We start from the raw sequence: 111,081 nt of genomic DNA, 5'->3' as shown, positions 1-111,081 counted from the left end.
GCACCTCGCTGGGCTTCTGGATGTACCTGATGAGCGATTGCCTCATCTTCGCTATCCTGTTCGCCACCTATGCCGTGCTCGGCGGCAATTTTGCCGGCGGCCCCGGCCCCAAGGATCTGTTCGACCTGCCGCTCGTCGCGATCAACACCGCGATGCTGCTCTTCTCGTCGATCACCTACGGCTTTGCCATGCTGGCGATGGAAAAGAACAAGGTCAGCGCCACCCAGGGCTGGCTGTTCGTCACTTTGCTGTTCGGCGGGGCGTTCCTGTTCATCGAACTCTACGAATTTGCCCACCTCATCCATGAGGGCGCGGGTCCGCAGCGTTCGGCGTTCCTGTCGGCCTTCTTCACGCTGGTCGGCACCCACGGTCTGCACGTCACCTTCGGTTCGATCTGGCTGATCACGCTGATGGTGCAGGTCGCGAAGAAGGGCCTGATCCCGGCCAACAAGCGCCGCCTGATGTGCCTCAGCATGTTCTGGCACTTCCTCGACGTCATCTGGATCGGCGTCTTCACCTTTGTCTATCTGATGGGAGTCCTGCGGTGAGCGACGCTGTCCATCCCCACGACGCCCATGGCCATGGGCACCAGGACGATCATCATGAAGAAGGGTCGCATGGCAGCTTCGGCAGCTACATGATCGGTTTCGGCCTGTCGGTGATCCTGACGGCCATTCCCTTCTGGCTCGTGATGTCCAATGTTCTGGGCGATCCGAAGCTGACCGGCATCATCATCGTCGCCTTCGCGGCTGTGCAGGTGATCGTCCACATGATCTACTTCCTGCACATGAACACCCGCGTCGAAGGCGGCTGGTCGTTCATGGCGATGGCGCTGACGCTGGTCCTGGTCGTCATTGTCCTCGCAGGGTCCACCTGGGTCATGTATCATATGAACAATAATATGATGCCGCACGCAGCCATGGACATGACCGGCGAAATGAGCGCCGGGCATGACATGAACGCCATGGCGAACATGAGCGAAATGCCGTGACAACGGCGGAAACCGGGGGGCGTGGCAAACGCTCCCCGGCCTTCACGATCGGCCTGACGCTGATCGCCCTGATCCTGTTTTCCGGCTTCAGCGCCCTTGGCGCCTGGCAGATCCAGCGACTTGGATGGAAACGCGACCTGATCGCCCGTGTCGATGCCCGCATCCACGCCGCGCCGGTCGCCCCGCCCGCCACCGCCACCAAAGCCGACGAATATCGCCGCGTCGCCCTGACCGGCACTTTCCTCCATGACAAGGCCGCCCTGACACAGGCGGTTACCGTGCGCGGCCCCGGCTTCTGGCTGATGACCCCGCTGCGCGCCGACGATGGTGCGATCACCCTGATCAACCGTGGCTTCGTGCCCAGCCGTACCGCATCCTATCAGCGACCGCAGGGCAAGGTGCAGGTCATCGGCCTGCTGCGCCTGACCGAACCCAATGGCGGCTTCCTGCGCGACAATGACCCAGCCGCCGATCGCTGGCATTCACGCGATGTCGCCGCGATCGCGAACGCCCGCCATCTGACCCGTGCGCGCGACTATTTCATCGACGCACAGCGTGGCCCCTCCCCCACTGCCCTGCCGGTCGGTGGCCTGACCGTCGTCAGCTTCCCCAACAATCATCTGCAATATGCGATCACCTGGTTCGCGCTGGCGGCGATGACCGTGGGCGCCTATATGCTGGTCATGCGCCAGACTGGAAAAGATCGCCGGGCATGACCGCGCCGTCCGCCCGACGCAGGCGCTGGCTGCCCGGCCGGTGGCCCGCCGACGCAGCCGGGCGGCGCAACATGGTGTTGCTGGTGCAATTGCGCTGGATCGCCATTGCCGGCCAGATCGCGACCATCGGCTTCGTGCATTTCGGCATGGATATCCATCTTCCGATCGCTTCCATGCTGGTCGTGCCCTGTATCGCCACGGCGATGAACGGCGGCAGCCTGATGGTGCTGCGGCGACGCACTGACATCACCCATGCAGAGCTGTTCCTGGCGCTGCTGTTCGACGTGTTCGCGCTCACCACCCAACTTTATCTCAGCGGCGGCGCGACCAATCCCTTCGTCTCGCTCTATCTGGTGCAGGTCGCGCTGGGCGCCATGCTGCTGCATCGCTGGAGCGCCTGGGGCATCGTCGCGGTGTCAACGCTGTGCGCGGCGATGCTGGCCTTCATTTACCGACCGCTTGACCTCAGCGAGACGCTGGAAGGCCATTTGTTCGACCTGCATATCGTCGGCACCTGGGTCTGCATCACGATGATCGCCGTGCTGCTGGTGCTGTTCATGACGCGGGTGAATCAAAATCTGCAACAGCGCGAAGCCTATCTGGCACGTCTGCGGCAGCAGGCGGTGGAAGAAGAGCATATCGTCCGCATGGGCCTGCTGGCATCGGGCGCCGCGCATGAACTGGGCACTCCGCTCGCCCAGCTCGCCGTGGTGCTGGGCGACTGGCGGCACATGAAGGAAATCAAAGCGCACCCCGCGCTGGTCGAGGAAGTGGGCGAAATGGAAGCGGCAGTCAAACGCTGCAAGACCATATTGACCGGCATCCTGATGTCGGCCGGCGAAGCACGCGGCGAAGCGCCCGAAGTCACCAATGTCCGCGACTTCATCGACATCATCGCGCGCGACTGGCGCAGTGCCAATCCCGGCATGCCGCTGCGCTGCGATTTCGGCCCGCATGATTATCCGCGCATCATCGCCGATCCGGTGATCCGACAGGCCGTGACCAACCTGCTCGACAATGCGCGGGAAGCCGGTGCCAGCTACATCAACATGATGGTCAGCCGCGACAGCCAGTGGCTGCACATCGCCGTGCGCGACAATGGCCGGGGCTTCGATCCCGCGATGCTGGCCGATGTCGGCAAGCCCTATCGGTCGAGCAAGGGCAAGCAGGGCGGCGGCCTCGGCCTCTTCCTCGTGGTCAATGTCGTGCGCAAGCTGGGCGGCCGGGTGGATGCCAGCAATGGCGCGGAGGGCGGCGCCATGGTCCAGTTGCGCCTGCCGCTCGCCACGCTGGCCATGGAGGAAGAACAGGAGACGCCGGATGACGCATGAGCGGCAATTGCTGATCGTCGAGGATGACGAAAGTTTCGCCCGGACGCTCAAGCGCTCCTTTGAGCGGCGCGATTATGATGTCCTGCTCGCTGACAGCCTGGAGGCGGTGACGGCGCTGCTGGCCGAGCATCGGCCCGGCTTTGCCGTGGTCGACCTGAAGCTGGGTCCGCAATCCGGCCTCGCCTGCGTCCAGGCGCTCCATGCCCATGATCCCGCAATGCTGATCGTGGTGCTGACCGGCTTTGCCAGCATCGCCACGGCGGTCGAGGCGATCAAGCTGGGCGCGACCAACTATCTGGCCAAGCCGTCCAACACCGATGATATCGAAGCCGCCTTCGCCCGTGCCGGCGGCGATCCCGAAACCCCGCTCGCACCCCGGCCGACGTCGATCAAGACGCTGGAATGGGAACATATCCATGAAGTGCTGAAGGACAGCGACTTCAACATTTCCGAAGCCGCACGGCGCCTGGGCATGCACCGCCGCACCCTCGCCCGCAAGCTGGCCAAGCGGCAGGTGGGGTAAGTCAACCTTGCCAATCGATTGCCTTGCACGATGACAGTCAAAGTATAAATCCATGATTATCATGGATATTTGCTTATTCTGAAGCTATTCATTCTAGAAATAGAGTGACGATTTCTTGCCGCATTGGCAGGCATCGTCTATTGTCGACGCCATAATAATCCCGGCAGGAGGGGATGATGGCAGGCTCTATCAGCTACTGGATCACGGTCGATCGTGATTCAGGCACTTTCGACATGGCTATCGACTATTATGTCCCCGGCTATAATGATCCGGAAACCGGGGAATCCTTCTACGAAACCAGCTGGAACTATTATTTCGCCGACCAGAATGGCGGCGGTGGTACTGGCGGCTATGGCTGGGATTCCGGCTTCGCCGTCGCCTATATCGGTTTCCCCGGCGGCGAGGATGTGTCCGACGGGACGCTCAGCTTCACTGCGATGAACAGCTTCAGCGGCGAGTCGGTCAGCATGAGCTGGCACATCCTCAACGCCGGCATCGCCCAGGGAAACAAGAGCATCGTCGGGACCGCCGACATGGACATCATCCTGTCCGGCTATGGCGCCGACTATCTTTGGGGCGGCGATGGCGACGATTTTCTCGACGCGGGCAGCGGCAGCGATCATCTCTATGGCGGCGCCGGCAATGACTGGCTGGATGGCGGCCTTGGCGCGGACCGGATGAGCGGCGGCGCCGGCAACGACATCTATTTCGTCAACAGCGTGAACGACCGGGTGGTCGAAGTGGACGATGCCGGCATCGACTTCGTCGTTTCATCGGTCAGCTACACGCTCAGCCCCTTCGTGGAGGCCCTGGCACTGGACGGGTTCAACGCCCGCAACGGCACCGGCAACGCACAGGACAACCGGATCGATGCCAATGACATGGCCAATATCCTGTCCGGGCTAGGCGGCAATGATGCGCTGTTCGGCTATGGCGGGGACGACCATCTGATCGGCGGCAACGGCATGGACTTGCTCGACGGTGGTGCAGGCGAAGATCGGCTGGAAGGCGGCAATGGCGATGACAGCTATGTCGTGGATACTATAGGCGATCAGGTGATCGAACTGGCCGATGGCGGCATCGACGAGGTCCGCGTGTTCGGCCCTGACAGCTACACGCTTGCCGATCATGTCGAAAATCTCACCAATGTCGGCGACGCAGAGGAATTTCGCGGCACCGGCAACAGCCTTGCCAATAGCCTGATCGGCGGCGTCCGCACCGATATTTTGCGCGGCATGGCAGGCGACGACATACTCTGGGGCTATGATGGCGACGACCTGTTGCTGGGCGGCACCGGCGCGGACGCACTGATCGGCGGAAACGGCGCCGATATGGCCAGTTATGCCGGCGCCGCATCGGCCGTTTCAGCCAGCCTGACCACCGGCCTTGGCACCCGTGGCGAGGCAGCGGGCGACAGCTATGATTCGATCGAAGGGCTGATCGGCAGCAACCATAATGATGTGCTGACCGGCGATGCGCAGGCCAACAGGCTGATCGGTGGTGGCGGCAACGACATTTTGCGGGGCAGTGCCGGGCGCGACTGGCTGATCGGTGGCGCCGGCGCGGACATGTTGGATGGCGGCCGGGACGGTGACGGCGTCAGCTATGCCGGATCGACCGGTGCCGTGCATGTCGATCTGCAAGCCCATAGCGCCTGGGGCGGCGATGCCGATGGCGACACGCTGATAAGCTTCGTACATGCCGAGGGAAGCGACGGCGACGATGTGCTGGTGGGCAGTGGCGGCGGAAACCTGCTGATCGGCGGGTTGGGCAATGATCAACTGGACGGTGCGGACGGCAACGATATTCTGCGCGGCGGCAGCGGCGCGGACCTGTTGCTGGGCGGCGACGGGATCGACACGCTCGACTATGGCGGATCGGCGGCGCGCGTTGTCGTCAACCTCACCACTGGCGTCGCAACCGGCGGCGATGCCGCGGGTGACAGTTTCAGCGGCATGGAACGGATCATCGGCAGCAGCTTCGGCGACAGCCTGACCGGCGATGGGCAGGCCAACAAGCTGACCGGCGGCGATGGCGACGATTTGCTGCGCGGCGGCGGCGGCAACGACATCATCATCGGCGGTCGCGGTGCTGACGAGATGCACGGTGGCAACGGCGCCGACCTGCTCAGCTATGAAGGGTCGCAGGACTGGGTGTCGATCCACCTCGACCTTGGCTGGTCCTATGGGGTGGACGGTAGCGGCGACAGTTTCACCGGCTTCGAACATGCCCGCGGCAGTGAAGTGAGCGACGCCATCTACGGCAATGCCGGAAACAACCGCCTTTATGGCGGGGGCGGCGGCGACTATCTGGACAGCGGCGCCGGCGACGACCGCCTCTATGGCGAGGATGGTGACGACGCCTTCCTCTTCTGGACCGGGTCCGGTCAGGTCCGCGTCATGGACTTCACCGCCGGCGACGCTGTGGCGGAGGATCGCATCCTGCTGACCATGGGAGAGGCATATGACAGCTTCGCCGAAGTGATGGCCGTGGCGACCATGGACGGCGCCGACACCCGCTTCGATTTCGGCGATGGCCATATCCTGATCCTGACCGGCGTCGACAAGACGGCCCTGGTCAGTTCGGACTTCGTGTTTAGTTGAGAGAAAATGGAGCGGGTGAGGGGAATCGAACCCCCGTCGTCAGCTTGGGAAGCTGCTGCTCTACCATTGAGCTACACCCGCGTCTGACCTGCCCATGGCGCATGCCATGGGCGGCTGTCAACTCGGATCAGCCATAGGGCGCATCCGCGTCGCGCGCCGGGATGGCGCCACGCCGGCCGATATTCCACCCGGCCAGCCGATGCCCCGCCAGCGCCGCATCGCGCGGACTGGCGCCGGCAAGGCGTGCATGGACATAGCCACCGTTGAAAGCGTCCCCTGCCCCGCTCGAATCGATCACCTCAACTTGCTGCGGGATCGGAACGATCTCGCCGACCACCAGACAGCCGTCCCCGCCCAGCTTGACCACGACATCCTTTCCCGCGCCTGCGCCCCAGCGCGCGGCGGCATCCTGCGCATCGTCCGCCTCGCCCATCTCGACTTCGTCGGCCAACGTAGGCAGGCCCATGTCGCTGACCGCAATCGCCCGGTCGCGCCAGTGGCGCGCGGTCGCCGCATCGTCCCACAGCCGGGCGCGATAATTGCCGTCGAAGGCAATCCTGCCGCCATTGGCCCTGACCTGCGCGCACAGGTCCAGCAACGCCTCCCGTCCCGCATCAGGCAGGATCGCCAGCGTGATGAGCGAGAAATAGAGCAGGTCGGATTGCGCCGCCTGCCCCACCATGCCCGGGCTTTCGGGGAAATCGAACATGCGCCGGGCCGCTGCCTCGCTGCGCCAATAATGGAAGCTGCGTTCGCCGGTCGTATCCGTCTCGATCGCATAAAGGCCGGGCAGACGCCCCTGCGCCGCGATCACCAGCGACGTATCGACGCCTTCGGCCTCCCACTGGCCCAGCAGTTGCGCGCTCATTGGATCTGCGCCCAGCGCGCTGGCGAGACGGACCTTGTCCCCCGCGCGGGCCAGATGAATCGCCGTGTTGATGACGTCGCCGCCATAGCGCAGATTCCAGCCGTCACCCTCGCCGCGGCTCAGTTCCAGCATCGCTTCCCCAATGACCGTGATCGTCGCCTTCGTCGCCATGCCTGCTCCGCTCCCAATGCAGCCGGCGTCGTGGGCAGAGCGCGCCACCAAGTCAAGGGGACAGCCCCAAAAGGCACGACATGACGCCATGGAACGTTTGCGCGGCGCCGCCGTTTTGCCGATGGCAAGGGGGAGCAGCCGTCAACGGCGCTCGATTCGGGGACGCTATGATTACCGCCAACAGCCAAGAACCTGGCAATCGCTTCGAACTGCTGGTCCAGAGCGTCACCGACTATGCCATCTTCATGCTCGACACCAACGGCATCGTTGCCAGCTGGAACGCGGGCGCGCGCCGTTTCAAGGGCTATGAAGCCGACGAGATTATCGGCGAGCATTTTTCCCGCTTCTACACGGCCGAGGATCAGGCGGCCGGCATCCCCGCCCAGGCGCTGCTGACCGCGGAACGGGTGGGCAGGTTCGAGGCGGAAGGCTGGCGCGTGCGCAAGGATGGCGGGCGCTTCTGGGCCAATGTGGTGATCGACCCGATCCGCGCGCCCGATGGACAATTGCTGGGCTTTGCCAAGGTGACGCGCGACCTGACCGAGCGCCGCGCCGCGCAGGAAGCGCTGCGCGAAAGCGAGGAACGGTTCCGGCTGCTGGTACAAAGCGTCACAGACTATGCCATCTATATGCTGGACCCGGTCGGCACGATCACCAGCTGGAATATGGGGGCGCAGCGGTTCAAGGGCTATCGCGCCGAAGAGATAGTCGGCCAGAATTTCGCCCGCTTCTACAGCGAGGAGGATCGGCTGGCCGGCCTCCCCTCGCGCGCGCTCCATACGGCCGAAACGACGGGTCGGTTCGAAGCGGAAGGGTGGCGCATCCGCAAGGATGGGTCGCGATTCTGGGCGGGCGTGGTGATCGACCCGATCCGCACGCCCGACGGGCAATTGCTCGGCTTTGCCAAGATCACGCGCGACCTGACCGAACGGCGCGAGACGCAGCGCGCGCTGGACGAAGCCCGCGACGCCATCGTCCAGACGCAAAAGATGGACGCGATCGGCAAATTGACTGGCGGCGTCGCGCATGACTTCAACAATCTGCTGGCGGTGATCGTCGGCAGCCTGGACCTGGCGCGGCAGAAGCTGGCGAGCGGCGGCGACATCAGCCGCTATCTCGACAATGCGATGACGGCGGCGGATCGCGGCGCGACGCTGACCCAGCGCATGCTGGCCTTTGCCCGCAAGCAGGAATTGAAGCTGCAAAGCGTCGATTGCATCGCGCTGGTACAGGGCATGGCCGAACTGTTCCGCACGACACTGGGCACGGCGGCGGCGATCGATACGCGTTTTCCGCTGGTGATGCGCGCGGCCCATGCCGACGCGGCGCAACTGGAACTGGCCCTGCTCAATCTGGCGGTCAATGCGCGCGATGCCATGCCCGATGGCGGGCGGATCGTCGTCGAAGCGACCGAAGTGCCCGTGGCACGGGGGGAACGGCCAGACCTTGGCGCCGGTGCCTATATCCGCCTGTCCGTGATCGATGAAGGCGAAGGCATGGACGCCGCCACGCTGGAACGGGCACGCGAACCCTTCTTCACCACCAAGGGCGTGGGCAAGGGCACCGGCCTTGGTCTGTCGATGGTGCATGGCTTTGCGCAGCAATGCGGGGGATCGCTGACCCTGACGAGCGCCCCCGGACAGGGAACGACGGTGTCGCTCTGGTTGCCGGTGGCACAGGCGGATGACGATGGACTGCCGATTGCCAGCATCAGCGAAGAGCCCGTCGACAGCGACACGCCGCTGGTCATTTTGGCGGTGGATGACGATGATCTGGTGCTGATGAACACAGCCGGGATGCTGGAAGAACTGGGCCATACCGTGTTCCAGGCATCGTCCGGCGCGGATGCGCTGCGCCTGCTGGAACAGGGCCGCGTCGACCTGATCGTCACCGACCATGCGATGCCCGGCATGACCGGTGCGCAACTGGCCGATGCGATCGAGGAAAGGCTGCCCGGCCTGCCCGTCATCGTCATCACCGGCTTTGCCGAATTGCCGCCCCATGCGTCCCGGCGCCCCCGTCTGGACAAGCCGTTCAGGCAGGCCGATCTCGCCCATATCGTCAACAGCACCATGCAGGCAATGCCCGCCAGCCCGGGGATAATACTTCGCGACTGCTGAGGCTATTTTTCAGCAATCGATGCGAAATATTGGAAAAGCTGCATTTTTTCGTCGCTCTTTGCTTGCAACATCGCGGCAGTTCGCCAATGGGGTCTTTATGCAGGACCGCCTGGACAAATCGCCCGCCCCGACGCCGACTTCGCATTTCTTCACATCGTTGCGGACTCGGTTGCATTATCTCGACTGGGGCAATCCGTCCGCGCCCACGCTGATCCTGGTGCATGGCGGGTTCGACCATGCGCGCAGCTGGGACTGGACGGCGCGCGCGCTGTCGCGGGACTATCATGTCATCACCCCCGACCTGCGCGGGCATGGTGACAGCGGCTGGTCGGCCGACGGCGCCTATATGATGGCCAATTATGTCTATGACCTGGCACAGCTGGTAGACCTGCTCGACCGGCCGCCGGTCACCATCGTGGGGCATTCGCTGGGCGGCGCGATCAGCCTGCGTTATGCCGGGCTGTTTCCCGACCGGATACGCAAGCTCGTCGCGATCGAAGGGCTGGGCCTGTCCCCGCAACGCTTGCAGGAGAAGGCGGAACAGCCCGCACCCGACCTGTGGCGCGAATGGATCGACGGGCGCCGTGCCAGCGCCCGGCGGACGCCGCGCCGCTATCCCACGATCGAGGCGGCGATCGGGCGCATGCGCGAACGCAACGAGCATCTGACCGTGGAGCAGGCGCTCCATCTGACCAGCCATGGCGTCAACCGCAACGAGGATGGCAGCTATAGCTGGAAATTCGACCCCTATCTGAAGGGCATGGCGCCGCAGGCGGGCAGCGACGACGAACTGCCGGCCTTCTGGCAGCGGATCACCTGCCCTACCCTGCTGTGCCTGGGCCTCGACAGCTGGGCGTCCAACCCGGAAAAGGACGGGCGCATCGGCCATTTCCGCGACGCCCGGCTGGTCGAGTTCGCCGACGCCGGCCACTGGCTGCACCACGACCAGTTCGACCGCTTCATCGGCGAACTGCGCCTGTTCCTAAAGGGTGAAGCCGGCGACAGCCGCACGGTAGTCCGCCTTTAACCCGGCGATGAAATCGGCGGTCGGCTGCACCTTGTCGACCGCGCCGATGCCCTGACCGCAGCCCCACACGTCACGCCACGCCTTTTTCTCGCCCCCGGTCATGGCGGCGAAATCCATGTCCTTCGCCTTGGGCAGCGCATCGGGGTCCAGCCCCGACGCGACGATGCTGGGGCGCAGATAATTGCCGTGTACGCCGGTGAAGACGTCCGAATAGACGATGTCGGCGGCATGGCTGTCCACGATCATTTGCTTATAGGCGGGATCGGCATTGGCCTCCGCCGTGGCGATGAAGGGCGATCCCATATAGCCAAGGTCCGCCCCCATCATCCGTGCCGCCGCGATCGCGCGCCCGGTGGCGATGGAGCCCGACAGGGCCAGCGGCCCGTCGAACCACTGGCGGATTTCCTGGATCAGGGCGAAGGGCGACAGGGTGCCGGCATGGCCGCCCGCGCCGGCCGCAACCGCGATCAGCCCGTCTGCCCCCTTTTCGATCGCCTTGCGCGCGAACATGTCATTGATGATATCGTGCAGGACGATGCCGCCATAGCTGTGGATCGCCGCATTCACATCCTCCCGCGCGCCGAGCGAGGTGATGACGATCGGCACCCGATATTTGACGCACAGCGCCAGATCCTCCTCCAGACGGGCGTTGGTGCGGTGGACGATCAGGTTGACGGCGAAGGGCGCGTCGGCATCGGTCAGTTCCGCCTGCAACTGCTGCAACCATGTTTCGAACATGCCGGACGGCCGCGCGTTGAGCGAGGGGAAGGCGCCGACGATCCCGGCCCGGCATTGCGCCATGACCAGCGCCGGTTGCGAGATGATGAACATCGGCGATCCGATCAGCGGCAGCGACAGGCGCCCCTCCAGCAAGGTCGGCAGGGTCATGAACGCACGTCTCCTCTCTTCTATCTGTCCCGGCGCTAACATCGGAAGAGCTGCGGAAAAAGGCCAAAATCTACTGTATTGATGTATTAATACAGCAATGCTATAAGCAAGGTTCCACACAGTGCCGGGAGCCGGGACGATGTATAGCGAGAGCGATCTACAGGATGCCGTAGCGGCGGGCGCAATCCGCCCCGAAGCGGCACAGGCGTTGCGCGATCATGTGGCGGGGCTGCGCGCCACGCCGCTGGTCGATGAAGAACATTTCCGGCTGCTGACCGGCTTCAACGACATCTTCGTGGCGATCGCCAGCGTCATCCTGCTGGTCGCGGTCGGATGGCTGGGCAACAGCGTGCGATTCGGCGCGCTGGACCATCAGCCGGTCTTCATGTCGGGCCTGCTGGTCGCCGCCGTCAGTTGGGGCCTGGCCGAATATTTCACGAAGGCGCGGCGCATGGCGCTGCCCTCCATCCTGCTGCTTGCCGCTTTCGTCGGCGGCAGCGCCTTTGCCGTGGGTGCGATCGGCATCCAGATCTTTCCCGGCGCGGGCGACAGTCTGGCGTCGATGATCCTGTGCGTCGCCGCCGCCGCCGGGGTGCTCGCCGCCTGGCTGCACTGGCGCCGTTTCATGGTGCCGATCACCGTCGCGGTCGGCGCGGCGGCTGCGGCCGGCATGGCCGTGACGCTGGTGCTGGCCGCCGTGCCCGACAATGACACGCTGCCCTTCCTGCTGCTGCTGGCCGCCGGCCTCGCCATCTTCGCGCTCGCGATGACATGGGACATGAGCGACCGGGCGCGGACCACGCGGCGATCCGACGTCGCCTTCTGGCTGCACCTCGCCGCCGCGCCGATGATCGCCCATTCGCTGTTTCACCTGCTCGGCGTGCTGGATGCCGAACAGATCAGCGCCGGCCGCGCGGTGCTGGTGGTCGCCCTCTATGTCGCCTTCGGGTTGGTGGCGCTGGCGATCGACCGGCGCGCATTGCTGGTGTCCAGCCTCGCTTATGTCCTTTTTGCGCTGTACGCCCTGTTCCGGCAGGCGGGCGCAGTGGAACTGTCGTGGGCGCTGACTGCGCTGGTAATCGGATCGGCGCTGCTGCTGCTCTCCGCCCTGTGGCACCATGCCCGCGCCTGGATCGTCCATGGCCTGCCCGATACCGTGACGCAGCGGCTGCCTTATCTGGACCGGGCGGCGGCGTAAGCACCAGCGAGGCAGGCTACGGGTCATCATCGGATCAGGCCGGCGAAGTTCATACCGTCGCTGGCCTGTTTCTTGCGGGGGATTTTGGCCATAACGCGCCGCCAAAGCGCGCATGACGCACCCCCGAAGCACTCGCGACGCGCCCCTTCCAACAGGACCATAGGCCTGCCGCGCGATGCCGACGCGCGGGTTGGGGCATTTGCGCAAGGCGATGAAGGGTGGCTGCGGATCGATCTCATCCGACAGGATAGATCAAAGATTATCCTACATTGGAAGGATGATGGCGGGGTGGTGGAAAGCGACCAGTTTCGGACACCCAACATCCGTTCGGGCTGAGACTGTCGAAGCCCTGCTCTTTTTTTTGGGCTTATGTTGGAAGAAAAGTGCGGCCCTTCGACAGGCTCAGGGCGAACGGATGTTTGCGTCTGGAAGCGACCAAAAGTGGACATCCAACATCCGTTCGGGCTGAGACTGTCGAAGCCCTGCTCTTTCTTTTGGGCTTATGTTGGAAGAAAAGTGCGGCCCTTCGACAGGCTCAGGGCGAACGGATGTTTGGGTCTGGAAGCGACCAGACGCAGACACTCGATCATTGCCATCCGTATCCCAAAACCCGCCGCTCATCAAAAATGGCCGGTCGAACGCCGAATAGCCAAATCTGGTGGAAAGCGGACGTCAGCGGTCGCTGTCGTCTGGCGCAGCGATGTGCCCGTCAGCATCTGCGTGAGCCATCCGCCCATCACGCCTACCTCGTAGGGTTTCGCGCTTGATCGCGCCTTTTTTCACCCACTCGATAGCGTCGTGGTCACGTTCAGCGAACATCGCCGTGATCTGCCCTTTGGACTGGCCGTCCATCACGCTTTTCAGAGTTTGGTGCTTGCTGCGGCTCATGTGCTTTTAATCGCACATTGGAGTATGTCCGCAATAGGGCGAATGTTGCCAGACGATTTTTCTTCGCGCAGCGTCAGCTACGGTCGATTATCTCCTTCAAACCTGACAGTCCGCAAAGCACCCAAAGCTGCCTTCAATCCTCCACAATCCGCAGCAGCTTACGTTCGACCGGTGCCAGCACGCCCTGCAATTCCTGGCCGCGCTTCAGGATCTGGCCGCCTTCGCCGACCAGCGCCCACATGCCCTGCCGATGGCGCAGCGCCGGGCGTTTTTCGATGCGATATTCGGGGCGTTCGGCGGCACGGCGGAAGGCGCTGAAGATCGCGGCTTCCCGCCCCATGTCCATCGCATAGTCGCGCCAGTGGCCGGCCGACACCATGCGGCCGTACAGGTCCATGATCCGCTGCAATTCCAGCCGGTCGAAACCGACCTGGCCGCCGCCCGGCCCCGCCCCCTGGTTCGGAAACGGCGTCACATTGGTCATCAGGCCCGGTCACGCTCCCTGAACAAGGGGGCGTCATCAGGCAGCACGGGCGCCTGCCGCTCGGCCATCAGTTCGGCGAGTCGCTTCTGCAACTGCTCCACCTCGCACTGGAGCATTTCCAGTTTCTGCTTTTCCGGATCGAAACAGTCCGAACAGGGCGTGCCATAGGGGACGAAGTCGCGCTGGTAGGCGGTCACGTCCACCAGCATCGCCCGCGCCGGGATGCCGACCATGGTGGCGCCGTCGGCCACATCCTTGGTCACCACGGCATTGGCGCCGACGCGGGCGCGCGCGCCGACCTGAATCGGGCCAAGCACCTGCGCACCCGACCCCACGATCACGCCATCGTGCAGCGTCGGATGGCGCTTGCCGGCGATGCCGTTGGCCGGGTCGGTGCCGCCCAGCGTGACATTCTGGTACAGGGTGACGTCGTCGCCAATCTCCGCCGTCTCCCCGATGACGGTGAAGCCATGGTCGATGAAGAAGCGCTTGCCGATCTTTGCGCCGGGATGAATGTCGTTACCGGTCAGGAAGCGCGAGAGGTGATTGACCGCGCGCGCGAGGAAGAAGAGTTTCGCCTGAAACAGCCGGTGGGCGACACGGTGGAAAGCGAGCGACCAGACGCCGGGATACAGCAGGATTTCGGCACGGGATCGGGGCGCGGGATCGCGGCTCTTCACCGAATCCAGATAGGCAATGAGGTTGCGCACCATGCGGACGTCCCTGATCGTTTCAACCGTTGTTATGAGCAACGCATATAAGGGAATGGTCCGCACTTTTCCAGATGGTGTCCGATATCACGCTTTTCCGACAGAAATAGAAACTTGCTTGGCAAGACCGGATATTCCTATCATGACAGTAGACAATATGAACCAGGGGGTTACCGGATGCTCGACACACTGATCGCCAATAGCGGCGATATCTGGCCGTTCATCCTGGTGGGATTCGGCGCCCAGATGATCGACGGGGCGCTGGGCATGGCCTATGGCGTAATTTCCAGCACCCTGTTGCTGGCGCTGGGGGTACCGCCCAGCCGCGCATCGGCCAGCGTCCACGTCGCGGAAACCTTCACCACCGGCGTGTCGGCTATCAGCCATATCCTGCACCGCAATGTCGACTGGAAGCTGTTTTCCAAGCTTATCATCCCCGGCGTGATCGGCGGCGTGGCCGGCGCCTATCTGCTGTCCAACATCGACGGCGCGGTGGTGAAGCCCTTCGTGCAAATCTATCTCGCCTCGATCGGCGTCTACCTGATCTGGCGCGGCTTCCACCTGCCGCCCAAGCCGCGCGATCCCAAATGGGTGACTCCGCTGGGTCTGGTCGGCGGCTTCATGGATGCGTCGGGCGGTGGCGGCTGGGGGCCGGTCGTGACATCCAACCTGCTGTTGCAAGGGTCCAGCCCGCGCCACACGATCGGCACGGTCAACACGGTCGAATTCATTCTGACCACCTCGATCAGCCTGACCTTCCTGCTCCACCTCGGCTGGGAAACCTTCACCACCTACACGCTGGGCCTGCTGATCGGCGGCGTGGTGGCGGCGCCGTTCGGCGCGATGCTGGCCCGCCATGTCGCACCGCGCGTCCTGTTTTCGGCGGTGGGCGTCATCCTTACGCTGACATCGCTGTTCGGTGTCGCGAAGTGGCTTGGATATATCGGCTGAGACGCTTATATTCGACTTTCTGATCGAGGAAGCCGATAAATGTCCAGTTACCTGCCCACGCTGAAACAGCTGCAATATCTGGTTGCGCTGAAGGAACAGGGCCATTTCGGCAAGGCGGCGGACAGTTGCTTCGTCACCCAGTCCACCCTGTCGGCGGGCATCCGCGAACTGGAGTCGCTTATCGGCGTGACGCTGGTCGAGCGGACGCGGCGGGTAGTACGCTTCACGGCGCTGGGCGACCGGATCGTGGAAAAGGCGCATCGCGTGCTGCGCGAGGCGGAGGAACTGGCGGCGATCGCGCAGGCTTCGGGCAAGCCGCTGAGCGGTGAATTGCGGATGAGCGTGATCCCGACCATCGCCCCCTTCCTGCTGCCGCGCCTGCTGCCCCGGTTGCGGGCGGAGCGGCCAGAACTCAAGCTGTTCCTGCGCGAGGAGACGAGCCAGGCAGCGATCGAATCGCTGCGCCACGGCAATGTCGATTGCGTGCTGCTCGCCCTGCCCTTCCCCATGGGCGACATGGACAGCGAGATATTGTTTGCGGACCGGCTCTATGTCGCCTTCCCGCAGGACGAGCCGAGCAATCCGCCCGACTGGATCGAACCGGACATGATCGACGAAAGCAAATTACTGCTGCTGGAGGACGGCCACTGTCTGAAGGATCATGCGCTGGCGGCCTGCAACCGGCCCGACCTGCGCGCCAGCACGACGATGATGGGGACGTCGCTGCATACGCTGATCCAGATGGTCGACAATGGGCTGGGCGTGACGATGATCCCGGAAATGGCGATCGCCGGCGGCATATTGGAGCATACGAAGATCACCGCGCGACCGCTGGATTCGGAACGCTCCTCGCGCGACATTGCCTTGGTATGGCGGCGCAACAGCCCGCGGGAAAAGGAATTCCGTCTGCTCGTGGGCATATTGCGTGACGCGGCGGCCACCAGTTGCCGCCTGTCGGAAGCGGCCTGACACCAACGCCGTTCGTTTCGAGCATCTCGTGAAGCGCTGCGCCAGCCGCTTCTCGCCTTCGCTCGAAGCGACCGGGTTCTTATTCGCCCTTCCAGCCTTCCGCCTTGGCCGCATCCTCTGCCCGCGCCGCCACCCATGCGGTCGCACCGTCGGCGAAATGCTCCTTCTTCCAGAAGGGCGCATGCGATTTCAGCCAGTCGATGAGGAAGGCGCAGCTTTCCAGTGCAGCGGTGCGGTGGCGCGAGGCGGTGCCGACAAAGACGATGCGGGCGCCCGGTTCCAGCCGACCGAAGCGATGGATCACACTGACGCCCAGCAGCGGCCAGCGAGCCAGCGCCTCGTCCACGATGCGGTCGACCTGCGCCTGCGTCATCGCCGGATAATGTTCCAGTTCCAGGGCGGTCAGGCCGCCTTCCCCGCGCACCACGCCGGTGAAGCTGGCCACGCCGCCCCCGCCCAGCGATTCGAGCGTGGCGAGTTGCGCGGCGACATCGAAATCCTCGGGCTGGATGGCGACCTGCTTCATCCGCCGGTGACCGGGGGGAAGAGCGCCACTTCACGCGCATCGCCGATGACGGTGTCGAGCGGCGCGAAATGCTGATCGATGGCGGCGCGCAATTTCGTGGGATCGCCGAGCGCCTGTGCATAGCCGCCACCACGCGCGGCCAGTCCAGCGATCAGATCGGCGACCGTCGTGCCCGGCGCGGGGCGTTCGATCCGCTCATCATCGCGACCGATGCTTTCGCGCACCCAGGCGAAATAAACGACCGTCAGCATGGGATCAGTCCATATGCTTGATGCCGACGCGCAGATAATCCCAGCCGGTAATCAACGTCAGGATGGCGGCGGCCCAGAGCGTCACGATACCCACCGCCTGCACGAAAGGATATTGCGGGACGGCCCCGGCCAGGATCAGCGCGCCCAGCGCGATGATCTGACAGGTGGTCTTCCACTTGGCGAGCCGCGATACCGGTACCGATACCTGCAAGCCGGCCAGAAATTCGCGCAGGCCCGACACGGCGATTTCGCGCAAAAGGATAATCATCGCGGCGGCGATATGGATACCGGTGATGTCACGGGTCGCCGCCAGCATCAGGATGACCGCGCCGACCATGATCTTGTCCGCGATCGGGTCCAGGAACACGCCCAGTTTCGACACGGTACCCTGCGCCCGAGCCAGATAACCGTCGAAATAATCGGTGATGCCCATCAGGCAGTAAAGGCCGAAGGCCAGCGCATAGCCGGTAGTCCAGCGGGCGCCGAGTTCGGCCGGCCACAGGAGCGCCACCAGCAGCGGCACGGTGAAGATGCGCGAAAGCGTCAGCAAATTGGGCAGCGTCAGCATGGCCGCGAAGTGCCACAGTCCAAGGCAGTGCACAAGCATGACCGTATCCTCGTGCAACGCTATTGGACATGGACGCCGCCAGCGGCTAGACCCCGCCCCGGTCGATAACGGGAAAGAAGACCCCCTGATCCATGCAAGCCTCTCTCAGGCTCTTGAACAAGCGCCGTTTTCTGCCGCTGTTCATCACCCAGCTGCTGGGTGCGTTCAACGATAATCTGTTCAAGAACGCGATGGTGCTGTTCGTCGTGTACCAGGTCTATAACGATGAAAAGTCGGAAACCTGGTTCAGCGCGCTGGCGACCGGCGTCTTCATCCTGCCCTTCTTCCTGATGTCCGCGCTGTCCGGCCAGTTGGCGGACCAGCGTGACAAGGCCGTCATCATCCGATGGGTGAAGGCGGCGGAAATCGGGATCATGGTGGTCGGCGCGACTGGACTCGCCCTGATCTGGAGCGGGATCGCCATTCATACGCTGGCGATTCCCCTGTTGCTGGCGGCCCTGTTCGCCATGGGCATTCACTCCACCTTCTTCGGGCCGATCAAATATGCGATCCTGCCCCAGCATCTGCATGATGATGAAGTGCTGGGCGGCACGGGACTGGTCGAGGCCGGCACCTATATCGCGATCCTGGCAGGTACGATTCTTGCCGGCATCATCCCGGTGCAGGTTGCGGCGGTCGGCATCATCGTCACCGCGCTGATCGGCTATGTCGCCGGGCGAAAGGTGCCGTCGGCGCCGTCGCTGCTGGAAAAGCAGCCGATCGATTTTCACATCATCCGATCGTCCATCACGCTGGTGCGCGGCACGATGCACATCCGCCGGCTGTTCCTGGCGATTATGTCGATCAGCCTGTTCTGGGCGGTCGGTTCGATCCTGTTCATCCAGTTCCCGCCGCTGGTGAAGAATGTGCTGACCGCGGACAAGCCGGTCGCCAGCCTGTTCCTGGCCATCTTCTCGATCGGGATCGCCATCGGTTCGATCGCGATCAACCGGCTGTTGCAGGGCCATGTGTCGGCCAAATATGCGCCCGCGTCGGTCATCGGCATGGGCCTGTGCATCGTCGCCTTCCACATCGTGTGCGATCTGTGGACGCCGGCCGCCAATGGCCAGATGCTCTCGCTGACGGGCTTCCTCGCTCACCCGCTCGCCATCCCGCTATCGCTTTGCCTGCTGGGCGTCGCGACCTTCGGTGGCATGTTCGTGGTGCCGCTCTACGCCTTCCTGACCACCACGGTCGAAAAGTGCGAGGCAGCACGCACCGTGGCGGCCAACAATATCGTCAATTCCGGCGCAATGGTGGTCGGGTCGCTGTGCGCCATCGGCCTCAGCATCGCGGGCGTATCGGTGGTGATGCAGTTGCTGCTGGTCGCCGTACTGACCCTGCCCTGCGCGGCGATGGCCTGGACCCTGCACAAGGCGTGCGACGGGCCGCTATGCCATTGACCGGTTCGCCCCCGGTCGGCCTGTCAGAAGATGAAGCTGTAGAAGGCCGTGAAGAACGCCGCGAAGCTCAGCCCGAACAATTTCCAGTCACTGTCGTCATCCCGCACCCGCTTCAGGCGGGCGGGACCATCCTCCACCACGCGCAGCACATGGGCGGGCAGCCGCTGGCGGAAGGGATGGCGGGCGGACTCGGTGGTCAGGACGAGGGGACGGTTTCGCATGGCATGTGGTTAACGCAAAATTTACCATATCGACCAGCGCATTTTATGCTTAATTCCGGCCTGTCCCGCCACGGGACAGGCTTGACTGTATGATGTTAATAATACAGCATGATCGAAGAGATGACCGAGCCCACGCCTGCCGATCCCGCCACGCTGCCGCCGCGCGCCTTTGGTGAAGGGCCGCCCAGCGCTTTCGCCCGTCCAACGCCCTGGCGCCGCCGGTTGCAGATCGGCGGATGGGTGGTCGCCGTCGGCCTTGCCGTACTGATGATCCTGATCGCCTGGCTGGCGATCACGGCGCCCCTGTCCCGATCGCTGAAGCCCATCGCCCCGCCCGCGATCAGCCTGATGTCGGCGGACGGCCATCTGATCGCCCGGCGCGGCGCGGTGATCGACAAGCCCGTTACCGTCGCCGAACTGCCCGCCCATGTGCCACAGGCCTTCATGGCGATCGAGGATCGCCGGTTCCAGAGCCATTGGGGCGTCGACCCGCGCGGCATCGCGCGCGCCATGTGGCATAATCTCTGGTCGGACGGGTCGTCACAGGGCGGCAGCACCATCACCCAGCAGCTCGCCAAGGGCGTATTCCTCTCCAGTGACCGCACCTTCGGCCGCAAGGCGCGCGAGGCGCTGATCGCAGTCTGGCTGGAAGCCTGGCTGACCAAGGATCAGATCATGGAGAGATATCTCTCCAACGTCTATTTCGGCGACAATGTATACGGATTGCGCGCTGCCGCGCTGCATTATTTCAACCGCTCGCCCGACCGACTGACCATCCCGCAGGCGGCGATGCTGGCGGGCCTGCTGAAGGCACCGTCGCGGCTGGCCCCCACGTCCAACCTGAAGGGCGCCCGCGCACGCGCCGCGCTGGTGACGCAGGCGATGGTCGATGCCGGCTATATCAGTCAGGCAGAGCGCAACGCCCTGCCGCCGGTGCGGCTCAACGTGCATGACGATCCCGATCCGACCAGCGGCACCTATTTCGCCGACTGGGTACTGCCGCAGGCGCGCGATCGGGCCGGCGCCGTCTATGGCGAGCAGGAGGTGGCGACGACGCTCGACTGGCGCATTCAGCGGCTCGCCGAAGCCGCGATCCGCCGCGCGCCGCTGGGTGGCGCGCAGGCAGCACTGGTGGCGATGAAACCCGACGGCAGCGTCGTCGCCATGGTCGGTGGCAAGAATTACGAGAAGAGCAGCTTCAACCGCGCGGTGCAGGCGAAGCGCCAGCCGGGTTCGACCTTCAAGCTGTTCGTCTACCTCGCCGCCTTCCGCGCGGGCATGACCCCGGACGACATGATCGACGATACGCCGATCACCACCGGCACATACCGCCCGGCCAATCACAGCGGCAAATATCGCGGCCGCATCACCCTGCGTCAGGCCTTCGCAGCGTCCAGCAATGTCGCGGCGGTGCGGCTGACGCAAAAGGTCGGCGTCGACAATGTCATCAAGGTCGCCCGCGACCTGGGCGTCACCGCGCCGCTGACCGAGGATCTGAGCCTGGCGCTCGGTACGTCGGAAATTCCGCTGGTCGAACTGGCCGAAGCCTATGCTTCGGTCGCGGCGGGCGCCTACCCGGTGGTCGCTCATGGCCTGCCGCCCGAAGAACAGGGCTGGTTCGAGAAACTGATGCAGCGCCAGCGCAAGTTCAGCGACGACCAACTGGAAATGATCCGCGACCTGCTGTCGTCGGCCGCCAATCGCGGCACCGGCAGCGCGGCGGCGCTGCGCACCAGCACCTTCGGCAAGACCGGCACGACGCAGGACAGCCGCGACGCGATCTTCGTGGGCTATGCCGGCGGTCTGGTGACGGCCGTGTGGATCGGCAATGACGACAATGCCCCCCTGCCGGGCGGCGCGGCCGGCGGCGGCGTGCCCGCGCGCATCTGGCGCAATTTCATGAGCGGCGCGATCAACGAACCGGTCGAGGACGCGCCGGAGGAAACGCAGGACGCCGATCTGGTCAATGCCATCGCCAATGTGACGGTGGAAACCGGCATCGGCAATGTCGGCCTGGGCGTGGATGAAGGCGGGATGACGGTGAATATCGGCGGCGGGCAGATACGGTTGCCGATCGACCAGCGCCCGCCGGTGCCGGCCGACGGCGCCCCACCGCCCCGGATCGCACCGACGCAACCGGGCGAAGGCGAGGATAGCGGGCCGCAATAGTTAGCGGTGCGGCTGATTTGGGTGGGGAGCGGACGAATCCTTTTAATGAGGAAGGGCGCGGAACTGCCCGGCTGAACCCAACTGAATTTCGACCCGATGCCGAATATAATCATCTGGATGATTTCGAGCGATATATATCGCTTCAGCTATGAGCGCTGAAGCGTCGTAAGAATAATCGCTTTCATCTAGCGACAACATTGGGATGATGCGCTGCCGAACATATGTGCTGTCGGTATCCACGAACTTTTGAAGCATCGCCTCTCCAAAGCGCCGACGTGCATCCCGGTAATGCCGTTCGCTGTCGTCGCCTCGTACCCAGTATGCCGCGCTAACTGCCCCTCCCTGCTCATTTTCTGATGCGTTCAAGAGAAGCTTCGTAAGCCGCTCCATAACGCGCCGTGCTCCCATTGCCTTCACCGCAGGCTCCACAAAGAAACGATTTGTGCTAGGATTTCGCTCGTTGACGCCTTTCTGCAAAAATAGCGCGGCGAGATGTTTTGGGGCGGCTTGCCTGTTAAAAACAGCATGAACGAAGGTTCGCCGGTCAGAATCTTCCACGGCTTCCTCGACCCACCGCCAGCCGTCCGAAGCATCCAATGAAGCTCCGGTCCGCACGGCTTTACGGGTCTCGATGACGATCAACCTCGCTGGACGGTCATCGAAGGGATTATCATCCTCTGCCTTCACCCAGCGCCGAAATTGACTTTCCCAATCCATGCAGCCCCCTCTGTTGAACGCATTATTCCATCGAACCTCAATGTCCGCAATTGGTCGTAGCTTGCACCTTAATTCCTATAACGAAAAAGGCCCCCGCAACGCGGAGGCCCCTTCCCTATCTCGCGATAAGCGAGAACCGATCACATGTGGATCGGCTTGCCGGTGACGGCCATGGCCGCTTCCTTGATCGCTTCGCTGTGCGTCGGGTGCGCGTGGCAGGTATAGGCGATGTCTTCGCTCGACGCGCCGAATTCCATGGCCTGTGCCGCCTGCGCGATCATGGTGCCGGCAACGGTGGCGATGATCCACACGCCCAGCACCTTGTCGGTTTCCGCGTCCGCGATGATCTTCACGAAGCCGTCCGGCTCGTGATTGGTCTTCGCGCGGCTGTTCGCCATCATCGGGAACTTGCCGACCTTGATCGCGCCCTTTTCCTTGGCCGCTTCCTCGGTCAGGCCCACGCCCGCGATTTCCGGCTTGGTGTAGACGACCGAGGGGATCACGTCATGGTTCACGATGCCGGTCAGGCCCGCGATGTTCTCCGCAACCGCAATGCCTTCGTCTTCGGCCTTGTGCGCCAGCATCGGGCCGGGGATGACGTCGCCGATCGCCCAGACGCCCGGAACCTTGGTCGCGAAGTCATGATCGGTTTCGATCTGGCTGCGCGCGTTGAGTTCTAAACCGATCTTGTCGAGGCCCAAACCTTCGGTGTTGGGACGGCGACCGATCGACACGAGCACCACATCGGCCTCGATCTTCTCCGCGTCGCCACCGGTGGCCGGTTCGACGGTCAGGGTCACGCCCTTCTTGCCGACTTCGGCGCCCGTCACCTTGGTGCCAAGCTTATATTCGAAGCCCTGCTTCTTGAAGATCTTGTTGGCTTCCTTGCGGACTTCGCCGTCCATGCCGGGCAGGATCTGGTCGAGATATTCGACCACAGTGACCTTGGCGCCGAGGCGCTTCCAGACGCTGCCCAGTTCCAGACCGATGACCCCGCCGCCGACGACGACCAGATGGCCCGGCACCTTGTCCAGTTCCAGCGCGCCGGTCGAATCGACGATCTTGCCGCCCGCATTGTCGACCGCCACGCCGGGAAGCGGCGCGACCGAAGAACCGGTGGCGATGACGATGTTCTTCGCCGTCACCTTTTCGCCATTCACTTCGACGGTGTTGGCGCCGGTGAAGGTTGCGAGGCCCTTCAACCAGGTCACCTTGTTCTTCTTGAACAGATATTCGATGCCGCCGGTCAGGCCCTTGATCGCGTCGACGCGCTGGCCCTGCATGGTGGGCAGGTCCAGGCTCATCTTGTCGATCTTGACGCCCAGCTTGGCGAGCGCGCCATTGGCGGCTTCGTCATACAGTTCCGACGCGTGCAGCAGCGCCTTGGACGGGATGCAGCCCACATTGAGGCAGGTACCGCCCAGCGTTTCGCGGCTTTCGGCGCAGGCGGTCTTGAGGCCAAGCTGCGCCGCGCGGATCGCGGCGACGTAGCCACCGGGGCCAGCGCCGATTACCAGGACGTCATAATCGAAATCAGCCATCGTTCTTCTTCCTCATTGTGTTCCTGCGAACGCAGGAACCCAGGGCGTCGTCAGAACAGCGTATCGAACAAATCCCGCCATTGCGGATTTTCCCGTTCGATCAACTCGATCTTCCAGGCGCGTTTCCATTTCTTCATCCGCAATTCGCGTTGTCGCGCTTCCTGCAGATCATCATATGCTTCGAACCAGACCAACATGGTGCAGCCATGGTCCTTCGTAAAGCCATCCACCAGAGCGTTGCGATGCTGATATGCCCTGGCGGCCAGGTCACTCGTCACACCCAGATAGAGGGTGCCGTTGCGCCTGCTGGCCATCAGATAGACATATCCCGCTTTCGTTGCACTTCTCCGCCCTGGGCTCCTGCTTTCGCAGGAGCACACTGGGAAATACGCCTTACAGGTCGATCAGCAGACGGGTCGGATCTTCGATCGCGTTCTTGACCGCGACGAGGAAGGTGACCGCTTCGCGACCGTCGATCAGGCGGTGATCGTAGCTGAGCGCCAGATACATCATCGGACGGATCACGATTTCGCCATTGCGCACGACCGGACGGTCCTCAATGCGGTGCAGGCCCAGAACCGCCGACTGGGGAGGGTTGATGATCGGGCTGGACAGCAGCGAGCCGAATACGCCGCCATTGGAGATGGTGAAGGTGCCGCCCTTCATATCTTCCATCGTCAGCTTGCCTTCCTTGGCCTTCTTGCCGAAGCCGCCGATGGTCTTTTCGATGTCGGCGACGCTCAGCGATTCCGCATTGCGGATGACCGGAACGACCAGGCCGGTCGGGGCCGAGACGGCGACCGAGATGTCGGCGAAATCGTTATAGACGATCTCGTCGCCTTCGATCTGCGCATTGACGCCCGGAATGTCGCGCAGCGCCATGCAGACGGCCTTGGTGAAGAAGCCCATGAAGCCCAGACGGACGCCATGCTTCTTCTCGAACAGGTCCTTATACTTGGCGCGCGCCTCGATGACGTTGGTCATGTCAACGTCGTTGTACGTGGTCAGGAGCGCGGCATTGTTCTGCGCTTCCTTCAGACGCTTGGCGACGGTCTGGCGCAGGCGGGTCATCTTGACGCGTTCCTGCTTGCGGCTTGGGCCAGAAACCGAAGCGCCGGCCGGCGCGTCGGCGGCAGGCGCAGCGGCGGCGGCACCGGCAGCAGCCTTGGCCGTGCCAGCGGCGGCGGCGGCGGTGACGTCGTCCTTGGTCAGGCGGCCGTCCTTGCCGGTGCCCTTGATCTTGCTGGGGTCAAGGCCATGTTCCAGCACCAGACGGCGAACCGCCGGCGACAGGGTCAGGTTGCCGCCTTCTTCGTCGTCCGAAGCGGCAGGCGCCGACGCGGCCGGGGCCGGGGCGGCGGCTTCCGCCTTGGCGGCGGGTGCGGCAGCAGCGGGCGCAGGCGCCGCAGCGGCCGAACCGCCTTCGTTCACATAAGCCAGCAGCGCGCCGACTTCGACCGTGTCGCCTTCCTTGGCGATGATGTCGCCCATGACACCGGCAACCGTCGAAGGCACGTCGACCGCGACCTTGTCGGTTTCCAGGCTGACGATGGGCTCGTCGACCTTGACGGCTTCACCGGGCTTCTTGAGCCACTGGCCCACGGTTGCTTCGGTAACGGATTCGCCCAGGGTAGGGACTTTAACTTCGGTAGCCATGAGCTTGATCAGCCTTTCTTCTGGCGACGGATTTCTTCACGAACGCTGTGACCCAGCGCATCGGCGACGAGGGCGCCCTGTTCGGACACATGGCGCGACGCCAGGCCCGTGGCGGGCGAAGCGGACGCCTTGCGACCGGCATAGCGGGCGCGCATCGGCGCCTTGCCGGCATTGGCCAGCGCTTCCTCGATATAGGGTTCAACGAAGAACCATGCGCCGTTGTTGCGCGGTTCTTCCTGACACCAGACGACCTCTTCCAGATTGGTCATGCGCTCGATGCGCTTGGCCAGGGCATCGGTCGCGAACGGGTAGATCTGTTCGATGCGAACGATCTGCACATCCGTGTCGCCATGCTGGTCGCGGGCTTCCATCAGGTCGTAGAAGACCTTGCCGGAACACAGGATCAGGCGCTTGGTATCCTTGTCGGCCGAACCGTTCGGATCGGACAGAATGCGCTTGAAGTGCGTTTCGCCCAGGAAGTCCTCGGCCTTGCTGACCGCGCCCTTGTGCCGCAGCAGCGACTTGGGCGCCATGATGATGAGCGGCTTGCGGAAGGGCCGCAGCATCTGGCGACGCAGCGCGTGGAAATAATTGGCCGGGGTCGTGATGTTTGCGACCTGGATATTCCCTTCGGCGCAGAGCTGAAGGTAACGTTCCAGACGGGCCGAGCTATGTTCCGGACCCTGCCCTTCATAGCCGTGCGGCAACAGGCAGACGAGACCGTTGGAGCGCAGCCACTTAGTTTCCGACGAGGCGATATACTGGTCGAAGATGATCTGCGCGCCGTTGGCGAAATCGCCGAACTGCGCTTCCCAGATGACCAGGCTCTTCGGGTCCGCCAGGGCGAAACCATATTCGAAGCCCAGCACGCCATATTCGGACAGCGGCGAATCCAGCACCTCGAACCGGCCATGCGGGACGGTCGAAAGCGGGATATATTTCTTTTCGCTGTCCTGATCGGTCCACACCGCATGACGCTGGCTGAACGTGCCGCGACCCGAGTCCTGACCCGACAGGCGCACGCCATAGCCTTCCGACAGCAGCGAACCGAAGGCCAGCGCCTCACCGGTCGCCCAGTCGAAATTCTCGCCGGTCTTGAACATCTCGGCCTTGGCATCCAGCACGCGCTTGAGCGTCTTGTGGACATTATGGCCTTCCGGAACGGTCGTCAGGGTCTTGCCAAGGCCATCGAACAGCTTGTTGCTGATCGCGGATTCGACGCTCTGGCGCGACGTTTCAGCGTCGGCCGGCTTGTGCAGCCCCGACCAGCGACCGGCAAACCAGTCCGCCTTGTTCGACTTGTAGCTCTTGGCCGCCTCGAACTCGTCTTCCAGATGATTGACGAAATCGCCCGTCACCTTGGTGACATAGTCGTCGTCCACCACGCCTTCATTCTTCAGCCGCGCCGAATAGACGTCGCTGACCGGCGGATGCTGGCGGATTTCCTTGTACATCAGCGGCTGCGTGAAGCCCGGCTCGTCGCCTTCATTATGGCCGAAGCGGCGATAGCACCACATGTCGACCACGACGTCGCGATGGAAGGTCTGGCGATATTCCATCGCCAGCTTCGTCGCGAAGGTCACGGCTTCGGGATCGTCGCCATTGACGTGCAGGATCGGCGCCTGGACACCCTTCGCCACGTCCGACGGATAGGGCGATCCGCGCGAGAATTGCGGGCTGGTGGTGAAGCCGATCTGGTTGTTGATGATGAAGTGGACGCAACCGCCGGTATTATAGCCGGGCACGCCCGAGAAGCCGAGGCACTCCCACACGATGCCCTGACCCGCGAACGCCGCGTCACCATGGATCAGCACCGGCAGGACCTGCTCATGCTTGCCAAGGTCGTCACGGAAGGTCTGCTGCGCGCGGACCTTGCCCAGCACCACCGGATCGACTGTTTCGAGGTGCGACGGGTTGGGGACCAGCGACATGTGGACCTTGATGCCGTCGAACTCACGGTCGGTCGAGGTGCCGAGGTGATATTTCACGTCGCCCGAACCGCCGACATCTTCGGGATTGGCGGTGCCGCCCGAAAATTCGTGGAAGATGACGCGGAAGCCCTTGGCCATCACATTGGCGAGGACATTGAGGCGGCCACGATGGGCCATGCCGAACACGATTTCGCGCACGCCGGACTGGCCACCATATTTGATGACCGCTTCCAGCGCGGGAATCATGGACTCGCCACCATCGAGGCCGAAGCGCTTGGTGCCGACATATTTGCGGCCCAGGAACTTCTCATACTGCTCGCCCTGGATGACCTTGGCCAGGATCGCCTTCTTGCCCTCGGGCGTGAAGTGGATTTCCTTGTCCTTGCCTTCCAGCCGGTCCTGCAGGAACTTGCGCTCCGCCACGTCGGCGATGTGCATATATTCAAGGCCGACATTGCCGCAATAATTGGCGCGCAGGATCGCGACGATCTCAGCCACAGTCGCATATTGCAGGCCCAGCGTGCCGCCCAGATAGACCTTCTTGGCGGGATCGGTCAGGCCGTGATATTCCGGCGTCAGGTCAGCCGGCAGATCACGCTTGGAAAGACCCAGCGGATCGAGATTGGCGGCCAGATGGCCACGCACCCGATAGGTGCGGATCAGCATCTGCGCGCGGATGGCGTCGTCAGCGGCAGCGACGGCGTCGGCGTCCGACACGGGCTTGCCCACGGCCTTGGCGGCGGCCTTCACGGCGACCTGCATCTGGGTGGGGTCCATCGCCCCGGTCAGATCGTCGGTATCGCTCAGCGGCCAGTTGTCGCGCGCCCAGCTTGGGCCTCGCTCTATCTCGAATTCCTGGTTCTCGTAACCCATTACCCTAGTCCCATCCCAGCCGCGTGCAGTCGCGGAGCGGGAAAATAGCGGCCGGGGTGCAGCCCGGCCGCCTGTATATAGGGGCTGATTAGCCCTTCAGCACTTCGACCAGCGTCGAACCCAGCTCGGACGGGCTGGCAGCGACCTTGATGCCGGCAGCTTCCATCGCCGCGATCTTGCTTTCGGCGTCGCCCTTGCCGCCCGACACGATCGCGCCGGCATGGCCCATGCGACGGCCCGGAGGGGCGGTACGCCCCGCAATGAAGCCGGCCATCGGCTTCTTGCGGCCCTTCTTGGCCTCGTCGATCAGGAACTGGGCGGCCTGCTCTTCCGCGTCGCCGCCGATTTCACCGATCATGATGATCGATTCGGTTGCGTCGTCGGCCAGGAACAGTTCCAGCACGTCGATGAAGTTGGTGCCGTTGACCGGATCGCCGCCGATGCCGACGGCCGTGGTCTGGCCCAGGCCCGCATTGGTGGTCTGGAACACGGCTTCATAGGTCAGGGTGCCGGAACGCGACACGACGCCGACCGAACCCTTGGAGAAGATCGAACCGGGCATGATGCCGATCTTGCACTCGCCGGGGGTCAGGACGCCGGGGCAGTTCGGGCCGATCAGGCGCGACTTCGAACCCGACAAAGCGCGCTTCACGCGGACCATGTCAAGGACGGGGATGCCTTCGGTGATCGCGACGATCAGCGGGATTTCGGCGTCGATCGCTTCCAGGATCGAGTCGGCCGCGAATGGCGGCGGCACGTAGATGACCGAAGCGTCAGCACCGGTCTTCGACTTGGCTTCCGCAACGGTGTCATACATGGGCAGGCCGATATGGGTCGTGCCGCCCTTTCCGGGGGTCACGCCGGCAACCATCTGGGTGCCGTAGGCCAGAGCCTGTTCGGTGTGGAAGGTGCCGGTGGCACCGGTCATACCCTGGGTGATGACCTTGGTGTTCTTGTTCACCAGAATGGACATGCGTGTCCCTCTATCTTCTGTGGAAGTGGCACTTGGGGTCTAAAAGCGGCCCGTCCCAGGCTGCGCACTTACCTGGGACGAACCGGTGCAAGCTTGTCGGCTCAGGCGAGCGAGGGATCGATGCCCTTGCACGCTTCCAGCAATTCCTTCACGGCGTCGACCGACACCTGAAGGTTCGCCTTGGCTTCGTCGTTCAGCTCGATCTCGATGACCTGCTCGACGCCGTCCTTGCCGATGATGACCGGCACGCCGACATAGAGATTGTCGACGCCATACTGGCCGGTCAGGTTCGCGGCGCAGGGCAGCAGGCGCTTCTTGTCGCCCAGATAGGCTTCAGCCATGGCGATCGCGCTGGTGGCGGGCGCATAGAAGGCCGAACCGGTCTTGAGCAGGGCTACGATCTCGCCGCCGCCCGAACGGGTGCGCTTGACGATGGCGTCGATGCGCTCCTGCGTCGAACGGCCCTGCTTGATCAGGTCGGGAACGGGGATGCCGGCGACGGTCGAATATTCGATGACCGGCACCATCGTGTCGCCATGGCCGCCCAGAACGAAGCTGGTGACGTCCTTGGCCGAGACGTCGAATTCTTCGGCGAGGAAGTGGTTGAAGCGCGAACTGTCCAGCACGCCGGCCATGCCGACGACCTTGTTGTGGGGCAGACCCGAAAATTCGCGCAGCGCCCACACCATCGCGTCGAGCGGGTTGGTGATGCAGATGACGAAGGCGTCGGGCGCGTTGGCGGCGATGCCCTCACCCACGGCCTTCATGACCTTGAGGTTGATGCCCAGCAGGTCGTCGCGGCTCATGCCCGGCTTGCGCGCCACGCCAGCGGTGACGATGATGACGTCCGCGCCCGCAATGTCGGCATAATCGTTCGAGCCGGTGATCTTCGCGTCGAACCCTTCTACCGATGCGCACTGCGACAGATCGAGCGCCTTGCCCTGCGGCACGCCCTCTACGACGTCGAACAAGACGATATCGCCCAGACCCTTGAGCGCCGCGAGATGCGCCAGCGTGCCGCCGATATTGCCTGCGCCGATGAGCGCGATCTTGTTACGGGCCATATGCAATCATCCTCCAAGTCTTGAACTACTGGAATTGCTGGTCCGCCTACGCCCTTCGAACAGGGGTTTCAACCGCCGAAATCCGCCAGAGGCAAATTATCTTTGCAATTCGTTCGCAATTGCATTAAGACCGATTCACACCCTGTCGCTGAGGGCTTCTACCCTGGTCCTCAGCCTTCCCTGCAGAGGTATCCTGTCGGGTGTCGTCGTGATCGATGACACCCGACCTGTTTTTCCCTTGATAAGATTGCGTCTTCATGAACGGCGCGCACGCCATCAGACGGGCGGATTCTGCCCGGCGATGAACCGATTCATGCGTGCAATGGCAGGAGCGAGCGTCCTGCGAACCTATTTCGGGCCGTGGCCTAGCGCGAGATAGTCGTCCGACTGCATTTCCATCAGCCGCGACACGGTCCGTTCAAATTCGAAGGCGCCATCGCCCTCGGGATAGAGTCGCATCGGCTCCGCATCGGCCGACGCCAGCAGCTTCACTTTATATTCGTAGAGCGAGTCGATCAGCGTGACGAAGCGCGCCGCCTCATTGCGCTTCTCCGGCCCCAGCACGGGAATGCCGACGATGATGACGGTATGATATTTGCGCGCGATCGCCAGATAGTCCGGCGCGCCCCGCGCCTCGACGCAGAGCCGCTTGAAGGAGAAGACGGCAACGCCCTTCAGGCTCTTGGGCACATGCATGGTGCGCCCGCCCTGCACGACAATCTCTTCCGACGGCACCTTGGACCGGTCCTCGACCGAAAAGTCGGTCAGGCGGAAAAAGGCTTCGGACAGAGCCTTCGTGGCGGCCGGCCCATTGGGACAATGCCACAGTGTCGCGTCGCCCAGACGATCGCGGCGATAATCCACCGGCCCGTTCAGCGTCATCACGTCCAGCTTCGCCTTGATGAGGTCGATGAAGGGCAGGAAGAGCTGGCGGTTGAGGCCATTCTTGTAGAGTTCGTCCGGCTCGCGGTTGGAGGTGGTGACGATCGTCACCCGCTTTTCCAGCAGCCCCGTGAACAGGCGCGACATGATCGCCGCGTCGGCCATATTGTTGACGACCATCTCGTCGAAACAGAGCAGCCGCGCTTCGTCGGCCAGCGACTCGACCACCGGCGGGATCGGATCGCCCGTCTCCGACTTGCGCGCTTCGGCAAGGCGCGCATGCACATCGAGCATGAATTCATGAAAATGCGCGCGCTTCTTGCGCTGGACATGGACCGTGTCGAAGAACAGGTCCATCAGCATCGACTTGCCGCGCCCTACCCCGCCCCACATATAAAGGCCGCGCGGCGGCTCGGGCGGCTTGCGCAGCAGTTTCCACAGCGTCGACCCGCGCGCCGGCGCCGCTTCCAGTTCCTGCTGCAACCGGTCGAGTCGTTCCGCCGCTGCGCGCTGGTCCGGGTCAGGCCGCAATTCGCCGGCCTGCACCAGCGCGTCGTAGCGGGCGATGACGCTGGTCATCTGGGGCGCGATGGCTTGCGCACGGTCGCGGTGGAGGCCGCGACCGGCTCGCCATTCTGGGTAATCAGCATGCGCAGGAAGAATAGGCGCCCGGTTTCGCGCAACACCTCAACTTCAGCGAACAAGTCTGGCCCGACCTTGCCGGAACCAAGATATTGCATGGAAAGGTCGATGGTCACGCCATTGACCTGATCCTTATGACCCATCGCCCACAGCCCGCCGAAAAAGGCATGGTCGGCAAAGGCGGCCAGAAATCCACCATGCAGCGTATCGAGTCGGTTGCGATGGCTGGAGCGCGTTTCCAGCCCCACCAGCGCCTTCGTCGCGCTTTCGCCCCGCATATAGCCACGACCGATCGCTTGCAGGAAGGTGTCGGAATGCGGGTCGGACCATGCAGCCCAGCCCGCCCATTTCCCTTCGGTCAGCGCAACGCCGCCGGCTATGCCGTCACTCGCCAACTTACAGCTGCCGTTCGACCATCATCTTCTTGGTTTCGGCGATCGCCTTGGCGGGGCTCAGGCCCTTGGGGCAGACATTCGCGCAGTTCATGATGGTGTGGCAGCGGTACAGGCGGAACGGATCTTCCAGATCGTCCAGACGCTCGCCGGTATATTCGTCGCGGCTGTCCGCCAGCCAGCGATAGGCCTGGAGCAGGATCGCCGGGCCCAGGAACTTGTCGCTGTTCCACCAGTAGGACGGGCAACTGGTCGAGCAGCAGGCGCACAGGATGCACTCATACAGGCCGTCCAGCTTTTCGCGGTCGGCGGGCGACTGGAGTCGCTCCTTGCCCGACGGCGGCGGCGACACGGTCTTCAGCCACGGCTGGATCGAGTTATACTGGGCGTAGAAATGGGTGAAGTCCGGCACCAGATCCTTGATGACGTCCATGTGCGGCAGCGGCGTGATCTTCACATCCTTGCCGGCGCATTCGTCGATCGCGGTGGTGCAGGCCAGGCCATTGCGGCCGTTCATGTTCATCGAGCACGACCCGCAAATGCCTTCGCGGCAGGAGCGGCGGAAGGTCAGCGTCGGATCATATTCATTCTTGATCTTCAGCAGCGCGTCCAGAACCATCGGGCCGCACTGGTCGAGGTCGATCTCGAACGTGTCGTAGCGCGGGTTCTGACCGGAGTCGGGATCGTAGCGATAGACCTTGAAGCTGCGCACATTGGTTGCGCCGGCGGGCGCGGGATGGGTTACGCCCTTGCCGTTGATCTTGCTGTTCTTGGGCAACGCAAATTCGGCCATCGCTCGTCGAGCCTCTTCGTCGATGTCTTTCAGTTGGGGGTCCGCATAACGAAAAATCCGCAAAGGTCCAGCACTGAGGACCATGAATTTGCCCCCAAGCCCTTGTTGCAAATGGCTTGCAATTATTGATGCCGCTTCTTGCGTCTCCGGCCAGCCACGTTAGGGCGGCGCGATTTCGCATTGATCGTCATTGCGAGCGTAGCGAAGCAATCCATAGTGGCGCTCATATGGATTGCTTCGCTACGCTCGCAATGACGGACTGAATGTAGAGCGTTTATTCGCAGGAACCGCCGCCTTTGCCGACCGACATTGCCTTTCTCGCCATTGCCGAAGCGCAGCAGCTTTATCACTGGCTACCCGCCGCGCTGGAACTGGCGCGCCGGCCCGACGTGCGAGTCAGCATATTGTCGCCTTCGGATCAGATATTGGCGCTGGTCGAAAGCTATGATCCGACCGGCAGCCTGCATCGCATCCGGTTGCGCCGCCCGCCCTCGCGCCCCGACTCGCTCTTCCGCCAGCCCTCGCGCCTCGCGACCCTGCTGCTCAACTATGCGACTATCGCCCGTTTCCCGGCTTTGGTAACGACCGAGATCAGCAGCGCCTGGCTGCGCCGCGTGCCCGGTTTCCGGTCCCGCCTCATCCTCATCAAACATGGCGCGGGCGACCGCGAGGGCGGCTACAAGAAGCGCCATCGCGATTTCGACCTGACGCTGGTCGCGGGCGAAAAGGATCGCCGCCGCATGATCGACCGGGGTCTTTGCACCGAACAGACGGTCGCGGTCGGCGGCTATCCCAAATTCGAGCTGAAGGCGGATCGCCAGCGCTTCTTCGCCGACGACAAGCCGGTGCTACTCTACAATCCCCATTTCGATCCGGCCCTGTCGTCCTGGATCAACCATGGCCCGTCGATGCTGGCGGCGCTGGAGTCGCTGACCGGCTGGAACGTCATCATCGCCCCGCACACGAAACTTGCCCGGAAAGTGCCGCCGATCGTCAGCCATGCCCGGCATATCCGCGTCGACATGGGCAGCCGCCATTCGATCGACATGAGCTATACGATGAGCGCAGATGTCTATCTGGGCGACGTGTCGAGCCAGGTCTATGAATATCTGATCCAGCCCCGCCCCTGCATCTTCCTCAATCTCGACCATCGCGATGCGTCGGGGGATGCCTTTGCCCATTGGAAGCTGGGACAGGTGATCGAGCGCACGGACGCCCTTCCGCAAGCGCTCGACCGCGCGAACGACTTGCAACCCGGCTTCGTTGCTGCTCAGGAAGCGGCTATGCAGCAGTCCATCGACCTGTCCCCGGTCCCCGCGTCCGTGCGGCAGGCGGACCTGATCCTGAATTTCGCGAAGAAGGGCGTATGAGCCAGACCATCACCACCACCCTCGGCCCGGTCCGCCTGATCGGCGAGAACCAGACGCCGATCTGGGGCATGTCCAATGCCGAGCGCAACCGGCGCATGGCCGAAAGTTCGGCGAAGAATGGCAGCGCATTGGCACAAGGGCATGAACTGCTGTTCAACCTGACCTATGCCTTCGATCCGCTGCTGCTGCGCCTTGTGCTGGAAACGCCGGGCACCTTGTTCGTCTGGGCCGGCACGCCGATCGTGGGACAGGTGGCGCAGGGCGGCGATCCGCTGACCGCCCCCCATGTCATCGACCTGTCGGACGGGCGGAAGCTCTACAACCGCCAGTTGCGCAAGCTGGAGCAGCCGATGGTGCGGGAATTGACCCCCGCCTCCCGACGCGAGATTGAGCGGCGCAGCTATTTCGGCGCATATAAGGGCGTCACCGATGTCCTGACCAAATATCTCTGGCCCGAACTGGCGCTGATCCTGACCCGCATCGCCGCGCAGTTGCGCATGACGCCGAACATGGTGTCGGTGATCGGCGTCACCCTCTGCCTCGTCGCGACCTTCCTGTTCGCCAAGGGGCTGTTCTGGACCGGATTCCTGTGCGGCTTCATCTTCATGGTGCTGGATACGGTGGACGGGAAGCTGGCCCGCTGCACCATCACCTCGTCCAAATGGGGCAATGTGATCGACCATGGTGTCGACCTCGTCCACCCGCCCTTCTGGTGGTATTTCTGGGGTACCGGCCTTGTCTATTGGGGCCTCGGCCTGTCGGGCGCGACCTTCACTTTCATCATGACCGCGGTGATCGCCGGCTATGTGCTGCAACGGCTGATCGAGGGGATGTTCCTGAAGGATTTCAAGATGGACATCCATGTCTGGCGCCCGTTCGACAGCCAGTTCCGCCTCATCACCGCGCGCCGCAACCCGAACATGGTGATCCTGTTCGTCGCGTTGCTGGCGGGCCGCCCGGATATCGGGCTGATCGCGCTGGCATGGTGGACCATCATATCGCTGGTCGTCCATGCGGTGCGGCTGGCGCAGGCCTACGCCGTGAAGCGGTCGGGCCAGCCGATCGTCAGCTGGATGGACGAAGCGGAAGCGGCGCTGTGAACGCCACGATCGCAAAGTTCGGCTATCCCGCGACGCTGATCGCCGAGTTCGCGCACTGGGTCGTGCTGCTGCGCCCGGCCCAACCGACTTTGGGGTCGCTGGTGCTGGCGGCCAGGAGCGATGCGACCGCGTTCGGCGACCTGCCGGCGGAGGCCCATGCGGAGTTGAAGACCGTCACCGCCGCGATCGAGGCGGCGCTGGCGAGCGCGGTGGATTACAGCAAGATCAATTATCTGATGCTGATGATGGTCGACCCGCATGTTCATTTCCACGTCCTGCCCCGCTATGAGGGCGAGCGGAGCGCAGCCGGCGTGACGGTGACGGACGCCGGCTGGCCGGGGCAGCCGGATCTGGGCACGGCCGTCAAGCTGGACAACGAGTTGGACAGTTTGCGTGACTGGCTGAAGGGCTATTTCGCGACAGTTTGACGTCTGGAAGGCTGGGCACGCTGTCCTACATCGGCGCGACTTGCTATCATCGCCCCCTCGCAACAATCAGTCCGCAATAGGACATGAAATTACGCAACCAGCGGGAAATGTGCGAAGTTAAGCCTGCACGACCCTATTTCGCGTAGCGTCCTTCGGCGGTCCATTTCGCGGTCAGGGCGTTGGCGGCCTCGACATCCTGCGGAAAATCGACCTCCTGCCAGTCCAGCCCGTCGATCGAGACGGTGCCGACGCGATTGCCCTTGGCGATGATGTCGATGGCGCGCAGATACCAGCGCTCGACCCCTTCGGGCGTGCGCATCATCTGTTCGATCTGGTTGCGGAAGATCGCCGGGCCTTCGCCGGTGAAGGCCAGCATGCCGATCGATTCGGCATTGGTATCGGGCGGCAGCAGCCGCTTGCCGATATGATGCAGGCGACCGGTGGCGTCCCGGTTCACCTTCATATCGTCATCATCATATTCGCCGTCTGCCTTGATATCGACGGTGACGGTGATGGCATCCTGCGCGCCGTTCACCAGTTTCGCGACGATCTCGTCTGAAATGATGGTGTCGCCGTTCAGGATGATGAAGTCGCGGTCCATCTCCTCCCGCACGATCCAGCAGGTGCCAAGATTGTCGGCGACCTGGAAGAAGGGGTTGAAGACGGTGCGGATGCGCGCGCCGGTGTCGCGATAGAGTTGCAGCGCATGATCCTCGACCCGTTCGGTGCGGAAGCCGGTGACGACGACGATGTCGGTCACGCCATTGGCGACCAGCGCCGCGACCTGCCAGCTGATAAGGCTGCGGCCGTTGAAATCGATCATGCACTTGGGCACGTCGCGGGTCAGCGGCAACAGGCGCGAACCCTGGCCGGCGGATAGGATGATGGCTTTGCTGATCGTCATGCCCGCGCTTTAGAAGGCAAATTGGCCGAAAAAAAGGCGGCATTTGCACTCCATCTTTCGCTCGCCTAAAGGCCGCCTTGCCCACCCCCCGTTGGTCCTATGGAGTCACGATGTTCAAGCGCGGATCGGGAGTCGCTGGCGACGGTTTCGCCCGCATCCTGGCCAATACCGGCTGGCTGCTGGGCGGCAAGGGCGTGGGCGCGGTGCTCAGCCTTGCTTATCTCGCCATCGTCACCCGGACGTTGGGGGTGGAGGATTTCGGCCGTTTCGCACTGGTGCTGAGCGCGGCCAATGTCATCAAGACGCTGGTCAGCTTCGATAGCTGGCAGATCGTCGTGCGCTATGGCCAGCCGCATCTGGCGAGCGGGAATGGCGATGCGCTGAACCGGGTGCTGCGCTTCTGCATCCTGATCGACCTTGGTTCGGCGGTGGCAGGCGGCCTGATCGCCGCCGCCATCATCCTGCTGCTGGGCAATCTGCTGGAAATCGGGCCGGATATGGGCTGGCAGGTCTGGCTGTTCTGCATGGTGATGATGATTACCATCCGGTCCAGCCCGACCGGCGTGCTGCGCCTGTTCGACCGGTTCGATTCGGCCGCCTTTGCCGAAACGATGATCCCGGTGGGGCGGATGATCGGCGCGGGCGTGGCGCTGGCGATCATGCCCGACATCACCGGCTTCCTGATCGCCTGGGCCTTTGCCGAACTGCTTTGCGCCTTGAGCTACTGGCAACTGGCGCTGAAGGTCGGGCGTGGACGGATCGGCAGCTGGCGCGCAGGCCGGGCGTTGGACGCGCGGACGGAAAATCCCGGCATCATCGGCTTTCTGACCGCCACCAACCTGCAAACCAGCCTGTCCTCCATCGGCCAGCAAGTCGCGGTGCTGATCGTCGGCGCCTTCGTCGGGCCGACCGGTGCTGGCCTCTATCGCCTCGCCAACCAGCTCGCCAATTCGCTGACCAAGATTTCCAGCCTGTTGTCGCGCAGCATCTTCGTCGAACTGTCGCGCACCAGCAGCCACGGCAAGGAAGCGCTGAGCGCGCTGTTCCGCCGCACCAACAAGCTGGCGCTGGTCGCAGGCGCGGTCATCATCGCGTTGATCCTGACCATTGGCCATCCGCTGCTGGGGCTGATCGCCGGGAAAGAATTCCTCCCCGCCTATCCGCTGCTGCTGATGCTGGGAGTCGCGGCGTGCATCGACCTCATCGGCGTCAGCTATCGCCCGCTGCTGATGGCGACCGACCGGGCTGGCCTGTCGCTGCGCATCACCTTTGTTTCGACCCTGCTGCTGCTGGGCCTGCAGTCGGCGCTGCTGCCGCTCTACGGCACGAAGGGCGCGGCGATGGCGAATATCGCCGCGTCGCTCGCCGGATTCGCGATGATGGGGCTGGCCAGCCGCCGCGCGATGCGGATGTAGCTTAATCGGCCTCTTCGACCGGGGCGCCAGGACCGTTCTTCAACACCGATTCGATCGCATTCTTCGCGCCGGCCTTGCTGGCATAGCCTTCGGTCCAGAAGATCACTTCGCTATTATATTTGAACTTGGCGACAAACTCGCCAGCCTTGTTCTTCTCGATCACGAACTTGTGCGCCATGGGATGACTCCAGACTCGTTGCGTCAGCGAAACCGAGTCGGAGAATAGGGGCGCGAATCGATCCTGGCAATGGTGGGAGGCGGCGCGTTCCCGGTGATGAGAGACGCCGCCAGCAGCGCCGCGGCGGGCGATGTCTGGATGCCGAAACCACCCTGCCCCACGAACCAGAAGAAGCCCGGATGATCGGGATCGAAGCCGTAGACCGGCGCGCGATCCGACGCAAAGCTGCGCAGGCCCGCCCATTTATGCTCGACCGCCGCGATCGGCCAGTCGACCGCCTCCTGAAACAGGGCGATCGCCTGCGCCACCGCCAACTCCTCCGGCGCGGCGTCGCAGGGGGGCGACGGCACTTCGTCATGCGGGGTCAGCCAGACCCGGTCGCGCCCCTCCGGCTTGAAATAGAAGCGCGATCGCAGGTCCATCAGGCGCGGCAGGTCAGGCGATGACAGGCCGGGAATATGCAATTGCACCACCGTCCGGCGCAGCGGCGTAATGCCGATCGGCCGTACGCCGCAGGCCTGCGCGACCGGGTCCGCCCAGGCGCCGGCCGCATTGACCAGCAGGCCGCAGGACAGGCGCTCCGCTCCGATATCGACCTGCCAGCCGCCGTCTTCAGAACGGGCAGCGGTCAACCGCGTCGCCAGTCTGATCTCCCCGCCCCTCTGGCGAAAACGACGCAGATTTGCCTGATGCAGCGCGGCAACGTCGATATCCTGACAGCTTTTCTCCAGCACGCCGATCGTCCAGTCCGGCCGCAATCCGGGCAGCAACGGCGCGGGATCGACAGCGCGCAGATCGACCTTGCCGGCAAACTGGGTCAGCAGCGCATCACGCCATGGCGCATCTTCCGCCCGGCCGACATGCAGGGCGCGTCGTGGCGACAGGAAACTGCCATCATGGAAATCGGGATCGGGAGCAGACAGATAAAAGCCCGACGCACTGGTCAACGGCTGGACCAGCGGCCCGCCATAGCTTTCCTCCCAGAAGGCGACCGAGCGGCCGGTGGCGTGATAGCCCGCGCGATCCTCCATCTCCAATATCAGCACGCGGGCATGGGCGGCCAGGTGCGCGCCGAGGCTGGCGCCGGCCATGCCGCCGCCCACAATCACGATATCGGGATGATTCACCGTGCCGTCTCGTCCAGGAAAGCGTCGATCCGGGCCAGCGCGTCGAGCCGGACCGGGTCCAGTTCGCGCAAGATTTCATGCGCGGCTTCCCGCCCATAGACATGCAGGCGCGCCATCGCAATGCGCGCCGCAACCCGGCGGATGGCCGGCGTGGATACCAGTTGATCGGCCTTCGTCGCCAGGATCAGCATCGGCGTGGATATCCGCGCAACCGCCTCCGACCGCTCCAGCGCCCTGGTCGATTCCAGCGCCTGCAACACCCAGGTCCAGCTGGGCGGCCCCAGCGCAATCTCCCGGCTATGATCGCGCCACCAGATTTCGTCGGCATAGCGATCGGGATCATGGGTCAGCCGCTTCTGCCGCATCCGTCGCTGCCGTTCGGACTGTTCCTTCTGTGTCCAGGCGCGTTGCTTGCCATGACCGGTGCGGATCATCGTCCGGGCGACCGTCACCGCCAGCCAGCGCGGCAGCGGCGCAGTATGAACGCCCAGCATTGGCGCCACCACGGCAGCGGCATCCGGCGGGGTCATCCCTTCCGCCAGTGCCCGGACCAGCATATGTCCGCCCATGGAGTGCGCGACCATCGCGGTCGGCCCCTCCCCCTCCGCCCGCCAGTCGGCGACGAGCGCATTGAGATCGGCAATCCAGTCGGCAAAGTCGTCGATATGGCCGCAGAGCGGATCGTCGGTCAGCCGACCCGATCCCCCCTGTCCGCGCCAGTCGAAGCTGGTGACGGCCCACCCCCGCGACGCCCAATGATGGATCACCTCCAGATATTTTTCGATCATGTCGCCGCGCCCGCCCAGCACCAGCATGCGGCCGCGTGACCCCGACCCCAGCCGGTAGCGGCGGATCGGCCAGCCATCGGGCGCAGACCAATAGTCCAGCCGCCCGCCCATCGGCCAGGCGCGCCGGTCGAACGTCGCTACGGGGAAGTCAGGTGAATCCATCGCCGCCATGGTTACGCTTTGGTAAGCCATATGGTCTAGGGCTTAGGCCCCATGACGGGGGATTTTTTCCAGCTGGCGCTGATTGGCGCATTGGGCGCGCTGCTGATTGCAGCGGCGATTACGGATTTGCGCTCCCGCATCATTTCCAACCGGCTCAATCTGGCTGTCGCGGCGCTCGCCCCCTTGTGGTGGCTGGCCTGCGGGCTGGAGGTCTGGCCCGGCATGGCGGTACAGCTGCTGGTCGGCGCCATCGTCTTCATCCTGTTCGCCGCCCTGTTCGCGGCCGGGATGATGGGCGGCGGCGACGTCAAGCTGCTCGGCGCGCTGGCGCTATGGTTCCCGTGGCAGGCCGTGCTGTCCCTGATCGTCCTGATGGCGGTGCTGGGCGGGCTGGTCACCATCGTCACGGTCATACACCACCGGATGAACAAGAAATCGGGGCAACCCGAAATACCTTATGGCGTCGCCATCTCCATCTCAGCCCTTTGGTTGCTTGGCGAACGATATCTTAACCATTTTGCGTGATGAGTGGGGCACTGGGGGCAGTGCACCCATTTGAGGGAGGCGAATTTCGTCATGGATGCTAAGAAGATCGTGCTGCTGGTGGGGGCGCTTATCATAGCGGTCACTACAGCCTTGCTTGCGCGCAGCATGTTGAGTTCGTCGAGCACGCCGCAGGTCAATGCCGCGGCCATGCCGAACGAAGCGGACCAGCCGCATGTGCTGGTCGCGACCAAGGCGCTGCCCGTGGGCACTATCCTGGACGCGGAAAGCTTCCGCTTTCAGCCGTGGCCCAAGGATCTGATCGAGCAGGCCTATTATCTCAAGGGTCAGGCCGATCCCGCCAAGCTGGCCGGCAGCGTCGTGCGCACCGCCATCACCGCCGGACAGCCGATGACCCAGGGTGCCATCGTGAAGCCCGGTGATCGTGGCTTCCTGGCGGCGGCGCTTGGTCCGGGCATGCGCGCCGTGACGGTGCCGGTGTCGGCGCAAAGCTCGGTCGCGGGCTTCGTCTTCCCCGGCGACCGCATCGACCTCGTCCTGACGCAGAGCGTCAATGGCGGCGGCGACGGCGATCCGCTCAAGGTATCCGAAACCATTCTGCGCAACCTGCGCGTGCTCGCCACCGATCAGCGCATGGATGCGATGGGCGCGGACGGCAAGCCGGAGGTTCGCACCTATTCCAACGTTACGCTGGAAGTGACGCCCAAAATCGCCGAGAAGATCGCGGTGTCGCAGACCATCGGGTCGCTTTCCATGTCGCTTCGCTCCATCGCCGACAATGCGTCGGATCTGGATGCGGCGATCGCGGGCACCGATGTCGACCTGCCCGGCAATGCCAACCCGAACGCCGAAAAGGCGATCATCGCGAAGCTGGCCGCCCGTCCGGTCGATCGCGGCTCCACCTATTCGACCGGTGCTGACGTTTCGCGCTACCAGCGCAGCTCGGTCCCGGCCAAGGCCGAAGCATCCATGCCCCCGATGGTCGCCGCCAATGGCGCACCGATGGGCACCGTCGCCTTCAAGGGCCCGGTGATCCGCGTGGCTCGCGGCACCAACGTGACCGAAGTTCCGGTCGGGGGGAAGTGAGATGAAGAGCCTGCATAATCGCGCCCCGCGCCTTGCCGCTCCGGCAATCGCCCTGGGCCTGGCGGTCGCAACGATCGCCGTCCCCACCACGGCGCTCAATGCCGCGCCCTCCAGCATGCAGGACAATGCGATCCTGATGTCGGTCGGCGGCAGCCGGGTGGTCAACCTGCCGGCAAAGATGTCCGACGTGGTGATCGCCGATCCGGCCATTGTGGATGTTCATGTCCGCTCGCAGAACCAGCTTTACCTGATCGCGAAAAAGGCCGGCGAAACCACCGTCTTCGCCACCGCGCCCAACGGCAAGGTGCTGTTTTCGGGCACGGTGCGGGTCGGCAACAACCTGACCAGCATCGATGACATGCTCCGCCTGGCGATGCCCGGCGCGAACATCGCGGTCAACAAGATGAACGGCATGGTCCTGCTGACCGGCACGATCCAGGCGCCCGAGGATGCAGCGGAGGCCGAACGGCTGACGCAGGCCTTCGTCGGCAAGGAAGTGACCGTGGTGAGCCGCCTGCGTATGGCGACCCCATTGCAGGTGATGCTTCAGGTGAAGATCGCAGAAGTCAGCAGGGATGTCGGCCACAAGATCGGCACCAATTTCGCCTCCGTCGATCGCGGCAGCGGCACCGCTGGCCATATCGGCGGTGGCACGCGCAACTTCGCGACCTACACCCGCGGCGAAACCACCGTGACGGCCAATTCCGACGGCACGTCGACCGTGACCGGTACGCCGAGCTACTGGACGTTCAACAACGTCATGGACGGCAGCTTCAGCCTGGGCGGTGTGGCGAAGATCCTGGGCATGGATATCGCCGGCGCACTGGATCTGGCCGAATTGAGCGGGCTTGCCACTACCCTGGCGCAGCCTAATCTGACCGCGCTGTCCGGGGAAACCGCCAGCTTCCTGGCCGGTGGCGAATATCCCTATACCGTCAGCAACGGTACGCAGGGCAACAGCATCGAATTCAAGCAATATGGCGTACAGCTGGCCTTCACGCCAACCGTGCTGGCCGACGGCCGCATTTCGCTGCGTGTCCGTCCGACCGTGTCGAGCCTGGACTTCACGATCAACGCCAATGTGCCCGCGCTCAAGAGCCGGACTGCCGAAACGACGGTGGAACTGGGTTCGGGTCAGGCCTTCATGATCGCGGGCCTGCTCAACAACGAAACCGCCAACACCATCAACAAGGTGCCGGGCCTGGGGGACATTCCGATCTTGGGCAGCCTGTTCAAGTCGCGCTCCTTCCAGCGGTCGGAGACGGAACTCGTCATCGTCGTCACGCCCTATCTGGCGCGCCCGATGAACGCGTCCGACGTGCGCCTGCCGACGGACGGCTTCCGCAACGCGACCGAAGCGCAGGGCTTGCTGCTGCAACAGGGCAATGACGGCATCAGTGGCACCCGCACGCCCGCGCCGACCCGTGCGCCGGGATCGACGCCCGTCGTGCCGGGATCGCAAATATCCGCCGCCACGCCCGGCAAGTCGAACAAGTCCAACGCCACCGCGCCTGGCTTCAGCTTCTGACGGAAGGATCAAGACATGACCTCTCCTCTGTCTCTCAAGGCCATCGCGGCCTTCGCCGTCATCGCTCTGCCGGTGGCTGCCCACGCCCTTCCCCGATCCAACCGCACCGTCGATTCAGTGCATCAGCCCGTCGTCAGTCACGCAGCCTATGTCTTTGACGTGCAGGCGGGTTCCGGGGGTGGCCTGACGCCGAACGAGGCAATACGCCTGAACGACTGGTTCGTGTCTATCGGCCTTGGCTATGGCGACGACATCGCGATCGTGACCGATGGTGGCTATTACAGCCCCGCCCTGCGCGACGATATCGGCGATGTCGTGGCGCGCCGCGGCCTGCTGGTCGCGGAAGACAGTTCGGCCGAAGCGGGTCAGGCACCGGCAGGCAGCGTCCGCCTGATCGTGCGCCGCGCTACCGCCAGCGTACCGGGCTGTCCGGACTGGAGCGCGAAGCAGGAAACCAACGGCGCACTTGGCACCACATCCAATTTCGGCTGCGGAGTCAACGGCAACTGGGCCGCCATGGTCGCCAATCCGGAAGATCTGGTCCGTGGCCAGGGCACCGACAGCGACCTGCGCACGGCGACGTCGAACCGCGCCATTTCCACCTATCGCGACAAGGCCCCGACCGGTGCGGGCGACCTGAAGCAAATGTCGGCGGGAGGCCAGTAAGATGAACGCACCCTGGAAACCGGGCCTGGGCGGGCAGCGCGATCCGTTCCACGCCTTCGTCTGCGACGACCACAGCTTCGACATGCTGCGTGCCGTCGCCGCCGAACTGGGATGGGCGCCGGAAAAGGTGAACAAGGGCGGCATGCGCAATGCGGTGCAGAGCCTGTCTATCACCGCGTCCCCGCAGATACTGTTCGTCGACATGTCCGAAAGCGGCGATCCGCTGAACGACATCAATTCGCTGGCCGAAGTGTGCGAGCCCGGCACGGTGGTGATCGCCGCCGGTCAGGTCAATGACGTGCGCCTCTATCGCGATCTGGTGGCCAGCGGCATTCAGGACTATCTGCTCAAGCCCTTCGGCGCAGACCAACTGCGCGACGCGCTGGCGCAGGCGCAGGCCGTGTTCATGGCACCGCGCGACGCCGCGCCCGAACGGCCGCACTGCACCATCTCCGTGATCGGTACGCGCGGCGGCGTGGGCGCATCCAGCATTGCGACCTCGCTGTCCTGGCTGTTGTCGGAAAAGAAGAAGCGCCCGACCGCGTTGCTCGACCTCGACGTCCATTTCGGCACCAATGCGCTGGCGATGGATTTGGAGCCGGGCCGCGGCCTGACCGACGCGATCGAAAATCCGAGCCGCATCGACGGTCTGTTCATCGAGCGCGCCATGGTGCGGGCGAGCGACACGCTGGCGATCCTGTCAGCCGAAGCGCCGATCAGCCAGCCGATGATGACCGATGGCGGTGCCTTCTATCAGTTGCTGGAAGAATTCCGCCTCGCCTTCGAATGCAGCGTCATCGACCTGCCGCGCAACATGCTGATCCAGCACCCGCACCTGATGGCCGACGTTAATGTGACCGTGGTCGTGACGGAGCTGACGCTGGCCGGTGCACGCGATACGATCCGCATCCTGTCCTGGCTCAAGAGCAACGCGCCCCAGACGCGTGTGCTGGTGGTCGCCAACCGCGTCCATCCCGGCGCGCCGGAAATCAGCCGCAAGGATTTCGAACAGTCGATCGAACGCAAAGTGGACGTGGTCATACCGTTCGACCTGCGCATCGCTTCGCAGGCCGCCAAGCTGGGCAAGACGCTGGCCGAAACCGCCAAGGGTAGCAAGGTGGGCGCAGCGTGCATGGCCATGATGGATCAGGTGCTGGGCGCCGCCGAAGCCGATGATATGGATGCCGCGCCCAAGGCCGGCAGCAAGAGGGGTGATTCCTTGCTCGGCAAGATCGACTTCAGGTCGATGATGCGCCGCAAGGACAAGGCATCGCTAGACAATTGATTGCATGCACCGCCCCTTACCGGGGCGGTACGGCTTCCTGAAAGACGGGCGACGAGATGGACGGCAATTTCATCCTGATAACGGTGCTGATCGCGACCCTGCTGGGCCTCGCGGTGATCGCATTCGCCGGCCCGTCGCCCGACAAGGCGCGCAAGCGGCGTGTGGCCATGATCCGTGGCCGTCACAGCGAGTCGGCCGAAGCGCTGCTGGAAGCGCGGATGCGCCGGGCCATTTCCAATCGGGCTACCGGCGCCGAAGCTAAGATGCTGGTGTCGCTGATCCCCAACCCGGAAAATCTGACCAAGCGTCTGAAGATGACCGGAAAGAAATGGACGATCAGCCAGTATATGACCGGCTGCGCCATCATCTTCCTGTTGCTGTCTGCATTCCTGATGATGCGCGGTTTCCCGTTCCTGTTCGCGATGATGGTCGGTCTGGCCGCCGGCCTGGGCCTGCCGCACTGGTGGGTGGGACGACTGATCGGCAAGCGCGTGAACCAGTTCAACGCCAAATTTCCCGATGCCCTGGAACTGCTGACCCGCGGCCTGCGATCCGGCCTGCCTATCGCGGAAACGCTGGGCATCGTGTCGAGCGAAATTCCCGGCCCCGTGGGCGAGGAGTTCAAGCTCATCACCGAGCGGATCAAGATCGGCCGGACCATGGAGCAGGCGCTCCAGGAAACCGCCGATCGCCTGGGTACGCCGGAATTCCAGTTCTTCGTCATCACCCTGGCGATCCAGCGCGAAACCGGCGGCAACCTGGCCGAAACCCTGTCGAACCTAGCCACGGTGCTGCGCCAGCGTGCGCAGATGAAGCTGAAGATCCGCGCCATGTCGTCGGAATCCAAAGCCTCCGCCTATATCATCGGCGTACTGCCATTCCTGGTGTTCGGCATGATCTGCTACATCAACTTCAATTATATGACCCCCTTCTTCACCCCCGATCCGGCCGGCATCTTCGGCCTGGGCACCATGCAGGTGGTCGGCATCGGCGGCATGTGCTGGATGGGCATCGGCGCCTTCATCATGGCCCAGATGGTCAATTTCGAAATCTGATCGGGAGGGAGAAGATATATGGACGCCCCGACCCCAGCCGGCACGCTCTTCGGCCTGACCGCGACCGATTTCGGTACGCTGCTGGCTGCGCTGGCCACGCTGGCCGTGCTGTTCGCGCTCTATGCGGTCATGACCGTACGCGATCCCATGGCCAAGCGCGTCAAGGCGCTGAACGAACGGCGTGAACAATTAAAGGCAGGCATCACCGCCTCAACCGCCAAGCGCCGCGCCAGCCTGGTGCGCAAGAACCAGACGACCGACCAGATGCGGTCCTTCCTGTCGAGCCTGAAGGTCTTGCAGGACGACCAGTTGAAGGACGCGCAGATCCGCCTGGCACAGGCCGGCATCCGGTCGAAGGACTGGGCCGTCGCGGTCATCTTCGGCCGGATGATCCTGCCGATCGTGATCGGCGGTCTGGCCGCGATCCTGCTCTATGGCGTCGGCATCGAACCCGAATGGGGCCCGATGAAGCGCTTCTTCGCCTTCGCCGTGGCGCTGCTGCTCGCCTACAAGGCGCCCGACCTCTATATCGACAACAAGGTGCAGAAGCGCGCCGCCGCGATCCGCAAGGGCCTGCCCGATGCGCTCGACCTGCTGGTGATCTGCGCCGAGGCCGGCCTGACCGTCGACGCCGCCTTCAACCGCGTGGCGCGGGAACTGGGCAAGGCCTATCCGGAGCTGGGCGACGAATTCCAGCTGACCGCGATCGAACTCAGCTTCCTGACCGAGCGCCGCATGGCCTTCGAGAATCTGGCGACCCGCGTGAAGCTGGACGCGGTCAAGGGCGTGGTCACGACCATGATCCAGACCGAAAAATATGGCACGCCGCTCGCCTCCGCGCTGCGCGTGCTGTCTGCCGAATTCCGCCATGAACGCATGATGCGCGCCGAGGAAAAGGCCGCGCGCCTGCCCGCGATCATGACCGTGCCGCTGATTCTGTTCATTCTGCCGACGCTGTTCGTCGTCATCCTGGGTCCGGCGGCCTGTTCGATCAGCACGGCCTTCTAAAAACTTTGGAGAGGGATCGGCGCTGCCGTAGCGTCGCCCGAAAGACCCGCCCGCCCCGCCAGAAAAAGGCGGTGGCGGGCGGGCTTTTTCGTGCTTATCTCAAGGACAAAGACAAGGAGTGGATCGCATGAAACCGGCCTTTATCGCCCTCGCAACCCTGACTGCCGCAATGGCTGCCCTGCCTGCGCAGGCGGCGCAACCCGTCACCGGCCGCTGGGCCACGGTCGATGGCAAGGCGATCGTCCAGATTGCGCCGTGCGGCAAGCATCTGTGCGGCAGGATCGAGAAAATCGTGAAGCCCACCCCCGGCCGACCGCAGACCGACATCAAGAATCCCGATCCGGCGCTCCGGTCCAAGCCGCTGGTCGGCCTGGCCCTGCTGACCGGGTTCGAGGATGATGGCGACCTGTGGAAAGGGACGATCTACGACCCCGAAAGCGGCAAAAGCTACGCGTCGAAGCTGACCCGCAACGCCAATGGCTCACTCAAGGTCCAGGGCTGCATCGCCTTCTTCTGCAAGACGCAGACCTGGACGCCCATGCGCTGAAGCATTTTACCGTCAGACGGCACAGCTGACGGCTCGCAAAAGCCTCCTAGAACAAACTAAGTTGCGCCACCGGAGCGAAGCTGCGCCGGTGGAGCGGCGCCGGGCCATGTTCGCGCAGCGCGGCGAGATGTTTCGCGCTGCCATAGCCCTTGTTCGTGTCCCAGCCATAATGGGGATAGTCGGCCGCCGCCGCGATCATCATCCGGTCGCGTTCTTCCTTGGCAAGGATGGAGGCGGCTGCGATCGACAGGCATTTGGCGTCGCCCTCCACGATCGCGGTGGCGGGCCAGCGCCATTGCGGGCAACGGTTCCCATCGACCAGTACATGCGCACAGTCCTGCCCCAGCGCCTCAACCGCGCGGGTCATGGCCAGCATTGTCGCCCACAGGATGTTGATCTCGTCAATTTCCGCAACGGTCGCGATACCGACAGCCCAGCAGAGCGCCCGCGCCTTGATCTCCGTTTCCAGCGTGGCCCGCTTCTTCGCGCTGAGCTGCTTACTGTCGTTAAGGCCGTTGGGGCAGTCTTCCGCCCGCAGGATAACGGCGGCGGCCACGACGGGACCGGCGAGCGGTCCCCGTCCCGCTTCGTCCACCCCGGCGACGAGGCCGGGATGATGCAGCGCTTCGTGGGTGAAGTCAGGCATCGGGGTGAAAACCAAGCGGTCCGCCCATCGGGCCATGCCCGCCGCCGAAACCGGGCGCCAACATCAACGCTTTACGCACATATTTGCGACCGCGATCAATGGCTTCTGGCAACGTCATGCCCTGTCCCAAGCCGGTCGCAATTGCACTTGCCAGAGTGCAGCCAGTGCCATGCGTATGCGGCGTGTCGATGCGCGGGTCACTCCATCTTGCAATCTCGCCATGATGGCCGACAAGCCGATCGGTCAACATTGGCCCATCGGCGTGGCCGCCCTTGATCAAAAGTGTTTCGCCGCGCTCGGTCAAGCTCGCTTCACCGCCAAGCACTTCGAGTTCGGGAAGATTGGGCGTAGTCACCAAAGCCCATGTCATCAATTCGTGCATGGCCGCTATCGTTTCGGCGTCCGCAAGGACGGACCCGCTGGTGGAAACCATGACTGGGTCGAGCACCACGGGCACACTCACGCGCACCAAATGTTCGGCGACGGCATTGGCCGTTTCCGCGCTGCCGATCATGCCGATCTTCACCGCGTCGACGCCGATGTCGCTGAGGCAGCTTTCCATCTGCGCCAGCACCATGGCGGTGGGGATCGGGTGAACGGCCTGCACGCCCAGCGTATTCTGCGCCGTGATCGCGGTGATTGCGGTCATGCCGAAGCCGCCGAGCAGTGTGACGGTCTTCAGGTCCGCCTGAATGCCCGCGCCACCCCCGCTGTCGGAGCCGGCAATGATGAGGATGCGGGCAGGCTTCATCCCTTGAAGTGCCGCTCCGTCGAGGCTGGATTATTGGCCAGCGCCTTCCCAACCCTCGTCGGGCGGTCCATCATTTCGCCGCCGCAATTGGGGCAGCGATCGTCCAGCGCTTCGGCACATGGCGCGCAATATGTGCATTCGAACGAGCAGATGAAGGCGCCGGGTTCATCGGCAGGCAGATCGACGCCGCAGCGTTCGCAATCGGGGCGCATTTCAAGCATTTCAAATGTCCGTTCGGTTCGAGCTTGTCGAGAACCATTATCCACCCGCTTCTCGACTTCGCGCGAAGCGAACGGGTCTATGTTTAAGCCGCCGCCTTCTCGACCGCGGCGCAGATGCGTTCGACCACATCCTTCACCTGATCCTCGCGGTCGCCTTCGGCCATGACGCGGATGACCGGTTCGGTGCCGGACGGGCGGATGACGAGGCGGCCGGTGCCGTTCAGTTCCGATTCCGCCTGCGCGATGACGCGCTTCACATCGTCATGCTCCAGCGGCTTGCCGCCCGAGAAGCGGACATTCTTGAGCAGTTGCGGCACCGGATCGAACTGGTGCAGCACTTCGCTGGCGGGCTTGCCGGAGCGGACCAGGGCCGCCAGCACCTGCAACGCCGCCACCGTGCCGTCGCCCGTGGTGCCATAGTCGGACAGGATCATATGACCGGATTGTTCGCCGCCGACATTGAAGCCACCCTCGCGCATCCTCTCCAGCACATAGCGGTCGCCGACCTTGGTGCGTTCAAGGCCGATGCCCTGTCCTGACAGGAAACGTTCGAGGCCCAGGTTCGACATGATCGTGGCGACCAGGCCACCGCCGCGCAGCGTGCCTTCCCGCGCGAAATTGGCGGCGATCAGCGCCATGATCTGATCGCCATCGACGATCTTGCCCTGTTCGTCCACGACGATCAGCCGATCCGCGTCACCGTCCAGCGCGATGCCGATGTCGGCGCCGGAGGACACGACGGTTTCCTGCAACAGCAAAGGCGCCGTGGAGCCGCAGCCATCGTTGATGTTGGTGCCATTGGGCGTGACGCCGACCGCGACGACGGTTGCGCCCAGTTCCCACAGCGCGGATGGCGCGACCTGATAGGCGGCGCCATTGGCGCAATCGACCACGATCTTGAGGCCGTCCAAGCGCAGGTCGGCCGGGAAGCTGGATTTGACCGAATGGATATAGCGGCCACGGGCATCCTCGACCCGGCGGGCGCGACCGATATCCTTCGATGCGGCGAGCGGGATATCCTGATCCAGCAGCGCCTCGATCTTCAGTTCATCTTCATCCGACAGCTTGTAGCCGTCCGGGCCAAACAGCTTGATCCCATTGTCGAAATAAGGGTTGTGGCTGGCGGAGATCATGACACCCAGATCGGCGCGCATCGAATGGGCCAGCAGCGCGACGGCGGGCGTCGGGATCGGGCCGAACTGGACAACATCCATGCCGACGGCGGTGAAACCGGCGACCAGCGCATTTTCGACCATATAGCCCGACAGGCGGGTATCCTTGCCGATGACGACGCGATGGCGGTGGCTGCCGCGCAGGAAATGGGTGCCGGCCGCCATGCCGACCTTCATCGCCAGCTGCGCGGTCATGGGCCATTGGTTGGTGCGACCGCGGATGCCGTCGGTGCCGAAATATTGCCTGCTCATGCGGCCCGTCATGCACCGATCAGGGTTAAGCGATCAACCCGCAGCGGCCACATGAGCAATCTTTAATCGACATTCCCCAACGATGGCGGCATCGGCGAGTGATGGAAAATTTCAATGGCTTTGTCGATGGCCTGTCCGCCGCCGTCTTCTTCAAGGTGCCGCTCTTTGGCGCGCAGATCGAACTGATCGTGCTCTATCTGGCGCTGCCGATGCTGTTCTTCACCCTGTGGCTGGGCTTCCCCAATGTGCGCCATGTCGGCCGCGCGGTCCGCATCCTGCGCAGCCAGCCGCATGAGGGCGAGGCGAAGGGCGATGTCAGCCAGTGGGCGGCGCTCTCCACCGCGCTGTCCGGCACGATCGGCCTTGGCAATATCGCCGGCGTCGCCGTGGCGCTGACGATGGGTGGTCCCGGTGCGATATTGTGGATGTTCATCATCGGCTGGTTCGCGATGACGGTGAAGATGGCGGAGGTGACGCTGGGCCTTAAATATCGCGTTTTCGACAGCCGGGGCCATGTCCATGGCGGACCGATGTATGTGCTCAAGGCCGTGGGCGCGGCGCGGGGCTGGCCGAAGCTGGGGCTGGTGTTGGGCGGCGCCTATGCCTTTTTCGCTCTGTTCGGCGCGATCCCGATGGTGCAGGTCAACCAGAGCTTTGCGCAGGTCAAGGTCGTGACCGGCATGACGAATGGCTGGGCCTATGGCGTGTTCATCGCCAGCGCGGTGGCGCTGGTGACGCTGGGCGGTGCGGCCTGGCTGGGGGAAGTGTCGAAGCGGCTGACGCCGATCAAGGTCGCGGTCTATCTGGGCGGGGTTGCTGCGATCCTGATCCTGCATGCCGGCGAGATACCGGGTGCGCTGGCGCTAATCTGGAACGGGGCGTGGAGCGGCGATGCGGCGACCGGCGGGGCCGTGGGCGCCTTCGTCGCGGGGATGCGGCGTGCGGTCTTCGCCAGCGAGGCGGGCGTGGGGTCGGCCGTCATGGCGCATAGCCTCGCCCGGACGAAACATCCGGTGTCCGAAGGACTGGTCGCGCTGCTGGAGCCGCTGCTTGGCACGATGATCGTCTGTGCACTCGGCGGGCTGGCGCTCGTCGTCGCGGGGACCTGGAATGGTGGGCTGGAAGGGATTGCGATCACGTCGGCCGCCTTTGCCAAAGTATCGCCATGGTTCCCCTGGCTGCTGGCGGTGGTGGTGTTCCTGTTCGCCTATTCGACGCTGGTAGCTTGGGGCTTTTATGGTTTGCAGGCATGGGGTTATCTGTTCGGCAATGGCCCCAGGGCGCAATGGACCTACAAAATTCTTTATGTCGTTGCCCTGCCCCCCGCCGCCGCGATCGACCTTGGCCGGGTGGTCGGCATCGTCGACAGCAGCTTCTTCCTGATGGCCATTCCCAATGTTATCGCGCTCTATCTGTGCGCCGGGGAATTGCGGCGGGATGTGGCGGACTATCTGGCCAAGGAAGCGGCTTAACTTCGCACATTTCCCGCTGATTTCGACGTTTTGTTGCGTGCTGGTAATCCTATCGGAAAGTCTCATACGCCTGCTTCCGTTCGGTTCGAGCCTGTCGAGAACCCTGAGTTGTGGGTTCTCGACAAGCTTAAACCGAACGAATGAGGTAGCGGATTTCGGTCATGTAGGACAGAAACGCAAAAGGTCCCGCTCCATGGGAGCGAGGCCTTTTTCCGTGCAGACGGCCAAGCGTCAGATCTTGTCGCCGAGCGCGCCCTTGACCGATCCGGCCACGTCCTGCGCCGTGCCCTTGGCCTTCTGCGCCTTGCCTTCGGCTTCCAGACGTTCATTGTCGGTCGCCTTGCCGATGCCTTCCTTGATCGAACCAGCGGCCTTGTTGCCAGCGGCCTTCAACTTGTCGGTTGCTTCGCCCATGTCGATACTCCTTGTTGAGGGGTTTGGAGCATCAACGGTGCAGCGTAGAAAGAGTTGCCAAAGATACGCAGGCGAAACAAAGCTTTAGAGCGGCTTTTCGTAAATCTGGTAGACCTTGTTCACCGTGCTGTTGATGGCATCGGCGATCGCGTTCATCCCCTGATTGTCATCCAGCACCCAACCGATCTCGCCACGGGTCGAGCCATAATGGGCGATCGCTTCACGCCGGATCGTTTCGATCATCATGAAGGCCAGCTGGCTGGCCATGCGCGAACTTTGCAGCCGCTGGACCACCCCCATCAGCGGCACGCGCATCGTGCGCGCCTTGGGCTTGCGCAGCCATTTCAGCAGCTTGATGAAACCGAAGGGAAAGAGCGAGCCGTTCAGGGACTTGGTCGCTTCATTCAGGTCCGGCAGCGTCATCATGAAGGCGACCGGCTCCCCATCCAGTTCGGCGATCATGATGAGATCCTCGAACACGATCGGCTTCAGCTTCTTGCCGGTATGGGCGACCTCCTCATCCGTGATCGGCACGAAGCCCCAGTTGTTGCCCCAGGCGTCGTTCAGGATCGACAGGATGATCGCGGCTTCCTTGTCGAATTTCGACTTGTCGACCTTGCGGATGGCGATGCGCGGGCTTTTCTCGCCCGACTGGACGATCCGCTGGATCAGCGGCGGGAAGTCCCTGGTGATGTCCAGCTCATAGGTTTTGAGCTGCTTGACCGGGGCATAGCCTGCGCGCTCGATCATCGCCTGATAGGCGGGGCTGTTATGGCCCATCATCACCGTCGGCGGATGGTCATGTCCCTGGATCAGCAGGCCCGGCTCTTCCCAGATGGAGAGCGAGATCGGCCCCAGCACGCGGATCATGCCCTTGCCGCGCAGCCAGTCCTCGGCGGTGGCGATCAGCGCCTTGCCGGTCGCATCATCCTCCGCTTCGAACAGGCCGAAATTGCCGGTGCCCGGCCCCATGCCCTGTTCGACCGGCTGTTGCAGCGCCAGATGGTCGATATGGGCGGAGATGCGGCCGACCACCTTGCCGCCGCGCCGCGCGAGGAAATATTGCGCTTCGGCATGGCCGAAAAAGGGGTTCTTGCCGGGCGTCAGCAATTCCTTCACCTCGGCCTTCAAGGGCGGCACCCAATTGGGATCATTGGCGTAAAGCCGCCAGGGCAGGTCGATAAAAGCCTTCAAATCGGCCTTGCCGGAAACGGGGGTGATGACCAGATCATTATGCGCCACGGGTGCCGCCTTCGAAGAAACATGGAATGGCGTGCAGTTCGGCGCTTGTTTGCGGAATGTCAATCACGCGCCGCATTCCGGCGGATACACAAGTGAATATGTCATGGTGCTGCCATGATCTCAGCGCATTTGGAGGCTAGGACGGCCCGCATGACAGTGCATGATCCCATTCTTGCCGCCGCGCAGCGGGCGCGGGCGGCCATTCCCGACGATACCGCCATGCTGCGCGCCGCGGCCGACCTGACGCGCGCCCATTCGACCGCCAATCCGCGCATTTACTGGCCCGACATGCTGGCATCCGCGCTGGTCGGCTGGGGCGCGATGACTGGCGCGATTCTGGTCGACAATGTGGCGATCGCGGTCGCCTGCGCGCTCGTGTCGATGCTGGCGCTCTATCGCGCGGCCAGCTTCATTCATGAACTGACCCATATCCGCAAGGGCGCCCTGCCCGGCTTTCGCCTGGGCTGGAACCTGATCGTCGGCGTGCCGCTGATGATCCCGTCTTTCATGTATGAAGGCGTGCATACCCAGCATCACCAGCGCACCCGCTATGGCACGGCGGAAGATCCCGAATATCTGCCGCTGGCGCTGATGAAGCCATGGTCGCTGCCCTTGTTCATCATCGTCGCGTCGCTGGCGCCGGTGGGCCTCATCCTGCGCTTTGGCGTGCTGACGCCGCTGTCGCTACTGATCCCGGCGCTACGCCGCAAGGTAGTGGCGGAATTTTCGGCCCTGTCGATCAACCCCGCCTATCGCCGCCGTGCACCGGAAGGCGAGTTTGCGCGGCAGTGGGCGGCCCAAGAAGCGGGCGCCTGCCTGTTCGCGCTGGCGCTGATCGGTAGCATCTTCGCCTTCGGCTGGAAGCCTTTGCTGGTCTATATGGCGATCCATTCGGCCATGACCGTCATCAACCAGTTGCGCACTCTGGTCGCGCATCTGTGGGAGAATGAGGGCGAGCCGATGACCGTGACGGCGCAATATCTGGACTCGGTCAATGTGCCGCCGCCCGGCACCCTGCCCGCTTTGTGGGCGCCGGTGGGCCTGCGCTATCATGCGCTGCATCACCTGCTGCCGAGCGTGCCCTATCATGCGCTGGGCAAGGCGCATGCGCAGCTGATCGCGACGCTGGACGCGAATTCCCCCTATCATCGGGGCAATTACAAGGGGATGATGCCGCTGGTCGGCAAGATCGCCCGGAGCACTATGACGGCGCGCTGAGCCTGGGAAGGCTCACGCGGAGGTGCGGAGACACGGAGGGGATCGGCCGATGGGTCGGTCCCTTTTTATTGTTCGCGCAGAGGCGCAGAGGACGCTGAGATTTTTGCAAAAGCGACTGCGCCGCAGGCGCTATGACAGCTCTGCGCCTCTGCGCCTCTGCGCCTCTGCGCGAATAAATTAATGTCGGTTGCGGGTTGAAACGCGATCTGGCGCGCCTATATCGGGATTGTTCCGGTTCTTCCCCTCCCCCCTTAAGAGGATCGGAACGCCCCCTCTGTGAAGGCCCCGCGCGACGTCCCTTGGTCGCCGGGGCCTTTTATTTGGGGCGTCATTCTTCGGTTCGGAACAGAACCGTTTCACCTACCAGCAGGAACAGAAAGAAAGGCGCCCAGGCGGCCAGAAACGGCGGGTAAGCGCCAAGGCTGCCCATCGCGAGCGAGAAATTGTCGGCGACGAAATAGGCAAAGCCCAATGCCATGCCCAGCACCGCGCGCATGAACAACTGGCCCGAACGCGCAAGGCCGAAGGCTGCGACCGAGCCGAGGATCGGCATCAGCAGCGCGGAGAGCGGGCCGGACAGCTTGTGCCACAGGCTGCCTTCCAGTTCTGCGGTGGGGCGGCCGGCGTCGTGCAGGTCGGAAATCGCCGATTCCAGTTCGCGGAAGGTCAGCGCATCGGGATCGACCTTCGCCAGCGTGAACTGGTCGGGGCGAATATCGCGGCCGAAACGGACGGTGCCCACATTGGTGACGGTGCCGCGCGCCACATCGAACTGACGCGCGCCCTCCAGCAGCCAACTCTTGCTCGCGGCGTCATAATGACCCTTGGGCGCCTGAACGATGGTGGTCAGGCTGTTGTTGATGCGGTTGTAGATCTGCACCTTGCGCAATTGCACTTGCGTGCCGCGTCCCGCGACGATCGCCGCATTGACCAGATTATTGCCGTCGCGCACCCAAGGATTGCTCTTCACTCCGCTGTCGGGCGGGATCGGGCCATAATCGACCGCCTCCCATGCGCTGAGCGCCGCTGTGGAGCGGGCGACGATCCGTTCGTTGAAGACGAAGCTGATGACCGACACGCCCAGCGCCGCCAGCACCAGCGGCGCCAAAATCTGGTGCGCGGACAGGCCGGCGGCCTTCATCGAGATGATTTCGCTGTTCTGGTTGAGCGTCGCCAGCATCACCAGCGTGCCCAGCAGCACCGAAAATGGCAGGAATCGGGCAATGATCTGCGGCGCGCGCAGGCCGACATAATGCCATAGCTGCGCGTCGCCATTGCCCGGATAGGCGAGCACATCGCCCGAATTACCGAGCAGGTCGAGTGTCTGGAGCACCACGACCAGCAGCGCCAGCACGGCAAAGGTGCGGGTCAGGAACAGGCGCGCCATGTAAAGGCTGATCTGGCGCGAGGGGAAGAAGTTGAACTGCATGGGTCAGGCCGCTCCTTCAACAGCCGGGGCGCGGCGTCGGCCGAAGCGCAGCAGGCGCACGACCTGCTTGCCCAGTTTCGAGAAGGCGACCTCCAGCGCGCCGATCGGCTGGCCACCGGGTCGGTTGGCGATCACATGATACATCCACAGGACAAGGCCGGATGCGAGCAGGAACGGTCCCCATAGCGCGATGATCGGGTCGACCTTGCCCAGCGCGCCGATGCTTTCGCCATATTGATTGACCTTGTGATAGGTCACGATGAACACGATCGAGAGGAAGACGCCCAGCGCCGAGGTCGATCGCTTGGGCGGGATCGCGAAGGCGAGCGCCGCGAGCGGCAGCAGGAACATGAAGACGACTTCGACCATGCGGAAATGGAAATTGGCGCGCACTTCGGCGCGCAGCTTGTCAGGCGTGGCGGGGCTGCGGCCGATGACCATCAGTTCGGGAATCGTCTTTTCACGGTCGACGTCGCGGCCGCGGAAATTCTCGATCTGCGGCAGGTCGATCGGCAAATCATGGCTGGAAAAGGACAGGATGCGCGGCGTCTTATACTTGGGCGCCTCGTTCACCAGCACGCCGTTGCGCAGGCGGAAGATGATGACGTCCGGGTCGTCGGTGGCGAGGAAGGTGCCCTGCGCCGCCGTCACCGCAACCGACTGGCCATCCTTGCCGACCGCGCGCACGAAAATGCCTTGCAGATTGCGGCCTTCGTCCTTGCTGCGCTCGATCCGCATGGTCATGCGCTTGCCAAGGTTGGTGAATTCGCCGACCTTGATCGAGGCGCCCAGCGCGCCGGAGCGCAGTTCGAAGCGCAGCGCTTCATAGGCGTGGCGCGACAAGGGCTGGACGAAGCCGACGATGCCGAAATTGAGCAGCGCCAGCGCGATCGCATACATGTAGGGCACGCGCAGCAGCCGGCCGTAGGACAGGCCCACCGCCCGCATCACGTCCAGTTCCGACGACAGGGCGAGCTTACGGAAGGCGAGCAGGATTCCGAGCATCAGGCCGATCGGGATGCCGAGCGAGAGATATTCGGGCAGCATATTGGCCAGCATGCGCCACACGACGCTGACCGGTCCGCCTTCCGCCGCGACGAAATCGAACAGGCTGAGCATCTTGTCGAGCACAAGCAGCATCGCGGCGATCACCAGTGTACCCAGCATGGGCACCGCGATCAGGCGGGCGAGATATCGGTCGGTGGCGGTCAGCATTCTCTAAGTCGTCGTCCCATCACCATGTTTTGGCCGCAAACCCGGCCCATATGCGAGTCAGGTAGAAAAGCGGGGCGAACAGGGGCTCGCCATCCGGTCCATCCGGGTGGCTATAGCTTCCAGGAGTCTGATGGTCATGGTAAAAGTTGCAATGGGTCTGATGGTCGGGGCGGCGATGGTCGCTGCCAGTCCGGTCATGGCTCATGGCCAGGAAATTGCGAACGACCTTGAACGCTGCGGCGCGGATGCGCGCGGGCCGGCGGTGCTGGTCGACGTGCGCGGCTTTGCCGCCGCCACGGGCAAGGTGCGTATCCAGTCCTATCCCGCCACCAAGGCGGCCTGGCTGACGAAGGGCGAATGGCTCAATCGAATCGATACGGCGGTGAAGCCGGCCAATGGCGCGATGCGCTTTTGCGTGCCGGTGCCCAAATCGGGCGAATATGGCATCGCCGTGCGGCACGACCGCGACGGCAATGGCAAGACCGACATTTCGCGGGACGGCGGCGGATTTTCCAACAATCCGTCAATCAGCATCTTCAACCTGGGCAAGCCCGGCGTGGAGAAGGCGGCCTTTCATGTCGGGCCGGGCGTGACGAAAATCACGATCAACCTCAAATATATGTGACCCAAAAGCCATGGTAAGCGTCGCCCTATTGTCCAATCCGAAATCCACGGGCAACCGGCAGACGCTTCCACGCGTGCGCAGTTACTGCGCCAGCAACCCGGACATCTTCCACTATGAGGTGGAGCAGGTCGACCAGATCGGCCGGGCGTTCCAGACGATCGCCCGCGTCGATCCGGCCGTCATCGTCATCAATGGCGGCGACGGCACGGTGCAGGCATCGCTGACCGAACTCTATCAGGGGGAGCATTTCAAGGGCCGTGTCCCGCCGATCGCGGTGCTGCCCAATGGCAAGACCAACCTGATTGCGCTGGACCTGGGCATCCATGGCGACCCGATCAAGGCGCTGGAGCGGATCGTGCAGATCGCCAAGGCGGGCGTGGACGACCATGTCGTCGCGCGCGAACTGATCGCCCTGTCGGACGGCGCGGTCGGCAGCCGGCCGGTGCTGGGCATGTTTCTGGGCGGCGCGGGGCTGGCCGATTACATGCTCTATTGCCGCAACCAGATTTATCCGCTGGGGCTGTCCAATGGGCTCAGTCACTTCATCACCGCCATGGCGGTGATCGTGTCGCTGCTGTTCGGCATCCGCGCCAAATTCCTGCCGCCATCGGGCAATCCGGTACGCATCTCGCTGATCCGCGATGGTCAGCTGGTCGGGCGCTTTGCGGTGCTGATCGTGACGACGCTGGAGAAGCTGCTGCTGGGCGTGCAACCGGGCGGCAGCGCGCGTGGCAACATGAAGCTGATGGCGGTCGACCAGAGCCTGCCGGCCCTGTTCCGTCTGATCTGGGCCAGCCTGTTCCGGCGGATCGGCAAGCAGACGATGCAGGGCATCCATCTGGAACAGGGCGACACCATCCGCATCGAGGGCGACCGCAGCAGCGTGATCCTGGACGGCGAACTGTTCGAAGCGTCGGAAGGCAAGCCGATCGTGCTGCGTTCGACCGAGCCGGTGCCGTTTCTGAGGCTGGCGGCTTAGGGCCGGGTTTTGGCGAGAAACGGAAGGTCGGCTATTGGTCCGATTATTGCGCTACTGTCTGATAAATCACGTCTACGCCGGAGACATGGTTATCCTGTTCAAAAACCCGTGATTTAGCTGCGTATCGAATTAGCAGGCGATCAGGCGATAGCCATTGCATTTCGGCCCAAGAACCGCCCCAATCACCTGCGCTTGCAGCACCGTGATCGTCGTCGGCCCGGAACGTGTTACCCATGCCGGAAAGCTGATCGCCTGCATCTAAAATTGATATTTGCGTGGAAAAACCGGTCGTCGCGCCGCAATCTCGTTGGAATAACACGGCGTCACGTTTCCCATCGGGTGAAGTCATTCTTGTTACAATAGTATCGCCGCACATGTCCGCACATCCGCATGTCATGAGGCTGAGACTGGCAAGGGATAATAGTTTTCGCATAGCGTCTGGTGCCTGCTTTGGATGCACCAGACAAGGACCGATTACGACCACATATGGTCGCTTGCAGTCATGTTTTCTTTCGTCATGCCGGGCTTGACCCGGCATCCCGCTTCTCCGCGAGCGTCAGCGGCAAAGGAGCGGGACCCCGGATCCTGTCCTGAGCCTGTCGAAGGGTCCGGGGTGACGGAAATGATAAACGACGGTCAGCCACCAAAAGCCGGCGCCGCCAGCGCTCGTGCATGGTCGCGGATGCCCGACGGCCAATCCTGCGTCAGCTCCGCGAACTGCGCCCCGTCCTTGGCGAAGAGCGCGTGGATCGCGGCTTCGTAGCCGGGGCGGTCGCCGGCCATGGCGGTCATGAAATGATAGGCCGCGTCCATTGCCGCGCGCGGGTCCGGCGTCGTCGCGCTGGCCTTGCGCGCGTCCTCCACCAGGCGGCGGATGGTGGCCGATGCACCGCCCGGCTGGGTGGCGAGCCATTCCCAGTGGCGCGGTAGCAGCGTCACTTCACGCGGCTGGACGCCGAGTTTCGGGCGCCCCCTGCCCCGCGCTTCCTCGACGGCAGGGCCACGCAGATCGATATCCATCTGCCGCCCGGTCGCGTCGTCGAACAGCAGGATATTCTGGGCCTCATCACCCATGGCGCGCAGGGCCGCGCGCACTTCGCCTTCGTCCCCGGTGGCGATCCACAAGTCACCAGCAAAGGCCGTCAACGTCCGTTCCATGCCGAATCTCCTTCGGCACAAATATTATTATCCGGGTTTTATTGAGTCAATATGATCCGGGTAATATTAACCGTGTTACTTCGTCATTGCGAGCGCAGCGAAGCAATCCATGTAGCGCTACGTGGATTGCTTCGCTGCGCTCGCAATGACGATCCTTAAATATCCCGCAGTTCCACCCAAGTCGGCGCATGGTCGCTGGCCTTTTCCCGGCCGCGAAATTCTTTGTCGACCTGCGCGTCGATCAGGCGATCGGCGGCGGCGGGGCTGAGGAGGAGATGGTCGATGCGGAAGCCCGCGTCGCGCGGCCAGCTGTTCGCCTGATAATCCCAGAAGGTCCAGACGCCGCCATGGGGGTGGCGGCTGAGGATCGAGTCGGTCCAGCCATCGGCCAGCAGGCGGCGATAGGCGGCGCGGCTTTCGGGCTGCATCAGCGCGTCGTCCTGCATCGCCTTGACCGAGAATGTGTCCACGTCGCGCGGGATGACATTATAGTCGCCGGCCAGGATCGCGGGGACTTCTTCTGCCCAGATTTCGGCGGCACGTGTCCGAAGGCGCTTCATCCAGCGGAGTTTATAATCGAATTTCGGGCCGGGCTGCGGATTGCCGTTGGGCAGATAGATGCTGGCGACGCGCACGCCCTTCACATCCGCTTCCAGATAGCGGCTATGCTCATCCTCCGGCTCGCCTTCCAGACCACGGCGCACCTCGACCGGCGTTTCGCCGCGCGCGAGGATGGCGACGCCGTTGAACCCCTTCTGCCCGTGCCAGATCACGCCATAGCCGGCGGCCTCGATATCCTTGACCGGAAAGGTGTCGTCGCTGGTCTTGATTTCCTGAAGGCAGGCGATGTCCGGGCGCGTTTCGTCCAGCCATTCCAGCAAGCGCGGCAGGCGCGCCTTGATGCCATTGATGTTGAAGGTGGCGATGCGCATGATGACTTCTTCCTCTTTTGCCTCTCCTTTGAACAAAGGATCAGCATTGAGCAAGCACGGGCCTTCGACATTCGAGCGAGACAAGCGGCTCGCTCGAACAGGGCGAACGGAGCCTGGAATCGCAGACGGAAATCAAACGGAGAAGCTGGTCCCGCAACCGCAGCCGGCGGTGGCATTGGGGTTCGTTACCTTGAACGCCTGCCCACCCAGATCGGACACGAAATCGACGGCGGACCCGCGCACCAGGTCGATGCTGACATCGTCCACCACCAGCGTCACGCCGTCGCGCTCTACCGTCAGGTCTTCCGCTTCCACCGTTTCGGCCAGCCCGAACTTATACTGGAAGCCCGAACAACCGCCCCCTTCCACCGACAGGCGGAGAATGGCGGGCTTGCCCTGCTTGGCGGCGATGGCGGCGACGCGGGCGGCAGCGGACGGGGTCAGGTCGATGTCGGACATGGTGTTTCCTAGAGCAGCTAGCCTTATCATCATCCGTTCGCCCTGAGCCTGTCGAAGGGCTGTTCTTCTCTTCGCAAAAGGAAGAGGGCTTCGACAAGCTCAGCCCGAACGGGGTTAAGACTTCATGCTCAGATAGGGTCAAGCAAAAGGCCCGGCAACCCCATCGGGCGCCGGGCCTTTTGCGAATATCGTCATACAGCCGATCAGTCGGCGGCTTTTTCTTCTGCCGTGGTCGGGCCGCCCATGGCGAGCGGCGGCTTGGTGTTCATCGCGACCAGATAGTCGGGGCCGGCGACGAAGGGCAGCGGGTTGATGGCGGCGCCGTCGACGCGGACTTCATAATGGAGGTGGCTGCCGGTGGAACGGCCGGTCGAGCCCATCAGGCCGATCACCTGACCGCGCTTCACATAGCTGTTTTCGGCGACCAGCAGCTTCGACATATGGCCGTAGCGCGTTTCCATGCCGCTGCCGTGCGAGATCTGGACGAGATTGCCATAGCCGCTGGCCCAGCCGGCGCGGCTGATGATGCCGTCGGCCGTTGCGTGGATCGGCGTGCCGATCGGGCCGGGAATGTCGATGCCCTTGTGCATGCGGGCGGAGCGGTTGAACGGATCGGAACGAACGCCGAAGTTCGAGGTCAGCGACAGCTTTTCGACCGGGCGGCCCGACGGGATATAGGCCGCAGTCTTGGCATTGCCATCGAGGCGCTGAAGGCTGGAGAAGAGATTGGAGAAGCCGACGTCGGACGGGCCGAGCGGGCTGGTGTTGATTTCCGACGCGTCGCCATAGGGATCGTCGGTTTCAGTGGCATGGACCGGGGCGGTTGCGCTCAGCGCACCGACAATCCCGATACTGGCTAAAATCGTCTTAACCTTGCTCGCGCGGAACCAAAGCGATTGGCGAGCATTAACCGAATGAAGAACCGACATGCAGACCCCGACTATGTCACCGGAGGCTTGATGCCCCTCGGCGCTTCCCGTGTTCAATTTTTTGGCGACCTGGATCGCCCCCGCTGAACGCAGACTGCAAATTGCCGCTCAGGTTGCAAGCGCGACGTAAAATTCTTCCGTCAAACCGGCCTGCCGACGCGCCGAGTCGTTGAACGGTGGCTTAACGCCGCCTCGAAAATGGCGTTTCACAAGCATTTGATAATGTTTTGGAGATTCGACGCCCATGCGGTTCGTCGCCCAGATGAACCATGTCGTCCCTGCCGAAACATGGCGAATCTCGTCCGCGACGATGCGGCGCAGCATCCGGCCGGACGTCATGTCCCCCGCCCCCTCGAACCGTTCGACGGTCGCCGGCGTGATGTCGAGCGCGCGCGCTTCCAGCACCATGGGGACGATGGCCAGCCGCGCGAGCGCATCCCCCGCCGTCTCCTCCGCTGCTTCCCACAGGCCATCATGCGCGGGCAGCGCGCCATAATGGCTGCCGAGTTGGTGGAGCCGCCGGTCGAGCAGCGCGAAGTGCATGGCTTCGTCCGCGCCGACCTTCATCCATTCGCTCGTGAAGTCAGGCGGAAACTGGTCACCGAAGCGGCCGATCAGGTCGAAGGCCAGGTCGATGGCGACAAATTCGATATGGGCGAGCGCATGGAGCATGGCGATGCGCGACCGTTCGGAGCCGATCTTGCCGCGCTTGGGCATGCGACCCGGTGGCAGCAGTTCGGGGGATGCGGGGCGCGCCGGCCGGTCCGGCATGATGGCATCGAAGCGATGCGCCAGACGCCCCAGCCGCCAGGCACGCGCCACCGCCCGCGCGGCCATCAGCTTGGCCTGCGGATCGGCGGTCAGCAGCACATGGGCGCAGGCCGTGCCCACGCTCGTCACGGACGGTGGCAGGCTCAAAGCGCGGTCACGGCCCCCAGCACCTCTTCGGCATGGCCCTTCACCTTCACCTTGGGCCAGACGCGCGCAATCGTGCCATCCGCGCCGACCAGGAAGGTCGCCCGCTCGATGCCCATATATTTGCGGCCATAGAGCGACTTTTCGACCCATGTACCAAAGGCTTCGCAGACCGTGCCCGGCTCGTCGGAGGCGAGGATGACCGACAGGCCATATTTTTCCGCAAACTTCTTCAGCCTGGCCGGCTTGTCCTTCGAAATGCCGATCACCGGGACGCCGGCGGCGGCATATTCATCGGCCAAAGCGGTGAAATCCTTGGCTTCGTTGGTGCAGCCCGGCGTATCGGCCTTGGGGTAGAAATAGACCACCAGCGGCTTGCCCTGATAGCTGTGCAGCGTGAAATCGACGCCGTCCGCGTCCTTCAATGTCACGTCGGGGATCGCGTCACCCTGTTCGAGCATGGTCATTCCTCCTGATAGGGTGCGGCGAGCGCGGCCCAGGCTTCGCCGACGCATATCCGCGCCTGTGCATAGCTGGCAAGCAATCCATCCCAATCTTCCGCCCCGCACGCCCGCGCGACCAGCGGCCGGGTCGCCTCCGCCGGCTCGGTCGATTTGGGCGAAACGAGGCGGGAGACGACCAGATAGCGGGTGATGAGGTCATGCGCGGCGATCAGGTCGGCGGGCAGATGGCCGGCCGCGACCAGATCGGCCAGCGCCTTGCCCAGATCCGGGTCGAAGGCCATGCGATAATGGAACTGGTTGACGTGAATCAAGAATTCCAGATCGACCAGGCCACCCGGCACCAGCTTGACGTCGAGATCGCCGACCGGCGGCTTGTGCCTGGCGATATCGCCGCGCATCTTCACCGCCTGCCGCGCCAGTTCGTCAAAATCGCGCGGGCGCTGGAGCGTTTCGGTCAATATGGCGTCGAGCGCGGCGCGGGCGTCAGGCGATCCAAAGACCGGCCGCGCGCGGGTAAGCGCCAGATGCTCCCAGGTCCAGGCCTCCTCCCGCTGGTAGCGCGCGAAGCTGTCGAGGCTGACGGCCAGCAACCCCTGCGCGCCGGATGGCCGCAGCCGGGTGTCGACCTCATAAAGCGGGCCGGACGCGGTGTGGACCGACAGGGCATTGGTGATGCGCTGGGCGAGGCGATTGAAATATTGGGTCGCACCTAGCGGCTTCGCGCCGTCCGATTCCGTCGAGAAATCGCCGGTGAAGAGATAGACGAGATCGAGGTCCGATGCATGGGTCAGCACGCCGCCGCCCATGCGGCCCAGCGCCAGGATCAGCAATTCGCCGCCCGCCACCTTGCCATGGGCGGTTTCGAACTCCGCGACCGTGCCGGCGGCCAGCGCCTCGATCGCGGCTTCGGCGACGCGGCCATAGCCCCGGCCAGCCTCCAGCGGATCGCCACCGCGGATGATCTGCGCCCCCAGCGCGAAACGCCGGTCGCCGACGCGCTGGCGTACCCGGTCGAGCAGGGTCTGGTAATCCTCGCCCGGTTCCAGCCGGCCAAGCTGCTGCGCCAGCGCCGCGACCGGCGGTGCAGGATCGAAGGCGGAGGCGTCGATCAGCCCGTCGATCAGCTCCGCCCGGCGGCTGAGCGCGTCGGCCAGCGTCGGGGCATGGCTCAATATCTCGGCCAGCAGCTCGACCAGCGCGGGACGCGCGGCGAGCAGCTTGAAGAAGTTGATGGCGCTGGGCAGCCGACCGATCATGTCATCGAGGCGATTGAGCGCGCGCGACGGATCGGGCGCCTTGGCCAGCGTGCGCATCAGGCCGGGCAGCAACGCCTCCAGCGCCTCTCGCGAGGGCGCGCTGCGCAAGGCGCGGATCGTACCGCCGCGCCAGCGGGCGATGCGGGCGATCGGCGTGTCCGGATCGGCAAAGCCCAGCTCTGTTAGCTGCTCTTTCAGCCTGTCCTCATCATGCGAAAGCGAAGCGTCCGCCTGCTCGGGGCTGAGCCGGTCATAATTGCGGCCTACCCATTCGACATGGGGCCGCAACAGGGCGAGCAGCGCCGCACTGTCGGGCAGGCCATGCAGGCGGGCGACATTGTCCAGACTGGTTGCCGACATGGGCAGTTCGTGGGTCTGGCGGTCCTCGACCATCTGCAAGCGATGCTCGATAGTGCGGAAGAGGATATAAGCCTCGTCCAGCCGCGCCGCGACGTCCGGTTCGATCACATTCGCCGCAGCCAGCGCCCGCAGCGCCTCGCGCGTGTTACCCGACCGCAGCGAGGGGTCGCGCCCGCCATGGATCAGTTGATGCACCTGCGCGAAAAATTCGACCTCGCGAATGCCGCCGCGCCCGCGCTTCAGGTCATAGCCCGGCCCGAACGCCTGCCCCTGCGCATAATGGTCACGGATGCGGCGCGATATGTCGACGATCGCGTCGATCGCGCCGAAATCGAGGCTGCGGCGCCAGACAAAGGGACGGATCTGGCGCAGGAAATAGTCGCCCAACGCCTTGTCTCCGGCGGCCGGGCGGGCGCGGATGAACGCCGCCTGCTCCCAGCCCAAAGCGGTCGATTCATAATAGCCGATCGCCGCTTCCACCGGCAAAGCGATCGGCGTGGCTTCGGGCGAGGGGCGCAGGCGCAGGTCGACGCGGAAGACATAGCCGTCACCGTCGCGGGCGTTCAGCAATTCGCTGACCCGCCGGCCGATGCGCACGGCAGCATCGGCCACATCCTCCCGCTCGCCATGCGGCAGGGTGGCGGGATCATAGAGCAGGATCGGGTCGATATCAGACGAATAATTGAGTTCGCGGCTGCCATGCTTGCCCAGCGCTAACACCACGAAGCCGCGATGCTCGGCATCGGGATAACGTTCCTGCATCGCCGCGGCGAGCGCCTCCTCTAGCGCCTGATCGGCAAAATCGGACAGGGTGCGGGTGACGCGATCCATGTCCCATGCCCCGGCCAGATCGGCCGCCGCCACCGCCAGCGCGATCGCCCCGCGCCGCCGCCGCAGCGATTTGGCGATGCCATCTTCCGGCCTGCCAGCCGCCTGCGCCGCAACGAAGGCGCCATCAAAATCGCCTGCCGCCAACCGATCCGTCACCGCCGGATAGCGATCCAGCGCACGCGCCAGAAAGGGGGAATGGCCCCTGATCCTTTTTTCGGTGTCCAGCCAGTCGGTCACATCTACTCTCCCTTATGGGCTCTCTTATCGGGGGCGCTATCGCTTGGGCTTGCGACGAATGCCAGAAACTTTTGGCCGATATGGCCGTTCTGCCCCCAATGGAGTTTCAGCGCAAAGCCCTCGGCCGATCGGCAACGGGACGCGATGGCGGCGGCGGCCGCGTCGTAACTATAGCGTTGCCAAAGCCTTATGAGGGAGTCGGCAACGCCCTGCGCGCGACCTATGTACCCGGCGACGACGGCACTCCCGCCGATATGATGGCCTTGCTGGCCAAGCTGGACCGGCACTGATCGCCCCCTGCGGGCAGCGGCGGAAGGCTTTGTTTACCCATTTCGGGTAGAAAAATTCATCCATCGCCAGAAAAAGTCGCACGCGCTCATGATGTATCGCAATTTTGCCCTCGCCACGCTGCTCGCAGCCCCGCTGATCGTGATGGCCGTGCAAAGTTTTACGCCCAAGCCCGAGCAGCCGGCGCAATCCGCCATCCAGCCGGATGTGCCGCCCCCGCCGGTTCCGGTGCCGGTCGCACCGCCGCCGTCCATGCCCGGCGCGCCTTCTGCGGATGCCTCGGCCGCCTTTGGTCAGCCGATGGCAGGAGCCGGCCAGCCGGCGCTGGCGCCCGGCGCCGGCTTGCCCGACACATCATCGCCGCCGATCACCACCGGTATGCCCGACGGCTTTTCGCCGCAGGACGCGCCGCCCGGATCGCCCAACGCCGAATAGGCGTCAGATTGCCCCTTTGAACGTGTCGCACTGGGCCGGGTCGCCGCTGTCCAGCCCCTTGCGCAACCATTGCATCCGCTGCGCGCTGGTGCCGTGCGTGAAACTATCGGGCACGGGGCGACGGCCCGCCTCGCGCTGGAGCGTATCGTCGCCGATCGCCTCGGCCGCGCGCATCCCTTCCTCCAGATCGCCCGGTTCCATCAAATTGGTGTCGCGTGCCGCCCAGACGCCGGCATAGCAGTCGGCCTGCAATTCCATCTTCACCTGAAGCGCGTTGCCCTCCGCTTCGCTCGCGCCCTGCTGCGCCTTGCGGATGCGGTCTGCCTCGCCGGTGATGGTCTGGATATGGTGGCCGACCTCATGCGCGATGATATAGCCGATCGGGAAATCGCCCGGCGCGTTGAAGCGCGTCTCCATTTCCTTGAAGAAATCGGTGTCGAGATAGATGCGCTGGTCGGCGGGGCAATAGAAAGGCCCCATCGCCGATTGCGCCGCGCCGCAGCCCGACTGGCCGTTCTGGCTGTAGAAGACCAGGGTGGGTGGCGGATATTGCTGCCCCTCCGCCTTGAAGATGTCGGCCCAGCGCCGTTCGGTCGATCCGAGCACCTTGAGGGAAACGCGCTGAACGTCGGTCAATTGCCCGCTGGCAGGCTTTTCCGTCTGCACCTGCTGCCCACCGCCGCCGCCACCGACCAGGCTGAGCGGGTTCATGCCCATCACCACCATGATGATGAGCACGACCGCAATGCCGCCGCAGCCAAAGCGGCTGCCGATCAGCGGCAGGAGCATGCCCAATCCGCCGCCCATGCCGCCACCAAAGCCGCCGCCACCGCGCCCGTCCTGCACTTCGTAGTGGCTGCTTTCCTGTTCGTCGTCGAGCCGCATCGCGCTATTCCTTAAGTGGCGCCATATTCGGCCCCATGCCTATCCGATTCATGTCGGACGGGAAACGGTCCATGCAAGCCAAGGTTGCGGCCGCCCGCGATTTGTTACGAGACATTAAGTTGGAATGGCGCGGGCAAAGCCTATATTGCACTGCGACATGGCTGATACAGACCCGACCCGCCAGGACGCGAAGCCGCTTCGCCGCGCCCGCACCCCGCTCCCCCTCCCCCGCGAAGTCGCGCTGTTGTTGCAAGGGGGCGGCGCGCTCGGCTCCTTCCAGTCCGGCGTCTATGAACGGCTGGACGAGCTGGGCGTGGATGTCAGCTGGGTCGCGGGCATTTCGATCGGCGCTGTCAATGCCGCGATCATCGCCGGCAATCCGCCGCACCGGCGCCTCAGCCGGCTCAAGAAATTCTGGTACACCGTGTCGGGCGGCATGCCCAACATGATCCTGCCCGAAATCGACCATATCCGCGAAGCCGCCCATCTGGGCGCGGCGGGCGTGGTCGCCAGCTTCGGCGTGCCGGGCATGTTCCGCCCGCGCCTGTGGCCCGCGCCTTTGATGCCGGAAGGCTCCACCGGCGCGATCAGCTTCTATGACAGTGCCCCGCTCAAGGATACGCTGGACGCCTGCGTCGACTGGGATCTGCTGAATGACGGCCCCGTTCGCCTCTCGGTGGGCGCGGTGGATGTCGAAACCGGCAATTTCGCCTATTGGGACACGCGCGGCCCCGGCGGCAACACGCGGATCGACGCGCGGCACATCATGGCATCGGGCGCCCTGCCCCCCGGCCTGCCTCCGGTGGAGATCGATGGCCGCTGGTATTGGGATGGCGGCATCGTGTCCAACACGCCGCTGGCCCATGTCCTCAATCACCAGACCGAGGATATGCTGGTGTTCCAGGTCGACCTCTTCCCCGCCGAAGGGCCGATGCCGCGCCAGATGACCGATGTCTATTCGCGCATGAAAGACATTCAGTATAGCAGCCGCACCCGGCAGGTGACCGACCAGTATCTGCGCCTGCGCCGCGAACATGGCGCGATCCAGGCGCTGCTCGACAAGCTGCCGCCTGATTTGCAGGACGGACCGGAGGCACAGGAACTGCGCCAGTGCCTCGATCAGGGGTCGGTCAATATCGTCCATCTGATCTACCGGACGCGCGCGTGGGAAAGCGGCGCGAAGGATTTCGAATTTTCCCGCGCCACCATGCTGGATCATTGGAGCCAGGGCCGCGACGCCGTGGAGGAAGTGATGCACAAGGGCGACCTCATCGCCCGCAACATCCTCGACGGGAGGAGCGCAACCTTCGACCTCGACAAACCCGATCATCTCAAGGAGAAAAAGGCATGAGCAAGTCGCTGAATGGCAAGACCGCCCTGATTACCGGCTCCACCTCCGGCATTGGCCTCGCCTATGCCAAGGCGCTGGCAGGCGAAGGCGCCAATGTCGTCATCAACGGGTTCGGCGACAAGGACGCGATCGAGAAAGAACGGCTCGGCCTTGAAGCGCTGAGCGGCGCGAAGGCCCTCTATTCGGGCCATGACCTGACCAAGGTAGACCAGATCGAGGCGATGATGAAGGAAGCCGCCGACAGCTTCGGCGGCGTCGATATCCTCATCAACAATGCCGGCATGCAGCATGTCGCCCCGGTGGAGGAATTCCCGCTCGACAAATGGGATCTCATCATCGCGCTGAACCTGAATGCGGCCTTCCATACGACGCGGCTTGCCTTGCCCCATATGAAGGAGCAGAAGTGGGGGCGGATCATCCAGACCGCTTCGGCCCATTCGCTCGTCGCCTCCCCGTTCAAGAGCGCCTATGTGACCGCCAAACATGGCCTTGCCGGTTTCACGAAAACGGTGGCGCTGGAAGTCGCGACCTTCGGCATCACCGCCAACTGCATTTCGCCCGGCTATGTCTGGACCCCGCTGGTGGAAAACCAGATCCCCGACACCATGAAGGCACGGAACATGACGCGCGAGCAGGTGATGAACGACGTGCTGCTCGCCGGCCAGCCGACCAAGCAGTTCGTGACGCCAGAACAGGTGGCGGCGACGGCGCTCTATCTGTGCAGCGATGCCGCCGCGCAGGTGACCGGCGCGAACCTCAGCATCGACGGCGGCTGGACGGCGCAGTAAAGGGCGAGCCTAACATGGCCCGCCATTCCCTTCTTCAGGAAAAGGGATGGCGGGTTTCGACCAGAAGCGGACACCCAACATCCGTTCGGGCTGAGCCGGTCGAAGCCCTGCTCTTTCTTTTTGGCTTATGTTGGAAGAAAAGTGCGGCCCTTCGACAGGCTCAGGGCGAACGGATGTTTGGGTCTGGAAGCGACCAAAGTAGGCCGCTAAATCGCCTGTAGCGCAGTTCCAATTGCAGACTTTAAAGACCTCTATCTTTATTGGTCCATTCCCGACCGTTCCACCGGGGTTTTCTCCCCCCTACTTCCGAACAGTCAAAGAGATTATCGTCGGTTTGCACGAGAATAATTAGAAAGTTTCCGAACAGCAAATGGTCGCGTGCATTGCTTTCCAAAATATCAAGAACAATATGGCTGGATCGCTGGTCGCTCTTAACGAGGGATTGGAAGTCTGTTATTGAGAGAACTGATCGCTTTCTAGGTCCAAATGGATAACCTGTCAGGCCATCATTCAGAGCATCGAGGTTTCCGTTCCACGTCTTGTATCCAAATTGTTCTTCCCAATTTAGGTGTATAGAAATTTCTTTTTTGAACTGATTCCAGCCATTAACGCAGGAAACGGCCTTAATGTCATAGGACAGGTCGGCTAATTCCTTTTCAGTCTCGCGTAAAACTTCTGCGGACCAGAACAGGCTTATCGCTCCATTTTGAAGCAGCCGCCAATCGGCACGGCTTAGGTCAGCATCACTCTCGAACATGAACTATGACTAACGCATGTGATGGCAGATTTCCAGCAAACTCGGCCAAAAGCCGACCGTCCGTCATCCACCCGTCTGCGCCGTCAAACATCTTTCCTAATAGGATTATCCCTGATCTCTACTTGGGGATGAAACCACCCGTTCTTTCCCTGTCACGATCCCACCGCCTCGCTGTCGTTTACATGTCGCGTCGACGGCGCATCGTCGTGACTCCGATGATGCGCAGGCGGCGCGTTGCAGACGCGTCGCGAAAGCCTTGCGAGCGCTTCAGGCCGAAAAAGCCCTGCGACGGTGTGAACTTTGCCCTGTGGCATCGGTGGCGCGTCCCCTCTTTTCACCGCGCCGCCTCTCCGCTAGCCAGACGCTCGTAAAACAAGGGGATTATCATGCGCTTCACCACCAGCCTCGCCGCGTTGGCGCTGGCCCTCTCCGCCACCGCCGCCATGGCCCAGGACGACGGCAAGAAGAAGGACGACGTCGCCGACAGCCCGGTCCCCGCCCCCAATGTCTCGGTGACGAAGCATAAGGGCGTGTTCGGCGGCAAGACGATCAGCTATACCGCGAGCACCGGCGAAACTTACCTGAAGGACAAGGATGGCAAGCCGCTCGCGGCGATCTATGCCACTTCCTACGTTAAGGATGGTGGCGACAAGAAGCGGCCCATCACCTTCCTCTATAATGGCGGTCCGGGATCGGGATCGCTGTGGCTGCACATGGGCGCCTTTGGTCCCAAGCGGGTGGTTCTGCCCGATGCGCAGGACGACGGCGCGCCGCCCTATCCAGTCGTGGACAATGCGGAATCGCTGCTGGACGTCACAGACCTCGTCTTCATCGACCCCGTGGGCACCGGCTTTTCCCACGCCATCGGCAAGAAAGACCCCAAGGATTATTGGGGCGTATCGGCTGACGCCAAATCGATCGCCGAATATATCCGCCTGTGGCTGAACGATAATGGCCGCTGGTCATCGCCCAAATATATCGGCGGCGAAAGCTATGGCACCACACGCTCGGTGGCGCTGATCAATGAACTGGAGGGCAGCTATAATGATGTCGCGGTCAACGGCATCATCCTGATCTCGACCATCCTCGACTTCGGCGCCACGGCCGAGGTGCAGGGCAATGAAATGCCCTATATCATCAACCTGCCGTCGATGGCGACGACCGCCTGGTATCACAAGCGCATGGGCAATCCACCCGCCACCGTGGCCGAAGCCGCGCAGCAGGCCCGCGCCTTTGCGATCGGCCCCTACGCCGCCGCGCTACTGAAGGGCAATGCGCTGTCCGCCGAGGAACGCGCCAGCGTGCGCGCGGAACTGGCGCGGCTGACCGGCCTGTCGGAAGCGTTCGTGGACCATGCCGAACTGCGCATTTCGCCCAGCCGCTTCTACAAGGAATTGCTGCGTGATCGGGGGATGAGCATCGGCCGTCTGGACACCCGCTATACCGGCAAGGATTATGACGCGGCGGGCGAGGAGCCGGACAATGATCCCAGTTTCTATGCCATCGACGGCGCCTACACTGCCGCGATGAACAGCTATGCCCGCGACGATCTGGGCTACAAGACCGACCGATCCTATGTGACGATCGGCGGGGTCAGCGGTTGGGATTGGAAACTGGACGGCAAGAGCGGCCGGGCGAGCGAAGTCTATGGCAGCGTCGCGCCCTATCTGGGCAAGGCCCTGCGCGAGAATAGCGGCCTCAAGGTCTTCGTCGGTCAGGGCTGGTATGATTTCGCGACGCCGTTCTTCGGCGCGGAATATGCGATGAGCCGCACCGGCTTCGACGCCTCGCGCATCCAATATCATTATTATGATGCCGGCCATATGATGTACGTCCGCCCCGACGACCTGCGCAAGCTGAGCGCGGATATCCGGGCGTTCATTTCGGCGCGTTAAACATGATTCAGATGGACGGAGCTTCGTCCTGCCAATCCTGCCGACCGTGGCGGACCCGCAGGATGAGGATCCGTCCATCCTCCATGATGTCGTAGAGGATGAGGTGCGATCGATAGGGATACACGCGAACCGGCGGCCTTATCTCCTCCCGCAACCGTGCGGCCTGTGGGCAGGCCGCCAAGAATTCGAAGGCCGCAGCCATCCCTTCATGACAGCGATCCGCCTGCGTCAGGCCGAACCGGTGCAACCCGCCCAGAAAGATGTGGCTGATATCGTCCGATGCCGCCCGGCTCAGTCGATAGCGGGCCATGTCAGCGTTGCACGCCAACCTGCTTCGCCAACCGCGCGCGCATCTCCTCCATGCTTTCCTCCGCTATGCCGCTCGCCCGCGCTTCATCGACCAGATGCTGCATATGGGCGATCTTTGCCTGCCGTTCCTGATCGCGTCGGATAAGGTGGCGGACATAATCGCTGGCGTTGCTGTACCGCCCGGTTTCGGCTTGGCCCTCAACCCAATGTTTCATCGGATCAAGCAGGGAAATATTCATCGTCGCCATATCGGCAGGGGAACATTTTTGGCAAAGATTGCCAAATTTACGCGTACCGAACCTATTTGCGCCCGTAACAATCCCCCTTCCCCGGTTACAAAATCCCCCTATGCTTCTGGTCAGCAAGGGAGATTATCAACATGCGCCATGCGCTCACGGCCATTCTGGCCGCCGCCAGCCTTTCGTCCATCGCCGCCGCCCAGACGCCCGCGGCCCCAGCAGCGGAGGCACCTGCCGTTCCCGCCCCGCCCGCCCAGAGCGAGATCGGCGCGGCCGTGGCCAAGGATATGGACGGGCTGATGACGCTCTATCGCGACCTGCATGCCAATCCCGAACTGTCGTTGCAGGAAGTGAACACCGCCGCGAAACTCGCCAGGCGGTTGAAGGCGCTGAAATATGACGTGACCGAAAAGGTAGGCGGCACCGGCGTCGTGGCGGTGATGAAGAATGGGTCCGGCCCGGTGCTGCTGATACGCGCCGATATGGACGGACTGCCGGTGGTTGAGCAGACCGGCCTGGAATTCGCGTCCAAGGTGCGGACCAAGACGCCCGAGGGCGTGGAGACGGGCGTCATGCATGCCTGCGGCCATGACACCCATATGACTGCCTTCATCGAGACGGCCAAGCTGCTGGCGGGCGCGAAGGACAAGTGGAAGGGCACGCTGGTCATGATCCTTCAGCCCGCCGAAGAGGTGGGCAAGGGCGCGCGCAACATGCTGGAGGACGGGCTTTATACCCGCTTCCCCAAGCCGACCCATGCCATCGCCTTCCACGACGCAGCCAATATCGCCGCCGGCCAGATCGGCTACACGCCCGGCTATGCGCTGGCCAATGTCGACAGCGTCGATATCTTGGTGAAAGGGCTGGGCGGCCATGGCGCCTATCCGCAGACGACGCGCGACCCGATCGTGCTGGCATCGCGCATCGTCACCTCACTCCAGACGCTCGTCAGCCGGGAACAGGACCCGCAAGACCCCGCCGTCGTCACCGTCGGCAGCTTCCAGGCCGGCGCCAAGCATAATATCATCCCGGATGAGGCGAAGCTGCTGCTGACCATCCGCAGCTATTCGGATGAGACGCGCGCCAAGCTGATCGAGGGGATCAAGCGGATCAGCCGGGGCGAGGCGATCGCGGCGGGCGTGCCCGACGACCGGATGCCGGTGGTGAGCGTGAAGGACGAATTCACCCCGTCCACCTATAACCCGCCCGAATTTGCCGAGCAGATGGCGGGCGTGCTCAAGGGGCATTTCCCCGACGGACGCGTCATCAAGACATCGGCCGTGATGGGCGGCGAGGATTTCAGCCGCTTCTACCGCGCCGACAAGAGCATCAACAGCTTCATCTTCTGGGTCGGTGGCGTACCGGCGGACAAGATGGCTGCGGCGGCGGCGGGTCAGGCCAGCCTGCCATCGCTGCACAGTCCGTTCTGGGCGCCGCAAGCGGACCAGGTGATCGCGACCGCGAGCGAGGCGATGACCGTGCTGGCGCTCGATATCCTGAAAAAGGACTGACGCGCAGAGGGAGCCGTGCCGCAACGACGCATGGCTCCCGCCGGGTCAATCTACGACAGCATTTGTCATGAGTGCTTCACCGATTTTTCTGCAATCCTTTGTTAAAGTGGTTTGTCATTTTAACTTGATCCAGGTTATATTTTCGGTGTTGTTCCAAGGTGCCCTATGATCGCATGTGAACTGGACGATCCGGACGGAATCATCTTTGTCCACGCAACCGGCCTGTGGTCGATCGCCGATGTCGATCGCCATTACACGCATCTGGGGCTGATTATAGCGGACCGGCGCCGCAATGGCCTGCCGATCCGCATCCTGTCCGACGTGACGGAAGCGCAGCGGCAGGCGCGGGAGACGGAAGCCCGCATCCTGGAGCATATGGACCGCACCTATCAGTCGACCGATCGCGTCGCCATTCTGGTGAACAGCATCGCCGACAAGATGTATGTCCGTGCGCGTCTCGGCAAGGCGATCGTCGGCGTCTTTTCCTCGCAATTGCCGGCGGAAATGTGGCTGATGACCGACGACCTCCAGCCGCCGGGCATCGCCGCCTGAAAGGAGCCGGTCAGGCCCCGAAACCACCGTCGATCGTGTGCATCGCACCGGTGATGATGCCCGCTTCCGGTCCGGCCAGATAGGCGGTCAGGCCGGCAATCTCCTCACCAGTGGCGTGACGGCGGATCGCCATGAAATCATGCATCATGCCGGCCATCGGGCCGTCCGAGGGGTTCATGTCGGTATCGGTCGGACCGGGCTGGACGATATTGACGGTGATGCCGCGCGGCCCGAAATCGCGGGCAAGGCCACGGGCCAGACCCTGCAACGCCGATTTGGTGAGCGCATAGGCCGCGCCGCCAGCGAAGGGCATGCGGTCGCCATTGACCGATCCGATAACGATGATGCGGCCGCCTTCGGGCATCTGGCGCGCAGCTTCGACCGCAGCGTGATAGGGCGCGCGGACATTGATGTCGATCATCCGGTCGATTGCATCGGCATCCTGTTCCAGCGCATCGCCCAATATGCCGACACCGGCATTGATGACGAGGATGTCGAGCGCCCCCTGCTGAGCGACGGTAGCGATGGTGGCGTCGCGGTCAGCCGCATCGGAGCGGACGGCAGTCGATCCGGTTTCGGCGGCCAGCGCCTGCGCCGCGTCATGCGACCCGGCATAGGTGAAGGTGACGGCAGCGCCATCCTTTGCAAAACGGCGGACGATGGCGGCGCCGATGCCGCGGCTGCCGCCGATGACGAGGGTCTTCTTTCCAGTAAAGTCGGTCATGGTCCTATTCCTTGAGAAATGATTAGTGATCGCTATATAAATCAGCAAATAGCCGCTTCAAGGATTTTTGTAGTGAGTGATAAAATAAAAGCCAGAGGGCGTGGACGCCCCCGCGCCTTCGATCGGGACATGGCGCTGGATCAGGCGCAGGCGCTGTTCCATGCGCAGGGCTATGAAGGGGTCGGCGTCGCAGCGCTAGCCGAGGCGATGGGCATCAATCCGCCGAGCCTCTATGCCGCCTTCGGCAGCAAGGCCGCGCTCTATGCTGAAGTGCTGGACCGCTATTCGCGCGCCTCTCCCCTGACCGAACCGCTGGCCGTTCCCGGCATCGAACCGGCCGCAGCGCTGGCCAATTTGTTGCGCAAGGCGGCGCGCATCTATTCCGCCGATCCGATGGCAGCGGGGTGTCTCGTGCTGGAGGGCGGACGGAGTACGGACGCCGATGCCGCCTGCCGCGCACGCAACAGCCAGAATGCCAGCGTACAGGATCTGCGCGCCTTCATCGCCGCCACGCATCCCGACAAGGCGGACGTCGTGGCTGATTATGTCGCAGCGGTGATGTCGGGCCTGTCCGCAGATGCGCGCGCCGGCCATTCGACCGAGCGCCTGAGCGCTGTCGCCGATATGGCGGCTTTGGCGATCGCGGCGATGCTGCCCCCGGCTTAATCCGGGATGCTGCTGGCGACCAGCGTCGTCAGCTTGCGATCGACCGACCAGATACGGCCCGCAACCTTCGGGTCCCAGTCGATCGCCTGTCCCGGCGAGGCGATGCCGATGGTGCGCTTCCATTCCAGCACCGACCCCGCCTCCGGCAGGGCCAGTTCATACATTTCCGGCCGGTCATGGCCGGTTACATAAAGGCGGCCATCCCTGCTCCAGCTGGCACCGGAACAACTGAAAGGCGCGAAGCGGGCGAGCACCTGTTTCGGGAAGGTCCAGGCTGCTTCCTGCCGGAACGCATCGTCCATCCGCACCAGCAAAGTGTAGCGATAGTCGCGGTTCGGCTCCCCACCCTTGCCGGCATAATTGGCGTAGACCGCCCACCATTTGCCGGCATGCCGATCCAATACGGTCAGCGATCCGGGACCAAAGCCAAGGCTGACGGTGCGCAGGTGGCGCAGCGTCTTCGTATCGAAAATCTCGATCGCGCTGGTCTGCGGCACGGCGGGATAGTTGGATGCGGCGCAGACCAGCTCACGACCCGCCACCGTGCAACTGTTCATATGCGGGAAGAGGCGGCGCTCGCCTTGCCACTGGGCGATACGCTGGCCGGTGGCGATGACATATTTGCCGATCCGGTCATTGTCGATCGCATAGACATGGACGCCGTCCGACGCTACGCCCTGATGCGCTTCAGGCGCGGGCAGGCGCAGCGCGACCGGTGATGGCGGGGGTGACGGCGCATCGGTATCCTGCGCCGATGCCGCGCCCGTCAGGGCCAGGGCTGCCATCGCCATCATAGTCCATTCATGCCGCATCGCCCGCTCCGATCAGGAAAGCCCCGCCGATAGGCAGGCAATGCTACAGAAAAAGGACGGTCCTGTTACCAGCGCAGGGCAGCGCTGAGCATCAGGGCGCGCGCCTGATCGGCAGCGCGGATCGGGCCGGATTGGGGTTGGTCCGCCAGCCGCCCGCTCATCAACCGGTCGGGGTCGGTGAGGTGCAGGCCGATGCGCGGTGATCGGGGATCGGCGGGGACATAATCGATGCCGCCCTCCATCCGCATCCGGTTCGCCCCCTGCCCCCAAGCCGAGATGCTGGTGCGCGCGGCGCTCATCGCGCAGCGCCAGCGACCATGGCGCCATTCGCCCTGCACCGCCAGTCGCTCTTCGGTCAGCACCGCGCCCCGATCCGGGTCGATCCGCGCCCGATCGTAGCGCAGCCCCCAGCGCAGCCTTGGCGACAGGCTGTGCCGCGCCTCCAGCGCCACGCCCTGCATGTGCGCGGAGCCGAGATTATGCGGCCTGTAGCCACCCTCGACAAAGGCCAGCCGGTCGCGCACCTGCCCGTCATAGGCGGCGACATCCAGCTCCAACGCCGGCATCGCTGCCCAGCGCAGGCCTATGCGGGTGCGGCTGTCCCGCTCCGGGCGCAGGCTTTGGCGCAGCGCGCGATAGGCGGGCTGGTCCAGCCCCATCGCGCCGATCGTGCCGATATCCGCATAGCCGCGCACCGTTTCGCGATAATCGGCGGTCAGTGCCAGTCGCGGCGTGGCGGCGAAGGCCAGATGCGCCGACGGCACGAAATCGTCGCGCACGCGCAGGTCGGCGCGGCTGTAGGGCGATGTCGCATTGACCGCCTTGTTGCTGAACTTGGCGGCCTGCCATCCGACCATGGCCGACAGCCGTTCGTCTATCTGCGGCAGGTCCATCTGGATATCGACCAGCCGGACGCTGCTGCGCGGCTGATGGTCGGCGCGCGCGGCCATCAGCGCGGCGACACGATGGCGACGGCGTTGCAATGTCAGGTGCAGATCGGCCGGCTGGGTGGGCAACGGGATCAGTTCAATGGCATAGATGCGCGCCGGGCGCTGCGCGAAAGGCAGCAGCGGCGCCGGGCGGACCGAAAAATTGATGCGCGGGCGCAGGGCGAAGCCGGCATGATCGGGCCAGACGGACTCCGCCATGGCCGGCATCGGCAGCAGCATTGTCGCGAGCAGAGCGGATGGGAGGAGGCGCATCAGCGGCCTCCCGCATCGGCGAAGCGCAGTGGCCCAGCCCCTGCGGCGCCATAGCTAATAGCATAGCCGACATGGTCGGACAGGCGCTGGTCTGCCGAGCCGCCAAAGGGGATATGTGCGGCGGTCACCGGCATCGGCGCGCCGGTGGCGCTGCGGGCGAAGATCCAGTCTTTCGAGCGCAGGACCGCTTCGTCCAGGTCGCGCCGGTCGGCCGGATCGGCCAGCAGCGCCTGCGCCTGCGCCTGACGGCTGCCACCGAGCAGCGGCGCGACGAAGGTCAGGCCGGGACGGTCCCAATGGGCGAAGAAGGCGCGGATGCGCTGCGCGTCGCCGCCGATATTGAGGTCGCCGCCCAGCAGCAGGGTGCGGTCGCGCGGCACATGACGCGCGACGAAGCCGGCCAGCAGCCCCGCCTGTCGATCGAAGGCCCTGAGCGACCGGGCGATCGGCACACCGGCCGCCTTGCGCGCGTTGAGATGGGTGTTCACCACGGCCACCGGCCGGTCGATGCCTGGCACGCGCAAATGGGCGATCATCGCGCCCTTGTTGGCCAGACAGTCGAACCCGGCACAGGCGAAGGCGGGATAGGCGAAGCGATCGACCGCTGCGATCGGATAATCGGACAGGATGATGAGGCCGCTGTTCAATCGCTTGTCCAGCGTTTCGCCCCGGTCCCAGCGGGCAGAGCGCAGATAGGCCCGGTCGGCGGCTGTCACGGCAATCGCGCTGCGCATCGACGGGTCAGGCCCGACGGCGACATGGACATAGCCGGCGCGCTGCGCGAATTGGGCCGGGTCGGCGGTGAAGCCTTCCTGGATCAGGACGATATGGGGCTGGCGCCGTTCTGCCCGCAGGCGCGCCAGTCGATCGGCGATCCGCCCCAGCGCCGCGTTCCGGCCGAAGGCGACCGGCCAGGGCAGGCCCATGACATTATAGGTCATGATCGAGAGCGGCAGATCAGGCTGCACCGACGATGGCGAGGATAGATGCCGTTCGCCGGGCGAACTGACACCGGACGAACTGGCACTGGGCGAACTGGCGGCCAGCAAGGCCGTCAGACTCGCAAACAGTAAGGCGCGCGCTGGTTTGAACATGATACAGACCCCTGAGCCGCGCCTAGCTCGCCCGTGGGTCATGTCCGTGTCCGCGCGATGGCAGCGCGGTTAAAGTTGCAAGTCAGGCCGAGTCATCGCTTCGACGCACACCTGTCATCTACTGGGGCCGGTGCCCCTTGCTCCATTTGGTCCAGAGGTGCCGCAGCAGCATCAGCGGCGGCATGCGCAGCCAGTGCGAACGGATGTAAAAAGCAAAGACCAGCAGCTTGCGCGTCTCCTGCCCCCAGCCATTGCGCGCGAGCAACCGCGCCCGCACGAGCCGGTCCCACAGGGTCAGTCGTGCGCCACCGCCATAAATCGCAGCCGCCAGCCGCTGCGCCTGTCGCACATGTCTGGTGAGGCCGTGACGGGTGGCCCGTACGTCCAGCGCCGCCGGGTCGGCATCGGGCAGCAGGCAGTGAATATCCCACAGGTTGCGCAGGCCGCCCTGTATGTCGCCATCGGCCAGCATATGCGCGACGCTGTGCACGATCCGGTCCTCGGCCGACAGGACATATAATCCATTGGCTATGGATATGGCGTCGGCGATCATCGCAGCGGCATCCGGGGTCTGGCGCGCGGTCAGCGGCAGCACGGTATGATGGACGTCGATCATCCGGTCGCGCTCGACATGGATCATCGGCGGCAGTTCGTGCATCCACTGGCGATAATAGGCGTCGTCATAAGGGTCTTCCTTGACCCATTCCCATCCCGCCGCGATCAGCGCCCGTTCCACCGCCGGCATGGCGTCGCGCGGCACGAGGATGTCGAGGTCGCCGATGAAGCGCCCCTGCCCTGCGCGGAGATCAGCCGCGACATAGGCCGTGCCCTTGAGCAGCACCGGCCGGACATCCAGCCCGCGCAGCGCTTCTGCTGCTCGGTCCGCTTCCCACAGCGCCTGCTGCGCCTCACGCGCAGTGTCGCGCTTCGCATCCATCAGGACCAGTCGCACGGCGTCGGGCACGGCGACATCATCCAGCCCCCAGGCCAAAGTCCCGATCAGCCGCTCGGCCCGCGCAGCGGCGAGCAGGCGGTTCCAGCCATCCGCATCCAGCCGCCCGGCCTGCACCGGATCGCGCAGCACCTGCACCAGCAGGGCCGCGCTCATGCCAGTTCCTCCCACAGCCGATCGACCATGGCGAAGGCGTCCTCGCCCGACGCAAAGTCGATCGCCCGTGCCGGCACCTGTCGCACGAAGCGCGTCAGGCCGGTAAAGGCCGGCTCGCCCAGCGCGACATAGTTGGTCGAGGCTTGCGTCAGGCGCATGAAGATTTCGCCCTGCCCCAGCGTGCGTACATCGGCGGCATGGCCGAAACGCGGGAAGAGCAGCAGGGCCGGCATACCCCCCTGGTCCATGCGGGCGACGGCATCGGCGCGCGGCACCATATGGCGGATGTCGCCCTTCGCCGTGGCGGTGAGCAGCGGACCCATGCGCGCTTCACCCACGGCATCGGCCACGACGTCAATTGCGCGATTCTTCAGGCTGACGAGCCGGGGAAAGGGCAGGATCACGCCGCTATCGCAATCGAGCAGCGCAAATTCGTCGCCCATGAAGCGCCAGCCCCGTTCGCCCAGCAACGCCGAAAGGGTCGACTTGCCCGATCCGGATTCGCCGGTCATGACCAGCACCCGCCCATCCTTCTCCACGCTGGAGGCATGGAGCAGCAGATGCCGGCGCCAGCCCAGCGCCATTTGCAGGTTCATCCCCATTTCGGCGGCCAGCAGGCCATGGGCCAGGCTCATCGGTGCCGCATCGGCCAGGCCATGATCGCCGGTGATGAAGATGGACGGGCGCACGAAGCGGCGCAGCGGGCTGGTCGGCTGGAGACGGACGGTAAAGTCGGCGATCGCGCCCTTCACGTCGGGATAATCGGCATAGAGCCGGGCCAGTTGCGCGATCGGCTGTGGCCAGGCGGAACCGATGCGGAAGGTCGCCGGGCCGATGCGCAGGGTGATGTTGTGCCTCATGCCGGTCGTACCAGACCCAGTGCGACCAGCGCGTCGAGATGCGCCTCAATTTCCGCTATCGCCGCCTCTTGCGGCCCCAGATCATAATCCTGCGCCAGCCGGTCGTGCATGGCCTGCGCCGTGACAGCTGCGCCATCGGCCATCCGCGCCATGATCTCCGGCACAGGGCTGATGACCATATGGGTCTGGCCGGAGCGATGATGGTAGAAAAGCGTAAGATCGTCGAGGACGCAGGCCGCTACCGCATCCGCTGCATCCCGGCGATAGGCTGTCGTCGCGTTCAAATCCGGCATCCCAAACCATAGTCCAACGCGCTGTAGCGCGAAAGACGTAGCCAAGAGCCTAACGCATCAGGCCCCTAATGCATCAGGAAAGGGCTGGCGACGAAAGGGGTTGGCGGATGCGGCTGGCGGCCAGTCCTTCAAAGGCGCGCAGATAGCGGTCGAGGGCGCGGTCCACGCCATGGTCGCGCGTCGCGGCGGCCAGCATCGCGGCGGGGGCCGGCCGGTTCATGCTGCGTTCGATGGCGCGGGCAAAGGCATCGGCATCGCCCACCGGCGTCACCGGATGCTGAGCGCCGGCGGCCAGCAGGGGGCGGATATTGGGCGTGCTGTCCGTCGCAACGACATCGGCGCCACAGGCCATCGCCTCTATCAGGGTCGCGCACAGGCCTTCCCAGCGGGACGGCTGGAGCAGCAAATCGGCCTGCGCCATCAACGCGGCGATTCGATCCGGTTCGCAGACGAAGCCGGCAAAATCCACCCGATCGGCGATGCCCAGCGCCGCGCATTGTCGCTCCAGATCGGCGCGCAGCGGCCCCTGCCCGGCTATGGTGAGGTGCCAGTCATGATGACGCAGCTGCGCCAGCGCGGTCAGCGCCATCGCCTGATCCTTCTGCCCGGTCAGTCGTCCGACCATCAGCAGCCGCCAGGGATCATTGGCCCGGCGCGGCAGGCGCCCGGCGCAGGCCTGTTCCATCGCCCGCGTCACAGTAGGACGGGGCAGCAGTCGCGCATCGCCACTGTCGGCCAGCAAAGCGCGGTCATGCTCGCCCATAACGATGGTCAGATCGCTGAGCCGGGCGATGGCGCGGAACCGCTTCAGCCGCACCCACGCCCCCGGACCATGCTGGCCGGGACGGACGATCGGATTGGAAATGCGGCTGACCGCCTGCGTTGCGGTGCCCAGCGTCGCCAACGCGACCAGCATGTTGCTCTGGTTGCCGGCCGAATAGAGGATGTCGGGCCGATGCCGCCGGACCATGGCGGCCAGTGACGGAAATTGCGCGATCATCGACAGGCGGCGCGCTCCGCCCAGGGTTGGCACCTGCCGAATGGTCAGCGCCGGATCGATCAGATGCGCGCAGGCACCGTCGGTGCGGGTCATCCACAATTCGACCGGTACGCCCCGGCGCAGCAGATGATTGGCCAGCAGGATGGCGACGCGGTCGAGCCCGCCGTCACCGGGCTGGTACAGATAGACCGCCACCGAAAAATCGCGCGCCGAAGGGCGGCGGGACTGAAACATCGATATGCCCTCGACGAAAGATCGAACCATTGCAGGTTCGACGTCGTCAACGCAGGCAAACCGTATTCGTTCAGATCATCTCAGGGCGATAGCGGAACGGATCAACGCGGCATTTGCAGCGAAGCGTAACAGGTAAAGCCGCTCGTTCCCCGCTGGAGGCGGCGAATATAGTTGAGATAGGCCTGATTCTGCTCATAGCCGGTGCCGGGCAGCCGCCCGCCGCGCAGCGCCTGTTTCACCTGCTCGCCGGTAAAGCTGCGGCCGGTGCCGGGATAGGCGCCCGGCGTGCCGGACGGCACCAGCTGGCCGTTGGGCGCGATGAAATTGCCGGCACGTCCCTGATCGGGTACGGGGATGGTGCAGTTGAGCACTGAAGCGGCGGTATTGGCGAGGGCGGGACGAATCGACACGATGGCGGATGCAGCCACCGCGCCCCCCATCAGCAATTGACGGCGGGTCGGCACGGCCAGCGCGTCTGGCAGCGATGACGCATCGGGCGTGGCCGCCGCTTGGGTGGCCTGCGCATCATCCTGTCCGGGCTTCGGGTCGCTCATTGCGTCAAGATCCGTTCGTGCCGCTTGTCAAAGCGTAAAGATTGCACACTATTGATATAGCCATCGCAGCAATTGCGCGACAAATCCAGCGCGGTAACCATGAATCGACTGACAATATCCCAGATTACGGCCTCCCTCGCCATGCTGTTGCTTGGTACCGGAGGCGCTCTTTTGCTGGGTGCATCGCCCATCACCATCGCCCTGCCCATATTGGCGGGCCTGATCGTGCTGATTATCTGTGCGGAAGGAATTGCCGTCCGCCCGGCGCCCGAGCGCGTCATGCCGGATACGCCCGACCTGATCGTCCATTCCGATTTCGCCAGCCTGCTGGAGGGGATTTCCGATCCGCTGATGCTGGTGGAGCGTGGCCGGATCGTGCGGGCGAATCGCGCGGCGCAGAGATTGCTGGGTAACCATATAGAGGGCGAGGATGCCCGCATCGCCATCCGCCACCCCGCCGCCGCCGAACGGCTGGCCAGCAGCGCGCCGATGGCCGAGCCGGTGATGGTCGAACTAGTGGGCTTGGGCAGTCGCGACCAGCGCTGGCAGATGCGCGTGGCCCCCGTCGGCCAGGTCGCCGACATGCGCCGTCTGGTCCATCTGGTCGATCATAGCGGCACCCATGCGGCCGAACGGATGCGCGTCGATTTCGTCGCCAATGCCAGCCATGAGCTGCGCACGCCGCTGGCCGGGATTTTGGGCTTCATCGAGACTCTGGCCGACCCGGAAATGGGCAAGGATGTCGAAACGCGCCAACGCTTCCTCAAGATCATGGATGGCGAGGCGCGACGGATGCAGCGGCTGATCGACGACCTTATTTCGCTCAGCCGGATCGAGGCGGAGAAATATCGCGCGCCCGACGCGCTGGTCGACATGTCCGAACTGGCGGCCGAAGTGGTCGGCGTCTTCCGCTCCAGCCATGGCGACCGGGGGCGCGAGGTGGAGATGGAGATCGCCCCGCAACTGCCCAGCGTGCAGGGCGACCGGGCCCAATTGTCCCAGTTGCTGCACAATCTGATCGGCAATTCGGTCAAATATGGCCGCCCCGGCACGCCGATCCGCGTGACGCTGAACGAAGGGCCGAGCGGAATGACCCGGCTGACCGTCGCCGATGAGGGCGAAGGGATCGGCCCCGATCATCTGCCGCGCCTGACCGAGCGTTTCTATCGTGTCGATTCGGGCCGCAGCCGGGCGATGGGCGGCACGGGCCTGGGCCTGGCCATCGTCAAGCATATCGTGGAGCGGCATCGCGGGCGATTCGACATTGCCAGTACGTTGGGCAAGGGCACCAGCATTACCGTATTGCTACCTCCCCCGGTTGAGGAAGCCCCTGCGAAGAATGACGAAAAGAAGCGACCATCGGCCCTTTCAGGGACGATGTCATAAAAACGAAACCTGACTGTCACAAAGGCGCGATGGTCCGCGACTAGGGCGCTTCCACAGGGGGGCGGCGACTTGCGAATCGCGGCCTTGATGTATGGAGGTTCCCGTGAAGAAATTCGCTCTGCTCGCCGCCACCACCGCGAGCATTTTCAGCCTTGCCGCCTGCGGCGATCAGTCGGGCGGTGGCGCCGGCGCCACCCGCGACCAGATCCGCGCCGTCGGTTCGTCCACCGTCTACCCCTTCGCCACGGCGGTCGCTGAACTGTTCGTGCAGGGCAATGCCGGCATGAAGTCGCCGATCATCGAATCGACCGGCACCGGCGGCGGCATGAAGCTGTTCTGCGCCGGCGTGGGTGCCCAGCATCCCGACATCGCCGACGCGTCACGCCGGATGAAGAAGGCCGAATTCGAACAGTGCGCCGCCAATGGCGTGAAGGACATCATCGAAATCCAGGTCGGCGTCGATGGCCTTGCCTTTGCCGAATCGAAGCAGGGTCCGGGCCTGAAGCTGACCCCCAAGATTGTTTACGAAGCGCTGGCCGCCAATCCCTATGGCAAGGGTCCGAACAAGGCCCAGACCTGGAAGGATGTGGACCCCAGCCTGCCCGCGATCGCCATCTCCGTCTTCGGTCCGCCCTCGACCAGCGGCACCCGCGACTCGCTCGCCGAACTGATCCTGGAAAAGGGCTGCCAGAGCGACGAAGCGATGAAGGCGCTCAAGGAAAAGAGCGAAGACGAATATAAGGCGACCTGCACCCGCATTCGCGAAGACGGCAAATATGTCGATTCGGGCGAGAACGACAATCTGATCGTGCAGAAGCTGGGCGCGAACCCCAATGCGGTCGGCGTCTTCGGCTACAGCTTCCTTGAGGAAAACAAGGACACGCTGAAGGACGTGCCGATCAACGGCGTCGAGGCGACCTATGAAACCGTGTCGACCGGCCAGTATCCGGGCGCCCGTCCGCTCTACATCTATGTGAAGAAGGCGCATATGACAGCCATCCCCGGCCTTCAGGGCTTCCTGAACACCTTCGCCGCCAACTGGAACCCGGACGGCGCGCTGACCAAGCGCGGCATGGTCGCGGCGCCGGAAGACGTGCGCAAGAAGAGCGCCGAAACCGTCAAGGCGCTGACCGTCCTCGACGGTTCGCAACTGAAGTAAGGGCGACATGACCGGACCTGCAATCCTCCTGCTGCTGGCGGGCCTGGGCGCGATCGCCTGGGTCAGCGCCCGCGCGCGCGCGCTGCGGCTGCAAACCGCGGCGCGGGCCACCGGGCGGCGCGACGCCGTCCACTCGCTACCCGGCTATCATGGCTGGTATGTCGCGCTGTGGACCCTGATCCCGGCCGCCATCTTCCTGGCGGTCTGGGCCAATGTGGCGCCCGGCCTGGTCACGCAAAGCGTGCTGGCCGATCCGGCAGCGCAGAGCCTGCCCGCCGACGCCTTCTCCCGCTCCGCCATCCTTGGCGAGGCGCGGGCGATCGCCAACGGTACGCAGGCCGGGGCGTTCAATCCCCTGTCGCAAGCTCTGGTCGAACCCTATGCGCAAGCGCTCGACAAATATGGCATCGCCGGCGCCGTCCTGGCGCTGGTGCTGGCCTTTGCCGGCGGCGCCTTCGCCTTCACCCGTGTGCGACCCGATTTCCGGGCGCGCACGCGGGTCGAGCGGCTGGTGATGGCATCGCTGCTGATCGCGTCGCTGATCGCGATCATCACGACGCTGGGCATCGTCGCCTCGCTGCTGTGGGAAAGCTTCCGCTTCTTCTCCATGGTCAATCCCATCGACTTCCTGTTCGGCCTGAAATGGTCGCCGCAGTCGGCCGCGATGGGCTATGGCAATGACGACGCGTTCGGTGCGGTGCCGCTCTTCTGGGGCACCATCTTCATCGGCGCGATCATCGCCATGATCGTGGCGATCCCGCTGGGCCTGATGAGCGCCATCTACCTGACGCAATATGCCAGCCCGACCGTCCGCAAATGGATGAAGCCGACGCTGGAGATGCTCGCGGGCGTGCCGACCGTGGTCTACGGCTATTTCGCTGCGCTAACCATTGCGCCTGCGCTCCGCGACTTCGCCGTGATGATCGGCATCCATGGCGCGTCCTCGGAAAGCGCACTGGCCGCCGGTCTGGTGATGGGCGTGATGATCATTCCCTTCGTGTCCTCCATGGCCGACGACAGCATCGCCGCCGTGCCGCAGTCCATGCGTGACGGCAGCCTTGCCATGGGCGCCACCACCAGCGAGACTATCACCCGCGTGCTCATCCCCGCCGCCCTGCCCGGCGTCGTCGGCGGCGTGCTGCTGGCCGTCAGCCGCGCCATCGGCGAAACGATGATCGTGGTGATGGCCGCCGGCCTTGCCGCGAACCTCACCGCCAATCCCTTTGCCAGCGTGACCACGGTGACGACCCAGATCGTCCAGTTGCTGACCGGCGACCAGGAATTCGACAGCGCCAAGACGCTGGCCGCCTTCGCGCTGGGCCTGGTGCTGTTCATCGTCACCCTGCTGCTCAACATCGTGGCCCTGCGGGTCGTGAAGAAATATCGCGAGGCTTACGAATAATGAGCACACGCAACCCCACCGACTGGAAGTCGGAGGCCATGCGCAAGCGGATTGCGGGGCGCTATGCCGCCGAACGCCGCTTCAAGGCCGCCGGACTGTTCGCCGTCCTGCTGTCCGCATCCTTTCTGGCCTTCCTGCTCGTCACCATGATGGGTAACGGCCTGCGCGGCTTCACCCGGACCGAGATCGCACTGAAGGTCGATTTCCCGGCCTCGCCGCTGCTGCTCGATCCCCAGGCGATCACCGACGAGGCGCTGGCCAACGCCAATCTGCCGATGGTGACCGGTACGGTCGCCAAGAAGGCGCTGGGCGAGAAAGCCGACGACCTGCTGTCGCCGACCGCCTGGATCAGCATCCGCGACGCGATCAAGGCCGATCCGACGATCCTGAGCCGCACCGCCACGATCAGCGTCCCCGCCTCCACCGCGCTGGACCTTGCCGCCAAAAGCAAGGGTTCGCCCGAGATGGAAGCGGAGGTCGCCCGGCTGAAGCAGCAGGGCGTGCTGTCGACCGGCCTCAACCTCGGCTTCCTGACCGCCAGCGACGGCACCGATCCGACGCAGGTCGGCATTTGGGGCGCGTTCAAGGGGTCGTTGCTGACCATGCTGGTCACGCTGATCCTCAGCTTCCCGGTGGGCGTGGCGACCGCGCTCTATCTGGAAGAATATGCGCGCAAGAACTGGTGGACCGACATTATCGAAGTGTCGATCAACAATCTGGCGGCCGTGCCCTCCATCATCTTCGGCCTGCTGGGCCTGTCGATCTTCCTGAACCTCGCCCATCTGCCGCGATCGGCGGCACTGGTCGGCGGCATGACGCTGGCGTTGATGACGATGCCGGTCATCGTCATCGCCGGGCGCAACGCCATCAAGTCGGTGCCGCCCAGCATCCGCGACGCGGCATTGGGCATCGGCGCTAGCCCGGTACAGGTCGTGTTTCAGCATGTGCTGCCGCTCGCTTTGCCCGGCATCCTGACCGGCACGATCATCGGCATGGCCCGCGCGCTCGGCGAGACGGCCCCGCTGCTGATGATCGGCATGCGCGCCTTCATCGCGACCCCGCCGGGCGGTATCACCGACCCTGCGACCGTGCTGCCGGTGCAGATCTTCCTCTGGTCGGACGAAGTCTCCAAGGGCTTTGTCGAAAAGACCTCCGCCGCGATCATTGTTCTGCTGGTCTTCCTGCTCGCGATGAACGGCCTCGCCATCTACCTGCGCAACAAGTTTGAAACACGGTGGTAATGACACCCATGACAGAAGCACAAACCAATCTGACCATCGCCGATCCCAAGATGTCGGCCCGCGATGTCAAGGTCTTCTACGGCGAAAAGCAGGCGATCAAGGGCGTGTCGATCGATGTCGGCATGGACCATGTCACCGCCTTCATCGGCCCGTCGGGCTGCGGCAAGTCGACCTTCCTGCGGACGCTGAACCGCATGAACGACACGGTCGCTTCGGCCCGGGTCGAGGGTGAGATCACGCTGGACGGCGAGAATATCTACGCCCCGTCGATGGACGTGGTGCAGCTGCGCGCGCGCGTCGGCATGGTATTCCAGAAGCCGAACCCCTTCCCCAAGTCGATCTACGAAAACATCGCCTATGGGCCGCGCATCCATGGCCTCGCCGCCGGCAAGGCGGACATGGACGTGATCGTGGAAAAGTCGCTGCGTCGCGCCGGCCTGTGGGACGAAGTGAAGGACCGGCTGCATGACAGCGGCACCGCCTTGTCGGGTGGCCAGCAGCAGCGTCTGTGCATCGGCCGCGCGATCGCGGTCGAACCCGAAGTCATCCTGATGGACGAGCCCTGCTCGGCACTGGATCCCATCGCGACCGCCAAGATCGAGGAACTGATCCACGAACTGCGCGGCCGCTATGCGATCGTGATCGTCACCCACAACATGCAGCAGGCCGCCCGCGTATCGCAGCGAACCGCCTTCTTCCATCTGGGCGAGCTGGTCGAATATGGCGTGACATCCGACATCTTCACCAATCCCCGCCAGGAGCGGACCAAGGATTATATCACCGGCCGCTACGGCTGATCCGGGGGAGGAACATCATGGCTGAACATACGATCAAGGCATTTGACGAGGAAATCGACCGGCTGCGCGGGCTGATCGCCGAAATGGGCGGTCGGGCGGAAGCGGCGATCGAAAATGCGATGCTGGCGCTACAGCGGCAGGACAAGAAATTGGCCGCCGAAGTGGTCGCGGACGACAAGCGCATCGACGCGATCGAGGCGGAAGTCGAGAAGCTGGTCATTCAGGTGATCGCGCTCCGCGCGCCGATGGCCAACGATCTGCGCGACGTGATCGCCGCGCTGAAGATCGTCAGCGTAGTGGAGCGGATCGGCGACTATGCCAAGAATATCGCCAAGCGCGTGCCGCTGATCGCGACCAACACCCGCACGCTGGAGCCGATCGCGCTGCTGCCCTCCATGGGGCAGGTCGCAGGTGAGATGGTACATGATGCGCTGAACGCCTTTGCCGCGCGCGACGCCGATCTGGCGCTCGCCGTGGTCGAGCGCGACACGGTGGTCGACGATTTCTACAACAGCGTGTTCCGAACGCTGGTGACGTTCATGGTCGAGAACCCCAAGACGATCAGCGAATGCGCGCACCTGTTGTTCGTCGCCAAGAATATCGAGCGGATCGGCGACCACGCCACCAACGTCGCGGAAATGGTCTATTATGCGGCCACTGGCCAGACCCTGCCCGAGCGCGAGCGCGGCGCCGACCTGCAAGCGGAGGACTGAGCCATGGCGCGAGCGAAGATGCTGCTGGTCGAAGATGACGCGGCACTGGCCGAACTCCTCATCTGGCATTTCAAGCGCGAGGATTTCGAGGTCGCCCATACGGTCGATGGCGAAGAAGCGCTGCTGATGGCGCAGGAGAATGTGCCCGATATCGTGCTGCTTGACTGGATGGTCGAAAGCCTGTCGGGCATCGAGGTGTGCCGCCGCCTGCGCCGCATGAACGGCACCGCCAACATCCCCATCATCATGCTGACCGCGCGCGGTGAGGAAGAGGATCGGGTGCGCGGTCTGGAAACCGGCGCGGACGATTATGTGACCAAGCCTTTCAGCCCCCGCGAACTGGTGGCGCGCGTCGGCGCGGTGCTGCGCCGGGTGCGGCCGGCGCTGGCCGGCGAGACGCTGACCTTCGCCGATGTCGAGATGGATACGGTGGGCCACAAGGTGCGCCGTGGTGGCCAGGTGATCCCGCTCGGTCCCACCGAATTCCGCCTGCTCAAGCATTTTCTGGAGCATCCGGGCTGGGTCTTTTCGCGCGAGCGGCTGCTCGACAGCGTCTGGGGGCAGGACAGCGATATCGAACTGCGCACCGTCGACGTCCATATCCGCCGCCTGCGCAAGGCGATCAACGGCGATGGCCAGTATCAGGATATTATCCGCACCGTGCGGTCGGCCGGCTATGCGCTGGATACCGAAGGCATGAACTGAACCCATCGCCGTATATGAGAAAAAGGCCTCCCCGGAATGTCCGGGGAGGCCTTTTTCATGCGCTTGCCGGCGCAAGCAGCGCCTTCCCCGTCAGGGGAAGCTGAAGCGCAGGGTGGCGAACACGGTGCGCGGACTGCCATAGAAATTGCCGCGCCCGGTGGAAGAAATGCGCGCATAATAGACGCGGTCGAACAGGTTGTTCACATTGACGGACAAGGAGATACGGTCGTTGACCTTGTAGCCGGCCCGCATGTCCGCCACGACATAACCGCCCTGCCGCACGATCGTGGACCGGGTGCGCAGCGTACCGTCCGTATTCCATATCGCCGCGTTGCCGCCGAAGGTGGCACTGAGCCAGGTCAGCCCGCCCCCGACGCTGAAGCCTTCCAGCGCACCGCTGGTGGGGGCATAGTTGGTGAACAGCTTGACCGAATGTTTCGGGATGACCGGCACCACCGAAATGCCTTCATATAGCGCATTGGTGTCGCGCAGATATTTGTTGCGATTATAACTGTAACCGCCGTTGATCCGCCAGCCGGGCAGGATTTCGCCGCCCGCATCGAACTCAATCCCGCGCGAGCGAACCTTGCCGATCTGCAACACCACATCGGGCAGGTCGGGGTCGGTGAACAGGCGATTGGACTGGGTGATCTGATAGGCGGCCAGCGACAACAGCAGCTTGTCGTCGAACAGCGACAATTTGCTGCCGCCTTCATATTGGTCGCCGATCAGCGGTTCGATCCGGCCGCCATCCACGCGCGGCAGGGTGGATGTCTGCGGCATGAAGCTGTCCGCATAGCTGCCATAGATATTCCAATTGTCGGTCACGTCCCAGACGATGCCGGCATAGGGCGTGAATTGCCCGTCCATGCTGTAGCCGCTTGGCCGCTGCAAGGTAGGGAGCAAAGTCTGCGACTGTGTCGACCACCATGTCATGCGGCCGCCACCGACCAGCGTCAGCCCCTTGACCGGGCTGAAGCGCAACTGGCCGTACATGCCATATTGTTCGACGTCGGTGGTGCTGGCGCCATAGACCTGGGTGACGGCGCCATAGGGGCCTTCATAGGCCGGCAGCGGACCATAGGGGTCAAGCGGCGGTTCGGCCGGAGAAACCGGGTTATAGACGTCGATCGTCGCATAGCGGCTGAGGCGGGTATAATAAGTGGTGGCGGAACTCGCCTGATAGTCCATGCCCAGGATCAACGTCTGGTCCCGGCCGAACATCGGGAAGCTGCCGACGCCGTTGAAATCGAAGGACCGGGTGCTGAATGTATTGTCGCCGCGATAGGCGATGTGCGGGGTGACGCCGTTGGTTTCCGTGATCGGCGCGCTGCCGATATAGCTGTAGATATCGATCCGATCGACATCGGTGTAGAGGCCGGTCGCCCGCAGCGTCCAGCGATCGCTGATCTGATGGGTCAGTTCGGCGAAGGCGGACCAGCTTTCGGAACGGAAGCGGTTCCAGTCCGCCCCAACATAGGTCGAACGCGGGACATCCAGCAGTTTTCCGTCGCTGCCGTCGGCGCCGCCGATGATGCCGGGCAGACCGGTCTGGATCGCCGGCTTGAACCGTTCCCAGGTGCCCCCCACGGTGAAGGTGGTGCGATCGCCGATGTCGATCTTGCCCACGGCGAAGGCACCGACACGGTTGCGATGGGCAATATCGTAAAACTGATCCTGATCCTGGACCATGGCGCCCAAGCGTATCGCCGCGCCGCCGCCGATCGGCGCCGACAGGTCGATTTCGCCACGCTTGTTCTGATAGCTGCCATAGCCCAGCGAACCCTGGACCTTGAAGCTGTCGAGGGGGCGCTTGCGCACCAGATTGATGCTGCCGGCCGGGTTGCCCGATCCGCTGAACAGGCCAGCCGGACCGCGCAGCACCTCCAGCCTTTCGTAGAAGAAGAGGTCGGGGATGACCGCCGGGGAATCATAGGCGCGGGTCGGCGTGCCATCGACCAGATAATTGTTGATGGCAAAACCGCGCGAATAGAAGGTCGCGCCTTCGCTGCCGACACCGTTGACGGTGATGCCGTTGGTGGCGGTCAGCGCATCTTCCAGCGTGAACAGCCCCTGCGCTTCGATCTGATCCCGGTCGATCACCGTCACGGTGTTAGGAATGTCCTTGAGCGGCGTGACGGTCTTGCCGACTTCCTGGCCGTAGCTTTTGCCGACGACGATGATTTCGGGCCGGTCACCGTCCGCGTCCCCCGCATAGGATGTGGCATCATCGGCCGCAAAAGCCGGAACGCAAACGCACATGGCCGCGATGGTCAGGACGCGCAGACTGGTGGTGGACAGGAAATATGTGGTCAATGAAGCCTCCCTTTTGACGGGTGGCCCTTAAACAGATTCGCTATTGAAAGTCACTATCAATAAATGAATGGCGAGCATTTTCCGCTTGTTGACCGATGCACTCCGCCCTTGTCGATATGGAGAGAAAATAGAAAAGCGCCCCGACCACCGCCGGAGCGCCTGATTTTGTGCCACCGACGATCGTTACGCCGCGCGGCGGGCCTTGGTCAGTTTCTTCATCAGCATGTCGCGCTTCAGGCGGGACAGGTGATCGATGAAGAGTATGCCCTCCAGATGGTCCATCTCATGCTGGAGGCAGGTGGCGAGCAGCCCTTCCAGCTGCTCTTCATGGATGCGGCCTTCGCGGTCCATCCAGCTTGCGCGGATGACGGCCGGACGTTCGACTTCGGCGAACTGGTCCGGCACCGAGAGGCAGCCCTCATTATAGACGGACAGATCTTCCGAACCCTTGAGAATCTCCGGGTTGATGAAGACCATCGGCTTCCTGACCGGCGGCGCGCCTTCTTCGTCCGATTCGGGCTCCTGAAGGTCCATGACCAGTACCCGCTTGGGCACCCCGACCTGGATCGCGGCAAGGCCGATGCCAGGCGCGTCGTACATGGTTTCGAACATGTCGTCGATCAGCGTCTGCAAATCGTCGTCAATCGCCTCGACAGGGGTCGAGATGGTGCGCAGGCGCGGATCGGGCGCTTCAAGAATGGGACGGATGGCCATGCTCCGAACATAGGCGGAACAGCCGCGAATATCAAGCGGGGCAAGGACGGATGCGTACGGCTTAACTTCGCATATTTCCCGCCAATCCTGAAATTTCAGATTAGAAATAGGAAATTAAGTTACAGCCAGCGCCAACCAGCGATGGGGTGCCTTTAGCAGGATCGGGACGAGTAGGACAGCGCCCTACCCCACCGGCCGTCGCGCGCGCAGCGCCTGCGCCAGCGTGCCTTCGTCCAGATAGTCGAGTTCGCCGCCGACCGGCACGCCATGGGCCAGCTGGGTCAGGCGGATCGGAAAACGCTCCAGCCGTTCGACAAGATAATGGGCGGTCGTCTGCCCCTCCAGCGTGGCGTTCATCGCCAGCACCACCTCGTCTATGCCGCCCGGCTCCAGCCGTGCGACCAGCGCGTCGATGGTGAGATCTTCGGGCCGCACCCCTTCCAGCGCGGAGAGCCGCCCGCCCAGCACATGAAAGCGGCCGGGAAAGAGGCGCGACTTGTCGAGCGCCCACAGATCCGACACATCCTCTACCACGCAGAGCGCGCGCGGATCGCGGCGATGATCGGTGCAGATGCCGCAAGGATCGACCGTGTCGACATTCCCGCAGACATGGCAGGTGACGAGCCGCTCGTTCACAGCCTCCAGCGCGCGCAGCAGCGGCTCCATCGCGCCTTCGCGGCGTTTGAGCAGATGCAGCACCGCGCGCCGCGCCGAACGGGGACCAAGACCGGGCAGTCGGGATAGCGCCTGGGTGAGCGCTTCGATTTCAGGAGAGGCCATATCGTGAGATAAGGGGTTGCAACTGGGAGAGACAAGGGGTTTGAGCATCCGCCATGCGTATCATCTATATGGGCACCCCCGATTTCGCCGTTCCTGCGCTCGATGCGCTGGTCAAGGCGGGGCATGACATCGTTGCGGTCTACAGCCAGCCGCCCCGCCCGGCCGGTCGCGGCAAGGCGTTGCGCCCCTCCCCCGTCCATATGCGCGCGGAGGCACTGGGCATAGAGGTGCGCACCCCGGTGTCGCTCAAGGATGCTGAGGTGCAGGCCGCATTTGCCGCGCTGGCGGCCGATGTCGCGGTGGTGGCCGCCTATGGCTTGATCCTGCCGCGCGCCGTGCTGGATGCGCCGCGCCATGGCTGCATGAACATCCATGCCTCGCTGCTGCCGCGCTGGCGCGGGGCGGCGCCGATCCAGCGGGCGATCCTGTCCGGCGACAATGTCACCGGCGTGACGATCATGGACATGGAGGCAGGCCTCGACACCGGGCCGATGCGCGCCAAGCATGTGACGCCGATCGAAGGCAAGACCGCCGGCGTGCTGACCGACGAACTCGCGCAGGCCGGGGCCGAATTGATGGTCGAGGTGCTGGACGATGTGTCGCTGCATCCGGCGATGGCGCAGCCGGAGGACGGCGTCACCTATGCCGCCAAGATCGACAAGGCGGAATCGCGGATCGATTTTAGCAAGGACGCCCATCAGGTCGAACGACAGGTCCGCGCCTTCAACCCCTTTCCCGGTGCCTTTTTCGAATATCGCGGCGAACGCTTCCGTATCCTTGCCGCACATATCGAGCACCGTGCCGGCCCGGCGGGCGAATTGCTGGACGACAGCCTGCTGATCGGATGCGGCCATGACGCGATCCGCCCGACGCTGATCCAGCGCGCCGGCAAGGGGGTGATGACGCCGGGCGAATTGCTGCGCGGCTATGACATGCCGGCGGGGAGCCGGGTGGATGGGTAATCGGAGCGAAGGTCAGATATGACCCGCTTTGCCTTCACTGTCGAATTTGACGGGCGGCCCTTCATGGGCTGGCAGCGGCAGGCGCATGGGCCGAGCGTACAGCAGGCAATCGAGGACGCGATCTTCGCGGTCACGGGGGAGCCGGCGGTCATCCATGCGGCCGGGCGTACCGATGCCGGCGTCCATGGCCTCGCCATGCGCGCCCATGCGGAGATCGGGAAGGATATCCCGCCCTTCCGCCTGATGGAGGCGATCAACGCGCGGCTGCGGCCTGATCCGGTCGCGATCCTGGCATGCGAGGTCGTGCCGGACGACTGGCATGCCCGCTTTTCCTGCGTCGGCCGATCCTATATTTACCGCATCGCCAATCGCCGCGCGCCGCTGACCTTCGACAAAGGGCTGATGTGGCGGGTGATCCAGCCGCTCGATGCTGGCGCGATGCATGACGCCGCGCAGATATTGGTGGGACTGCATGACTTCACCACCTTCCGGTCCGCCCATTGCCAGGCGCACAGCCCGGTCAAGACGCTGGACCGACTGGCGGTGGAACGCGACGGCGACCGCATCGCCATTCATGCGGCGGCGCGATCCTTCCTGCACCATCAGGTGCGGTCGATGGTCGGATGTCTGGCGATGGTCGGCATGGGCCGCTGGACCGCGGACGATCTGCGCGCCGCGCTCGAGGCGAAAGATCGGGCCGCGCTGGGCCTGAATGCGCCGCCGGACGGGCTATATTTCGTGCAGGCCAGCTATCCGGGCGAAGACGTCAGGTGAAAGCGGCGACCCGCACCTGATTCTTGCCGGCGCGCTTGGCATCCCGCATCGCATCGTCAGCGCAGGCGATCAGCCGGTCGAGATCGGCCGGATCGGGCCGGTCGGTGCTGACGAGGCCAAGGCTGCCGCTGATGCCCATGCCATAGGCCGCCAGAGCCAGCCTTACGTCTTCGGCAATGGCGGCAACGGCCACGTCTTCCCGGTTCGCGAGCAGAACCAGAAATTCGTCGCCTCCCAGCCGGGCGACGACATCGCCCGCCTGCGTATGGCTGCGCAGGATGCCGCCGATATCGGCCAGACAAATGTCGCCCGCCGCATGGCCATAGCTGTCATTCAACTGCTTGAACCCGTCGAGGTCGAGGAACAGCAGGCTCACGGCCCGGTTCATCTGCGCGGCATGGGTCAGCACATGTTTGGCCCGGCAGGCGAAGCCACGCCGGTTGCACAGGCTGGTCAGTGGATCGTGCATCGCTTCGAAACTGGCTTGGCGCAGGTCGGACAGATCCTCGATCACCGCGACGTAGAATTCGGGCCGATCCGCGTCATCGCGCACCATCGCGACGGTCAGATTGACCCAGATGACCGTGCCGTCCGCACGAATATAGCGTTTTTCCATCGAATAGCGGGGCAGTTCACCGGCATTGAGTCGGGCCAGCAGCGCCTCGTCCGCATTCAGGTCGTCCGGATGGGTGATCTGCTGGAAGCCGGTGCGGATGAGCGTGTCGGCGTCATAGCCGCTAATCTCGCAGAAGCGTGGATTGACCAGCAGAAAATGGCCGTCCAGCCGGACATGCGCGATGCCGATGGGTGCGTGATGGAAGGTCGCCTCGAACCGCCGTTGCGCCCGGCCCAGTTCGGCAGCCATATTCGGGCAGGGGCCGAACAGATCGGCCGTCACCATCACAGGAAAAGGTTTGCGTTCAAGAGTCTGGGCAAAATCGTCGTGCAGATGGCGGCTCATGCGCCCTTATTGAGGACGACCGGTAAACAGAGATTTACCAAGGCCGGATGGTCGCAAAGTTTTTCAGAGCTGGGTGCGGAAGGGCGTGAAATTGGTCCCGGCGTCATAGACGTCCAGCCCTTCCCGGCGCTTCAGGAAGCCGACCACAATATAGGTCACAGGGGTCAACACCGCTTCCCACAGACATTTCATGCCCCAGTTGGTGACCATGACGGTCAGCACCTGCGTGTGCGTCCAGGTGCCCAGGAAGGCGAGCGGGTAGAAGAGCAGGCTGTCCACCCCCTGCCCGACGATGGTCGAACCGATGGTCCGCATCCACAGATGCCGCCCCTGCGTCAGCAGCTTCATCTTGGCAAGCACGAAGCTGTTGGCGAATTCGCCCGCCCAGAAGGCACAGAGCGACGCGAAGACGATGCGCCAGGTGCTGCCGAAGACGGACTCATAGGCTTTCTGGTCGGGCCAGCCTTCCGCCGGCGGCAGCGCCACCACGACCCAACTCATCAACGCCATGAACAGCATGGCGGCAAAGCCCGCCCAGACGCAGCGGCGCGCGCGGGAATAGCCGTACACTTCCGTCAGCACGTCGCCGATGACATAGCCGAGCGGGAAGAAGAGGATGCCGGCACCGAAGGTGAAGCCGCCCAGCGTAGATAGCTTGGCCGCGCCGATCAGGTTGGACAGCAGTAATATGGCGACGAAGGCCGCCATGAAGAAATCATAATAGCGCAATGGCCGGCTTCCCAGCGCATCCGCCTCGATCTTGTGCACCGCCCCGTCGCTCATGCCGACGATGCTTATCGTGCAGCCGGATGATTGCAAGCGAGCGCTGGCGCGAATCCCGCTGAAACGCCAGGATTCCAAATGGCATCGTCATTGCGAGCGCCGCGAAGCAATCCATGTTGCGCCATATGGATTGCTTCGCGGCGCTCGCAATGACGCAGTGGGTTGATCTCATTTGATCAAACTCCAAGACCCTCGCTTCGCAATTTTTGCTGCGATGCGATGTCGCAATGCAGCATTGCGGGTCGTTTCACCCGCTTGAGGCCACGGCCCGTCCCTTAACTGCCCCCTTTTGCGCATGGGCTGCCTATGTGCGGCCCTTCCCGCTTGATGCCGCTTCGGTGTCGCACCTTTCACGGTCGCTCTGTTCGACCCCTCATTCGCCGATCGTGCGTGGCGCATCCTTCGCGTCCCTGTTGGCGGAACCGGAGACAGTTATGTCCTTTTCCAGCGCCGATCGCGCGCATCTTGGCTGGTTCAAACGGCGTCGCGACCTGAAGGTCGACGACATCACCATCGTCGACAAATCGCAACTTAACCGGGCCGTGGGGGCGGCGGCGCTGGGCAATGCGATGGAATGGTTCGATTTCGGCGTCTACGGCTATCTGGCCGTCACATTGGGCCGGGTCTTCTTTCCCGCCGGCGATCCGACCGCACAGCTGATCGCGACGCTGGCGACCTTTACCGCTGCCTTTCTGGTTCGGCCACTGGGAGGTCTGGTGTTCGGGCCGCTGGGCGACCGCTATGGCCGGCACAAGGTTCTGGCCTTCACCATGATCCTGATGGCGATCGGCACCTTCGCCATCGGCCTGATCCCTTCCTATGAACGGATCGGCATGGGCGCGCCGATCCTGCTGCTGGTCGCGCGGCTGATCCAGGGCTTTTCCACCGGCGGCGAATATGGCGGGGCGGCAACCTTCATCGCGGAATATTCGACCGACCAGAAGCGCGGTTTCATGGGCAGCTGGCTGGAGTTCGGCACGCTGGGCGGTTACATCATGGGGGCAGGCACGGTCACGGCGCTGCAAATGGCGCTGAGCGATGCCGACATGCTGGCCTGGGGATGGCGCATCCCCTTCCTGATCGCGGGGCCTTTGGGGTTGCTCGGCCTCTATATGCGGCTCAAGCTGGAGGAAACGCCGGCCTTCCGTGCTTATGCCGAGGAAGCCGACAAGCGCGAGCAGGATCGCCTGCCCCTTACCGCTCTGCTGCGCACCCACTGGCGCCAACTGGTCAAGTGCATGGGGCTGGTGCTGGTGTTCAACGTCACCGACTATATGCTGCTGACCTATATGCCCAATTATCTGAGCGTCACCATGGGTTACGCGGAGAGCAAGGGGCTGTTGCTCATCATTCTGGTGATGCTGGTGATGATGCCGCTCAATGTCGTGGGCGGCGCGATCAGCGACCGGCTGGGGCGGCGACCGATGATTATCGGCGCCTGCGCGGCGCTGATCCTGCTGTCGGTGCCGTGCATGTGGCTGATCGGAACGGGTAACGACTGGCTGATCTTTGCCGGGCTGATGCTGCTGGGCGTGACTTTGGTCTGCTTCACCAGTTCGATGCCCTCGACCCTGCCCGCGCTTTTCTACACGCCGGTGCGCTACAGCGGGCTGTCGATCGCGTTCAACATCTCTGTCTCGCTGTTTGGCGGCACGACGCCGCTGGTCACCGCCTGGCTCGTCAGCCGGACCGGCGATCCGCTGGTGCCGGCCTATTATCTGATGGGCGCGGCGGCGATCGGCATCGCGACGATGTGGCATGTGCGCGAAACCGCGGGCATGCCGCTGCGCGGATCGCCACCGGCCGTGGAGAGCCGGGCGGAAGCCGTCGCCCTGGTGCGCGGCGATCAGCCGGTCACGGTTGATCCCACACCGCCCCATCCGCCCCGGTCGAGCGACACCGTGGCGCTGGCCCCCAGTACAGCCTGACGGATGGCGGGCGAAACGGGCGCGTCCGCTGCGATCTTGCACGCCGACACAGTCAGGCGATTGCAAGCGGCCGGATCGCCCGCTATCGCGGCACCCGCACGGCCCCGTAGCTCAGTTGGATAGAGCATTCGCCTTCTAAGCGAATGGTCGCAGGTTCGAATCCTGCCGGGGTCGCCACAGAATCAGAAGTTGAAGATCAGCATCGCCAGGCCGAACAGCGTCAGCATGAAGGCGAAGCCGAGAAAGCCGAAATCGGGTTTGTCAGGATCTCTCATCGCGCCTTTCCTTCATTGCGACCGTGCCAATAGATCATCGAGCACCGTCATGGTAAAGATCGGGTCGGCATCCGGCGGCACTTCCGCAATCGCATCGACGAAGGCGGCACGGGTAGCCGGTTCATCATAGACCATTTTCCGGTCGAATGCCGCCCGCCATGTCGCCTCATCCGGCCATTCGGCATAACCGACGAAACGACCATCGGCATCGCGATGCAAGCGGGAGCCGTAGCTGCCATATCTTTCGCGGATGAGGTCGGTGCCGCGGCGCCAGGCGGTGCGGAACTGCTCTTCCTTGCCGGGATGGACCCGCCACCAATAGACCGCGACGAACATCGATTCTCTCCTTGCCTTTCAAGGAGAATGAGCCGGATCGCGCGCGAGTTCCAACAGGATAAGCCAAACCGGCGCTCCCGACAGCCGGGAGCGCCGGTGCGATCCGATCAGAGAATCGTCTGGCCGGTCTTCGCCCAGTCGGCGGCGAAGCCTTCGAGGCCCTTGTCGGTCAGCACATGCTTGGACAGCATCTTGATGACGGACGGCGGCGCGGTCATCACATCGGCGCCGATACGGGCACTTTCGAGCACATGGATCGGATGGCGGACCGAAGCGACCAGGATTTCGGTGTCGAAACCATAATTGTCGTAGATCAGGCGGATATCGCCGATCAGTGCCATGCCGTCGAAGCCATTATCGTCATGCCGGCCAACGAAGGGCGAGATGAAGCTGGCGCCGGCCTTGGCCGCGAGCAGCGCCTGATTGGCCGAGAAGCAGAGGGTGACATTGACCAGCGTGCCATCGTCGGTCAGCGCCTTGCAGGTCTTGAGGCCGTCGATGGTCAGCGGCACCTTGATGCAGACATTGTCCGCGATCTTCCGCAGCACTTCGGCTTCCTTCATCATCGTCTCATGGTCGAGCGCGACGACTTCGGCGGACACGGGGCCATCTACGATGCCGCAGATTTCCTCCACCACTTCCAGAAACTTGCGACCCGACTTGTGGATCAGCGAGGGGTTGGTGGTGACGCCGTCCAGCAGGCCGGTGGCGGCCAGTTCGCGGATTTCGGCGGTGTCGGCAGTGTCGACGAAGAATTTCATGGGGAGGACTCCGGGGATAGGGCGAATCGCGCCCCTTTAGCGGCTGGCGGCAGGATAAGCCATGTCGGACGCGCCGATTTGCATCCGGCGCACGGCGCGATTAAGGCGGGCCTACCTTTCCAAAGGACCAGACATGCGCCGATTGCCCCGCACCCGCCTGATCGCGGGGCTTTGCCTGACCCTGTGCCTGCCCCTGACCAGCCCGGCGTCGGCCGCGACCGAGGAAAGCCAGGCCTGGCTGAGCGAACTGGCGACCATCCGTATCAGCCCGGCCGATATCGTCACCATCGATTCGAGCCAGCGGATGCGGTCCGACGCGCAGAGCGGCGGCGAACAGTTCGTGGCACGGGTCGGGCTGGACCATGCGGTCGCGCCGCACCTGCAACTGGGCGGCGGCATCGCTTATCTGGAAAGCGAGGTCGATCAGGAGTTGCGCCTGTTCCAGCAGGCGATCGTCAGCAAGGGCATCTGGCTGAGCCGCACCCGGATGGAGCAGCGCTTCTTCAGCACCGCGAATGATCCAAGCTGGCGGCTGCGGCAGCGGGTGCAGGCGTCGGTGCCGATCGACCGGGCGAAGCGATGGACGGTCATCGCTGCGACCGAAGTCTTCTTCCACCTCAATCGCGCCCGGCCGAGCGACAAGACCGGCCTTGCCATGATGCGCAACCAGATCGGGCTGCGCCATCCGATCGCCAAGGCGCTGGACGCCCAATTGCTCTATATGCGGCAGCAGAATTTCCGCGATGGCCGGCCCGATGTCGTGTCGCACATCCCCTGGCTGACGCTGAGCTGGCGGCTGTAGCCGCGAAGCCATTGCGCCGCGCGCCCAGCGCTTTAAGGACTGGGAGCATGTCGTCTCGCGCCCGTGTCCTGATCCTGAACGCTGCCCTTGGGCCGCTCGACTATCGCGTGCCGCACGGCATGAGCGTCAGGCCCGGCAGCATTGTCGTAGCGCCGCTGGGGCCGCGTCAGCTGATCGGCGTGGTGTGGGAGGAAGACAGCTTCCCCGATGGCGAGACGGTCGGCGACAACCGGCTGCGCAACCTGATCGAGGTGGTTGACGCCCCGCCCCTGCCCGAAACGTTGCGCCGGCTGATCGAATGGACGGCGGATTATTATCTGGCGCCTCCGGCCGCCGTGCTGCGCATGGCTCTATCCTCCATGGCGGCGCTGGAAGGCGCGCGGACGGTGATCGAATATCGCGCCACAGGCGCCGTGCCCGACCGGATGACCGAGCAGCGGGCGCAGGCATTGGAGCGGATCGGGGATCGGCAGGGACTGATCCGCGAACTGGCGATGATCGGCGGTGTCAGCGACGCGGTGATCCGCGGTCTTATCAAGCAGGATATATTCGAAGCGGTGGAGGTGAGCGTCGACACGCCCTTCCCCATGCCCGATCCGGCCCATGCCCAGCCGGTCCTGTCGGCAGCGCAGACGGCCGCGGCGGAGCAGATGGCAGACGCCGTGCGGGCGCATGACTTCGCGCCATTCCTGCTGGACGGTGTCACCGGGTCGGGCAAGACCGAGGTCTATTTCGAGGCGATCGCCGCCGCGATCCGCGCCGACCGGCAGGTGCTGGTGCTGCTGCCCGAAATCGCGCTGACCGAACCCTTTCTGGAGCGGTTCGAAAAGCGCTTCGGCACGGTGCCGGTCAACTGGCACAGCGGCCTGCGGCAGAGCGAGCGGCGCCGGGCGTGGCGCGCCATTGCCAGCGGACAGGCGCAGGTTGTGGTGGGCGCGCGTTCGGCCCTGTTCCTGCCCTATCCCAATCTGGGCCTCATCGTGGTGGACGAGGCGCATGAAGCCAGTTTCAAGCAGGAGGATGGCGTTCATTATCATGCGCGCGATGTGGCGGTGATGCGCGGCCTCATAGAGAAATTCCCGGTCATCCTCGCTTCCGCCACACCGGCGATCGAGACGCGGCATCAGGTGGAACTGGGCCGCTATGCGGAGATCAAGTTGCCGTCGCGCTATGGCGGGGCGGAGATGCCATCCATCGAAGGCGTGAACCTGCTGACCGATCCGCCCGAGCGCGGCCGCTGGATCGCGCCGCCGCTGGTCAAGGCGATCGACGAGGTGATGGCGAAGGGCGAGCAGAGCCTGCTCTTCCTCAACCGGCGGGGCTATGCACCGCTGACTTTGTGCCGCCATTGCGGCTATCGCTTCCAATGCCCCAATTGCACCAGCTGGATGGTCGAGCATCGGCTGACCCACCGCCTCGCCTGCCATCATTGCGGCCATGTCATCCCCGCGCCGCGCCGCTGCCCAGAGTGCAAGGAGGAGGATTCGCTCGTCGCCTGCGGCCCTGGCGTGGAGCGCATCGCGGACGAGGTAAAGACCCTGTGGCCGCAGGCGCGCATTGCGCTGGCCACGTCGGACACGCTCTGGTCCCCGGCCCGTGCCGCCGATTTCGTGAAGTCGGTGGAGGCCGGCGATGTCGACATCATCGTCGGCACGCAGCTCGTGACCAAGGGCTATCACTTCCCCAATTTGACGCTGGTGGGCGTGATCGATGCGGATCTGGGACTGGAGGGCGGCGATTTGCGCGCGGCCGAGCGCACATTCCAGCAGATCGTGCAGGTGGCCGGACGCGCCGGACGCGGCGAGAAGCCAGGCAAGGTCTATATCCAGACGCGCATGCCCGGCAGCGAGGTGATCCAGTCGCTGATCGAGGGCAACACCGAGCGTTTCTATGCGGTGGAGACGGAGAACCGGCGCCGCGCCAACGCGCCGCCCTTCGGCCGCTTCGCCGCGATCATCATATCGAGCGAGGATGCTGACGAGGCGGCGCAGACCGCCCGGCTGATCGGCAAGTCCGCCCCGGTGATCGAGGGGATGCGCGTCTATGGCCCCGCCCCCGCTCCGCTGTCCGTCTTGCGCGGGCGGCACCGCCATCGCCTGCTGATCCATGCCACGCGTCAGGTGGATATTCAGGCGGCGATCCGCGAATGGCTGGGCAATCTGGCTTGGAAATCGGGCACGCGCGTCGCGGTGGATGTCGACCCCTACAGCTTCATGTGATGGTAACGCCCAACTTCATCCTCAGCCCCTGCCGCAACCTGTGTGCGCTCGACCGGGACCGGAAGAGCTGCACCGGCTGCGGCCGGACGATCGAGGAGATCGTCCATTGGCGGTCGCTGGGCGATGCCGCCCGCGCCGATGTCATGATGCGGGTTTCGGATTTCCAGCCGGCGCGGCCTTCTTCTTCTCCGCTGCCTGCGCGTCATAACCGGCCTTCATCCTGATCGCCGCCTGCCGCATGTCCGATCCATGCGGTGAAAAGGCGATCGGATCGAGCAGCGTCGAGGCCGCCTCATATTCCCCGCGATAGGCCATCGCCTGCGCAATCTGGAACCGATAGTTGGGATTTTGCGGCAACAGGGTGAACGCCTTGTAGAGGCCGTCATAGCCGAGGTCCGGCATCTTGCCCCCACGCATCGCATGATAACGGTAGAAGAGCGCGAGCGGCACCGGATCTTCGGTATCGGCGCGATTGGCGCGGACAATCGACGTCAGCGCAGCCTTCCAGTCTTCCGCCTTGTCGCTGTCCTGCGCCTTTTCCAGCAATGCCTGCGCGCGCACGGCATAGGCACGGGAGGATTGGGGATCGATCGCGATCGCACGGTCGGCATCGGCCAGGGCCGCGTCTGCCTGCTCGGCATCCCATTCCGCTTCGGCAAGCAGCGCCAGCGCATAGGCGCTGTCCGGATATTGGGCAGCCGTCGTCCGGATCGAAGCAACCAGAGCGGGCAGTTCATCCGGCTGCGGCCGATGGATGAGGTGCAGTTCATCCTCGATCAGGGCCGCTTGCGCCGGATCGACCGGCACCACCGTGATCGCGCCGATGTTCATTTCCTGCGGCTTGAGCACCGACATGGTCAGGCGAGTGCGCATATAGGCCTTGAGCGCCTTCTCCAGCCCGTCCACACCCCCTTCGAAATAACTGTCTGCCTGCACATCCGGCTTCCCTTGCGCCAGATCGTTGAGATAGCGGGTCATGGCCGCCGTATAGTCGTTCTTGTTCTGGAAATAATAATGGGTGAGCAGCCAGGCGGTCCCATAATAGCGGTCGCCATCCCTCAGGTTCAGACCGTCGGTCGTGCGCGACAGCAGCTGGGCGAGTGGATAGGGCTGACCCAGAACCAGCCCCGGCACCCGACCCATCGGCACCTTGGCGAACTGGATCGACCCGTCCTTGGGGAAATTAACGACCGAGAAAAATTCCGCGAACCCCTCCACATACCAGGCCGGATAGGCGGCCGGAAAATGATGCAGCATGAAATGATGGGTATATTCGTGGAATAATATCTCCTCGGCGCCGGTGTCATATTTGCTGGTCTTCCCCCCGCGCGCCAGAAAGGCATAGGCCGTGCGATCGGAGGTCGTGTAATAGCCCGCGATATTGGGATTGCGCGCCAGTTCCTTGACCTTGGCCTCGCTCGACAGAAGATAGACCTTCACCGGGCTGCCCTTGTCCGGGCTGTCCACGCCGGTCAGGCGGCGTAGCAGGAAATCGAATTTCTCCAGCCGCTCGGCAAAGCCGCGCAGCGTTTCGTCCCGGCCCTCGCTATAGACGGTGAAATGCCGGGTCTGCGCCTGCCACCATGCCGCTTGCGCCGTGCCCATGGTCGCCGCCATGCCAACCAGCGCCAGCCCCGCCCCGGCCAGCGCCCTCATCCAGAATCGCATCATTTCGCTCTTTCCCCAAAGACCTTGATGACAAGGTGGCGAAGCGCGCGTCGGATGGAAAGATGAAATATTCCCGTTACTTGACTTTTTCTTTGGCGAGCAGCGCCTGCTTCCTGTCCAGGCCCCAGGCATAGCCACCCATGCTGCCATCGCTGCGCACGACCCGATGGCAGGGAATGAGGATGGCGAGATTATTGTCGCCGCAGGCCGTGCCTGCCGCGCGCACGGCGCCGGGGCGACCGATAGCGGCGGCGACATCCCCGTAGCTGCGCGTTTCGCCCGGCGGGATGGCGCGCAGCGCGGCCCACACCGCCTGCTGGAAGGCGGTCCCGCCGATATCGGTGGGCAGATCGGCGCCGCTCGCGGGATCATCGACCAGCGCCGCGACCCGCGCCGCCATCGCATCCAGCGCCGCATCGGCGGGTTGCAGATCGGCATGGGGGAAGCGTGCGCGCAGGTCGGACACACCTTCGCCGAAGCTGATGCGACACAGCCCCCGGCATGTCGCCGCCACCAGCATGGGGCCAAGGCTGCTTTCCACCGTGCGCCAGCGGATCGTGACGCCGCGCCCGCCATCCTTCCACGCCGTCGGCGTCATCCCCAGATGTGCCTGCGCATCGGCATAGGCGCGGCTGGGCGCATTATAGCCGGCCTCGTAAATGGCGTCGGTCACGCTGCCCTTACGGTCCAGCGCCTGCCTCAGCCGACCCGCCCGCACCCCGCGCGCATAGGCCGCCGGGGTCAGCCCCGTTTCGCGCTTGAACAGGCGATGGAAATGATGTGGCGCGTAGCCGGCATGGGCGGCGATCGCCTCCAGCAGCGGCGTCTCCTCTGCCGCCTCGATGAAGGCGATCGCCCTTTCCACCGCGATCCGGTCCCGCCCGACCTCGTCCGGGCGGCAGCGCAGGCAGGCGCGGAAGCCCGCCGCCCGTGCCGCCGCCGGATCGGGCTGGAACTGCATATTCTCCCGCTTCGGGTGGCGCGCCGCGCAGCTGGGCTTGCAATAGATGCCGGTGGTGGCGACGCAGCCCACGAACAGGCCGTCCATTGCCCGATCGCGGCGGCAAAAGGCATCCCAGCAAACGTCCGGATCGGGCATGGCTGGCGAGGGAGCGGGCGAGAGGCGAGTCATCTGGTTCATGACGATAGGGGATAGAAGATTGCCCGTCGCCATGCTTCCTGCGCCTTGCGTTCAAAGCATTTCATCTTTTTCCACATTGCGCCGCGCGCGCCTTTCAATATTGATGCGCGAACCTATGGTCGCCCTCCTCCGCCGCTTCGCCCCGATCCTCGGCTTCACGCTCGCGCTGATGGCGCCAGTGTCCCTCCATGCCGAACAGCAGGACATCGCCGCCGCCGCGCGTGGCGTGGTGCGCGTCGCGCTGGTCGCAACCGACGGATCGGACGCCTATTTCGTCGGCCATGGCAGCGGCTTTGCGGTCGCGCCGGACAAGGTTCTGACCAACGCCCATGTCGTCGAACTGGCGCGGGAAGAGAAGAATCTCGTCATCGGCGTGATCCCGTCCGAGGGGACCAAGACCTATGGCGGGCGAATCATCGCTTATTCGCCGGGCAACGACCTCGCCCTCATCCAGCTGGAGGAAGGGCGCCTGCCGGTATCCACCTTCTATGCCGGCGCGGTCACCGACGGGCAGCATGTCACCGCCATCGGCTATCCCGGTACGGTCGACCGGGCACAGGGCCTTGGCCTCAAGCAACTGGTCGAGCCGCTGGCGACGGTGAAGACCAGCGGCAACATCTCCTCCGGCCGGGCGAGTCGCAGCTTCGACACGATCCTGCACACCGCCCCGCTCGCCGCCGGCAACAGCGGCGGGCCGCTGGCCGATGATTGCGGCCGTGTGCTGGGCGTCAACAGTTTCGGGTCCGTGTCGGACGGCAATGATGCGGAGTTCGGCTTTGCTGTCTCCTGGCGGGAGGTTGCGTCCTTCCTGCGGCAGGCGGGCGTGTCGTCGCTTCACAGCATCGTCCCCTGCCGGTCGATGGCCGAAGCGGACGCAGCCGATGCCAGCATCACCCAGCGCGAATCGCAGGCGACCGAGCAGAAGAGCCGGGCCACCGCCGACGCGCGCGAACAGGCCGTCGCCCGCGCCCGCGATGCGGCAGAGCGCGACGTCATCACCGCGCGGGAAAATGCCATGGCCGGCGCGGCCGTCCTGCTGGCGCTCGCGGTGCTGGGTCTGGGGGCCGGCGGCCTGTTCTACAGCCAGGGCAAGGAACGCAAGTCCACCTGGTTCCTGGCCGGCGGCGGCGTGGCGTTGCTGGCGGCGCTCGGCCTCTTCTTCCTGCGCCCCAGCTTTTCCAGCATCGACGAACGGGTAAAACTGCCCGAGGATAGGCATGTCGTCGGCAACGCCGCCTTTGCCTGGACCGGCGAGAATGTCTGCAAGGTGGATCTGGCCCGCAGCCGCCTGACCGTGTCGCAGCCCAATGACATCGGCCTCAACTGGGCCGATGGCGGTTGCGTCAATGGCGACACCCAATATGTCGCGTCGGGGACCGTCTGGCAGCGGGCCACCGTGCCCGACGATGCCAATTATCTGACCAGCAGCCAGTTCGACCCGGCCACCGGCACGCTGCGCGTCCAGCGCTGGCTCCCGGATCTCGACACGATGGACAAGGCCCGCGCGCTCCTGAAGGACAAGCCAATCAAAGGCTGCGGCAGCGACTCCGAACTTCTGTCCCGGATCGCGACGCTCCAGAGCGACATGACAACGTTGCTTCCGGCCCAGCCCAACGAACGGATTGTCTATCATTGCCAAAAGGGACGGCTTGCTCCGGCCGATCCTGCCGAATGACCGATTCGTCGCGGCGGAAATACTCAGTCAAATAGGGCGTTTTTCGCACTATCGATGGAATCGCGTCACATGACTTGCATAGTCATAATCGCACTGCTAACCGGCCCGGCAACAGGGGCTCGGGACGGGATCAGACCGCGCCCTCTTTTTGCATGACCCGCAAATCACGGAGGACGGCAGGCGCGTGGAGATTAATAGCGGCATACAGGCCAGTCTCAGCGGCCGCTACGCGGTGGCGCTGTTCGATCTGGCTCGCGACGCACAATCGCTCGACACGGTGGCGGACAGCCTGACCGGGTTGAAGCAAGCTATTGCGCAGTCCCCCGATTTCAAGGGGCTCATCAACAGTCCGGTTCTGAGCCGCGATGCAGCAGGCAAGACGATCGCCGCCGTCGCATCCTCCATGGGTACCGACGCGCTGACGACGAAATTTCTGGGCGTGCTCGCGCAGAACCGTCGCCTGGGCCAGCTTCCGGCGATCATCCGCGCCTATGAAACGCTGCTGTCGAATCACAAGGGTGAGGCCCGCGCCGAAGTGACGAGCGCCCATCCCCTGACCAAGACCCAGATCACCGCTCTGCAAAAGAGCCTGAAGGCCCGTGTCGGCCGCGAAGTCGCG

At 63.9% G+C, this 111,081-nt stretch carries 113 protein-coding genes and 2 tRNA genes (2 of these 115 only partly in view); 53 read left to right on the top strand and 62 right to left on the bottom strand.

Going from position 1 to position 111,081, the window contains the following annotated elements; all coding sequences use genetic code 11:
- The 6 genes from cyoC to ACNHGR_RS19270 form a co-directional block, all read left to right on the top strand.
- A protein-coding gene (gene cyoC, locus ACNHGR_RS19295; RefSeq protein ID WP_184270909.1) for a cytochrome o ubiquinol oxidase subunit III crosses the window boundary here: on the top strand, window positions 1-548 show its 3' portion. It extends 76 nt beyond the left edge of the window; only the last 548 of its 624 coding nucleotides appear in the window; the start codon falls outside the window, past its left edge; the stop codon is at window positions 546-548.
- Entirely contained in the window at window positions 545-991 is a 447-nt protein-coding gene (cyoD, locus tag ACNHGR_RS19290) for a cytochrome o ubiquinol oxidase subunit IV (protein WP_475288105.1), read from the top strand. The genes cyoC and cyoD overlap by 4 nt, the downstream gene beginning before the upstream one ends.
- Window positions 988-1,707 carry an SURF1 family protein gene (locus ACNHGR_RS19285; protein ID WP_475288103.1) on the top strand — a complete coding sequence of 240 codons (720 nt, stop codon included), beginning with the start codon at window positions 988-990 and terminating at the stop codon, window positions 1,705-1,707. Before cyoD ends, ACNHGR_RS19285 begins: the two co-directional genes overlap by 4 nt.
- Window positions 1,704-3,038, top strand: a complete 1,335-nt coding sequence (locus ACNHGR_RS19280) for an ATP-binding protein (RefSeq protein ID WP_475288101.1) — start codon at window positions 1,704-1,706, stop codon at window positions 3,036-3,038. The genes ACNHGR_RS19285 and ACNHGR_RS19280 overlap by 4 nt, the downstream gene beginning before the upstream one ends.
- On the top strand, window positions 3,028-3,561 hold the full coding sequence (locus ACNHGR_RS19275; RefSeq protein ID WP_475288099.1) for a response regulator transcription factor: 534 nt from the start codon (window positions 3,028-3,030) through the stop codon (window positions 3,559-3,561). The genes ACNHGR_RS19280 and ACNHGR_RS19275 overlap by 11 nt, the downstream gene beginning before the upstream one ends.
- A gap of 176 nt (window positions 3,562-3,737) precedes the next feature.
- Window positions 3,738-6,164: a calcium-binding protein gene (locus ACNHGR_RS19270; protein ID WP_475288097.1), complete on the top strand. Its 2,427-nt coding sequence runs from the start codon at window positions 3,738-3,740 to the stop codon at window positions 6,162-6,164.
- Between the two features lie 7 nt (window positions 6,165-6,171).
- Here ACNHGR_RS19270 and ACNHGR_RS19265 read toward each other — a convergent pair.
- Together ACNHGR_RS19265 and ACNHGR_RS19260 are read right to left on the bottom strand one after the other, a co-directional pair.
- Window positions 6,172-6,245: transfer RNA gene (locus tag ACNHGR_RS19265), tRNA-Gly, on the bottom strand.
- A 46-nt stretch (window positions 6,246-6,291) separates the two neighbouring features.
- Complete coding sequence (locus ACNHGR_RS19260) at window positions 6,292-7,203, bottom strand: sugar kinase (protein WP_475288095.1); 912 nt, start codon at window positions 7,201-7,203, stop codon at window positions 6,292-6,294.
- Window positions 7,204-7,370: 167 nt separating this feature from the next.
- On the opposite strand from ACNHGR_RS19260, the gene ACNHGR_RS19255 reads away from it, so the two are divergent.
- A complete protein-coding gene (locus tag ACNHGR_RS19255; RefSeq protein ID WP_475288094.1) occupies window positions 7,371-9,323 on the top strand; it encodes a hybrid sensor histidine kinase/response regulator in 1,953 nt (650 codons plus the stop codon).
- A 97-nt stretch (window positions 9,324-9,420) separates the two neighbouring features.
- Entirely contained in the window at window positions 9,421-10,350 is a 930-nt protein-coding gene (locus ACNHGR_RS19250; protein WP_475288092.1) for an alpha/beta fold hydrolase, read from the top strand.
- Here the strand turns inward: ACNHGR_RS19250 and ACNHGR_RS19245 are convergent.
- Entirely contained in the window at window positions 10,306-11,238 is a 933-nt protein-coding gene (locus tag ACNHGR_RS19245) for an NAD(P)H-dependent flavin oxidoreductase (RefSeq protein WP_184270884.1), read from the bottom strand. The two genes, ACNHGR_RS19250 and ACNHGR_RS19245, sit on opposite strands and share 45 nt — an antisense overlap.
- 139 nt (window positions 11,239-11,377) lie before the next feature.
- On the opposite strand from ACNHGR_RS19245, the gene ACNHGR_RS19240 reads away from it, so the two are divergent.
- Window positions 11,378-12,436 (top strand): hypothetical protein, encoded by a 1,059-nt coding sequence (locus ACNHGR_RS19240; protein ID WP_475288091.1) that lies wholly within the window; start codon window positions 11,378-11,380, stop codon window positions 12,434-12,436.
- 672 nt (window positions 12,437-13,108) lie between these two features.
- Here the strand turns inward: ACNHGR_RS19240 and ACNHGR_RS19235 are convergent.
- The 3 genes from ACNHGR_RS19235 to epsC all read right to left on the bottom strand — a co-directional run bounded on the left by ACNHGR_RS19235 (window position 13,109) and on the right by epsC (window position 14,521).
- The gene (locus tag ACNHGR_RS19235; RefSeq protein ID WP_475288090.1) at window positions 13,109-13,324 is read right to left on the bottom strand and encodes a hypothetical protein; all 216 of its coding nucleotides are present in this window, start codon (window positions 13,322-13,324) and stop codon (window positions 13,109-13,111) included.
- A gap of 133 nt (window positions 13,325-13,457) precedes the next feature.
- Entirely contained in the window at window positions 13,458-13,808 is a 351-nt protein-coding gene (locus tag ACNHGR_RS19230; RefSeq protein ID WP_184270873.1) for a DUF2794 domain-containing protein, read from the bottom strand.
- A complete protein-coding gene (gene epsC, locus ACNHGR_RS19225; protein ID WP_184270870.1) occupies window positions 13,808-14,521 on the bottom strand; it encodes a serine O-acetyltransferase EpsC in 714 nt (237 codons plus the stop codon). The genes ACNHGR_RS19230 and epsC overlap by 1 nt, the downstream gene beginning before the upstream one ends.
- Window positions 14,522-14,695: 174 nt before the next feature.
- On the opposite strand from epsC, the gene ACNHGR_RS19220 reads away from it, so the two are divergent.
- Window positions 14,696-15,469, top strand: a complete 774-nt coding sequence (locus ACNHGR_RS19220; protein ID WP_184270867.1) for a sulfite exporter TauE/SafE family protein — start codon at window positions 14,696-14,698, stop codon at window positions 15,467-15,469.
- 39 nt (window positions 15,470-15,508) lie between these two features.
- Window positions 15,509-16,438, top strand: coding sequence for a hydrogen peroxide-inducible genes activator (locus ACNHGR_RS19215; protein WP_475288087.1), 930 nt, complete (start codon window positions 15,509-15,511; stop codon window positions 16,436-16,438).
- Window positions 16,439-16,517: 79 nt separating this feature from the next.
- Here the strand turns inward: ACNHGR_RS19215 and ACNHGR_RS19210 are convergent, their stop codons facing one another.
- Genes ACNHGR_RS19210 through pgsA form a run of 3 tightly spaced genes read right to left on the bottom strand, consistent with a single transcriptional unit; the run spans window position 16,518 to window position 17,783 of the window.
- Entirely contained in the window at window positions 16,518-16,964 is a 447-nt protein-coding gene (locus ACNHGR_RS19210; protein ID WP_475288085.1) for a molybdenum cofactor biosynthesis protein MoaE, read from the bottom strand.
- Window positions 16,961-17,215, bottom strand: coding sequence for a molybdopterin converting factor subunit 1 (gene moaD, locus ACNHGR_RS19205; RefSeq protein ID WP_475288083.1), 255 nt, complete (start codon window positions 17,213-17,215; stop codon window positions 16,961-16,963). The genes ACNHGR_RS19210 and moaD overlap by 4 nt, the downstream gene beginning before the upstream one ends.
- Window positions 17,216-17,219: 4 nt before the next feature.
- A complete protein-coding gene (gene pgsA, locus ACNHGR_RS19200; RefSeq protein WP_184272483.1) occupies window positions 17,220-17,783 on the bottom strand; it encodes a CDP-diacylglycerol--glycerol-3-phosphate 3-phosphatidyltransferase in 564 nt (187 codons plus the stop codon).
- 131 nt (window positions 17,784-17,914) lie between these two features.
- Between pgsA and ACNHGR_RS19195 the strand changes: the two genes are divergently transcribed.
- A complete protein-coding gene (locus tag ACNHGR_RS19195) occupies window positions 17,915-19,225 on the top strand; it encodes an MFS transporter (RefSeq protein WP_184270854.1) in 1,311 nt (436 codons plus the stop codon).
- Between the two features lie 23 nt (window positions 19,226-19,248).
- Here ACNHGR_RS19195 and ACNHGR_RS19190 read toward each other — a convergent pair whose 3' ends face one another.
- The gene (locus tag ACNHGR_RS19190; RefSeq protein ID WP_184270852.1) at window positions 19,249-19,446 is read right to left on the bottom strand and encodes a hypothetical protein; all 198 of its coding nucleotides are present in this window, start codon (window positions 19,444-19,446) and stop codon (window positions 19,249-19,251) included.
- A gap of 108 nt (window positions 19,447-19,554) precedes the next feature.
- Between ACNHGR_RS19190 and ACNHGR_RS19185 the strand changes: the two genes are divergently transcribed.
- A complete protein-coding gene (locus ACNHGR_RS19185) occupies window positions 19,555-21,615 on the top strand; it encodes a transglycosylase domain-containing protein (RefSeq protein ID WP_475288082.1) in 2,061 nt (686 codons plus the stop codon).
- Between the two features lie 42 nt (window positions 21,616-21,657).
- On the opposite strand, the gene ACNHGR_RS19180 is transcribed toward ACNHGR_RS19185, so the two are convergent.
- From ACNHGR_RS19180 to ACNHGR_RS19135, 10 genes are all read right to left on the bottom strand, one after another.
- Window positions 21,658-22,332, bottom strand: coding sequence for a hypothetical protein (locus tag ACNHGR_RS19180; RefSeq protein ID WP_475288080.1), 675 nt, complete (start codon window positions 22,330-22,332; stop codon window positions 21,658-21,660).
- A 140-nt stretch (window positions 22,333-22,472) separates the two neighbouring features.
- Window positions 22,473-23,873 carry a dihydrolipoyl dehydrogenase gene (lpdA, locus tag ACNHGR_RS19175; protein ID WP_475288079.1) on the bottom strand — a complete coding sequence of 467 codons (1,401 nt, stop codon included), beginning with the start codon at window positions 23,871-23,873 and terminating at the stop codon, window positions 22,473-22,475.
- Between the two features lie 50 nt (window positions 23,874-23,923).
- A complete protein-coding gene (locus ACNHGR_RS19170) occupies window positions 23,924-24,190 on the bottom strand; it encodes a GIY-YIG nuclease family protein (protein WP_475288481.1) in 267 nt (88 codons plus the stop codon).
- A 76-nt stretch (window positions 24,191-24,266) separates the two neighbouring features.
- Window positions 24,267-25,529, bottom strand: coding sequence for a 2-oxoglutarate dehydrogenase complex dihydrolipoyllysine-residue succinyltransferase (gene odhB / locus ACNHGR_RS19165; RefSeq protein WP_184270842.1), 1,263 nt, complete (start codon window positions 25,527-25,529; stop codon window positions 24,267-24,269).
- 8 nt (window positions 25,530-25,537) lie between these two features.
- A complete protein-coding gene (locus ACNHGR_RS19160) occupies window positions 25,538-28,333 on the bottom strand; it encodes a 2-oxoglutarate dehydrogenase E1 component (protein ID WP_475288078.1) in 2,796 nt (931 codons plus the stop codon).
- A gap of 88 nt (window positions 28,334-28,421) precedes the next feature.
- The gene (gene sucD, locus ACNHGR_RS19155; RefSeq protein WP_475288076.1) at window positions 28,422-29,306 is read right to left on the bottom strand and encodes a succinate--CoA ligase subunit alpha; all 885 of its coding nucleotides are present in this window, start codon (window positions 29,304-29,306) and stop codon (window positions 28,422-28,424) included.
- 101 nt (window positions 29,307-29,407) lie between these two features.
- Window positions 29,408-30,370 carry a malate dehydrogenase gene (mdh, locus tag ACNHGR_RS19150; protein WP_184270830.1) on the bottom strand — a complete coding sequence of 321 codons (963 nt, stop codon included), beginning with the start codon at window positions 30,368-30,370 and terminating at the stop codon, window positions 29,408-29,410.
- A 348-nt stretch (window positions 30,371-30,718) separates the two neighbouring features.
- The gene (gene zapE, locus ACNHGR_RS19145; protein WP_475288075.1) at window positions 30,719-31,831 is read right to left on the bottom strand and encodes a cell division protein ZapE; all 1,113 of its coding nucleotides are present in this window, start codon (window positions 31,829-31,831) and stop codon (window positions 30,719-30,721) included.
- Window positions 31,828-32,289 carry a PaaI family thioesterase gene (locus tag ACNHGR_RS19140; RefSeq protein WP_475288074.1) on the bottom strand — a complete coding sequence of 154 codons (462 nt, stop codon included), beginning with the start codon at window positions 32,287-32,289 and terminating at the stop codon, window positions 31,828-31,830. Before ACNHGR_RS19140 ends, zapE begins: the two co-directional genes overlap by 4 nt.
- 1 nt (window position 32,290) lies before the next feature.
- Entirely contained in the window at window positions 32,291-33,079 is a 789-nt protein-coding gene (locus tag ACNHGR_RS19135) for a succinate dehydrogenase iron-sulfur subunit (RefSeq protein WP_184270822.1), read from the bottom strand.
- A gap of 296 nt (window positions 33,080-33,375) precedes the next feature.
- Here ACNHGR_RS19135 and ACNHGR_RS19130 point away from each other — a divergent pair, with 296 nt between their 5' ends.
- The 3 genes from ACNHGR_RS19130 to ACNHGR_RS19120 are packed head-to-tail and all read left to right on the top strand — an operon-like array spanning window position 33,376 to window position 35,977.
- Window positions 33,376-34,449 (top strand): glycosyl transferase, encoded by a 1,074-nt coding sequence (locus tag ACNHGR_RS19130; RefSeq protein WP_475288073.1) that lies wholly within the window; start codon window positions 33,376-33,378, stop codon window positions 34,447-34,449.
- Window positions 34,446-35,549 (top strand): CDP-alcohol phosphatidyltransferase family protein, encoded by a 1,104-nt coding sequence (locus ACNHGR_RS19125; protein ID WP_475288072.1) that lies wholly within the window; start codon window positions 34,446-34,448, stop codon window positions 35,547-35,549. Before ACNHGR_RS19130 ends, ACNHGR_RS19125 begins: the two co-directional genes overlap by 4 nt.
- On the top strand, window positions 35,546-35,977 hold the full coding sequence (locus ACNHGR_RS19120; RefSeq protein WP_475288070.1) for an HIT domain-containing protein: 432 nt from the start codon (window positions 35,546-35,548) through the stop codon (window positions 35,975-35,977). Before ACNHGR_RS19125 ends, ACNHGR_RS19120 begins: the two co-directional genes overlap by 4 nt.
- Before the next feature lie 133 nt (window positions 35,978-36,110).
- Here ACNHGR_RS19120 and ACNHGR_RS19115 read toward each other — a convergent pair whose 3' ends face one another.
- Window positions 36,111-36,881: a phosphocholine cytidylyltransferase family protein gene (locus tag ACNHGR_RS19115; RefSeq protein ID WP_475288069.1), complete on the bottom strand. Its 771-nt coding sequence runs from the start codon at window positions 36,879-36,881 to the stop codon at window positions 36,111-36,113.
- Between the two features lie 110 nt (window positions 36,882-36,991).
- On the opposite strand from ACNHGR_RS19115, the gene ACNHGR_RS19110 reads away from it, so the two are divergent.
- Complete coding sequence (locus tag ACNHGR_RS19110) at window positions 36,992-38,296, top strand: oligosaccharide flippase family protein (RefSeq protein ID WP_184270803.1); 1,305 nt, start codon at window positions 36,992-36,994, stop codon at window positions 38,294-38,296.
- Window position 38,297: 1 nt separating this feature from the next.
- On the opposite strand, the gene ACNHGR_RS19105 is transcribed toward ACNHGR_RS19110, so the two are convergent.
- The 3 genes from ACNHGR_RS19105 to ACNHGR_RS19095 are packed head-to-tail and all read right to left on the bottom strand — an operon-like array spanning window position 38,298 to window position 40,560.
- Window positions 38,298-38,474: a DUF1508 domain-containing protein gene (locus tag ACNHGR_RS19105; RefSeq protein WP_184270800.1), complete on the bottom strand. Its 177-nt coding sequence runs from the start codon at window positions 38,472-38,474 to the stop codon at window positions 38,298-38,300.
- Between the two features lie 23 nt (window positions 38,475-38,497).
- Window positions 38,498-39,601: an NAD(P)/FAD-dependent oxidoreductase gene (locus ACNHGR_RS19100; protein WP_475288068.1), complete on the bottom strand. Its 1,104-nt coding sequence runs from the start codon at window positions 39,599-39,601 to the stop codon at window positions 38,498-38,500.
- Entirely contained in the window at window positions 39,598-40,560 is a 963-nt protein-coding gene (locus tag ACNHGR_RS19095; RefSeq protein WP_475288066.1) for an alpha/beta fold hydrolase, read from the bottom strand. Before ACNHGR_RS19095 ends, ACNHGR_RS19100 begins: the two co-directional genes overlap by 4 nt.
- Window positions 40,561-40,602: 42 nt before the next feature.
- Between ACNHGR_RS19095 and ACNHGR_RS19090 the strand changes: the two genes are divergently transcribed.
- The 8 genes from ACNHGR_RS19090 (at window position 40,603) to ACNHGR_RS19055 (ending at window position 48,230) form a co-directional block, all read left to right on the top strand.
- Window positions 40,603-41,076, top strand: coding sequence for an A24 family peptidase (locus ACNHGR_RS19090; RefSeq protein WP_475288065.1), 474 nt, complete (start codon window positions 40,603-40,605; stop codon window positions 41,074-41,076).
- A 51-nt stretch (window positions 41,077-41,127) separates the two neighbouring features.
- Window positions 41,128-42,141 carry a Flp pilus assembly protein CpaB gene (cpaB, locus tag ACNHGR_RS19085; RefSeq protein ID WP_184270789.1) on the top strand — a complete coding sequence of 338 codons (1,014 nt, stop codon included), beginning with the start codon at window positions 41,128-41,130 and terminating at the stop codon, window positions 42,139-42,141.
- A 1-nt stretch (window position 42,142) separates the two neighbouring features.
- Window positions 42,143-43,669 carry a type II and III secretion system protein family protein gene (locus ACNHGR_RS19080; protein ID WP_475288064.1) on the top strand — a complete coding sequence of 509 codons (1,527 nt, stop codon included), beginning with the start codon at window positions 42,143-42,145 and terminating at the stop codon, window positions 43,667-43,669.
- A gap of 15 nt (window positions 43,670-43,684) precedes the next feature.
- On the top strand, window positions 43,685-44,335 hold the full coding sequence (locus ACNHGR_RS19075) for a CpaD family pilus assembly protein (protein WP_184270783.1): 651 nt from the start codon (window positions 43,685-43,687) through the stop codon (window positions 44,333-44,335).
- A gap of 1 nt (window position 44,336) precedes the next feature.
- Window positions 44,337-45,620: a nucleotide-binding protein gene (locus tag ACNHGR_RS19070; protein ID WP_184270780.1), complete on the top strand. Its 1,284-nt coding sequence runs from the start codon at window positions 44,337-44,339 to the stop codon at window positions 45,618-45,620.
- Between the two features lie 56 nt (window positions 45,621-45,676).
- Window positions 45,677-46,675, top strand: coding sequence for a type II secretion system F family protein (locus ACNHGR_RS19065; RefSeq protein ID WP_475288063.1), 999 nt, complete (start codon window positions 45,677-45,679; stop codon window positions 46,673-46,675).
- Between the two features lie 18 nt (window positions 46,676-46,693).
- Window positions 46,694-47,683: a type II secretion system F family protein gene (locus tag ACNHGR_RS19060; RefSeq protein ID WP_184270774.1), complete on the top strand. Its 990-nt coding sequence runs from the start codon at window positions 46,694-46,696 to the stop codon at window positions 47,681-47,683.
- Window positions 47,684-47,810: 127 nt separating this feature from the next.
- Complete coding sequence (locus ACNHGR_RS19055; protein ID WP_475288061.1) at window positions 47,811-48,230, top strand: DUF2147 domain-containing protein; 420 nt, start codon at window positions 47,811-47,813, stop codon at window positions 48,228-48,230.
- A gap of 46 nt (window positions 48,231-48,276) precedes the next feature.
- Here ACNHGR_RS19055 and ACNHGR_RS19050 read toward each other — a convergent pair whose 3' ends face one another.
- The 4 genes from ACNHGR_RS19050 to glmM all read right to left on the bottom strand — a co-directional run bounded on the left by ACNHGR_RS19050 (window position 48,277) and on the right by glmM (window position 51,272).
- Window positions 48,277-48,876, bottom strand: a complete 600-nt coding sequence (locus ACNHGR_RS19050) for a ribonuclease HII (protein WP_475288480.1) — start codon at window positions 48,874-48,876, stop codon at window positions 48,277-48,279.
- A complete protein-coding gene (thiD, locus tag ACNHGR_RS19045) occupies window positions 48,869-49,627 on the bottom strand; it encodes a bifunctional hydroxymethylpyrimidine kinase/phosphomethylpyrimidine kinase (RefSeq protein WP_475288060.1) in 759 nt (252 codons plus the stop codon). Before thiD ends, ACNHGR_RS19050 begins: the two co-directional genes overlap by 8 nt.
- Complete coding sequence (locus tag ACNHGR_RS19040; protein WP_184270761.1) at window positions 49,624-49,848, bottom strand: DUF1272 domain-containing protein; 225 nt, start codon at window positions 49,846-49,848, stop codon at window positions 49,624-49,626. The genes thiD and ACNHGR_RS19040 overlap by 4 nt, the downstream gene beginning before the upstream one ends.
- A gap of 83 nt (window positions 49,849-49,931) precedes the next feature.
- Entirely contained in the window at window positions 49,932-51,272 is a 1,341-nt protein-coding gene (gene glmM / locus ACNHGR_RS19035; protein ID WP_184270759.1) for a phosphoglucosamine mutase, read from the bottom strand.
- A 101-nt stretch (window positions 51,273-51,373) separates the two neighbouring features.
- Between glmM and ACNHGR_RS19030 the strand changes: the two genes are divergently transcribed.
- Window positions 51,374-52,744 carry an alanine/glycine:cation symporter family protein gene (locus ACNHGR_RS19030; protein ID WP_475288058.1) on the top strand — a complete coding sequence of 457 codons (1,371 nt, stop codon included), beginning with the start codon at window positions 51,374-51,376 and terminating at the stop codon, window positions 52,742-52,744.
- Between the two features lie 231 nt (window positions 52,745-52,975).
- Here the strand turns inward: ACNHGR_RS19030 and ACNHGR_RS19025 are convergent, their stop codons facing one another.
- On the bottom strand, window positions 52,976-53,158 hold the full coding sequence (locus ACNHGR_RS19025) for a CsbD family protein (RefSeq protein ID WP_120249439.1): 183 nt from the start codon (window positions 53,156-53,158) through the stop codon (window positions 52,976-52,978).
- Between the two features lie 84 nt (window positions 53,159-53,242).
- Window positions 53,243-54,400: an N-acetyltransferase gene (locus ACNHGR_RS19020; RefSeq protein ID WP_475288057.1), complete on the bottom strand. Its 1,158-nt coding sequence runs from the start codon at window positions 54,398-54,400 to the stop codon at window positions 53,243-53,245.
- Window positions 54,401-54,550: 150 nt separating this feature from the next.
- Here ACNHGR_RS19020 and ACNHGR_RS19015 point away from each other — a divergent pair, with 150 nt between their 5' ends.
- Window positions 54,551-55,618 carry a fatty acid desaturase family protein gene (locus tag ACNHGR_RS19015; protein WP_475288056.1) on the top strand — a complete coding sequence of 356 codons (1,068 nt, stop codon included), beginning with the start codon at window positions 54,551-54,553 and terminating at the stop codon, window positions 55,616-55,618.
- A gap of 328 nt (window positions 55,619-55,946) precedes the next feature.
- Here the strand turns inward: ACNHGR_RS19015 and lptG are convergent, their stop codons facing one another.
- Both lptG and lptF read right to left on the bottom strand, forming a co-directional pair.
- A complete protein-coding gene (gene lptG / locus ACNHGR_RS19010; RefSeq protein WP_475288054.1) occupies window positions 55,947-57,047 on the bottom strand; it encodes an LPS export ABC transporter permease LptG in 1,101 nt (366 codons plus the stop codon).
- 3 nt (window positions 57,048-57,050) lie between these two features.
- Complete coding sequence (gene lptF / locus ACNHGR_RS19005) at window positions 57,051-58,262, bottom strand: LPS export ABC transporter permease LptF (RefSeq protein WP_475288052.1); 1,212 nt, start codon at window positions 58,260-58,262, stop codon at window positions 57,051-57,053.
- 130 nt (window positions 58,263-58,392) lie between these two features.
- Between lptF and ACNHGR_RS19000 the strand changes: the two genes are divergently transcribed.
- Together ACNHGR_RS19000 and ACNHGR_RS18995 are read left to right on the top strand one after the other, a co-directional pair.
- Window positions 58,393-58,887: a DUF2141 domain-containing protein gene (locus tag ACNHGR_RS19000; protein ID WP_184270740.1), complete on the top strand. Its 495-nt coding sequence runs from the start codon at window positions 58,393-58,395 to the stop codon at window positions 58,885-58,887.
- Between the two features lie 10 nt (window positions 58,888-58,897).
- Entirely contained in the window at window positions 58,898-59,866 is a 969-nt protein-coding gene (locus ACNHGR_RS18995) for a diacylglycerol/lipid kinase family protein (protein WP_475288051.1), read from the top strand.
- 43 nt (window positions 59,867-59,909) lie between these two features.
- Here ACNHGR_RS18995 and ACNHGR_RS18990 read toward each other — a convergent pair whose 3' ends face one another.
- From ACNHGR_RS18990 to ACNHGR_RS18955, 8 genes are all read right to left on the bottom strand, one after another.
- The gene (locus ACNHGR_RS18990) at window positions 59,910-60,242 is read right to left on the bottom strand and encodes a hypothetical protein (RefSeq protein WP_475288050.1); all 333 of its coding nucleotides are present in this window, start codon (window positions 60,240-60,242) and stop codon (window positions 59,910-59,912) included.
- Between the two features lie 260 nt (window positions 60,243-60,502).
- On the bottom strand, window positions 60,503-61,024 hold the full coding sequence (locus tag ACNHGR_RS18985; protein WP_475288048.1) for a DUF2239 family protein: 522 nt from the start codon (window positions 61,022-61,024) through the stop codon (window positions 60,503-60,505).
- A 155-nt stretch (window positions 61,025-61,179) separates the two neighbouring features.
- Window positions 61,180-61,956, bottom strand: a complete 777-nt coding sequence (gene xth, locus ACNHGR_RS18980) for an exodeoxyribonuclease III (protein ID WP_475288046.1) — start codon at window positions 61,954-61,956, stop codon at window positions 61,180-61,182.
- A gap of 132 nt (window positions 61,957-62,088) precedes the next feature.
- Complete coding sequence (gene erpA, locus ACNHGR_RS18975) at window positions 62,089-62,415, bottom strand: iron-sulfur cluster insertion protein ErpA (RefSeq protein ID WP_475288045.1); 327 nt, start codon at window positions 62,413-62,415, stop codon at window positions 62,089-62,091.
- Window positions 62,416-62,618: 203 nt separating this feature from the next.
- Window positions 62,619-63,344, bottom strand: a complete 726-nt coding sequence (locus ACNHGR_RS18970) for a M23 family metallopeptidase (protein WP_475288044.1) — start codon at window positions 63,342-63,344, stop codon at window positions 62,619-62,621.
- A gap of 108 nt (window positions 63,345-63,452) precedes the next feature.
- Window positions 63,453-64,262: a ferritin-like domain-containing protein gene (locus tag ACNHGR_RS18965; RefSeq protein ID WP_184270718.1), complete on the bottom strand. Its 810-nt coding sequence runs from the start codon at window positions 64,260-64,262 to the stop codon at window positions 63,453-63,455.
- Complete coding sequence (gene bcp, locus ACNHGR_RS18960; protein WP_184272480.1) at window positions 64,259-64,720, bottom strand: thioredoxin-dependent thiol peroxidase; 462 nt, start codon at window positions 64,718-64,720, stop codon at window positions 64,259-64,261. The genes ACNHGR_RS18965 and bcp overlap by 4 nt, the downstream gene beginning before the upstream one ends.
- 2 nt (window positions 64,721-64,722) lie before the next feature.
- Window positions 64,723-67,407, bottom strand: a complete 2,685-nt coding sequence (locus tag ACNHGR_RS18955; protein ID WP_475288042.1) for a bifunctional [glutamine synthetase] adenylyltransferase/[glutamine synthetase]-adenylyl-L-tyrosine phosphorylase — start codon at window positions 67,405-67,407, stop codon at window positions 64,723-64,725.
- 80 nt (window positions 67,408-67,487) lie between these two features.
- Here ACNHGR_RS18955 and ACNHGR_RS18950 point away from each other — a divergent pair, with 80 nt between their 5' ends.
- Window positions 67,488-67,697, top strand: coding sequence for a hypothetical protein (locus tag ACNHGR_RS18950; protein ID WP_475288479.1), 210 nt, complete (start codon window positions 67,488-67,490; stop codon window positions 67,695-67,697).
- Between the two features lie 88 nt (window positions 67,698-67,785).
- On the top strand, window positions 67,786-68,130 hold the full coding sequence (locus ACNHGR_RS18945; protein ID WP_184270713.1) for a hypothetical protein: 345 nt from the start codon (window positions 67,786-67,788) through the stop codon (window positions 68,128-68,130).
- Window positions 68,131-68,133: 3 nt separating this feature from the next.
- Here ACNHGR_RS18945 and ypfJ read toward each other — a convergent pair whose 3' ends face one another.
- Window positions 68,134-69,015 (bottom strand): KPN_02809 family neutral zinc metallopeptidase, encoded by an 882-nt coding sequence (gene ypfJ, locus ACNHGR_RS18940; RefSeq protein ID WP_184270710.1) that lies wholly within the window; start codon window positions 69,013-69,015, stop codon window positions 68,134-68,136.
- Window positions 69,016-69,172: 157 nt separating this feature from the next.
- Between ypfJ and ACNHGR_RS18935 the strand changes: the two genes are divergently transcribed.
- The gene (locus ACNHGR_RS18935) at window positions 69,173-70,366 is read left to right on the top strand and encodes a DUF3734 domain-containing protein (RefSeq protein ID WP_184270707.1); all 1,194 of its coding nucleotides are present in this window, start codon (window positions 69,173-69,175) and stop codon (window positions 70,364-70,366) included.
- A complete protein-coding gene (locus ACNHGR_RS18930) occupies window positions 70,363-71,154 on the top strand; it encodes a 3-hydroxybutyrate dehydrogenase (protein WP_475288041.1) in 792 nt (263 codons plus the stop codon). Before ACNHGR_RS18935 ends, ACNHGR_RS18930 begins: the two co-directional genes overlap by 4 nt.
- A gap of 241 nt (window positions 71,155-71,395) precedes the next feature.
- On the opposite strand, the gene ACNHGR_RS18925 is transcribed toward ACNHGR_RS18930, so the two are convergent.
- Window positions 71,396-71,911 (bottom strand): barstar family protein, encoded by a 516-nt coding sequence (locus tag ACNHGR_RS18925; protein WP_475288039.1) that lies wholly within the window; start codon window positions 71,909-71,911, stop codon window positions 71,396-71,398.
- Window positions 71,912-72,297: 386 nt separating this feature from the next.
- Here ACNHGR_RS18925 and ACNHGR_RS18920 point away from each other — a divergent pair, with 386 nt between their 5' ends.
- The gene (locus tag ACNHGR_RS18920) at window positions 72,298-73,806 is read left to right on the top strand and encodes a S10 family peptidase (RefSeq protein WP_475288038.1); all 1,509 of its coding nucleotides are present in this window, start codon (window positions 72,298-72,300) and stop codon (window positions 73,804-73,806) included.
- 7 nt (window positions 73,807-73,813) lie between these two features.
- Here the strand turns inward: ACNHGR_RS18920 and ACNHGR_RS18915 are convergent, their stop codons facing one another.
- Window positions 73,814-74,116: a type II toxin-antitoxin system RelE/ParE family toxin gene (locus tag ACNHGR_RS18915; protein WP_475288037.1), complete on the bottom strand. Its 303-nt coding sequence runs from the start codon at window positions 74,114-74,116 to the stop codon at window positions 73,814-73,816.
- Between the two features lies 1 nt (window position 74,117).
- The gene (locus ACNHGR_RS18910) at window positions 74,118-74,354 is read right to left on the bottom strand and encodes a type II toxin-antitoxin system ParD family antitoxin (RefSeq protein WP_475288035.1); all 237 of its coding nucleotides are present in this window, start codon (window positions 74,352-74,354) and stop codon (window positions 74,118-74,120) included.
- Between the two features lie 140 nt (window positions 74,355-74,494).
- Between ACNHGR_RS18910 and ACNHGR_RS18905 the strand changes: the two genes are divergently transcribed.
- The gene (locus tag ACNHGR_RS18905) at window positions 74,495-75,865 is read left to right on the top strand and encodes an amidohydrolase (RefSeq protein ID WP_475288033.1); all 1,371 of its coding nucleotides are present in this window, start codon (window positions 74,495-74,497) and stop codon (window positions 75,863-75,865) included.
- Window positions 75,866-76,030: 165 nt separating this feature from the next.
- Window positions 76,031-76,417 (top strand): hypothetical protein, encoded by a 387-nt coding sequence (locus ACNHGR_RS18900; protein WP_184270688.1) that lies wholly within the window; start codon window positions 76,031-76,033, stop codon window positions 76,415-76,417.
- A gap of 10 nt (window positions 76,418-76,427) precedes the next feature.
- Here the strand turns inward: ACNHGR_RS18900 and bdcA are convergent, their stop codons facing one another.
- Complete coding sequence (gene bdcA, locus ACNHGR_RS18895) at window positions 76,428-77,141, bottom strand: SDR family oxidoreductase (protein ID WP_475288032.1); 714 nt, start codon at window positions 77,139-77,141, stop codon at window positions 76,428-76,430.
- Between the two features lie 72 nt (window positions 77,142-77,213).
- Between bdcA and ACNHGR_RS18890 the strand changes: the two genes are divergently transcribed.
- Window positions 77,214-77,807 carry a TetR/AcrR family transcriptional regulator gene (locus ACNHGR_RS18890; RefSeq protein WP_475288030.1) on the top strand — a complete coding sequence of 198 codons (594 nt, stop codon included), beginning with the start codon at window positions 77,214-77,216 and terminating at the stop codon, window positions 77,805-77,807.
- On the opposite strand, the gene ACNHGR_RS18885 is transcribed toward ACNHGR_RS18890, so the two are convergent.
- The 8 genes from ACNHGR_RS18885 to ACNHGR_RS18850 form a co-directional block, all read right to left on the bottom strand.
- A complete protein-coding gene (locus ACNHGR_RS18885; protein WP_475288029.1) occupies window positions 77,804-78,592 on the bottom strand; it encodes a YncE family protein in 789 nt (262 codons plus the stop codon). The two genes, ACNHGR_RS18890 and ACNHGR_RS18885, sit on opposite strands and share 4 nt — an antisense overlap.
- Before the next feature lie 92 nt (window positions 78,593-78,684).
- Window positions 78,685-79,821, bottom strand: a complete 1,137-nt coding sequence (locus ACNHGR_RS18880; RefSeq protein ID WP_475288027.1) for a TonB-dependent receptor domain-containing protein — start codon at window positions 79,819-79,821, stop codon at window positions 78,685-78,687.
- Window positions 79,821-80,915: an endonuclease/exonuclease/phosphatase family protein gene (locus ACNHGR_RS18875; RefSeq protein ID WP_475288026.1), complete on the bottom strand. Its 1,095-nt coding sequence runs from the start codon at window positions 80,913-80,915 to the stop codon at window positions 79,821-79,823. The genes ACNHGR_RS18880 and ACNHGR_RS18875 overlap by 1 nt, the downstream gene beginning before the upstream one ends.
- Before the next feature lie 118 nt (window positions 80,916-81,033).
- Window positions 81,034-82,023 (bottom strand): nucleotidyltransferase domain-containing protein, encoded by a 990-nt coding sequence (locus ACNHGR_RS18870; protein ID WP_475288025.1) that lies wholly within the window; start codon window positions 82,021-82,023, stop codon window positions 81,034-81,036.
- On the bottom strand, window positions 82,020-82,883 hold the full coding sequence (locus ACNHGR_RS18865) for an HprK-related kinase A (RefSeq protein WP_475288023.1): 864 nt from the start codon (window positions 82,881-82,883) through the stop codon (window positions 82,020-82,022). Before ACNHGR_RS18865 ends, ACNHGR_RS18870 begins: the two co-directional genes overlap by 4 nt.
- Window positions 82,880-83,176, bottom strand: a complete 297-nt coding sequence (locus ACNHGR_RS18860) for an HPr-rel-A system PqqD family peptide chaperone (RefSeq protein WP_475288022.1) — start codon at window positions 83,174-83,176, stop codon at window positions 82,880-82,882. Before ACNHGR_RS18860 ends, ACNHGR_RS18865 begins: the two co-directional genes overlap by 4 nt.
- Before the next feature lie 73 nt (window positions 83,177-83,249).
- Window positions 83,250-84,410, bottom strand: a complete 1,161-nt coding sequence (locus ACNHGR_RS18855; protein ID WP_475288021.1) for a glycosyltransferase — start codon at window positions 84,408-84,410, stop codon at window positions 83,250-83,252.
- A gap of 101 nt (window positions 84,411-84,511) precedes the next feature.
- The gene (locus tag ACNHGR_RS18850) at window positions 84,512-84,964 is read right to left on the bottom strand and encodes a hypothetical protein (RefSeq protein WP_475288019.1); all 453 of its coding nucleotides are present in this window, start codon (window positions 84,962-84,964) and stop codon (window positions 84,512-84,514) included.
- Between the two features lie 99 nt (window positions 84,965-85,063).
- Between ACNHGR_RS18850 and ACNHGR_RS18845 the strand changes: the two genes are divergently transcribed.
- The 7 genes from ACNHGR_RS18845 (at window position 85,064) to phoB (ending at window position 92,367) form a co-directional block, all read left to right on the top strand.
- A complete protein-coding gene (locus ACNHGR_RS18845) occupies window positions 85,064-86,350 on the top strand; it encodes an ATP-binding protein (RefSeq protein ID WP_475288018.1) in 1,287 nt (428 codons plus the stop codon).
- A gap of 91 nt (window positions 86,351-86,441) precedes the next feature.
- Window positions 86,442-87,509 carry a substrate-binding domain-containing protein gene (locus ACNHGR_RS18840; protein WP_184270657.1) on the top strand — a complete coding sequence of 356 codons (1,068 nt, stop codon included), beginning with the start codon at window positions 86,442-86,444 and terminating at the stop codon, window positions 87,507-87,509.
- 7 nt (window positions 87,510-87,516) lie between these two features.
- Window positions 87,517-88,911 carry a phosphate ABC transporter permease subunit PstC gene (pstC, locus tag ACNHGR_RS18835; protein WP_475288016.1) on the top strand — a complete coding sequence of 465 codons (1,395 nt, stop codon included), beginning with the start codon at window positions 87,517-87,519 and terminating at the stop codon, window positions 88,909-88,911.
- A complete protein-coding gene (pstA, locus tag ACNHGR_RS18830; RefSeq protein ID WP_475288015.1) occupies window positions 88,911-90,152 on the top strand; it encodes a phosphate ABC transporter permease PstA in 1,242 nt (413 codons plus the stop codon). The genes pstC and pstA overlap by 1 nt, the downstream gene beginning before the upstream one ends.
- A gap of 8 nt (window positions 90,153-90,160) precedes the next feature.
- Window positions 90,161-90,949, top strand: a complete 789-nt coding sequence (pstB, locus tag ACNHGR_RS18825) for a phosphate ABC transporter ATP-binding protein PstB (RefSeq protein WP_184270648.1) — start codon at window positions 90,161-90,163, stop codon at window positions 90,947-90,949.
- Window positions 90,950-90,966: 17 nt separating this feature from the next.
- A complete protein-coding gene (gene phoU, locus ACNHGR_RS18820; RefSeq protein ID WP_184270645.1) occupies window positions 90,967-91,662 on the top strand; it encodes a phosphate signaling complex protein PhoU in 696 nt (231 codons plus the stop codon).
- Between the two features lie 3 nt (window positions 91,663-91,665).
- Complete coding sequence (phoB, locus tag ACNHGR_RS18815; RefSeq protein ID WP_184270642.1) at window positions 91,666-92,367, top strand: phosphate regulon transcriptional regulator PhoB; 702 nt, start codon at window positions 91,666-91,668, stop codon at window positions 92,365-92,367.
- A 90-nt stretch (window positions 92,368-92,457) separates the two neighbouring features.
- Here the strand turns inward: phoB and ACNHGR_RS18810 are convergent, their stop codons facing one another.
- The 3 genes from ACNHGR_RS18810 to recR form a co-directional block, all read right to left on the bottom strand.
- Entirely contained in the window at window positions 92,458-94,683 is a 2,226-nt protein-coding gene (locus ACNHGR_RS18810; protein WP_475288013.1) for a TonB-dependent siderophore receptor, read from the bottom strand.
- Window positions 94,684-94,866: 183 nt separating this feature from the next.
- On the bottom strand, window positions 94,867-95,397 hold the full coding sequence (def, locus tag ACNHGR_RS18805) for a peptide deformylase (protein WP_184270639.1): 531 nt from the start codon (window positions 95,395-95,397) through the stop codon (window positions 94,867-94,869).
- A gap of 183 nt (window positions 95,398-95,580) precedes the next feature.
- Complete coding sequence (gene recR, locus ACNHGR_RS18800) at window positions 95,581-96,177, bottom strand: recombination mediator RecR (protein WP_184270636.1); 597 nt, start codon at window positions 96,175-96,177, stop codon at window positions 95,581-95,583.
- A 53-nt stretch (window positions 96,178-96,230) separates the two neighbouring features.
- Between recR and fmt the strand changes: the two genes are divergently transcribed.
- Entirely contained in the window at window positions 96,231-97,139 is a 909-nt protein-coding gene (gene fmt / locus ACNHGR_RS18795) for a methionyl-tRNA formyltransferase (protein WP_475288012.1), read from the top strand.
- A gap of 18 nt (window positions 97,140-97,157) precedes the next feature.
- Window positions 97,158-97,913: a tRNA pseudouridine(38-40) synthase TruA gene (gene truA, locus ACNHGR_RS18790; RefSeq protein ID WP_475288010.1), complete on the top strand. Its 756-nt coding sequence runs from the start codon at window positions 97,158-97,160 to the stop codon at window positions 97,911-97,913.
- On the opposite strand, the gene ACNHGR_RS18785 is transcribed toward truA, so the two are convergent.
- Together ACNHGR_RS18785 and ACNHGR_RS18780 are read right to left on the bottom strand one after the other, a co-directional pair.
- A complete protein-coding gene (locus tag ACNHGR_RS18785; RefSeq protein WP_475288009.1) occupies window positions 97,906-98,874 on the bottom strand; it encodes a GGDEF domain-containing protein in 969 nt (322 codons plus the stop codon). The genes truA and ACNHGR_RS18785 overlap by 8 nt on opposite strands.
- Before the next feature lie 63 nt (window positions 98,875-98,937).
- A complete protein-coding gene (locus ACNHGR_RS18780) occupies window positions 98,938-99,657 on the bottom strand; it encodes a queuosine precursor transporter (protein ID WP_475288008.1) in 720 nt (239 codons plus the stop codon).
- 434 nt (window positions 99,658-100,091) lie between these two features.
- Between ACNHGR_RS18780 and proP the strand changes: the two genes are divergently transcribed.
- Together proP and ACNHGR_RS18770 are read left to right on the top strand one after the other, a co-directional pair.
- On the top strand, window positions 100,092-101,585 hold the full coding sequence (gene proP, locus ACNHGR_RS18775; RefSeq protein WP_475288007.1) for a glycine betaine/L-proline transporter ProP: 1,494 nt from the start codon (window positions 100,092-100,094) through the stop codon (window positions 101,583-101,585).
- Window positions 101,586-101,685: 100 nt separating this feature from the next.
- Window positions 101,686-101,762 (top strand) — tRNA-Arg (locus ACNHGR_RS18770).
- Between the two features lie 110 nt (window positions 101,763-101,872).
- Here the strand turns inward: ACNHGR_RS18770 and ACNHGR_RS18765 are convergent.
- Window positions 101,873-102,196, bottom strand: a complete 324-nt coding sequence (locus tag ACNHGR_RS18765; RefSeq protein WP_184270615.1) for an antibiotic biosynthesis monooxygenase — start codon at window positions 102,194-102,196, stop codon at window positions 101,873-101,875.
- Between the two features lie 107 nt (window positions 102,197-102,303).
- A complete protein-coding gene (gene fsa / locus ACNHGR_RS18760; protein ID WP_093083749.1) occupies window positions 102,304-102,957 on the bottom strand; it encodes a fructose-6-phosphate aldolase in 654 nt (217 codons plus the stop codon).
- A gap of 133 nt (window positions 102,958-103,090) precedes the next feature.
- On the opposite strand from fsa, the gene ACNHGR_RS18755 reads away from it, so the two are divergent.
- The 3 genes from ACNHGR_RS18755 to ACNHGR_RS18745 are packed head-to-tail and all read left to right on the top strand — an operon-like array spanning window position 103,091 to window position 106,202.
- The gene (locus ACNHGR_RS18755; RefSeq protein WP_475288005.1) at window positions 103,091-103,759 is read left to right on the top strand and encodes a DUF2490 domain-containing protein; all 669 of its coding nucleotides are present in this window, start codon (window positions 103,091-103,093) and stop codon (window positions 103,757-103,759) included.
- A 47-nt stretch (window positions 103,760-103,806) separates the two neighbouring features.
- Window positions 103,807-105,978 carry a primosomal protein N' gene (locus ACNHGR_RS18750; RefSeq protein ID WP_475288004.1) on the top strand — a complete coding sequence of 724 codons (2,172 nt, stop codon included), beginning with the start codon at window positions 103,807-103,809 and terminating at the stop codon, window positions 105,976-105,978.
- Window positions 105,906-106,202 carry a DUF1289 domain-containing protein gene (locus ACNHGR_RS18745; protein WP_475288003.1) on the top strand — a complete coding sequence of 99 codons (297 nt, stop codon included), beginning with the start codon at window positions 105,906-105,908 and terminating at the stop codon, window positions 106,200-106,202. The genes ACNHGR_RS18750 and ACNHGR_RS18745 overlap by 73 nt, the downstream gene beginning before the upstream one ends.
- Here ACNHGR_RS18745 and ACNHGR_RS18740 read toward each other — a convergent pair.
- Together ACNHGR_RS18740 and ada are read right to left on the bottom strand one after the other, a co-directional pair.
- A complete protein-coding gene (locus ACNHGR_RS18740) occupies window positions 106,120-107,649 on the bottom strand; it encodes a hypothetical protein (protein ID WP_475288001.1) in 1,530 nt (509 codons plus the stop codon). The genes ACNHGR_RS18745 and ACNHGR_RS18740 overlap by 83 nt on opposite strands.
- Before the next feature lie 73 nt (window positions 107,650-107,722).
- The gene (ada, locus tag ACNHGR_RS18735) at window positions 107,723-108,787 is read right to left on the bottom strand and encodes a bifunctional DNA-binding transcriptional regulator/O6-methylguanine-DNA methyltransferase Ada (protein WP_475288478.1); all 1,065 of its coding nucleotides are present in this window, start codon (window positions 108,785-108,787) and stop codon (window positions 107,723-107,725) included.
- Between the two features lie 115 nt (window positions 108,788-108,902).
- Between ada and ACNHGR_RS18730 the strand changes: the two genes are divergently transcribed.
- A complete protein-coding gene (locus tag ACNHGR_RS18730; RefSeq protein WP_475288000.1) occupies window positions 108,903-110,462 on the top strand; it encodes a S1C family serine protease in 1,560 nt (519 codons plus the stop codon).
- 184 nt (window positions 110,463-110,646) lie between these two features.
- Window positions 110,647-111,081: the 5' portion of a F0F1 ATP synthase subunit delta gene (locus tag ACNHGR_RS18725; protein WP_475287999.1), read on the top strand. The gene runs 120 nt beyond the window's last position; the window shows 435 of its 555 coding nt (coding positions 1-435); its start codon is at window positions 110,647-110,649; its stop codon lies beyond the right edge, outside the window.

Source organism: Sphingobium sp. RS1, assembly GCF_056156825.1.
The sequence above is the reverse complement of the archived record's forward strand: the minus strand, read 5'-3'. Positions and strand labels throughout refer to the sequence as shown.

Excerpts from the sequence above, each read along its gene's own strand:
- ACNHGR_RS19280 (WP_475288101.1), top strand. The coding sequence starts at position 1,704 with ATGACCGCGCCGTCCGCCCGACGCAGGCGCTGGCTGCCCGGCCGGTGG.
- ACNHGR_RS19275 (WP_475288099.1), top strand. The coding sequence starts at position 3,028 with ATGACGCATGAGCGGCAATTGCTGATCGTCGAGGATGACGAAAGTTTC.
- ACNHGR_RS19270 (WP_475288097.1), top strand. The coding sequence starts at position 3,738 with ATGGCAGGCTCTATCAGCTACTGGATCACGGTCGATCGTGATTCAGGC.
- ACNHGR_RS19260 (WP_475288095.1), bottom strand. The coding sequence starts at position 7,203 with ATGGCGACGAAGGCGACGATCACGGTCATTGGGGAAGCGATGCTGGAA.
- ACNHGR_RS19255 (WP_475288094.1), top strand. The coding sequence starts at position 7,371 with ATGATTACCGCCAACAGCCAAGAACCTGGCAATCGCTTCGAACTGCTG.
- ACNHGR_RS19250 (WP_475288092.1), top strand. The coding sequence starts at position 9,421 with ATGCAGGACCGCCTGGACAAATCGCCCGCCCCGACGCCGACTTCGCAT.
- ACNHGR_RS19245 (WP_184270884.1), bottom strand. The coding sequence starts at position 11,238 with ATGACCCTGCCGACCTTGCTGGAGGGGCGCCTGTCGCTGCCGCTGATC.
- ACNHGR_RS19240 (WP_475288091.1), top strand. The coding sequence starts at position 11,378 with ATGTATAGCGAGAGCGATCTACAGGATGCCGTAGCGGCGGGCGCAATC.
- ACNHGR_RS19235 (WP_475288090.1), bottom strand. The coding sequence starts at position 13,324 with ATGAGCCGCAGCAAGCACCAAACTCTGAAAAGCGTGATGGACGGCCAG.
- ACNHGR_RS19230 (WP_184270873.1), bottom strand. The coding sequence starts at position 13,808 with ATGACCAATGTGACGCCGTTTCCGAACCAGGGGGCGGGGCCGGGCGGC.
- epsC (WP_184270870.1), bottom strand. The coding sequence starts at position 14,521 with ATGGTGCGCAACCTCATTGCCTATCTGGATTCGGTGAAGAGCCGCGAT.
- ACNHGR_RS19220 (WP_184270867.1), top strand. The coding sequence starts at position 14,696 with ATGCTCGACACACTGATCGCCAATAGCGGCGATATCTGGCCGTTCATC.
- ACNHGR_RS19215 (WP_475288087.1), top strand. The coding sequence starts at position 15,509 with ATGTCCAGTTACCTGCCCACGCTGAAACAGCTGCAATATCTGGTTGCG.
- ACNHGR_RS19210 (WP_475288085.1), bottom strand. The coding sequence starts at position 16,964 with ATGAAGCAGGTCGCCATCCAGCCCGAGGATTTCGATGTCGCCGCGCAA.
- moaD (WP_475288083.1), bottom strand. The coding sequence starts at position 17,215 with ATGCTGACGGTCGTTTATTTCGCCTGGGTGCGCGAAAGCATCGGTCGC.
- pgsA (WP_184272483.1), bottom strand. The coding sequence starts at position 17,783 with ATGCTGACGCTGCCCAATTTGCTGACGCTTTCGCGCATCTTCACCGTG.
- ACNHGR_RS19195 (WP_184270854.1), top strand. The coding sequence starts at position 17,915 with ATGCAAGCCTCTCTCAGGCTCTTGAACAAGCGCCGTTTTCTGCCGCTG.
- ACNHGR_RS19190 (WP_184270852.1), bottom strand. The coding sequence starts at position 19,446 with ATGCGAAACCGTCCCCTCGTCCTGACCACCGAGTCCGCCCGCCATCCC.
- ACNHGR_RS19185 (WP_475288082.1), top strand. The coding sequence starts at position 19,555 with ATGATCGAAGAGATGACCGAGCCCACGCCTGCCGATCCCGCCACGCTG.
- ACNHGR_RS19180 (WP_475288080.1), bottom strand. The coding sequence starts at position 22,332 with ATGGATTGGGAAAGTCAATTTCGGCGCTGGGTGAAGGCAGAGGATGAT.
- lpdA (WP_475288079.1), bottom strand. The coding sequence starts at position 23,873 with ATGGCTGATTTCGATTATGACGTCCTGGTAATCGGCGCTGGCCCCGGT.
- odhB (WP_184270842.1), bottom strand. The coding sequence starts at position 25,529 with ATGGCTACCGAAGTTAAAGTCCCTACCCTGGGCGAATCCGTTACCGAA.
- ACNHGR_RS19160 (WP_475288078.1), bottom strand. The coding sequence starts at position 28,333 with ATGGGTTACGAGAACCAGGAATTCGAGATAGAGCGAGGCCCAAGCTGG.
- sucD (WP_475288076.1), bottom strand. The coding sequence starts at position 29,306 with ATGTCCATTCTGGTGAACAAGAACACCAAGGTCATCACCCAGGGTATG.
- mdh (WP_184270830.1), bottom strand. The coding sequence starts at position 30,370 with ATGGCCCGTAACAAGATCGCGCTCATCGGCGCAGGCAATATCGGCGGC.
- zapE (WP_475288075.1), bottom strand. The coding sequence starts at position 31,831 with ATGACCAGCGTCATCGCCCGCTACGACGCGCTGGTGCAGGCCGGCGAA.
- ACNHGR_RS19135 (WP_184270822.1), bottom strand. The coding sequence starts at position 33,079 with ATGGCCGAATTTGCGTTGCCCAAGAACAGCAAGATCAACGGCAAGGGC.
- ACNHGR_RS19125 (WP_475288072.1), top strand. The coding sequence starts at position 34,446 with ATGAGCCAGACCATCACCACCACCCTCGGCCCGGTCCGCCTGATCGGC.
- ACNHGR_RS19115 (WP_475288069.1), bottom strand. The coding sequence starts at position 36,881 with ATGACGATCAGCAAAGCCATCATCCTATCCGCCGGCCAGGGTTCGCGC.
- ACNHGR_RS19110 (WP_184270803.1), top strand. The coding sequence starts at position 36,992 with ATGTTCAAGCGCGGATCGGGAGTCGCTGGCGACGGTTTCGCCCGCATC.
- ACNHGR_RS19105 (WP_184270800.1), bottom strand. The coding sequence starts at position 38,474 with ATGGCGCACAAGTTCGTGATCGAGAAGAACAAGGCTGGCGAGTTTGTC.
- ACNHGR_RS19095 (WP_475288066.1), bottom strand. The coding sequence starts at position 40,560 with ATGGCGGCGATGGATTCACCTGACTTCCCCGTAGCGACGTTCGACCGG.
- ACNHGR_RS19090 (WP_475288065.1), top strand. The coding sequence starts at position 40,603 with ATGACGGGGGATTTTTTCCAGCTGGCGCTGATTGGCGCATTGGGCGCG.
- cpaB (WP_184270789.1), top strand. The coding sequence starts at position 41,128 with ATGGATGCTAAGAAGATCGTGCTGCTGGTGGGGGCGCTTATCATAGCG.
- ACNHGR_RS19080 (WP_475288064.1), top strand. The coding sequence starts at position 42,143 with ATGAAGAGCCTGCATAATCGCGCCCCGCGCCTTGCCGCTCCGGCAATC.
- ACNHGR_RS19075 (WP_184270783.1), top strand. The coding sequence starts at position 43,685 with ATGACCTCTCCTCTGTCTCTCAAGGCCATCGCGGCCTTCGCCGTCATC.
- ACNHGR_RS19070 (WP_184270780.1), top strand. The coding sequence starts at position 44,337 with ATGAACGCACCCTGGAAACCGGGCCTGGGCGGGCAGCGCGATCCGTTC.
- ACNHGR_RS19065 (WP_475288063.1), top strand. The coding sequence starts at position 45,677 with ATGGACGGCAATTTCATCCTGATAACGGTGCTGATCGCGACCCTGCTG.
- ACNHGR_RS19060 (WP_184270774.1), top strand. The coding sequence starts at position 46,694 with ATGGACGCCCCGACCCCAGCCGGCACGCTCTTCGGCCTGACCGCGACC.
- ACNHGR_RS19055 (WP_475288061.1), top strand. The coding sequence starts at position 47,811 with ATGAAACCGGCCTTTATCGCCCTCGCAACCCTGACTGCCGCAATGGCT.
- ACNHGR_RS19050 (WP_475288480.1), bottom strand. The coding sequence starts at position 48,876 with ATGCCTGACTTCACCCACGAAGCGCTGCATCATCCCGGCCTCGTCGCC.
- thiD (WP_475288060.1), bottom strand. The coding sequence starts at position 49,627 with ATGAAGCCTGCCCGCATCCTCATCATTGCCGGCTCCGACAGCGGGGGT.
- ACNHGR_RS19040 (WP_184270761.1), bottom strand. The coding sequence starts at position 49,848 with ATGCTTGAAATGCGCCCCGATTGCGAACGCTGCGGCGTCGATCTGCCT.
- glmM (WP_184270759.1), bottom strand. The coding sequence starts at position 51,272 with ATGAGCAGGCAATATTTCGGCACCGACGGCATCCGCGGTCGCACCAAC.
- ACNHGR_RS19030 (WP_475288058.1), top strand. The coding sequence starts at position 51,374 with ATGGAAAATTTCAATGGCTTTGTCGATGGCCTGTCCGCCGCCGTCTTC.
- ACNHGR_RS19025 (WP_120249439.1), bottom strand. The coding sequence starts at position 53,158 with ATGGGCGAAGCAACCGACAAGTTGAAGGCCGCTGGCAACAAGGCCGCT.
- ACNHGR_RS19015 (WP_475288056.1), top strand. The coding sequence starts at position 54,551 with ATGACAGTGCATGATCCCATTCTTGCCGCCGCGCAGCGGGCGCGGGCG.
- lptG (WP_475288054.1), bottom strand. The coding sequence starts at position 57,047 with ATGCAGTTCAACTTCTTCCCCTCGCGCCAGATCAGCCTTTACATGGCG.
- lptF (WP_475288052.1), bottom strand. The coding sequence starts at position 58,262 with ATGCTGACCGCCACCGACCGATATCTCGCCCGCCTGATCGCGGTGCCC.
- ACNHGR_RS19000 (WP_184270740.1), top strand. The coding sequence starts at position 58,393 with ATGGTCATGGTAAAAGTTGCAATGGGTCTGATGGTCGGGGCGGCGATG.
- ACNHGR_RS18995 (WP_475288051.1), top strand. The coding sequence starts at position 58,898 with ATGGTAAGCGTCGCCCTATTGTCCAATCCGAAATCCACGGGCAACCGG.
- ACNHGR_RS18990 (WP_475288050.1), bottom strand. The coding sequence starts at position 60,242 with ATGTGCGGCGATACTATTGTAACAAGAATGACTTCACCCGATGGGAAA.
- ACNHGR_RS18985 (WP_475288048.1), bottom strand. The coding sequence starts at position 61,024 with ATGGAACGGACGTTGACGGCCTTTGCTGGTGACTTGTGGATCGCCACC.
- xth (WP_475288046.1), bottom strand. The coding sequence starts at position 61,956 with ATGCGCATCGCCACCTTCAACATCAATGGCATCAAGGCGCGCCTGCCG.
- erpA (WP_475288045.1), bottom strand. The coding sequence starts at position 62,415 with ATGTCCGACATCGACCTGACCCCGTCCGCTGCCGCCCGCGTCGCCGCC.
- ACNHGR_RS18970 (WP_475288044.1), bottom strand. The coding sequence starts at position 63,344 with ATGTCGGTTCTTCATTCGGTTAATGCTCGCCAATCGCTTTGGTTCCGC.
- bcp (WP_184272480.1), bottom strand. The coding sequence starts at position 64,720 with ATGCTCGAACAGGGTGACGCGATCCCCGACGTGACATTGAAGGACGCG.
- ACNHGR_RS18950 (WP_475288479.1), top strand. The coding sequence starts at position 67,488 with ATGGCCGTTCTGCCCCCAATGGAGTTTCAGCGCAAAGCCCTCGGCCGA.
- ACNHGR_RS18945 (WP_184270713.1), top strand. The coding sequence starts at position 67,786 with ATGATGTATCGCAATTTTGCCCTCGCCACGCTGCTCGCAGCCCCGCTG.
- ypfJ (WP_184270710.1), bottom strand. The coding sequence starts at position 69,015 with ATGCGGCTCGACGACGAACAGGAAAGCAGCCACTACGAAGTGCAGGAC.
- ACNHGR_RS18935 (WP_184270707.1), top strand. The coding sequence starts at position 69,173 with ATGGCTGATACAGACCCGACCCGCCAGGACGCGAAGCCGCTTCGCCGC.
- ACNHGR_RS18930 (WP_475288041.1), top strand. The coding sequence starts at position 70,363 with ATGAGCAAGTCGCTGAATGGCAAGACCGCCCTGATTACCGGCTCCACC.
- ACNHGR_RS18925 (WP_475288039.1), bottom strand. The coding sequence starts at position 71,911 with ATGTTCGAGAGTGATGCTGACCTAAGCCGTGCCGATTGGCGGCTGCTT.
- ACNHGR_RS18920 (WP_475288038.1), top strand. The coding sequence starts at position 72,298 with ATGCGCTTCACCACCAGCCTCGCCGCGTTGGCGCTGGCCCTCTCCGCC.
- ACNHGR_RS18915 (WP_475288037.1), bottom strand. The coding sequence starts at position 74,116 with ATGGCCCGCTATCGACTGAGCCGGGCGGCATCGGACGATATCAGCCAC.
- ACNHGR_RS18910 (WP_475288035.1), bottom strand. The coding sequence starts at position 74,354 with ATGAATATTTCCCTGCTTGATCCGATGAAACATTGGGTTGAGGGCCAA.
- ACNHGR_RS18905 (WP_475288033.1), top strand. The coding sequence starts at position 74,495 with ATGCGCCATGCGCTCACGGCCATTCTGGCCGCCGCCAGCCTTTCGTCC.
- ACNHGR_RS18900 (WP_184270688.1), top strand. The coding sequence starts at position 76,031 with ATGATCGCATGTGAACTGGACGATCCGGACGGAATCATCTTTGTCCAC.
- bdcA (WP_475288032.1), bottom strand. The coding sequence starts at position 77,141 with ATGACCGACTTTACTGGAAAGAAGACCCTCGTCATCGGCGGCAGCCGC.
- ACNHGR_RS18885 (WP_475288029.1), bottom strand. The coding sequence starts at position 78,592 with ATGGCAGCCCTGGCCCTGACGGGCGCGGCATCGGCGCAGGATACCGAT.
- ACNHGR_RS18880 (WP_475288027.1), bottom strand. The coding sequence starts at position 79,821 with ATGCGCCTCCTCCCATCCGCTCTGCTCGCGACAATGCTGCTGCCGATG.
- ACNHGR_RS18875 (WP_475288026.1), bottom strand. The coding sequence starts at position 80,915 with ATGTTCAAACCAGCGCGCGCCTTACTGTTTGCGAGTCTGACGGCCTTG.
- ACNHGR_RS18870 (WP_475288025.1), bottom strand. The coding sequence starts at position 82,023 with ATGAGCGCGGCCCTGCTGGTGCAGGTGCTGCGCGATCCGGTGCAGGCC.
- ACNHGR_RS18865 (WP_475288023.1), bottom strand. The coding sequence starts at position 82,883 with ATGAGGCACAACATCACCCTGCGCATCGGCCCGGCGACCTTCCGCATC.
- ACNHGR_RS18860 (WP_475288022.1), bottom strand. The coding sequence starts at position 83,176 with ATGCCGGATTTGAACGCGACGACAGCCTATCGCCGGGATGCAGCGGAT.
- ACNHGR_RS18855 (WP_475288021.1), bottom strand. The coding sequence starts at position 84,410 with ATGTTTCAGTCCCGCCGCCCTTCGGCGCGCGATTTTTCGGTGGCGGTC.
- ACNHGR_RS18850 (WP_475288019.1), bottom strand. The coding sequence starts at position 84,964 with ATGAGCGACCCGAAGCCCGGACAGGATGATGCGCAGGCCACCCAAGCG.
- ACNHGR_RS18845 (WP_475288018.1), top strand. The coding sequence starts at position 85,064 with ATGAATCGACTGACAATATCCCAGATTACGGCCTCCCTCGCCATGCTG.
- ACNHGR_RS18840 (WP_184270657.1), top strand. The coding sequence starts at position 86,442 with ATGGAGGTTCCCGTGAAGAAATTCGCTCTGCTCGCCGCCACCACCGCG.
- pstC (WP_475288016.1), top strand. The coding sequence starts at position 87,517 with ATGACCGGACCTGCAATCCTCCTGCTGCTGGCGGGCCTGGGCGCGATC.
- pstA (WP_475288015.1), top strand. The coding sequence starts at position 88,911 with ATGAGCACACGCAACCCCACCGACTGGAAGTCGGAGGCCATGCGCAAG.
- pstB (WP_184270648.1), top strand. The coding sequence starts at position 90,161 with ATGACAGAAGCACAAACCAATCTGACCATCGCCGATCCCAAGATGTCG.
- phoU (WP_184270645.1), top strand. The coding sequence starts at position 90,967 with ATGGCTGAACATACGATCAAGGCATTTGACGAGGAAATCGACCGGCTG.
- phoB (WP_184270642.1), top strand. The coding sequence starts at position 91,666 with ATGGCGCGAGCGAAGATGCTGCTGGTCGAAGATGACGCGGCACTGGCC.
- def (WP_184270639.1), bottom strand. The coding sequence starts at position 95,397 with ATGGCCATCCGTCCCATTCTTGAAGCGCCCGATCCGCGCCTGCGCACC.
- recR (WP_184270636.1), bottom strand. The coding sequence starts at position 96,177 with ATGGCCTCTCCTGAAATCGAAGCGCTCACCCAGGCGCTATCCCGACTG.
- fmt (WP_475288012.1), top strand. The coding sequence starts at position 96,231 with ATGCGTATCATCTATATGGGCACCCCCGATTTCGCCGTTCCTGCGCTC.
- truA (WP_475288010.1), top strand. The coding sequence starts at position 97,158 with ATGACCCGCTTTGCCTTCACTGTCGAATTTGACGGGCGGCCCTTCATG.
- ACNHGR_RS18785 (WP_475288009.1), bottom strand. The coding sequence starts at position 98,874 with ATGAGCCGCCATCTGCACGACGATTTTGCCCAGACTCTTGAACGCAAA.
- ACNHGR_RS18780 (WP_475288008.1), bottom strand. The coding sequence starts at position 99,657 with ATGAGCGACGGGGCGGTGCACAAGATCGAGGCGGATGCGCTGGGAAGC.
- proP (WP_475288007.1), top strand. The coding sequence starts at position 100,092 with ATGTCCTTTTCCAGCGCCGATCGCGCGCATCTTGGCTGGTTCAAACGG.
- ACNHGR_RS18765 (WP_184270615.1), bottom strand. The coding sequence starts at position 102,196 with ATGTTCGTCGCGGTCTATTGGTGGCGGGTCCATCCCGGCAAGGAAGAG.
- fsa (WP_093083749.1), bottom strand. The coding sequence starts at position 102,957 with ATGAAATTCTTCGTCGACACTGCCGACACCGCCGAAATCCGCGAACTG.
- ACNHGR_RS18755 (WP_475288005.1), top strand. The coding sequence starts at position 103,091 with ATGCGCCGATTGCCCCGCACCCGCCTGATCGCGGGGCTTTGCCTGACC.
- ACNHGR_RS18750 (WP_475288004.1), top strand. The coding sequence starts at position 103,807 with ATGTCGTCTCGCGCCCGTGTCCTGATCCTGAACGCTGCCCTTGGGCCG.
- ACNHGR_RS18745 (WP_475288003.1), top strand. The coding sequence starts at position 105,906 with ATGGCTGGGCAATCTGGCTTGGAAATCGGGCACGCGCGTCGCGGTGGA.
- ACNHGR_RS18740 (WP_475288001.1), bottom strand. The coding sequence starts at position 107,649 with ATGATGCGATTCTGGATGAGGGCGCTGGCCGGGGCGGGGCTGGCGCTG.
- ada (WP_475288478.1), bottom strand. The coding sequence starts at position 108,787 with ATGAACCAGATGACTCGCCTCTCGCCCGCTCCCTCGCCAGCCATGCCC.
- ACNHGR_RS18730 (WP_475288000.1), top strand. The coding sequence starts at position 108,903 with ATGGTCGCCCTCCTCCGCCGCTTCGCCCCGATCCTCGGCTTCACGCTC.